The 113,133-nt window shown below is 63.2% G+C and carries 106 protein-coding genes and 1 riboswitch (1 of these 107 running past the window's edge); of the genes, 60 read left to right on the forward strand and 46 right to left on the reverse strand.

Going from position 1 to position 113,133, the window contains the following annotated elements; all coding sequences use genetic code 11:
- Positions 1-56: 56 nt before the first annotated feature.
- Entirely contained in the window at positions 57-569 is a 513-nt protein-coding gene (locus HT585_RS18695) for a hypothetical protein (RefSeq protein ID WP_176354391.1), read from the reverse strand.
- Positions 570-836: 267 nt separating this feature from the next.
- Between HT585_RS18695 and HT585_RS18700 the strand changes: the two genes are divergently transcribed.
- A complete protein-coding gene (locus tag HT585_RS18700) occupies positions 837-998 on the forward strand; it encodes a hypothetical protein (RefSeq protein WP_171986807.1) in 162 nt (53 codons plus the stop codon).
- Between the two features lie 255 nt (positions 999-1,253).
- Here the strand turns inward: HT585_RS18700 and HT585_RS18705 are convergent, their stop codons facing one another.
- The 6 genes from HT585_RS18705 to HT585_RS18730 form a co-directional block, all read right to left on the reverse strand.
- Positions 1,254-2,561, reverse strand: a complete 1,308-nt coding sequence (locus tag HT585_RS18705) for an amidase (RefSeq protein WP_176354530.1) — start codon at positions 2,559-2,561, stop codon at positions 1,254-1,256.
- A 160-nt stretch (positions 2,562-2,721) separates the two neighbouring features.
- Complete coding sequence (locus HT585_RS18710) at positions 2,722-3,528, reverse strand: class I SAM-dependent methyltransferase (RefSeq protein WP_176354392.1); 807 nt, start codon at positions 3,526-3,528, stop codon at positions 2,722-2,724.
- Positions 3,525-3,974, reverse strand: a complete 450-nt coding sequence (locus tag HT585_RS18715) for a pseudoazurin (RefSeq protein WP_246707800.1) — start codon at positions 3,972-3,974, stop codon at positions 3,525-3,527. The genes HT585_RS18710 and HT585_RS18715 overlap by 4 nt, the downstream gene beginning before the upstream one ends.
- Positions 3,964-4,779, reverse strand: a complete 816-nt coding sequence (locus tag HT585_RS18720; protein WP_176354394.1) for an ABC transporter ATP-binding protein — start codon at positions 4,777-4,779, stop codon at positions 3,964-3,966. Before HT585_RS18720 ends, HT585_RS18715 begins: the two co-directional genes overlap by 11 nt.
- Positions 4,776-5,804, reverse strand: coding sequence for an iron chelate uptake ABC transporter family permease subunit (locus HT585_RS18725; protein WP_176354395.1), 1,029 nt, complete (start codon positions 5,802-5,804; stop codon positions 4,776-4,778). Before HT585_RS18725 ends, HT585_RS18720 begins: the two co-directional genes overlap by 4 nt.
- Positions 5,801-6,832: an ABC transporter substrate-binding protein gene (locus HT585_RS18730; protein ID WP_210270489.1), complete on the reverse strand. Its 1,032-nt coding sequence runs from the start codon at positions 6,830-6,832 to the stop codon at positions 5,801-5,803. The genes HT585_RS18725 and HT585_RS18730 overlap by 4 nt, the downstream gene beginning before the upstream one ends.
- Before the next feature lie 190 nt (positions 6,833-7,022).
- Positions 7,023-7,265, reverse strand: a riboswitch (cobalamin riboswitch).
- 221 nt (positions 7,266-7,486) lie between these two features.
- Between HT585_RS18730 and HT585_RS18735 the strand changes: the two genes are divergently transcribed.
- From HT585_RS18735 to HT585_RS18745, 3 genes are all read left to right on the forward strand, one after another.
- Positions 7,487-9,049, forward strand: coding sequence for an alkaline phosphatase D family protein (locus HT585_RS18735; protein ID WP_176354396.1), 1,563 nt, complete (start codon positions 7,487-7,489; stop codon positions 9,047-9,049).
- A 201-nt stretch (positions 9,050-9,250) separates the two neighbouring features.
- Positions 9,251-11,077, forward strand: coding sequence for a translational GTPase TypA (gene typA, locus HT585_RS18740; RefSeq protein ID WP_176354397.1), 1,827 nt, complete (start codon positions 9,251-9,253; stop codon positions 11,075-11,077).
- Between the two features lie 206 nt (positions 11,078-11,283).
- Complete coding sequence (locus HT585_RS18745) at positions 11,284-11,790, forward strand: GNAT family N-acetyltransferase (RefSeq protein ID WP_173418288.1); 507 nt, start codon at positions 11,284-11,286, stop codon at positions 11,788-11,790.
- A gap of 51 nt (positions 11,791-11,841) precedes the next feature.
- On the opposite strand, the gene HT585_RS18750 is transcribed toward HT585_RS18745, so the two are convergent.
- Complete coding sequence (locus HT585_RS18750; RefSeq protein ID WP_176354398.1) at positions 11,842-12,444, reverse strand: hypothetical protein; 603 nt, start codon at positions 12,442-12,444, stop codon at positions 11,842-11,844.
- A 158-nt stretch (positions 12,445-12,602) separates the two neighbouring features.
- On the opposite strand from HT585_RS18750, the gene ppa reads away from it, so the two are divergent.
- Positions 12,603-13,139, forward strand: a complete 537-nt coding sequence (gene ppa / locus HT585_RS18755) for an inorganic diphosphatase (RefSeq protein WP_077500789.1) — start codon at positions 12,603-12,605, stop codon at positions 13,137-13,139.
- 8 nt (positions 13,140-13,147) lie between these two features.
- Here ppa and HT585_RS18760 read toward each other — a convergent pair whose 3' ends face one another.
- Together HT585_RS18760 and HT585_RS18765 are read right to left on the reverse strand one after the other, a co-directional pair.
- Positions 13,148-13,465, reverse strand: a complete 318-nt coding sequence (locus tag HT585_RS18760) for a DUF167 domain-containing protein (RefSeq protein ID WP_176354399.1) — start codon at positions 13,463-13,465, stop codon at positions 13,148-13,150.
- A gap of 4 nt (positions 13,466-13,469) precedes the next feature.
- Positions 13,470-13,763: a YggT family protein gene (locus HT585_RS18765; RefSeq protein ID WP_025425107.1), complete on the reverse strand. Its 294-nt coding sequence runs from the start codon at positions 13,761-13,763 to the stop codon at positions 13,470-13,472.
- A 133-nt stretch (positions 13,764-13,896) separates the two neighbouring features.
- On the opposite strand from HT585_RS18765, the gene HT585_RS18770 reads away from it, so the two are divergent.
- Positions 13,897-15,138, forward strand: coding sequence for an MFS transporter (locus tag HT585_RS18770; protein WP_176354400.1), 1,242 nt, complete (start codon positions 13,897-13,899; stop codon positions 15,136-15,138).
- A 12-nt stretch (positions 15,139-15,150) separates the two neighbouring features.
- On the opposite strand, the gene HT585_RS18775 is transcribed toward HT585_RS18770, so the two are convergent.
- The 6 genes from HT585_RS18775 to hemC form a co-directional block, all read right to left on the reverse strand.
- Complete coding sequence (locus HT585_RS18775; RefSeq protein ID WP_176354401.1) at positions 15,151-15,879, reverse strand: glutamine amidotransferase; 729 nt, start codon at positions 15,877-15,879, stop codon at positions 15,151-15,153.
- Between the two features lies 1 nt (position 15,880).
- Positions 15,881-16,363 carry a tellurite resistance TerB family protein gene (locus HT585_RS18780; protein WP_176354402.1) on the reverse strand — a complete coding sequence of 161 codons (483 nt, stop codon included), beginning with the start codon at positions 16,361-16,363 and terminating at the stop codon, positions 15,881-15,883.
- A 28-nt stretch (positions 16,364-16,391) separates the two neighbouring features.
- Positions 16,392-18,038 carry a heme biosynthesis protein HemY gene (locus HT585_RS18785; RefSeq protein WP_176354403.1) on the reverse strand — a complete coding sequence of 549 codons (1,647 nt, stop codon included), beginning with the start codon at positions 18,036-18,038 and terminating at the stop codon, positions 16,392-16,394.
- 11 nt (positions 18,039-18,049) lie between these two features.
- Positions 18,050-19,282 carry a COG4223 family protein gene (locus HT585_RS18790; protein WP_176354404.1) on the reverse strand — a complete coding sequence of 411 codons (1,233 nt, stop codon included), beginning with the start codon at positions 19,280-19,282 and terminating at the stop codon, positions 18,050-18,052.
- 102 nt (positions 19,283-19,384) lie between these two features.
- Entirely contained in the window at positions 19,385-20,101 is a 717-nt protein-coding gene (locus HT585_RS18795; RefSeq protein WP_176354405.1) for a uroporphyrinogen-III synthase, read from the reverse strand.
- A gap of 3 nt (positions 20,102-20,104) precedes the next feature.
- Positions 20,105-21,034, reverse strand: coding sequence for a hydroxymethylbilane synthase (gene hemC / locus HT585_RS18800; protein WP_176354406.1), 930 nt, complete (start codon positions 21,032-21,034; stop codon positions 20,105-20,107).
- 74 nt (positions 21,035-21,108) lie between these two features.
- Between hemC and tsaD the strand changes: the two genes are divergently transcribed.
- The 5 genes from tsaD (at position 21,109) to HT585_RS18825 (ending at position 24,745) form a co-directional block, all read left to right on the forward strand.
- The gene (gene tsaD, locus HT585_RS18805) at positions 21,109-22,203 is read left to right on the forward strand and encodes a tRNA (adenosine(37)-N6)-threonylcarbamoyltransferase complex transferase subunit TsaD (RefSeq protein ID WP_176354407.1); all 1,095 of its coding nucleotides are present in this window, start codon (positions 21,109-21,111) and stop codon (positions 22,201-22,203) included.
- A 31-nt stretch (positions 22,204-22,234) separates the two neighbouring features.
- Positions 22,235-23,224 (forward strand): NAD(P)H-dependent glycerol-3-phosphate dehydrogenase, encoded by a 990-nt coding sequence (locus HT585_RS18810; RefSeq protein ID WP_176354408.1) that lies wholly within the window; start codon positions 22,235-22,237, stop codon positions 23,222-23,224.
- Positions 23,225-23,302: 78 nt separating this feature from the next.
- The gene (locus HT585_RS18815; protein ID WP_176354409.1) at positions 23,303-23,596 is read left to right on the forward strand and encodes a YciI-like protein; all 294 of its coding nucleotides are present in this window, start codon (positions 23,303-23,305) and stop codon (positions 23,594-23,596) included.
- Positions 23,597-23,603: 7 nt separating this feature from the next.
- On the forward strand, positions 23,604-24,035 hold the full coding sequence (locus tag HT585_RS18820) for an EVE domain-containing protein (protein WP_176354410.1): 432 nt from the start codon (positions 23,604-23,606) through the stop codon (positions 24,033-24,035).
- A 62-nt stretch (positions 24,036-24,097) separates the two neighbouring features.
- Positions 24,098-24,745 carry a class I SAM-dependent methyltransferase gene (locus tag HT585_RS18825; protein WP_176354411.1) on the forward strand — a complete coding sequence of 216 codons (648 nt, stop codon included), beginning with the start codon at positions 24,098-24,100 and terminating at the stop codon, positions 24,743-24,745.
- Positions 24,746-24,781: 36 nt separating this feature from the next.
- Here HT585_RS18825 and HT585_RS18830 read toward each other — a convergent pair whose 3' ends face one another.
- Positions 24,782-25,435: a hypothetical protein gene (locus tag HT585_RS18830; protein WP_176354412.1), complete on the reverse strand. Its 654-nt coding sequence runs from the start codon at positions 25,433-25,435 to the stop codon at positions 24,782-24,784.
- A gap of 306 nt (positions 25,436-25,741) precedes the next feature.
- Between HT585_RS18830 and sdhC the strand changes: the two genes are divergently transcribed.
- The 18 genes from sdhC to HT585_RS18920 all read left to right on the forward strand — a co-directional run bounded on the left by sdhC (position 25,742) and on the right by HT585_RS18920 (position 44,007).
- On the forward strand, positions 25,742-26,137 hold the full coding sequence (gene sdhC / locus HT585_RS18835; RefSeq protein WP_176354413.1) for a succinate dehydrogenase, cytochrome b556 subunit: 396 nt from the start codon (positions 25,742-25,744) through the stop codon (positions 26,135-26,137).
- Between the two features lie 12 nt (positions 26,138-26,149).
- On the forward strand, positions 26,150-26,530 hold the full coding sequence (gene sdhD / locus HT585_RS18840; RefSeq protein WP_176354414.1) for a succinate dehydrogenase, hydrophobic membrane anchor protein: 381 nt from the start codon (positions 26,150-26,152) through the stop codon (positions 26,528-26,530).
- Positions 26,531-26,537: 7 nt separating this feature from the next.
- Positions 26,538-28,379, forward strand: coding sequence for a succinate dehydrogenase flavoprotein subunit (gene sdhA, locus HT585_RS18845; protein WP_176354415.1), 1,842 nt, complete (start codon positions 26,538-26,540; stop codon positions 28,377-28,379).
- An 18-nt stretch (positions 28,380-28,397) separates the two neighbouring features.
- Positions 28,398-29,177 carry a succinate dehydrogenase iron-sulfur subunit gene (locus HT585_RS18850; protein ID WP_176354416.1) on the forward strand — a complete coding sequence of 260 codons (780 nt, stop codon included), beginning with the start codon at positions 28,398-28,400 and terminating at the stop codon, positions 29,175-29,177.
- Between the two features lie 327 nt (positions 29,178-29,504).
- On the forward strand, positions 29,505-30,050 hold the full coding sequence (locus HT585_RS18855; protein WP_176354417.1) for a protease inhibitor Inh/omp19 family protein: 546 nt from the start codon (positions 29,505-29,507) through the stop codon (positions 30,048-30,050).
- Positions 30,051-30,112: 62 nt separating this feature from the next.
- Positions 30,113-31,267, forward strand: coding sequence for a cell division protein ZapE (gene zapE, locus HT585_RS18860; RefSeq protein ID WP_176354418.1), 1,155 nt, complete (start codon positions 30,113-30,115; stop codon positions 31,265-31,267).
- Positions 31,268-31,450: 183 nt separating this feature from the next.
- On the forward strand, positions 31,451-32,416 hold the full coding sequence (mdh, locus tag HT585_RS18865; protein ID WP_176354419.1) for a malate dehydrogenase: 966 nt from the start codon (positions 31,451-31,453) through the stop codon (positions 32,414-32,416).
- 110 nt (positions 32,417-32,526) lie between these two features.
- Positions 32,527-33,720, forward strand: a complete 1,194-nt coding sequence (gene sucC, locus HT585_RS18870; RefSeq protein WP_176354420.1) for an ADP-forming succinate--CoA ligase subunit beta — start codon at positions 32,527-32,529, stop codon at positions 33,718-33,720.
- 17 nt (positions 33,721-33,737) lie between these two features.
- On the forward strand, positions 33,738-34,640 hold the full coding sequence (gene sucD, locus HT585_RS18875; protein ID WP_034802559.1) for a succinate--CoA ligase subunit alpha: 903 nt from the start codon (positions 33,738-33,740) through the stop codon (positions 34,638-34,640).
- Positions 34,641-34,803: 163 nt separating this feature from the next.
- Positions 34,804-37,800, forward strand: coding sequence for a 2-oxoglutarate dehydrogenase E1 component (locus HT585_RS18880; protein ID WP_176354421.1), 2,997 nt, complete (start codon positions 34,804-34,806; stop codon positions 37,798-37,800).
- Between the two features lie 61 nt (positions 37,801-37,861).
- On the forward strand, positions 37,862-39,100 hold the full coding sequence (odhB, locus tag HT585_RS18885) for a 2-oxoglutarate dehydrogenase complex dihydrolipoyllysine-residue succinyltransferase (RefSeq protein ID WP_176354422.1): 1,239 nt from the start codon (positions 37,862-37,864) through the stop codon (positions 39,098-39,100).
- 80 nt (positions 39,101-39,180) lie between these two features.
- Complete coding sequence (locus HT585_RS18890; protein ID WP_176354423.1) at positions 39,181-39,570, forward strand: MAPEG family protein; 390 nt, start codon at positions 39,181-39,183, stop codon at positions 39,568-39,570.
- A gap of 48 nt (positions 39,571-39,618) precedes the next feature.
- Positions 39,619-40,044, forward strand: a complete 426-nt coding sequence (locus HT585_RS18895; RefSeq protein WP_176354424.1) for a VOC family protein — start codon at positions 39,619-39,621, stop codon at positions 40,042-40,044.
- Positions 40,041-40,682: a LysE family translocator gene (locus HT585_RS18900; protein WP_176354425.1), complete on the forward strand. Its 642-nt coding sequence runs from the start codon at positions 40,041-40,043 to the stop codon at positions 40,680-40,682. The genes HT585_RS18895 and HT585_RS18900 overlap by 4 nt, the downstream gene beginning before the upstream one ends.
- Positions 40,683-40,684: 2 nt before the next feature.
- Positions 40,685-41,188 (forward strand): hypothetical protein, encoded by a 504-nt coding sequence (locus tag HT585_RS18905; RefSeq protein WP_176354426.1) that lies wholly within the window; start codon positions 40,685-40,687, stop codon positions 41,186-41,188.
- On the forward strand, positions 41,185-41,937 hold the full coding sequence (locus HT585_RS18910; RefSeq protein ID WP_176354427.1) for an SDR family oxidoreductase: 753 nt from the start codon (positions 41,185-41,187) through the stop codon (positions 41,935-41,937). Before HT585_RS18905 ends, HT585_RS18910 begins: the two co-directional genes overlap by 4 nt.
- A gap of 24 nt (positions 41,938-41,961) precedes the next feature.
- The gene (gene lpdA, locus HT585_RS18915; protein ID WP_176354428.1) at positions 41,962-43,368 is read left to right on the forward strand and encodes a dihydrolipoyl dehydrogenase; all 1,407 of its coding nucleotides are present in this window, start codon (positions 41,962-41,964) and stop codon (positions 43,366-43,368) included.
- 159 nt (positions 43,369-43,527) lie between these two features.
- Positions 43,528-44,007 carry a DUF2867 domain-containing protein gene (locus tag HT585_RS18920; protein ID WP_176354429.1) on the forward strand — a complete coding sequence of 160 codons (480 nt, stop codon included), beginning with the start codon at positions 43,528-43,530 and terminating at the stop codon, positions 44,005-44,007.
- Positions 44,008-44,012: 5 nt separating this feature from the next.
- Here the strand turns inward: HT585_RS18920 and HT585_RS18925 are convergent, their stop codons facing one another.
- Positions 44,013-44,609 (reverse strand): TetR/AcrR family transcriptional regulator, encoded by a 597-nt coding sequence (locus HT585_RS18925; RefSeq protein ID WP_176354430.1) that lies wholly within the window; start codon positions 44,607-44,609, stop codon positions 44,013-44,015.
- Between the two features lie 123 nt (positions 44,610-44,732).
- Here HT585_RS18925 and HT585_RS18930 point away from each other — a divergent pair, with 123 nt between their 5' ends.
- Positions 44,733-45,971, forward strand: coding sequence for an MFS transporter (locus HT585_RS18930; RefSeq protein WP_176354431.1), 1,239 nt, complete (start codon positions 44,733-44,735; stop codon positions 45,969-45,971).
- A 36-nt stretch (positions 45,972-46,007) separates the two neighbouring features.
- On the opposite strand, the gene HT585_RS18935 is transcribed toward HT585_RS18930, so the two are convergent.
- Positions 46,008-47,087 (reverse strand): TraB/GumN family protein, encoded by a 1,080-nt coding sequence (locus HT585_RS18935; RefSeq protein ID WP_176354432.1) that lies wholly within the window; start codon positions 47,085-47,087, stop codon positions 46,008-46,010.
- 131 nt (positions 47,088-47,218) lie between these two features.
- The gene (locus tag HT585_RS18940) at positions 47,219-48,154 is read right to left on the reverse strand and encodes a tyrosine recombinase XerC (protein WP_176354433.1); all 936 of its coding nucleotides are present in this window, start codon (positions 48,152-48,154) and stop codon (positions 47,219-47,221) included.
- A gap of 134 nt (positions 48,155-48,288) precedes the next feature.
- Between HT585_RS18940 and HT585_RS18945 the strand changes: the two genes are divergently transcribed.
- Positions 48,289-49,212 carry a GNAT family N-acetyltransferase gene (locus HT585_RS18945; RefSeq protein WP_176354434.1) on the forward strand — a complete coding sequence of 308 codons (924 nt, stop codon included), beginning with the start codon at positions 48,289-48,291 and terminating at the stop codon, positions 49,210-49,212.
- Positions 49,213-49,251: 39 nt separating this feature from the next.
- Positions 49,252-50,388, forward strand: coding sequence for an AAA family ATPase (locus HT585_RS18950; protein ID WP_176354435.1), 1,137 nt, complete (start codon positions 49,252-49,254; stop codon positions 50,386-50,388).
- Between the two features lie 49 nt (positions 50,389-50,437).
- Here HT585_RS18950 and fsa read toward each other — a convergent pair whose 3' ends face one another.
- Positions 50,438-51,091, reverse strand: coding sequence for a fructose-6-phosphate aldolase (gene fsa, locus HT585_RS18955; protein WP_025425070.1), 654 nt, complete (start codon positions 51,089-51,091; stop codon positions 50,438-50,440).
- Between the two features lie 178 nt (positions 51,092-51,269).
- Between fsa and HT585_RS18960 the strand changes: the two genes are divergently transcribed.
- The 8 genes from HT585_RS18960 (at position 51,270) to HT585_RS18995 (ending at position 61,055) form a co-directional block, all read left to right on the forward strand.
- The gene (locus HT585_RS18960) at positions 51,270-53,474 is read left to right on the forward strand and encodes a primosomal protein N' (RefSeq protein WP_176354436.1); all 2,205 of its coding nucleotides are present in this window, start codon (positions 51,270-51,272) and stop codon (positions 53,472-53,474) included.
- Positions 53,475-53,639: 165 nt separating this feature from the next.
- Positions 53,640-54,026 (forward strand): AGROH133_08824 family phage infection protein, encoded by a 387-nt coding sequence (locus HT585_RS18965; RefSeq protein WP_176354437.1) that lies wholly within the window; start codon positions 53,640-53,642, stop codon positions 54,024-54,026.
- 257 nt (positions 54,027-54,283) lie between these two features.
- Positions 54,284-54,850: a F0F1 ATP synthase subunit delta gene (locus HT585_RS18970; RefSeq protein WP_176354438.1), complete on the forward strand. Its 567-nt coding sequence runs from the start codon at positions 54,284-54,286 to the stop codon at positions 54,848-54,850.
- Positions 54,850-56,379, forward strand: a complete 1,530-nt coding sequence (gene atpA / locus HT585_RS18975; RefSeq protein WP_057255020.1) for a F0F1 ATP synthase subunit alpha — start codon at positions 54,850-54,852, stop codon at positions 56,377-56,379. Before HT585_RS18970 ends, atpA begins: the two co-directional genes overlap by 1 nt.
- 27 nt (positions 56,380-56,406) lie before the next feature.
- Entirely contained in the window at positions 56,407-57,288 is an 882-nt protein-coding gene (locus tag HT585_RS18980) for a F0F1 ATP synthase subunit gamma (protein WP_176354439.1), read from the forward strand.
- Between the two features lie 24 nt (positions 57,289-57,312).
- Positions 57,313-58,827, forward strand: a complete 1,515-nt coding sequence (gene atpD / locus HT585_RS18985) for a F0F1 ATP synthase subunit beta (RefSeq protein ID WP_173418247.1) — start codon at positions 57,313-57,315, stop codon at positions 58,825-58,827.
- A 126-nt stretch (positions 58,828-58,953) separates the two neighbouring features.
- Complete coding sequence (locus HT585_RS18990) at positions 58,954-59,358, forward strand: F0F1 ATP synthase subunit epsilon (RefSeq protein WP_176354440.1); 405 nt, start codon at positions 58,954-58,956, stop codon at positions 59,356-59,358.
- Between the two features lie 269 nt (positions 59,359-59,627).
- Positions 59,628-61,055, forward strand: a complete 1,428-nt coding sequence (locus tag HT585_RS18995) for a mannose-1-phosphate guanylyltransferase/mannose-6-phosphate isomerase (RefSeq protein ID WP_176354441.1) — start codon at positions 59,628-59,630, stop codon at positions 61,053-61,055.
- Positions 61,056-61,217: 162 nt separating this feature from the next.
- Here HT585_RS18995 and HT585_RS19000 read toward each other — a convergent pair whose 3' ends face one another.
- Positions 61,218-62,321: a saccharopine dehydrogenase family protein gene (locus HT585_RS19000; protein ID WP_176354442.1), complete on the reverse strand. Its 1,104-nt coding sequence runs from the start codon at positions 62,319-62,321 to the stop codon at positions 61,218-61,220.
- A gap of 125 nt (positions 62,322-62,446) precedes the next feature.
- Between HT585_RS19000 and HT585_RS19005 the strand changes: the two genes are divergently transcribed.
- Positions 62,447-62,878 carry an Lrp/AsnC family transcriptional regulator gene (locus HT585_RS19005; protein WP_176354443.1) on the forward strand — a complete coding sequence of 144 codons (432 nt, stop codon included), beginning with the start codon at positions 62,447-62,449 and terminating at the stop codon, positions 62,876-62,878.
- Between the two features lie 7 nt (positions 62,879-62,885).
- On the opposite strand, the gene HT585_RS19010 is transcribed toward HT585_RS19005, so the two are convergent.
- Together HT585_RS19010 and HT585_RS19015 are read right to left on the reverse strand one after the other, a co-directional pair.
- Positions 62,886-63,797: a DUF6030 family protein gene (locus HT585_RS19010; protein ID WP_176354444.1), complete on the reverse strand. Its 912-nt coding sequence runs from the start codon at positions 63,795-63,797 to the stop codon at positions 62,886-62,888.
- The gene (locus tag HT585_RS19015; protein WP_246707801.1) at positions 63,794-64,705 is read right to left on the reverse strand and encodes a LysR substrate-binding domain-containing protein; all 912 of its coding nucleotides are present in this window, start codon (positions 64,703-64,705) and stop codon (positions 63,794-63,796) included. The genes HT585_RS19010 and HT585_RS19015 overlap by 4 nt, the downstream gene beginning before the upstream one ends.
- Positions 64,706-64,805: 100 nt before the next feature.
- Between HT585_RS19015 and HT585_RS19020 the strand changes: the two genes are divergently transcribed.
- The 5 genes from HT585_RS19020 to HT585_RS19040 all read left to right on the forward strand — a co-directional run bounded on the left by HT585_RS19020 (position 64,806) and on the right by HT585_RS19040 (position 70,718).
- On the forward strand, positions 64,806-65,948 hold the full coding sequence (locus tag HT585_RS19020) for an iron-containing alcohol dehydrogenase (protein ID WP_176354445.1): 1,143 nt from the start codon (positions 64,806-64,808) through the stop codon (positions 65,946-65,948).
- A 17-nt stretch (positions 65,949-65,965) separates the two neighbouring features.
- Positions 65,966-67,465, forward strand: a complete 1,500-nt coding sequence (locus tag HT585_RS19025) for an aldehyde dehydrogenase (protein ID WP_176354446.1) — start codon at positions 65,966-65,968, stop codon at positions 67,463-67,465.
- Between the two features lie 18 nt (positions 67,466-67,483).
- Positions 67,484-68,608, forward strand: a complete 1,125-nt coding sequence (locus tag HT585_RS19030) for a mandelate racemase/muconate lactonizing enzyme family protein (RefSeq protein WP_176354447.1) — start codon at positions 67,484-67,486, stop codon at positions 68,606-68,608.
- Positions 68,609-68,698: 90 nt separating this feature from the next.
- Positions 68,699-69,604 (forward strand): aminoglycoside phosphotransferase family protein, encoded by a 906-nt coding sequence (locus tag HT585_RS19035; protein ID WP_176354448.1) that lies wholly within the window; start codon positions 68,699-68,701, stop codon positions 69,602-69,604.
- Between the two features lie 364 nt (positions 69,605-69,968).
- Positions 69,969-70,718: a F0F1 ATP synthase subunit A gene (locus tag HT585_RS19040; protein ID WP_176354449.1), complete on the forward strand. Its 750-nt coding sequence runs from the start codon at positions 69,969-69,971 to the stop codon at positions 70,716-70,718.
- Between the two features lie 45 nt (positions 70,719-70,763).
- On the opposite strand, the gene HT585_RS19045 is transcribed toward HT585_RS19040, so the two are convergent.
- The 4 genes from HT585_RS19045 to HT585_RS19060 are packed head-to-tail and all read right to left on the reverse strand — an operon-like array spanning position 70,764 to position 74,306.
- Positions 70,764-71,615, reverse strand: a complete 852-nt coding sequence (locus tag HT585_RS19045; RefSeq protein WP_176354450.1) for a metal ABC transporter permease — start codon at positions 71,613-71,615, stop codon at positions 70,764-70,766.
- Positions 71,612-72,472, reverse strand: coding sequence for a metal ABC transporter permease (locus HT585_RS19050; RefSeq protein WP_176354451.1), 861 nt, complete (start codon positions 72,470-72,472; stop codon positions 71,612-71,614). Before HT585_RS19050 ends, HT585_RS19045 begins: the two co-directional genes overlap by 4 nt.
- The gene (locus tag HT585_RS19055) at positions 72,469-73,404 is read right to left on the reverse strand and encodes a manganese/iron ABC transporter ATP-binding protein (protein ID WP_210270477.1); all 936 of its coding nucleotides are present in this window, start codon (positions 73,402-73,404) and stop codon (positions 72,469-72,471) included. Before HT585_RS19055 ends, HT585_RS19050 begins: the two co-directional genes overlap by 4 nt.
- Positions 73,401-74,306 (reverse strand): metal ABC transporter substrate-binding protein, encoded by a 906-nt coding sequence (locus tag HT585_RS19060; RefSeq protein ID WP_176354452.1) that lies wholly within the window; start codon positions 74,304-74,306, stop codon positions 73,401-73,403. The genes HT585_RS19055 and HT585_RS19060 overlap by 4 nt, the downstream gene beginning before the upstream one ends.
- Positions 74,307-74,427: 121 nt before the next feature.
- Here HT585_RS19060 and HT585_RS19065 point away from each other — a divergent pair, with 121 nt between their 5' ends.
- A complete protein-coding gene (locus HT585_RS19065; protein ID WP_077502234.1) occupies positions 74,428-74,856 on the forward strand; it encodes a Fur family transcriptional regulator in 429 nt (142 codons plus the stop codon).
- Positions 74,857-74,926: 70 nt separating this feature from the next.
- Here HT585_RS19065 and HT585_RS19070 read toward each other — a convergent pair whose 3' ends face one another.
- A complete protein-coding gene (locus tag HT585_RS19070) occupies positions 74,927-75,838 on the reverse strand; it encodes a DMT family transporter (protein WP_176354453.1) in 912 nt (303 codons plus the stop codon).
- A 160-nt stretch (positions 75,839-75,998) separates the two neighbouring features.
- The gene (locus HT585_RS19075; protein ID WP_176354454.1) at positions 75,999-77,483 is read right to left on the reverse strand and encodes a nucleobase:cation symporter-2 family protein; all 1,485 of its coding nucleotides are present in this window, start codon (positions 77,481-77,483) and stop codon (positions 75,999-76,001) included.
- A gap of 343 nt (positions 77,484-77,826) precedes the next feature.
- Here HT585_RS19075 and HT585_RS19080 point away from each other — a divergent pair, with 343 nt between their 5' ends.
- Entirely contained in the window at positions 77,827-78,240 is a 414-nt protein-coding gene (locus HT585_RS19080; protein WP_176354455.1) for a hypothetical protein, read from the forward strand.
- Between the two features lie 15 nt (positions 78,241-78,255).
- Here HT585_RS19080 and HT585_RS19085 read toward each other — a convergent pair whose 3' ends face one another.
- Positions 78,256-79,167, reverse strand: a complete 912-nt coding sequence (locus HT585_RS19085) for a LysR family transcriptional regulator (RefSeq protein WP_176354456.1) — start codon at positions 79,165-79,167, stop codon at positions 78,256-78,258.
- A gap of 158 nt (positions 79,168-79,325) precedes the next feature.
- Here HT585_RS19085 and HT585_RS19090 point away from each other — a divergent pair, with 158 nt between their 5' ends.
- A complete protein-coding gene (locus HT585_RS19090; RefSeq protein ID WP_176354457.1) occupies positions 79,326-79,691 on the forward strand; it encodes an antibiotic biosynthesis monooxygenase in 366 nt (121 codons plus the stop codon).
- 158 nt (positions 79,692-79,849) lie between these two features.
- Positions 79,850-81,016, forward strand: coding sequence for an MFS transporter (locus HT585_RS19095; RefSeq protein WP_210270478.1), 1,167 nt, complete (start codon positions 79,850-79,852; stop codon positions 81,014-81,016).
- Positions 81,017-81,119: 103 nt separating this feature from the next.
- Here HT585_RS19095 and HT585_RS19100 read toward each other — a convergent pair whose 3' ends face one another.
- The 8 genes from HT585_RS19100 to HT585_RS19135 all read right to left on the reverse strand — a co-directional run bounded on the left by HT585_RS19100 (position 81,120) and on the right by HT585_RS19135 (position 89,560).
- Complete coding sequence (locus HT585_RS19100) at positions 81,120-82,841, reverse strand: ABC transporter substrate-binding protein (RefSeq protein WP_077502220.1); 1,722 nt, start codon at positions 82,839-82,841, stop codon at positions 81,120-81,122.
- A gap of 78 nt (positions 82,842-82,919) precedes the next feature.
- Positions 82,920-83,204: a DUF2160 domain-containing protein gene (locus HT585_RS19105; protein WP_176354459.1), complete on the reverse strand. Its 285-nt coding sequence runs from the start codon at positions 83,202-83,204 to the stop codon at positions 82,920-82,922.
- Positions 83,205-83,216: 12 nt separating this feature from the next.
- On the reverse strand, positions 83,217-84,041 hold the full coding sequence (locus tag HT585_RS19110) for a carbohydrate ABC transporter permease (protein WP_176354460.1): 825 nt from the start codon (positions 84,039-84,041) through the stop codon (positions 83,217-83,219).
- Positions 84,042-84,061: 20 nt separating this feature from the next.
- The gene (locus tag HT585_RS19115) at positions 84,062-84,928 is read right to left on the reverse strand and encodes a carbohydrate ABC transporter permease (protein ID WP_176354461.1); all 867 of its coding nucleotides are present in this window, start codon (positions 84,926-84,928) and stop codon (positions 84,062-84,064) included.
- Between the two features lie 2 nt (positions 84,929-84,930).
- Positions 84,931-86,001 carry an ABC transporter ATP-binding protein gene (locus HT585_RS19120; RefSeq protein WP_176354462.1) on the reverse strand — a complete coding sequence of 357 codons (1,071 nt, stop codon included), beginning with the start codon at positions 85,999-86,001 and terminating at the stop codon, positions 84,931-84,933.
- Positions 86,002-86,023: 22 nt separating this feature from the next.
- On the reverse strand, positions 86,024-87,094 hold the full coding sequence (locus HT585_RS19125) for an ABC transporter ATP-binding protein (RefSeq protein WP_176354463.1): 1,071 nt from the start codon (positions 87,092-87,094) through the stop codon (positions 86,024-86,026).
- A 52-nt stretch (positions 87,095-87,146) separates the two neighbouring features.
- On the reverse strand, positions 87,147-88,664 hold the full coding sequence (gene glpD, locus HT585_RS19130; protein ID WP_176354464.1) for a glycerol-3-phosphate dehydrogenase: 1,518 nt from the start codon (positions 88,662-88,664) through the stop codon (positions 87,147-87,149).
- 131 nt (positions 88,665-88,795) lie between these two features.
- Positions 88,796-89,560 (reverse strand): DeoR/GlpR family DNA-binding transcription regulator, encoded by a 765-nt coding sequence (locus HT585_RS19135; RefSeq protein WP_176354465.1) that lies wholly within the window; start codon positions 89,558-89,560, stop codon positions 88,796-88,798.
- A gap of 172 nt (positions 89,561-89,732) precedes the next feature.
- Between HT585_RS19135 and HT585_RS19140 the strand changes: the two genes are divergently transcribed.
- The 7 genes from HT585_RS19140 to HT585_RS19170 all read left to right on the forward strand — a co-directional run bounded on the left by HT585_RS19140 (position 89,733) and on the right by HT585_RS19170 (position 98,064).
- Positions 89,733-90,500, forward strand: a complete 768-nt coding sequence (locus HT585_RS19140; RefSeq protein ID WP_176354466.1) for an SDR family NAD(P)-dependent oxidoreductase — start codon at positions 89,733-89,735, stop codon at positions 90,498-90,500.
- A gap of 273 nt (positions 90,501-90,773) precedes the next feature.
- A complete protein-coding gene (locus tag HT585_RS19145) occupies positions 90,774-91,670 on the forward strand; it encodes a LysR family transcriptional regulator (RefSeq protein ID WP_176354467.1) in 897 nt (298 codons plus the stop codon).
- A gap of 173 nt (positions 91,671-91,843) precedes the next feature.
- Entirely contained in the window at positions 91,844-92,323 is a 480-nt protein-coding gene (locus HT585_RS19150) for a formate dehydrogenase subunit gamma (protein WP_176354468.1), read from the forward strand.
- Positions 92,320-93,876, forward strand: coding sequence for a formate dehydrogenase beta subunit (locus HT585_RS19155; RefSeq protein ID WP_176354469.1), 1,557 nt, complete (start codon positions 92,320-92,322; stop codon positions 93,874-93,876). The genes HT585_RS19150 and HT585_RS19155 overlap by 4 nt, the downstream gene beginning before the upstream one ends.
- A 228-nt stretch (positions 93,877-94,104) precedes the next feature.
- On the forward strand, positions 94,105-96,984 hold the full coding sequence (gene fdhF / locus HT585_RS19160) for a formate dehydrogenase subunit alpha (protein ID WP_176354470.1): 2,880 nt from the start codon (positions 94,105-94,107) through the stop codon (positions 96,982-96,984).
- A 5-nt stretch (positions 96,985-96,989) separates the two neighbouring features.
- Entirely contained in the window at positions 96,990-97,844 is an 855-nt protein-coding gene (fdhD, locus tag HT585_RS19165) for a formate dehydrogenase accessory sulfurtransferase FdhD (RefSeq protein WP_246707802.1), read from the forward strand.
- Positions 97,834-98,064, forward strand: a complete 231-nt coding sequence (locus HT585_RS19170) for a formate dehydrogenase subunit delta (protein ID WP_176354471.1) — start codon at positions 97,834-97,836, stop codon at positions 98,062-98,064. The genes fdhD and HT585_RS19170 overlap by 11 nt, the downstream gene beginning before the upstream one ends.
- A gap of 236 nt (positions 98,065-98,300) precedes the next feature.
- Here the strand turns inward: HT585_RS19170 and HT585_RS19175 are convergent, their stop codons facing one another.
- From HT585_RS19175 to rocF, 4 genes are all read right to left on the reverse strand, one after another.
- Positions 98,301-100,085 (reverse strand): methyl-accepting chemotaxis protein, encoded by a 1,785-nt coding sequence (locus HT585_RS19175; RefSeq protein WP_176354472.1) that lies wholly within the window; start codon positions 100,083-100,085, stop codon positions 98,301-98,303.
- Positions 100,086-100,528: 443 nt separating this feature from the next.
- Positions 100,529-101,008, reverse strand: a complete 480-nt coding sequence (locus HT585_RS19180; RefSeq protein ID WP_025425030.1) for a chemotaxis protein CheW — start codon at positions 101,006-101,008, stop codon at positions 100,529-100,531.
- A 296-nt stretch (positions 101,009-101,304) separates the two neighbouring features.
- Positions 101,305-102,510 (reverse strand): ornithine--oxo-acid transaminase, encoded by a 1,206-nt coding sequence (gene rocD, locus HT585_RS19185; protein WP_176354473.1) that lies wholly within the window; start codon positions 102,508-102,510, stop codon positions 101,305-101,307.
- A 26-nt stretch (positions 102,511-102,536) separates the two neighbouring features.
- Positions 102,537-103,460 carry an arginase gene (gene rocF, locus HT585_RS19190; RefSeq protein ID WP_176354474.1) on the reverse strand — a complete coding sequence of 308 codons (924 nt, stop codon included), beginning with the start codon at positions 103,458-103,460 and terminating at the stop codon, positions 102,537-102,539.
- 139 nt (positions 103,461-103,599) lie between these two features.
- Here rocF and HT585_RS19195 point away from each other — a divergent pair, with 139 nt between their 5' ends.
- The gene (locus tag HT585_RS19195; protein WP_065780784.1) at positions 103,600-104,034 is read left to right on the forward strand and encodes an Lrp/AsnC family transcriptional regulator; all 435 of its coding nucleotides are present in this window, start codon (positions 103,600-103,602) and stop codon (positions 104,032-104,034) included.
- A gap of 112 nt (positions 104,035-104,146) precedes the next feature.
- On the forward strand, positions 104,147-104,644 hold the full coding sequence (locus HT585_RS19200; protein WP_176354475.1) for a VOC family protein: 498 nt from the start codon (positions 104,147-104,149) through the stop codon (positions 104,642-104,644).
- 35 nt (positions 104,645-104,679) lie between these two features.
- On the opposite strand, the gene HT585_RS19205 is transcribed toward HT585_RS19200, so the two are convergent.
- Complete coding sequence (locus HT585_RS19205) at positions 104,680-105,471, reverse strand: APH(3') family aminoglycoside O-phosphotransferase (protein ID WP_246707803.1); 792 nt, start codon at positions 105,469-105,471, stop codon at positions 104,680-104,682.
- 304 nt (positions 105,472-105,775) lie between these two features.
- Between HT585_RS19205 and HT585_RS19210 the strand changes: the two genes are divergently transcribed.
- On the forward strand, positions 105,776-106,861 hold the full coding sequence (locus tag HT585_RS19210; RefSeq protein ID WP_176354476.1) for a MerR family transcriptional regulator: 1,086 nt from the start codon (positions 105,776-105,778) through the stop codon (positions 106,859-106,861).
- 144 nt (positions 106,862-107,005) lie between these two features.
- Here the strand turns inward: HT585_RS19210 and HT585_RS19215 are convergent, their stop codons facing one another.
- Positions 107,006-111,181: a translocation/assembly module TamB domain-containing protein gene (locus tag HT585_RS19215; RefSeq protein ID WP_176354477.1), complete on the reverse strand. Its 4,176-nt coding sequence runs from the start codon at positions 111,179-111,181 to the stop codon at positions 107,006-107,008.
- 112 nt (positions 111,182-111,293) lie between these two features.
- Positions 111,294-113,133: the 3' portion of an autotransporter assembly complex protein TamA gene (locus tag HT585_RS19220; protein ID WP_176354478.1), read on the reverse strand. The gene runs 74 nt beyond the window's last position; only the last 1,840 of its 1,914 coding nucleotides appear in the window; the start codon falls outside the window, past its right edge; it ends in the stop codon at positions 111,294-111,296.

Raw genomic sequence — 113,133 nt, forward strand, 5'->3', positions numbered from 1 at the left:
TCAACGACCGGCAACGAACTCGTACCCGATCCCTCGACCAGGTTTTCATCTCCAGATCAGTCTTCGTGCGTGCGCAGCCATGTCTCCAGTCCGGCGATCACCGCGAGCCTCAGGCTGGCATTTTTGGCAAGGGCCCGGGCGAGGGATGACCCATCGGACAAAAAGCCCATCTCACCCATGACGTCGTCGGGTTTTAGCCGGCGTTTCGCCATGATCGCCTTGATGCGCGTGATCGTGGAAGGAAGCAGGTAACGGCCACTGGCGATGGGGACTCCTGCCGGGAAGGGGGGAAGAACAGCAGTGTCGGCGGCGGGCGTTTGAGAGGCCGTGGGCAGCACGCCTGATATCGCCAGCCATGTGAGGAAGCCCTCGCGCTCGCCTGGCGTCGCCTTTCCCCACGAATTCTTCAGTTTCTCCAGGCGGGTGCGCTGCGGCTTCAGGCCGGCAATGACAAGCGCCTTGCGCAAGGAGGAGATCCTGCCCGCCAATACGTCGCCGTAGATGTCGGGAAATTCCGCCTTCAATCGCTGCTCGTAATGGGCGTTATCGCGCTTCGGCTTCTTCGACATTTTCAGTCCCGACGTTCATCTCTCGCGTCCTCTAGCGCGCCGCGCGGGCAAGGGCGAGAAAAAAGGCGATGGCGCCGTGTCGTGCCGGGGAAGCCACCTGCTTCCGAGAGCCCTTGGATGAATGAAGCAGCGGTGGTCGGGAGGCGGTTCGCCAAGTCGCCGACCAGCGCGTGAGGCATCTGTTGGTTCGTCCAGCTTTGCACAAGTCGGCCCCCATACCATCACGTCAAGAGCCGGGATGTGACACGGCGAACAAAGGACGATGATATGTCAAACGATGTCGAGCACTATGCCGATCCGCAGGATGCGGCTGTTGCCCTCTTCCTCACCAACAATGACGGCGAAGAGCTGACCAATGTGCTGGTTGCAGCACTCGAAGATGCGTTCCGTATCCTTCGCGACGAGGTTTCCGGCGAAACGATGCACTGAGGCGGGTTGCTTCAAACGATGCGGCAGAATTGAAGCTGTCGTCGAAACCGTATGGTCGCGCCAGCAACGCGGTTCGCCGGCGTGGCTGGCTCACACTTCCGCGGTACCCGCTCAAAGGTCGAGCAACAGCTATTGCTTGTTCAAGGCGCGAGAATCCCGTTAATGATGCAAGGCTTCAGGGGGCGCTCTGGTCTGCGACCAGAGTTGGCGACAAATCGAGCGGCCAGGGGATACGATCACCGATCGCTGGCGTTTTCATTTCTGCCGCAACAGCTCCTCTACGGAGGCCGCGATCGCCAACAGCGTCCTGTCCGTTCCGTTCCGGCCCACCAGCATCAGCCCCGCCGGGCGGGTCAGTCCCGGCATCGGTAGCGTTATGGCGGTGAGGTCGAACTGGTTTGCGACCTGGCAGTTGCGCAACAGCAAGCCCTCGACACGGTCATATTCCGCCTCATTCGCCTCCACCGAGGCGATCGACACCGCCGCGATCGGCGTCGTCGGCAGGACGATGAGGTCGTAGGCCGAGAGCCGTTCGTCCATGGCGCGCGCCAGGCCTGCTCTCGTCTCCAGCAGCGCATCGAGCGCCGCCTGCGGGGTCTGTAAACGACGCCGGAGCGTTGATGAAACCCTGACATCCACGGGTGCGTCCTCGTCAGAAAGCCAGTCGGTATGCAGCCGGCTTGCCTCGAGGCCGGCGATCGAGCCGATGACGGTCGCTTGCCGCAAGCGGTCGATCAGATCGTCGATGCTGCAATCCACGAGCTGGGCGCCGGCAGCCTTGAGGCGGTCGAGACTGGCGGCGAACGCCTCTGAAATCTCAGGTGAGAGGTCGGCCAGAAGCTGGCCGCGCGGCACGCCGATGCGCAGGCCGGCGATCGGGCGTGGTACAAGCGTTGTCGCCGTTTCGCCGGCCATGATGGCATCGGCAGCTGCGCAGTCGCTGACTGCAAGGGCAAGCGGGCCGATCGAGTCGAGGCTCGGAGCAAGAGGAAAGGCACCGTCGAGCGGGATACGGCTTGCAGTCGGCTTGAAGCCGACAAGGCCGTTCAGCGCCGCCGGGATGCGCACGGAGCCGCCGGTGTCGGAGCCGATGGCGATGTCGCAAGTGCCTTCCGCCGCAGACACAGCAGCACCCGAGGACGAGCCGCCGGGGATCAGGCTTTCATCGGTGGCGTTGCCCGGCACCGGATAATGGGGATTGAGCCCGACCGCGGTGAAGGCGAATTCTGTCATGTGGGTCTTGCCGACGATCACGGCGCCGGCGGCGCGCAAGCGCTCGACGATGACAGCCTCCTGTTGCGGCACGGCTGCCGTGCGCTTGATGATCGAGCCGGCGAGCGTCGGTTCGCCCGCGATGTCGAAGAGATCCTTGATCGAGATGATCCTGCCGTCGAGCGGCCCGAGCGTGTTGCCCGCCTGCCGGCGGCGATCGGCGGCATCGGCCTCGGCGCGCGCGCTTTCCGCGTAGAGTTTCACATAGGTCTTTTCGTTGTCGCGGCGGGCATCGAGCCTCGCCAGGACCTGTTCGAGATGATCGCTTACGGGAGTGGTCGATTGGGACACGATGAGGAACCTGCCGGTATCTGCGGTCGCCGGGCGGCGCGTTGTTTTTTCGTCCATTGCCCGGTGCGAAAGTCGCCGTCAGGCAAGACGGCAATCTTCATAGCAGGGCTTTCGGCAAATGCCATGCGGTTGCCGATGGCAGTCCACGCAACCCGACCCTTCAACCGGGCTTGTGGGCGCAGAGAATGAAGCGGCGATAGACGAAGGTACGCAGGCAGTTTCGCAGGTTTGCGGTCTTGCGCTGTGCGGCGGCGATCGGCCGGTGGGATGTCCGCTCGATGGTCCCGAAGCCGGCAAGTTTCAGCATCGGCAGCAGCGTCTCGGCGGTCAGGCCCTCGCCGAAGGGCAGGTTCTGCATGATCGTCGCATGGCGGTCGCTGAGCGCGCCGTCGTAGTGATTGTCCGGCCCGATCACCCGGTCGATCTGGCGGATCGCCCAGGTCGCCAGGCGTCCAACCGTGGTTGGCTTCGCCCAGTCGCCGTCAAAAACCAGCAGCTTGCCGCCGGGCTTCAGCAAGCGGAACCATTCGCCAAGCGTCGCCTGCGGTTGGGTCAGCGTCCACACCAGATGCCGGCAGACGATCGCGTCATAGCGCTCGTCCGGCTCCATGGTGTTTTCCGCGTCGGCAAGGAGGAAGCGAAGGCGGGGTTTGCCGGCATGTTTTTTCCCGGCGACGGCAAGCATCGCCTCGGAGAAATCGAGTGCGGTGACGTCGTGGCCAAGGTCGTGGATCAGCCGCGTCACTTCGCCGGTGCCGCAGGCAAGCTCGAGCACCCGCAGCGGCTTGGCCCCGAGAAAGTCGCGCACCGGTTTCTGCCAGGCATCGAATTCCGGGCCGTGCGGGATGCGGTGGCCGAAGGCAAGGTCGAAGGTTTCGGAGCGTTTCGACCAGTAGTCGCGGATCTCGTCCTTGAGGTCGAAGTTTGCCCTTGCGTCCGGCCTGGCTCTTTCAGCCAGCTCGCTCATTGCGCCGCCTTTGCCTGATCGATGCGGGCGAAGATCGCATCGAAGCGGCCGCGCGCCCGACCGGGAACCTCGGCCTTGCGGAAGGCCTCGGTCAGTTCCGCCTCGCCGACCTTGATCAGCATCACCATGCCCATGGCGAAATGTGGCGAGCACTTGATGCCGTAGAAGCCCGGCGTGTCGAAGCTGACCTCGATCTCCTCGTTGATCTGGCCCTTGAAGCCGGCATAGTCCGCAGGCACCATGCCGTCGATCGAGGCGGCGTTGTGGCTCTTGTGTCCGACCCGAAATTTGACGCGGTCGCCGGGCTTCAGCTCGACATAGTCAGGCTCGAAGACCATCGAGCCGTTTTCGCCGCGGTTGAGCATCTTCACTTCGATGGTCTCGGCAAAGGCCGGAGCGGTGGTGAGCCCGAGGGCGAGAAGGGCAGCAGCGATCTTAGCGCGCATGGTCATGTCTCTTCATGGTGTCGGATATCAGGTGCAGTTTTGGACGCGGGCGGCGATAGCGAACGAAGCACGAGCCGTCCTCGTCGTGCTCGACCGTCGCTGCGACCCCGAAGACCGCGAGAATTCGCTCTTCCGTCAGGATCTCCGTCGGGGTCCCGAGCGCGACGATGCGGCCGCGATCCATCACGGCGATGCGGTCGCAGAAGACGGCGGCGTGGTTGAGATCGTGCAGGGCGGCAACGACCGTCAACGGCTGTCCCCGGACGAGCTCGAGCAGGCCGATCTGGTGGTGGATGTCGAGATGGTTGGTCGGTTCGTCGAGCAGCAGGATCTGCGGCTGTTGTGCCAGTGCCCGGGCGATATGCAATCGCTGGCGCTCGCCGCCGGACAGCGTGTGCCACATGCGATCGGCAAAATCGCTCATGCCCACATGGTCGAGCGCTCGGGCGACGATATCGGTGTCGCGCCCCGACCAGGGTGAAAGCGCGCCGAGATGCGGCGTGCGGCCGAGCTCGACCGCCTGGCGGGCGGTGATGCGTTCGGTGGTTTCCGCCTGCTGCTCGACCAGCGCGATGCGTTGCGCGATGTCGCGCCGCGTAGATTTTGCGAGCGGGTGCCCTTCGAGACTGACGATGCCGGATTTCGGCGGGCGGATGCCTGCGAGCAGCGAGATCAGGCTGGTCTTGCCTGATCCGTTCGGGCCGATGATGCCGAGAAACTCTTGCGGCATAACCTCGAGGTCGACGGCGTCGACGATCAGCCGGCCGCCGGCCGACCAGGAAACGGTTTCGGCCTTGAGGCTCATGACGCCGCTCTCCCGCGGCTGAGGATCAGCGCGAAGGCCGGGGCGCCGACGAGCGCGGTGATCACGCCGATCGGCAGCACCTGGCCGGGAATGATGACCCTCGACAAGATGTCGGCGGCGATCATGAAGATCGCTCCGGTGAGTGCTGCTGCCGGCAGCAGCAGGCCGTGGCGCACGCCGACCAGGAAGCGTGCGGCATGCGGTATGACGAGGCCGACGAAGCCGATGGAGCCGACGATGCTGACCATCACCGCCGTCATCAGCGCCGTTGCCGAAATGAGGGTCGCATAGACGCGTTTCACCGGGATGCCGAGCGAGGCGGCCGATTCGGCGCCGAAGGTGAAGGCGTCGAGCGCGCGGGCATGCCAGAGGCAGACGAGGAGGCCGGCAAGCGCCACCGGCAAGGCCAGCGCCACATCCGGCCAGCGCACGCCCGAGAGGTTGCCGAGCAGCCAGAACATGATGCCCCGGGCCTGCTCGGCATTGGCGGATTTGGTGACGATGAAGGAGGTGAGCGCGTTGAAGAGTTGCGAGCCGGCAACGCCGGCGAGAATGATGGCACCGGTGCCGCGGCCCGCCCTCAGCGCCAGGAGGGAGACGAGCGCGAAGGCGAAGACCGCGCCGAAGAAGGCGCCGAGCGACAGCGTCAACATGCCCGCGCCGATGCCGAGAATGGCGACGGCGACCGCACCGGTCGATGCGCCGGCGGAGATGCCGAGGATATAGGGATCGGCCAGGGAATTGCGGAGCAGTGCCTGCAAGACGACGCCGCAGAGCGACAGTGCTGCTCCGCAGCACGCGGCCACGACAGCGCGGCTGAGGCGATAGTTCCAGACGATGCCCTCGTCGATCGCATCGAGCGGGTATCCGGCACCCCAGAGGCGGTTGGCGACCGTCTTGCCGACGACGTCGAGTGGGATCGCTGTTTCGCCGATGGCGGCGCCGAGCGCCAGCGCCAGGAAAAGCAGTGCGAACGCCGTCAGGACGGCGCCCGTTCTATTGATCGTTGGAGGTATTGACCTCACTTCGCCAGGCCGGCTTTTTCGATGGCGTCAGCCAGCACCTCGATGCCCTCGATCGTGCGGATCGTCGGGTTCATCGCCTGTGCGTCCATGACGACGATATGGTCCGCCTTGACCGCCGGCATTAGGCTGGTCACCGGGTCGGACTTCAGGAACTTCATCTTCAGTTCCCAGTCGTCGGCCGGGAAGCGGCGGCGGTCCATCTTGCCGATCACCACGATCTTCGGATTGGCCTTGGCGATGGTTTCCCAGCCGATGGTCGGCCATTCCTCTTCGGTGGAGACGACATTCTTGATGCCGAGCGCCGACAGGATGTAGCCAGGAGCGCCATTGGTGCCGGCGACATAGGGGTCGATGTCCATCTCGGCGCTGGAGAACCAGAAGACCGCCGACAGCTTGCCGTCGGCATTGGCGATCTTGCCGCGTGCGGCTTCTTCGCGGGCCTTCAGCTTGGCGACCAGCGCTTGCCCTCGATCCTGCACGTCGAAGATCTCGGCGAGCTCAGCGATCTCCTGGTAGATGAGGTCCATCGAGAAGGATTTGTGGCGCACGCCGTCGCCGCCAGCCGAATTGTCCTTGGCGGCGCAATCGGCAGGAGAGACATAGACGGGGATCGACAGTTCGGCGAACTGCTTCGGCGTCGCGACGATGCCTTCAGGCCCGACATGCCACTGGAACTGGGCGGTCACCAGATTCGGCTTGGTGGCAACGACGCTTTCGAAGCTCGGGTCGTTGTCGGCAAGGCGCGGAACCTTGCTGTTGACGTCCTCGTAGCCGTCGATAACAGGGCCGATCCAGACGGCTGTGCCGACGACCTTGTCTGCGAGGCCGAGAAGATAAAGGATTTCCGTGCTGCTCTGACCGATCGAGGCGGTGCGCGTCGGCGCCGCCTTAAAGGTAACCTCCTGGCCGCAATTCTTTAAGGTCAGGGGGTAGCTCGTCGCGGCCGCAAGAGCGGTTGCGGGAGCGACGGTCAGAAGCAGGGCCACGGAAACGGCAAGGGATGGGCAATGGCGCCCGACGGCATTCAAAATGGCTTTCAAGGGAATTCTTTCTTCTCGTGAGCTTACGAAGGGTCAACCGGAGCGGCGACAGTCGGCCGAGCGAATTTCGGGAGACAATCGATCGCAAACGTCGAGAAGGACGGGAAGAGAGGGCGCAAAGCCGCGCGATATGCGGATCATGGACAACTCCTGTTCCGGGCAACCCCGCCCGTGACGCTGGATCTTCTGCTTGACGGCAGGTCTCCTGGCTCGCGGATGGTTCGCCCTCCACCTGCCTTCCCGCAACGCGCATGACGCAATCGCAGTGGCATGGCGCTGTCGCGCCACAGGGGTGTCCGGCATTCCGCTTACAGTTGCGGGGGCAGCCACGGTCTCGGTCCCTTTTGGGTCGTCCTCACCGTGTTCCCTATTAATCCCCGTTAGAGTCATCCTTCGGGGAACCGTCGCCGCTACCCTTAGTGTCCCGGTCCGTGCGGCGTCAAGCCGACCGGTTGCGGAAACCGCCTTGCTGCTACCGCGTTGCGGCGGCTTACCGTAAAGCGTGGCAAGGGTCCGCCTTCACCGAATTGTCGCGAAACCGTTCAAATTGTTTCATGTCGCTGTCAACGCGCTGACATCAGAACAACCAAAAGTCCGGCACGCGAAACGCAGCTTTTCGCGAGGTTCGAACCGGAGGCTTGTTTGGCCGAAATCCTCACCACGCTCACCCGCCGCTCCTTTCTTCTGTCTGCCGGTGCTGCCGGCCTCGTCGCGTCCTCCGGTCTTGCCACGCCGTTTTATGCCCGCGGTTACGGCCGGCCGGAATTCATCCATGGCGTGCAGTCGGGCGATGTCGACACAAGCTCCGGCATGGTGTGGACTCGGGTCGACAGGCCGTCGCGGGTAACGCTGGAGTACTCGACGACCGAAAGCTTTTCCAATCCGGTTCGGCTTGCCGATCTCACCGCGACACCGCAGACGGATTGCGCGGTGAAGTGTTCGCTCGACAATCTCCTGCCCGATCAGGACATCTTCTACCGGTTCATCGCGACCGATCTCTACGACGTCAACCGGGTGTCGGAGCCTGTCATCGGCCGGTTTCGCACAGCGCCCTTGCGCAAGCGCTCGATCCGCTTCGTCTGGTCCGGAGATACAGCCGGCCAGGGCTGGGGCATCGACGATGTCGGCATGAAGACCTATTCCACCATGCGCCTGCACGAGCCGGACTTCTTCATCCATTCCGGCGACACGATCTATGCCGACAATCCCATTCCCGACGAGATCCCCTTGCGCGATGGTGGCATCTGGAAGAACCGGGTGGTGACGCATGAGAAACGCGACGTGGCGCGCACGCTCGAAGAGTATCGCGGCCAATGGAAGTACAATCTTCTCGACAGCCATGTGCGTGAACTCAACGCCGTCTGTCCGACCTTCTATCAATGGGACGACCACGAGGTCTTGAACAACTGGTCGGCCTCGACGAATCTTCGCGACGATCCGCGTTATCCGGAAAAGGACGTTGCCGTCTATGCGGCCCGCGCTAGCCGGGCATTCAGCGAGATGACGCCGATCCGCATGCCACCGGCACAGCCGGGTCGCATCTTCCGCAAGATCGCCTACGGCCCGCTTCTCGATGTCTTCTTCGTCGATCTCCGGTCCTACCGCGGCCCCAACCAGGGGGAGGGCGATGGCGGCCTGTTCGGTTGGCGCCAGGCGGATTGGCTGAAGCGGGAGCTGGCCGCCTCACGCGCGGTGTGGAAGGTGATCGCCTGCGACATGCCCATCGGCCTCGTCGTCTGGGACGATTATGCCAACAGGCGCGGCTCCGATGCCATCGCCAATGGCGATAATGGTGCGCCGACGGGCCGCGAAACCGAATTTGCCGACCTGCTCCGCTTCATCAGGGACAATGCCATCGACAACCTCGTCTGGCTGACGGCGGATGTGCATTACACGGCGGCGCATCACTACGATCCGTCGCGCGCAGCCTTCAAGGATTTCCTGCCCTTCTGGGAGTTCGTTTCCGGTCCCTTGCATTCCGGCACCTATGGTCCGAAGGAGCTGGACATGACCTTCGGCCCGGACGTGCGCTTCATCAAGGCATCGGGCGGCGGCGTCGACAGCAACCTGCCGCCATCCGCCGGCCTGCAGTTCTTCGGCATCGTCGATATCAATGGCCAGACGAAGCAGATGACGGTGCGCCTGATGGATCGGCAAGACCAGGAACTGTGGCGCGTGACGCTCGATCCGGCCGCTGTCGCGTGAGCGTTCTGGCTTTGACCGATCCCTTTCCTGAGCCGGTTGGCGTGGCCCTTTCCGGTTGCAAACCCATGGCCTGTCGGGGCTTCGGCGCCGGTCTCTTGCGCACGCCCCCCTTTCGCAATCGCAAAAAAACCTGTATGAGCCCGACCATTGAAAAAGCGGCGTGGCCCATTGGGGCGTGCCCTAAACCTTCCGAGACGAAAAATGAGCATTCGTAACATCGCGATTATCGCGCACGTCGACCATGGGAAAACGACCCTTGTCGACGAGCTTCTGAAGCAGTCGGGCTCGTTCCGCGAAAACCAGCGCGTTGCCGAACGCGTCATGGACTCCAACGACATCGAAAAAGAGCGCGGCATCACCATTCTTGCCAAGGCGACGTCGGTCGAGTGGAAGGGCGTGCGCATCAACATCGTCGACACCCCCGGCCACGCCGACTTCGGCGGCGAAGTCGAGCGCATCCTGTCGATGGTGGACGGCGCCATCGTTCTCGTAGACGCCTCCGAAGGCCCGATGCCGCAGACGAAGTTCGTCGTCGGCAAGGCGCTGAAGGTCGGCTTGAAGCCGATCGTCGCGATCAACAAGATCGACCGCCCGGACGGACGCCACGAAGAAGTCATCAACGAAGTCTTCGACCTCTTCGCGAACCTCGACGCCACCGACGAACAGCTCGACTTCCCGATCCTCTACGGTTCGGGCCGTGACGGCTGGATGAACGTCGCGCCTGAAGGTCCGAAGGACCAGGGCATGGCTCCGCTTCTCGACCTCGTGCTGAAGCACGTTCCCGAGCCGACGGTTGCCGAAGGTCCGTTCCGCATGATCGGCACGATCCTTGAAGCAAACCCCTTCCTCGGCCGCATCATCACCGGCCGCATCCATTCGGGTTCTCTGAAGCCGAACCAGCCTGTCCGGGTTCTCGGCCAGGACGGCAAGCTGCTCGAAACCGGCCGTATCTCGAAGATCCTCGCTTTCCGCGGTATCGAGCGCCAGCCGATCGAAGAAGCGCATGCAGGTGATATCGTTGCGATCGCCGGCCTGACCAAGGGCACCGTCGCCGACACCTTCTGCGACCCGTCGGTCACCGAAGCGCTGACGGCACAGCCGATCGACCCGCCGACCGTCACCATGTCCTTCATCGTCAACGACAGCCCGCTTGCCGGCACCGAAGGCGACAAGGTCACGAGCCGCGTCATCCGCGACCGTCTGTTCAAGGAAGCCGAAGGCAACGTTGCGCTGAAGATCGAAGAATCCTCCGAGAAGGATTCGTTCTTCGTCTCCGGTCGCGGCGAATTGCAGCTCGCGGTTCTGATCGAAACCATGCGCCGCGAAGGCTTCGAACTCGCCGTCTCGCGTCCGCGCGTTGTCATGCACAAGGATGACAACGGTCAGCTGCTCGAGCCGATCGAAGAAGTGGTCATCGACGTGGACGAGGAGCATTCCGGTGTCGTCGTTCAGAAGATGTCGGAGCGCAAGGCCGAGATGGTCGAGCTGCGTCCGTCCGGCGGCAATCGCGTCCGTCTGGTGTTCTTCGCTCCGACCCGCGGCCTGATCGGCTACCAGTCGGAACTGCTGACGGATACGCGCGGCACGGCGGTCATGAACCGTCTGTTCCACGCCTACCAGCCGTACAAGGGCGAGATCGGTGGCCGCGTCAACGGCGTGCTGCTCTCCAACGACGCCGGCGAATCGGTCGCCTATGCCATGTTCAACCTGGAAGACCGCGGCCCGATGATCATCGAAGCCGGCGAGAAGGTCTATGCCGGCATGATCATCGGCATCCACACGCGCGACAACGACCTCGAGGTCAACGTGTTGAAGGGCAAGAAGCTCACCAACATGCGCGCATCGGGCAAGGACGAAGCCGTCAAGCTGACGCCGCCGATCCGCATGACGCTCGAGCGGGCGCTGTCCTGGATCCAGGACGACGAACTCGTCGAAGTCACGCCGAAGTCGATCCGTCTGCGCAAGATGTACCTCGACTCGAACGACCGCAAGCGCTTCGAGAAGTCGCGCACGGCCGGCGCTGCTTAAGCGCATCCGATCATCATCGGCAATTTTTGAAACCCCGGAGCGATCCGGGGTTTTTTGCTGTGTGTGCCAGTGGGGGGCGGCTTGCGGATAAAGTTAAAAAGGCGTTAACCTTCCACAGGATGCCGTTAAAGTTGCCTGTGGGTTAACACGACGCGGCTCCCGGGCGGGATTCCTGTTCGCCTTGTGTGTGTTTAGAGTCGTGAGTCATGAAGACTGTTTCGATCGAGGTCAGACCCGGAGAACCGCAAGAGGCGGCGGCCATTGCCGACGTGCATCGCGTTTCATGGCTGCAGACCTATGGCGGCATCATTCCGCACCGCCCGCTGATCCAGATGGTCAATCGTCGAGACGAGGTCTGGTGGCGCAAGGCAACCCGGGGTCCGGCGACCCTGCTGGTTGTCGACGTAGCGGGAACGATTGCCGGCTATGCCACCCTCGGCCTCAGCCGCGCCAAGGCGCTGCCGCAGGAAGGCGAAATCTACGAGATTTACCTGCGTCCGGAATACCAGGGCATCGGCCTTGGGCGGGTGCTGTTCGGCGAAGCCAAGAGCCTGCTGCGCTCGCTCGGTTGCCAGGGGCTCGTCGTCTGGTGCCTTGAGGACAGCGATCACGCCTATCAGTTCTTCCAAGGCGCCGGCGGCAGCGATATCGCCGAAGGCATGGAAGATTTCGGCGACAAGCACCTCAAGAAGGTCGGCTTCGCCTGGAACTGACGCCCGCCGTGAAAGCCTTCGCTGGCTATGGCGATAGAGTTATCTCCGAAATCACTCCGGCAGTTCGTTGTTGGGTTCGGCGGCCTTGTCGCCGCGTTTGCCGTGGAATACCGCCTGGTCAACGCCGCAGCGAAATGTCGGCGCCACCTCGTCGGCGACTTTTCGGGCGATCGTGTTAGGATCAGGATTGGCGAGCGCATCGACATAGCCGGCGACGCAGCCCTTGCCGTCAAGCTTCTCGGCCACCTTGGAGACGACGAGAACCTGGCCCTCGAGCGCCGGCACCGATTCACCGGTCTTCGGATCCGGGTTTTCGATGATCCAGCGGAGAATTGTCGCAACCGCGGTGCCGCCCTTGGCGACGCGCCATTCCACCATGGTGCCCGCGTGGTTGAAGGGGATGAAGCTCTCGAATGCCCCGTCGAGGTATTCCTTGCCGATATGGCCGAAGGAGAAGCTCTGGCGAACATCGATCTCCTTGAAATGGACCGGATAGTCGCCGTAACCGGGGCAGCTCATCAGGGCGTACATGCCCGGCTCCTCGGCAATCGTCTTGCACTTGTCGCGGCTGACGTCGACATAGACGCTGTCATTGGCAATGGCTGATCCGGCAGACAGCAGGATCAGCGACAGGCACGCAACCTTTCCGTTCATCATGACCTCCCTTCGACAGGATTTGTCGACCTGTCCCGGCCATTCGACCACGACAAAACGACCGGTTGAATCTGCGCTGCGGACGAAAGTTATATTGCATCGCGGCATGTTTCCCTTTATCCGACGGGCAAACGTCCCAACTGACCCTGGAGTAGTCCATGCGCATTGACGCGATTTCCATCGGAAAGAATCCACCAGAAGATGTCAACGTGATCGTTGAGGTTCCCGTTGGCGGCCATCCCATCAAGTACGAGATGGACAAGGAAGCCGGCACGCTCGTCGTCGACCGTTTCCTCTACACGCCGATGCACTATCCGGGGAACTACGGCTTCGTGCCGCACACGCTTTCCGACGATGGCGACCCGATCGACGTCCTGATCTGCAACACCCGTCCGCTCGTTCCGGGCTGCGTCATCAACGTGCGCCCGATCGGCGTGATGATGATGGAAGACAACTCCGGCAAGGACGAAAAGATCATCGCGGTTCCGTCGGGTCACCTGACGCAGCGCTATGACAAGGTGCATGAATACACCGACCTGCCGGAAATCACGCTCAAGCAGATCGAGCACTTCTTCGAGCACTACAAGGATCTGGAGCCCGGCAAGTGGGTGAAGATTTTTGGCTGGAAGGACGCCGCCGTCGCCAAGCAGCTGATCAAGGAAGCTGTCGAGCGCGCCGCGAACGAAAAGAAGTAAGCTTCAGCTCACTTGCCGACCAGTTCGGCAAGTCGCTTCAAAACATCCTCCGGGTCGGCATCGATCCGGAGGATTTTTTTGCGCTGCGTTTCGCCTGAAAGGAAGGAAATGCGGTTCTTGGCGATACCGATCTCCTTGGCGAGAACGGCGATCAGGGCCTGGTTGGCCTTGCCCTTTTCCGGAATGGCGCGCACGCGGACCTTGAGATGGTCCTGCCCGTCGGCGCCGCTCTCCACCCCATCGATCCCGTCGCGTCCCCCGTTCGGTGTCAGCCGGACGGTGACGCGCACGTGATCGCCGTGGGCTGTAAACGCTTGGGTCGTCAATTTATCAGCGCAGCAGCGCCGGTGCGATCGTCGTGTTCAGGAACAGCTGGATGAAATAGAGGATCACCAGCACCACCAGAGGCGAAAGATCGACGCCGCCCATGTTGGGCAGAACCCGGCGGATCGGACGGTAGAGCGGCTCGGTCAGCTGGTAGAGCGAGCGGCCGATCATGTTGATCGCCTGGTTGTTCACGTTGATGACGTTGAACGCATAGAGCCAGGAAAAGATGGCGGACGCGATGATCAGAAACCACGCGATGTTGATAATAAAGTTCAAGGTGCCGATGACAGCAATCATGCCGGTCTCCAAATCGTTATTGACAGACATGTAGACATTGAGACCTAAACGAGCAAGTACGCCGATTTGCCACGCGCGATCATGTTTAATGCAGGTCGGACAAAGATCGGTACCATCGAGGAGCGTTTCCCCTATGTCGGCCGTTCATACCACCCACCGCTTCGCCGCGTTTCGGCATGTCGGCTATCGTCGCTACTTCTTCTCGCGCTTTCTCGCTTACTTTGCCATCCAGATCATTTCGGTCGCCGTCGGCTGGCAGATCTACGACCTGACGCGCGATCCGTTCGATCTCGGGCTCATCGGCCTCTTCCAGTTCCTGCCGTCGCTGGTGCTGATCCTCGTCACCGGATCTGTTGCCGATCGCTACAACCGGCGCATGATCATGGGCGTCTGCATGGTCGTCAGCACGCTGTGCGCCGTAGCGCTCTTGACGTTGACGGTCACCGGGCTTTTCTCACCCTGGCCCGTCTACGCGATCCTGGTCGTCTTCGGCATCGAGCGGGCGTTTCTGGCGCCGGCGTCGCAGTCGCTGGCACCCAATCTGGTGCCGCCGGAAGACCTGCCCAATGCGATCGCCTGGAATTCGACGTCCTGGCAGACGGCAATGATCGTCGGTCCGGTCGCCGGTGGCCTGATCTACGGCTTCGGCTCCATCGTGCCCTATGCCGTCGGTGTCTGTTTCTTTGCCGCGGCCGCTTTGATGGTGTTTGCGATCCCGAAGCCCGCGGCGCGCTCCAAGGCCCCGGTGCAGAGCTGGGAGACGATCACCGCCGGGTTCCGCTATATCAAGGCGGAGAAGGTGGTGCTGGGGGCGATCTCGCTCGATCTCTTCGCGGTGCTGCTCGGTGGCGCCGTCGCGCTGATGCCGGTCTTTGCCCGCGACATCCTCGATCTCGGCCCCTGGGGGCTGGGGCTGCTGCGCGCCGCCCCCGGCGTCGGCGCCGTCGGCATGGCCATCTGGCTGGCCGCCCACCCCATCCGCCATCGTGCCGGTATCCTGATGTTTACCGGTGTTGCGCTCTTCGGTCTCGGCACCGTTGTCTTCGGCCTGTCGGCAACGCCGTGGCTGTCGATCGCAGCGCTCGTGATCATGGGTGCTGCCGACATGATCTCGGTCTATGTGCGCGAGATCCTGATCACGCTGTGGACGCCCGACGAGCTGCGCGGCCGCGTCAATGCCGTCAATATGGTGTTTGTCGGTGCCTCCAACGAGCTTGGCGAGTTCCGGGCCGGCATGATGGCGTCTGGCTTCGGCGCGGTCTTTGCCGTCGCGTTCGGCGGCGCCGGTACGCTGCTGGTGTCGGTGCTCTGGGCACTCGGCTTCCCGCAGTTGCGCAAGATCGACACGCTCGATGTGCCGGAGCATCGCCGCTAGTGGGGTTTGTCGCTACGCGGCCTTTCTGACGCCCGCCTGCAGGAAGATCAGGTCGAGAAAGTTCTCCATCCAGGTGCGCAATGGACCGTCATGCTGCATGCGCCCGTCGAGATGGGCCTTGCCGATCTGCGCTCCCGGCATTTCAAAGCGATGGGCGCCGTGCACCACCCAGCGATGCATCATGGCGCGCGTCAGTTCGCCGTGAAACTGGATGCCCCAGGCGTTTTCGCCGTAGCGGAAGGCCTGGTTCGGATAGGTTTCGCCCGTTGCCAGAAGCTCGGCGCCGGCAGGCAGATCGAAGCCCTCGCGGTGGAAGTGGTAGACCATATCAGGCCAGTCCATCAGTGCACGACCGGCGTCGGTGGCAACCAGAGGATACCAGCCGATCTCCGTCATGCCTTCATGATGTGGCGCGACCTTGCCGCCGAGATTGCGCGCCAGCATCTGGGCGCCGAGGCAGATGCCGAGATAGGGTTTGTTTTCCCTGAGTGGCACCGACAGCCAGTCGATCTCGCGCCGGACGAAATCCTCCTCGTCATTGGCGCTCATCGGCCCGCCGAAGATGATCGTGCCGCCATGGTGTTCCAGCGTCGGCGGCAGCTCGTCTCCGAGGGCCGGACGGCGGATGTCGAGGGAAAAACCCTTCTGCATGAGGATCTGGCCGACACGGCCGGCGCTCGATCTCTCCTGGTGCAGGACGATGAGGATTGGTTTCCTGTCGATCTCGGCGGCTATCGGCATGTCAGCTTTCCTGTTGCGGTTCGCCTTCTTCCGCCGCATCGATCCTTGCCGCAACTTCCCGTCGTTTCAAGATCCGGTCCCGGCCGGAAACACCGAGAAGATCGGCGATCCGCCAGATCACGTGGTCTTCCATCTCGCTGCGCTCGCCGTCGGCATAGACAACCTCCCAGAGCATGCCGATGAGTTCGATGCGCTGCTCTTCGGAAAGGTGGCGCTTCACTTCGGCGGTGAACTGATAGAAGTCGATCGCTTCGCTTTCGGCCGACTGGCCGGCCTCGACCAGCGCGTCGAGCGCCGCATCGTCAAGCGCATAGTGCTGCTTGATGATGGCGCGCATCGTGCGCTGCTCGGAGGCGAGGATCTTGCCGTCCGCCTCCATCACCTGGATGCAGAGCGCGATGACCGCCACGCGCGGATCGCCCCTCTCGATCCGTGTCGTCGGGCCGGTCAGGCCCTCGAGAAACGTCCGGAAGCGTTCAAACATGGTTTCGCCCACAGCCCCTTACAAAAACTCAGAACAATCGGAAACTGGTCTTTTCCGGCAGCTTCTCGCCGACAGCCGGTTCCCGCACGCCGGGATCATCGGGGGGGCGGCCGAAGAACGGGTCGGCGACCGGCTCGCCATTGGAGGCGCCATCCTTTTCGCGGGGCTTTTCGACGACCGAGGCCGGTTTTCTGGCTTCCGCAACCTTGATCGGCTCCGGGCGCTCCCGCGGAGGTTCGGATACCGCTTCGATGATCACGGGCGTGTCGACAACCTGTCTTGCTGGAGCCGTGCCATGGGCCACCGGAGGGTGATCGGCGAGCACTGGCGGCAGGCTGCGGATTGCTTGATCGGCGCTCAGATGGCCGTCCTCGACCTGTGTGGCAAGCTGCAGCGACGGTGCCTTCCATTCGAAGGCGTCAAGCCGTCCGCTAACCGGCGAGACCGGCAGCCAGGTCGGCGAGGTCACGCCGTCAGCCGTCCAGGCCGGGTCGCGCGGGCTCTTCAGGGCCTGGGCCATCCAGTGGCGGATGCGGCCCTCGTCGCCGGTGTCGGCCTCCTCGATGTCGGCAAGCAGCAAGAAGATGCTCTCGGTCGGCTCCAGCCGCGCTGCGGCCTCCGCCTTGGTGCGGGCGAGCAGAAGCTCGCGGGCTTCCAGCGCCGCCTCGGCGACGGCGGCCATGGCAACCGCGTTGTTCGGGCGGAGCGATTCAAGTTTTCTCGCCCGCTTCAGCCGGTCGACCGCCGTGTCGCCGCCACGTGCCCTGACGTAAAGGCGGGCGATGTCGGGATGCGGTTCATGCTTCCACGCTTTTTCGAGGATCGATGCGCCCTTGCGCAGGTTGTCCTCGCGAAACAGCGCTTTTGCCGCGATGAGTGCTGCCGGCACAAGGTTCTCGTCGAGCCTGAGCGCTGCAAGCGCATCGTCGCGAGCCGTCTTGGCATCGCCGTCGAGGCGGGTCATCGCGCGGGCGGTCAAAAGCACAGCCTTCTTGCGGTCGGCGTCCTTTCGATCAAGCACGTGAGCGGTGCGGCTCTGGTCCAGCAGGCGCAATGCCTCGTCCCATTGTCCGGCCTGGCTCTGGCTGTCGAGCGTTGCCAGCGTCGCCCAAGGCAAATGCGGCGCCTTCTCTGCCGCCCGCTCGGCATATTGGCGTGCCGCTTCGTGCGCACCCAAACGCTTGGCTTCGAGATAGAGACCGCGCAGGCCGAGCTCGCGCGTCTCCGGATCGTCGGCCATCAGTTCGAACTTCTTGCGAGCGTCGTCGTACTTGCCCTCGATCAGGAAGGTCTGGGCTTCGAGAAGATGAATCAGCGGTTCCTGGTCGGCGCTGATCAGGCCGCGGGTGCGCGCCGTCATCTTGCGCGCCTGGTTGGCGTCGCCGGCGCCGGCGGCAATCAACCCGGTCGACAGCGCCTGGTAACCCCTGTCGCGCTTGCGGGCGCGGAAGTAGCGGGTGACGGTGTGCGGCGACAGCCAGATGGTGCGCACCAGCCAGATGGCGATCAACACCGCGGCGACCAGCGAGATCAGCAGCGACGCCGCACGCATCAGGCTCATCTCGATGAGCTGGCCTTGCCAGACGAGCGACAGCTCGCCGGGCCGATCCGCGAGCCACGCGAAGCCGAGGCCGAGGCCGAGCACGATCAGGATGAAGATCAAAATGCGGATCATATCTGTCTTCCTCAGCCTTCGGTCGCGGTCTTGTTCATCGTTGCAGCGACCGCCGCATCGATGATGCCCTCGACCCGCAGACGCTGGTCAAGCTTGACCTTGAACGCTTCGCCGGCAGTCTTGGCGGCTGCCGGCAGAGCATCCCATTCCAAGGCCGCGCCCTTGAGATCGCCATTGTTCAGCTTGTCCTCGATACGGGCAACCACGGCCTCCGGCGTGTCGCCTTCGACGCTGCCGACGGGGCGCACGCGAATGCCCGACATAGCGCTGGAGACGAGGCGGTCGAAGATGCCCTCTTTCGGGTCCGGTTGATTGAGCGTATCGAGCATCGTATCGGCCACCGTTGCAAAGTCGCGCCGAAGGTCGGCCCGCGTTGCCACGCCTGTCGTCGCATCCTGCGAAAGCTCGGTAACTGCCTTTTCCTCCGGAGCGATGCTGCGAAGTGCGTCGAGCTCGGCCAGGAACGGCCCGCCGCGGTCGATCGCGCTCTTCAGCGCCGTCACGGCGACAGCCTTGGCGACCTGGATGTCGTTGGCGGGCTCGTTGAGCTTCTGTTCGGCGGTGTCGATGCGGCTTGCCAGCTCGGCTCTCGCCGCCGTTGCCGATTGTTGCGCGTCGGCGAGGCCCGATTTCAGCGCGGCGATTTCCTTGGTCAGGTTCGTCACTTCGGCTTGCAGAGCCGTCATCTCGGCGGCCGGCGCTCCGCCTGCATCAGGTCCGGCCTGCTCCAGGGCTGCGAGGCGGTTCTCTAGCGGCGCGATATCGATGGTCGCAGCCGGTGCCTGAATGCCGGCCACCTGGTCGCGCAGCGCCTGGACTTCGCTCGAAAGCGTTAGCTCCGTGGTCGACGCGCCTCGGTCGGGGCCAAGCCCCGGTATATAGCCGGCATATTGCAGCACGCCGAAGCCGGCGAGCGTGACGAGGCCGCCGAGGATGCCCGCCGCCAGCGCGCCGGCGCTCGAAGGCGGTTTTTGCACCACTGTCGCCTCGGGCGTGCGACTGATATGCGGCGGCTCTTCGGTGAAGACGGCGGCGGCCGCGTCGGCGCGCTGCTCCTCGATCTCCTCTTCGAGGCGCGCTTCAGCGGCCCCATCGACTTCGGGGGGCTCGGTCGGCTCATCGGCAGCTGCTGCGTGGCTCGCGGTCGCCTCGGCATTTTCCGTCACGGACTTTTCCGCTTCAAGGTCGATCGTCAGCGGCTCTTTCTCGGCTTTCGAGCGGCGCGGCGGGTTTTCCGATACCATGGTGACCTCCTACCGTTGTTGCCTGTCGGTTCTTGCAACAAACCTAGTCAGGCTGACCGGTGAGGGAAAGCCCCCCTCGTTCCGTTTTTGATTGAAATAGCATTAGAGAAGGCTGAAAAGGCTTTCCTCGTCGGGTCTTGCGGCGATCTCGACCGGTGCTCCTTCCGGTAGAGCCGCGGCAACCGCGTCACTCAGGCAGAGGTAGCGCGGTGAGAAAGCGCCGGCTTCAAGGCCAGCGTCAACCAGCAGCGCGGCGAAGCGCCGCGCCGTGTCGTGGGAATAGAGCAGCACGGCATCCGGCGGACCGGCGGAAAGCAGGCGTATCAATGCGTCAGGCGGATGGGCGATCGGCTGCATCCGGTAGCATTCGACGGTAAGGTGATCGATGTGAAGCTGGCGAAGCGTCGCTTCAAATCCCTTGGAGCGGGGGGAGCCTGCGAGATAGAGGAGGGGTCGTTCGGATCGAGACGGCGTGGCCGCGATCAGCTCCGCAAGGCTCTTGCCGTTGCCCCCCGCTGTGTGGACGGTCGTGAAGCCGAGTGCGCGCGCCGCACGCGCCGTCGCTTCGCCGACGCAGAAGCAGGGTTTGGCCTTATTTTTATACGGTGTGAGATCGGCCTCCAGTTCGGCCAGCACCCGAACGGCTTCGGCGCTCGTCAACGCGATCGCCGCATGCGGCGTTTCGAGTGCTTTGCGCGCGGTCTCAGGCAAATGTTCCGCCTGCGCCAGCGGCAGCAGATGGGACCGGTGACCCATGCGCTCCAGCCGGCGGGCCGTAGTCTCCGCGGCGGGCTGCGGCCGGGTCACGAGCAGCCGCATGGTTCAGGTCCAGCTTGAGAAGAAGCCCGGTCCCGCCGCAGCGCGGATATCTTCGCCGGCCTTTTGCCCGAGCGCTTGGGCATCCGCCGCCTTGCCTTCGATGGCGATGCGGTGATGCGTGCGGCCGTCGGGCGTCAGGATCATGCCGGAGAAACGCAGATGGGTGCCGTCCGAGATCGCCAGACCGGCGATTGGGGTGCGACAGGAGCCATCGAGGGTCGCAAGGAAGCCGCGCTCGCAGGCAACGGCCTCATGGGTTCTTCTGTCGTCGATGGCGGCGAGCAGGTCGTTGACGCGGGCGTCGCCGATCCTGCTCTCGAGACAGATCGCCCCCTGGGCCGGTGCCGGCGGAAACTCTTCAGGATCGAGCAGTTCGGTCGGCACGTCGGTCATGCCGAGCCGCTTCAGGCCGGCATAGGCGAGCAGCGTCGCATCGACCTGACCTTCGGAAAGCTTGCGCAGCCGCGTCTCGACCTGGCCGCGATAGGTGATGACATTGATGTCGGGCCTGAGCCGGCGGATCAGCGCCTGGCGGCGCAGTGACGACGAGCCGACGGTCACGCCTTCGGGCAATTCCAGGAGTTTCGTCGCGGTGCGACCAATGAAGGCGTCGCGAATGTCCTCGCGCGGCAGGAAGGCGGACAGGAACAGGCCGTCCGGAAGCTTGGTCGGCATGTCCTTGGATGAATGAACGGCGAAATCCAGTTCGCCCGAGAGCAGCTGCTGCTCGATTTCCTCGGTGAACAGGCCCTTTCCGCCGATCTCGGCGAGCGAGCGATCGGTGATGCGGTCGCCCTTGGTGGACAGGATGACGACCTCGAACATTTCCGGCGGCAGACCATGCGCGGCGACAAGCCGATCGCGCGTTTCATGGGCTTGAGCGAGCGCCAACGGGCTGCCGCGCGTGCCGATCCGGAAAGGTTTTGTTTGCATCAAAGGCTATCCATTGTTACCGGAGTTCCGTGTACCCACCTTTCGGTGCGACCGCAATCTTTGAGTAGTTCCTGATGTCCTCGCCCATGCGCATTCTCGGCATAGAAACAAGCTGCGACGAAACCGCAGCTTCCGTCGTGCTGCGCGACGAAAACGGCCAGGGAAGCATCCTCGGCGACGTCGTCTTGAGCCAGTTGGAAGAGCATAGCGCCTATGGCGGCGTGGTTCCGGAGATCGCAGCGCGCGCCCATGTCGAGGCGCTCGACACGCTGATCGAGGAGGCGCTCTTACGCGCCGGCGTCACGCTCGACGACATCGATGCCATTGCTGCGACAAGTGGTCCCGGTCTGATCGGCGGCCTGATCGTCGGGCTGATGACCGGCAAGGCGATCGCCCGGGCAACCGGCAAGCCGCTCTATGCCGTCAACCACCTTGAGGGTCATGCGCTGACCGCGCGGCTGACCGATGGTCTTTCCTTTCCCTATCTGATGCTGCTCGTCTCGGGCGGTCACACCCAGCTGATCCTGGTCAAGGGCGTCGGCGACTACGAGCGCTGGGGCACGACGATCGACGATGCGCTCGGCGAAGCCTTCGACAAGACGGCGAAGCTCCTCGGCCTTCCCTATCCCGGCGGCCCCGCCGTCGAGCGCGCGGCGGTGAACGGCAATGCCGAACGGTTTAATTTTCCACGGCCGCTGGTCGGCGATGCCAGGCTCGACTTCTCCTTCTCCGGCCTGAAGACGGCGGTGCGCCAGGCAGCGCAGTCGCTGGAACCGGTGACGGAACAGGACATCGCCGACATCTGCGCCTCGTTCCAGCGGGCGATCTCGCGCACGCTCAAGGATCGGATCGGCCGTGGCTTGAAGCGGTTCAAGACGGATCATGCGTCCGTCGAAAAGCCTGCCCTCGTCGTTGCCGGCGGCGTTGCGGCCAATCAGGTGCTGAGGGCAACGCTGCAGGAGCTCTGCGACAGGAACGGCTTCGATTTCATCGCGCCGCCGCTTGCGCTTTGCACCGACAATGCCGCGATGATCGCCTGGGCGGGTGCCGAGCGGTTTGCCGCCGGCCTGCCGGCCGACGATCTCGACGTTGCGCCGCGCTCGCGCTGGCCGCTCGACCACCAGGCGCAGACCTTGCTCGGTTCCGGCAAGCGCGGCGCCAAGGCATGACGGAAATCCGCCGGGGCATGATGGACAGACTATGAACACCAATCCGAAGATCGTGGTGGTCGGCGCCGGTGCCTTCGGCACGGCGCTTGCTGCAGTCGCAGCATCCGCCGACGGGAGCGACGTGACCCTTCTCGCCCGGCGGGAAGAGACCGCGGAGGAGTGCCGGCGAACTGGCCGCAACGAGCCGGCGCTTCCGGGCATCGACCTGCCTGCAGGCCTCAAGCACAGCGCCGATGTCGCGGTGCTTGGCGATGCCGAGATCGTTTTGTTCGTCATGCCGTCGCAGGCGCACCGCGAAGCCGCGCGCCAATACGGCCCATCGATCAACGCTCAGGCGACGATCGTCACTTGCGCCAAGGGCATGGAGCAGGCGACCGGCCGCCTCCTGACCGACGTGCTTCTGGAGGAATTGCCGGGACACGGCATCGGCGTGCTCTCCGGCCCCGGCTTTGCGGCCGATATCGCCAAGGGGTTGCCGACGGCAATGGTGGTCGCTGCCGCCGCCAACGAGACGGCGACGCTGCTTGCCGAGGCGCTGTCCGGTCCGACCTTCCGTCTCTACCCATCAGAAGATCGCATCGGCGTGCAGCTTGGCGGCGCGCTGAAGAACGTGCTGGCCATTGCCTGCGGCATCGTCGAGGGCGCCGGGCTTGGCGATAGCGCCAGGGCGGCGCTGATCTCGCGCGGTCTTGCGGAAATGTCCCGCTTCGTCGTCGCCGAAGGCGGGGACGCCGATACGGTTCGCGGCCTCTCCGGGCTCGGCGATCTCGTTCTGACGGCAACCAGCCACCAGTCGCGCAACCTGCGCTTCGGCATCGCGCTTGGCAAGGACGGCCGTGCCAGCGGGCGCCAGGGCGAACTTGTCGAAGGCGCCTTTGCCGCCTCGGTGGCCGCCCGGGTCGCGCGCGAGCTCGGCGTCGAGATGCCGATCACCGAGGCGGTTGCCGCCATCATCGACGGAAGGCTCGATGTGCGCACCGCCCTTGAACAATTGATGTCCCGTCCGATCACCCAGGAATGAACCGGTCGACGGGATGAGGAAAAGTGCCAGGCGGTTGTCCGCCGGCATCCCGCGCCAAACGAAAACTTAGGAGGAAGCATGCTTTTCGCACTTCAATGCACCGACAAATCAGGCGCGCTGCAGCTTCGGCTCGACACGCGGCCGGATCACGTCGCCTATCTCAACGACCTCAATGCCAAGGGCATCCTGAAGATGGCAGGTCCCTTCCTCGGCGACGACGGCAAGCCGACCGGCAGCCTGGTGATCGTCAAGGCCGAGACGATCGACGATGCGCGCGCCATCGCCGAAGCCGATCCTTATGCCAAGGCCGGCCTGTTCTCCAACGTCGAAATCAAGGCCTTCAACTGGGTCTTCAACAACCCAGAGGCTTGAGGCAAGAATGGCGTTCTGGCTTTACAAATCCGAGCCCTTCAAGTGGTCATGGCAGATGCAGAAGGACGCGGGCGAAAGGGGCACCGAATGGACCGGTGTTCGCAACTACCTCGCACGCAACAACATGCGGGCGATGCAGATCGGCGACAAGGGCTTCTTCTACCACTCGAACGAGGGGCTCGAGATCGTCGGGATCACCGAGGTCTGCGCGCTGTCGCATCCGGATTCGACGGCCGAGGGCGATGCCCGCTGGGATTGCGTCGACATTCGCGCTGTGCGCGACGTGCCGCGCCCGGTGACGCTGAAGGAGATCAAGGATAATCCCAAGCTCTCCAACATGGCGCTGGTCACCAGCATGCGCCTTTCGGTGCAGCCGGTCACCGAGGATGAGTGGATCGAAGTCTGCCGCATGGCCGGGTTCGACAATCCGCCGCGCTAATCCTGTTTTCCGCGTAGTCCGTCCGAAGCTCTTTATCGGACCACGCACGCCCGGAGCTTTTCTTGAAGACCGATCCCGAAAGCTTCATTCGTGCCAACACCGGCGTTCTGTCGCCGCCGCATGTGCCGGAAGTCCGGCTGCATCTGGCGACGGAAGCGCACGAACTCTGGCTGAAGACGGAGGAGGAACTGGAGGAGATCGGTCTGCCACCGCCGTTCTGGGCCTTTGCCTGGGCCGGCGGGCAGGGGCTTGCGCGTTACGTCCTCGATCATACGGAGGTCGTGCGCGGCCGGCGCGTCGTCGATTTCGCGTCTGGATCCGGGCTGGTGGCGATTGCTGCGATGAAGGCGGGGGCGGCCTCGGTGCTTGCCGCCGATATCGATCCCTGGGCCGAGACGGCGGTTCGGCTCAATTCAGAGCTCAACGACGTCGAGATCGCCTATACCGCTGAGGATATCACCGGCCGCGATCTGGCCGCTGATCTCTACCTCGCCGGTGACGTGTTCTACGACAAGTCCTTTGCCGAGCGCCTGCTGCCCTGGTTCACGGCGCTCGCTTCGGGCGGTGCGACGGTCATCGTCGGTGATCCCGGCCGCTCCTATTGTCCGCGCGACCGGATGACGGCGCTCGCGACTTATGAGGTGCCTGTCACAAGGGCGCTTGAGGACAGCGAGGTCAAGCGCACCACGGTTTGGCGGTTCGGCGCATAGGGGCCGTGCAGAGTCCGATCGACAGCCACGGTGCCGCTAACGTCGGATAACGCAGACGCCGTGCTCGAAGGCACAGGCGCGATTGAGCGTTCTCGGTGACACGACGATGATCTTTGCGCGGTTTACCTTTGGTGGCGGCGCGAACTGCCCGTCGTCGTAATAGCTGTAGTTGCCTTCCTGGCTGAAATAGATGCCGTTGCCCGGGTCCCTGTAGGCCGAAATGCCACCGGCATAGGTGCCGATGCTGCCGATCGTATCGGGAAAGCCGTCGCCGCCGTAGCTATCCGGGCGGCGATTGTAGCGGTCGCCCGATGTCCAGATCGTGCTCGCCGAGCGCTCGCGCGCCCAGCCGTCGCGATAGCGCAGTCGCTCGCCATAGTGCCCGGGATACGGACGATATTTGGGAAGGCGGATGTGTCGCACGCGGCTATTCACCTCCGGCAGTCCGTTCTGCACGGTCCAATCGTTGCGCGATATCGAATTGCCGCCGCGCATGGCGCGATAACCCATGCGGTCGAATTCGTGGCGGCTGAAGGAGCGGTGCGAATCGAGCCGGATGTGTCGGCCGCGAGACTGCACTTCCAGCGAGCCACCCCAGTCTCCTGCGTTGACCGGCAGGCAGGCAGTCGCGACAAGCAGGCCCGCAAGTGCTAGAACTTTGGTCGCATGGATTGCTCGAAACAGAAACATCCTGTCCGCCCTCCGAAAAACGCTTAACAAATCGTTAAGAGCACTCTGGGGCAATTTCGCTGGAAAGTCACGGATTTGGTTATGGTTTTCGCGCGTATCGTTAATTGGACGCGGTGTCTCGGTCGGACCTGAAAATGCCGCTTTTCGTCTAATCGATTAAATTGATTTTGCACTGCAAACACACTTGTCGTTAAGCAATATGGTGATTAAAGGTCCGAAGGACTGAATTGCGCACAATCAGGTGCGATACCGGACTAAAGTCGTCCACTTTTTGGGCGGATATCCGGGCATTTCCGTGAGGTTCCGATGACGGATGTCACAAGAAGCCGGCCGCTGTCGCCGCATCTTCAAATCTATAAACCGATCCCGACGATGGTGATGTCCATTGTGCACCGCATTACCGGCGGCGCGCTCTACTTCGGCACCATTCTCGTCGCCTGGTGGTTGATCGCTGCCGCGTCCGGCGAAGCCTATTATGAGTGGGTCAGCTGGCTGTTCGGCACGCTCATCGGCAAGCTGGTGCTCTTCGGCTACACTTGGGCGCTGGTGCACCATATGCTCGGCGGCCTGCGTCACTTCATGTGGGATCTCGGCTACGGCTACGAGAAGCATTTTGCCACCAAGATGGCGAAGGCCACGATCGTGGGCTCGGTCGCACTCACCGTGCTGATCTGGCTCATCGGCTATCTCGTGCGGTACTGAGGGGACAACACCATGAACATGCGCACACCTCTCAGCAAGGTCCGCGGCTACGGCTCCGCCAAGGAAGGCACCGATCATTTCTGGCGCCAGCGCGTCACGGCGGTCGCCAACGTGCCGCTGTTGATCTTCTTCGTCATCTTCCTCGTTCGCTACGCCGGCGCTCCCTATGCGGAAGTCGTCTCGGCGCTTTCGAACCCCTTCGTCGCCGTCATCATGGGGATGGTCCTGCTTTCGGGCCTGATCCACATGAAGCTCGGCATGCAGGTGATCATCGAGGACTACGTGCACGGCGAAGGCGCGAAGATCGCCCTTCTCATGCTCAACACATTTTTCGCGATCTTGGTTGGCGGGCTCTGTCTTTTCGCCATCCTCAAGATCGCTTTTGCAGGGTAATTTCGTCATGGCATCGAACAGTTCACCCGCTGCAAACGGCAAGGCCTACCAGTATGTCGATCACGCTTTCGACGTTGTCGTCGTCGGCGCCGGCGGCGCGGGTCTGCGCGCCACGCTCGGCATGGCAGAGCAGGGCCTGAAGACGGCCTGCATCACCAAGGTCTTCCCGACGCGCTCGCACACGGTTGCCGCCCAGGGCGGCATCGCCGCCTCTCTGCAGAACATGACGCCGGACAGCTGGCAGTGGCACCTCTACGACACCGTCAAGGGCTCCGACTGGCTCGGCGACGTTGACGCCATGCAGTATCTCGCCATGGAAGCGCCGAAGGCGGTCTATGAGCTCGAGCACTACGGCGTGCCGTTCTCGCGCAACGAGGAAGGCAAGATCTACCAGCGGCCGTTCGGCGGCCACATGCAGAACTATGGCGAAGGCCCGCCGGTGCAGCGCACCTGTGCGGCAGCCGACCGTACCGGTCACGCCATCCTGCACACGCTCTACGGCCAGGCGCTGCGCAACAATGCCGAGTTCTTCATCGAGTATTTCGCGCTGGACCTGATCATGTCGGATGACGGTCGCTGCACCGGCGTCGTCGCCTGGAACCTCGACGACGGCACGATCCACCGCTTCTCCGCCAAGATGGTGGTGCTGGCGACGGGCGGCTACGGCCGCGCCTACTTCTCGGCAACCTCGGCGCATACCTGCACCGGCGACGGTGGCGGCATGATCGCGCGCGCCGGCCTGCCGCTGCAGGACATGGAATTCGTCCAGTTCCACCCGACCGGCATCTACGGTGCCGGCTGCCTGATCACCGAGGGTGCGCGCGGCGAAGGCGGTTACCTCGTCAACTCCGAAGGCGAGCGCTTCATGGAGCGCTATGCGCCGTCGGCCAAGGACCTGGCGTCGCGTGACGTGGTTTCGCGCTGCATGACGATGGAAATCCGCGAAGGCCGCGGCGTCGGTCGCAACAAGGATCACATCTTCCTGCATCTCGACCATCTCGATCCGGCCGTGCTGCACGAACGCCTGCCGGGCATCTCGGAATCGGCAAAAATCTTTGCCGGCGTCGACGTCACCCGCGAGCCGATCCCGGTTCTGCCGACCGTGCACTACAACATGGGCGGCGTGCCGACCAACTACTGGGGCGAAGTCTTGAACGCCGACAGCCAGAACCCCGAGCGCATAGCGCCCGGCCTGATGGCCGTGGGCGAAGCCGGCTGCGCCTCGGTGCACGGCGCCAACCGTCTCGGCTCCAACTCGCTGATCGACCTGGTGGTCTTCGGCCGGGCCGCCGCCATTCGCGCCGGTCAGGTCATCGACCGAAACGAAGCGGTGCCGGCGCTCAACGTTGCCGCCTGCGACAGGATCATGGCCCGCTTCGACGCCCAGCGTCATGCCAACGGCTCGACGCCGACGGCGGTGCTGCGCGAAAAGATGCAGCGCGCCATGCAGGAAGACGCCGCCGTGTTCCGCACGCAGGAATCGCTGGAATCGGGATGCAAGCGCATCTCTGCGATCTGGAAGGAACTGCCGGACGTCAAGGTCACCGACCGCTCGATGATCTGGAACTCCGACCTCGTCGAGACGCTGGAACTGCAGAACCTGATGGCAAACGCCATCACCACGATCTACGGCGCCGAAGCGCGCAAGGAGAGCCGTGGCTCGCACGCCCGCGAGGACTATACCGGCGGTGCGCTCGGCGGCCGTGACGACGTCAATTGGCGCAAGCACACACTCGCCTGGGTCAACGAGGCCGGCGACGTCAAGCTCGACTATCGCCCTGTCCATACCGACCTGATCGCCGAAGGCATCGATCCGAAAAAGATCGAGCCCAAGGCACGCGTCTACTGATCTTGAGGATTTAGGCACATGGTTGAACTCGCTCTCCCCAAGAACTCTCAGATGACCGAAGGCAAGGTTTGGCCGAAGCCGGAAGGCGCGACCAATGTTCGCGAATACCGTATCTATCGCTGGAACCCGGACGATGGCGCCAATCCGCGTATCGATACCTTCTATATCGATATCGACGATTGCGGCCCGATGGTGCTCGACGGTCTGCTCTATATCAAGAACAAGATCGACCCGACGCTGACGCTGCGCCGCTCCTGCCGCGAAGGCATCTGCGGTTCGTGCGCCATGAACATCGACGGCACCAACACGCTTGCCTGCACCAAGGGCATGGATGAGGTCACCGGCGCCGTGAAGGTCTATCCGCTGCCGCACATGCCCGTCGTCAAGGATCTGGTTCCGGATCTCACCCACTTCTACGCTCAGCACCGCTCGATCGAGCCGTGGCTGAAGACGGTGACGCCGACGCCCGCCAAGGAATGGAAGCAGAGCCATGAGGATCGCCTCAAGCTCGATGGCCTCTACGAATGCATCCTGTGCGCCTGCTGCTCGACCTCCTGTCCGAGCTATTGGTGGAACGGCGACCGTTACCTCGGTCCGGCTGTCCTGCTGCAGGCCTATCGCTGGCTGATCGACAGCCGCGATGAAGCGACCGGCGAGCGCCTCGACAATCTCGAGGATCCTTTCCGGCTCTATCGCTGCCACACGATCATGAACTGCGCCCAGGCCTGTCCGAAGGGGCTCAACCCGGCCAAGGCAATCGGCGAGATCAAGAAGATGCTGGTCGAGCGTCGGGTCTGATCCGGCGCATTCCAAAGCTATCGCATGTCGCGGCGGGCCTTGTGCCCGCCGTTTGCATTTCCTCTCCCTCGCATGAAGGGAGGCGGTCTGGACGGCCTTGCCTTTCGCCGGCAATCGTTGATTGTGCCGGTGAAAGACAGTCGTTTCGATCGCCTGAAGCAAGATGATACTGGCCTGAAGTCGTGATTGTCCGTTCCCGTAGACGTTTCAATCCTGCAACAGGTGTCATTGAATCGTCGTCCCTTGATTTGACAGGTGGATTTGCTGTATTTCGGCCTATATTATCGCGTTGCATCATGGTTCGCGGAACACATCGGGAGTAAAGATATGCGGGTTATTCATGCGGCGGCGGGGCTGGCGGTTGTGCTTGCGCTGACCGGATGCCAGCGGACATCCATGGGTGGCTTCAGCGCCCAGGATTCTTCACCTGCTCCCCTCCAGGCCCAGCCCGTACCGTCGGTCTCGTCGAACCAGCTTCCTGATCCCACAGGCAACACGTCACAATTCCCGGCTGCACCGACGGCTGGAACGGCGGTCGCCGGTGGCGCGCAGGCGGCCGGCACGCAGGTTGCTGCTGCCGCTGGGGGCGGTCTCGATGTGACCAAGGAATCGATGGTCGGCAACTGGCGCGTTTCGAGCGCCGGCAGCTCCTGCGACATGTTCCTGACGCTCACCAACCTCGGCAGCGGCTCGCGCGGCGGCACACGTGGCTGCGCCGGCGAGCTGACGGCCATGGGTTCCTGGGAAGTGGCCGGCAAGCAGGTCGTGCTCAAGGATCGCACCGGCAACGCCATTGCCCGCCTCTACAAGACGGCCGACGCGCGCTTCGACGGCTCGACCAATGGCGGCCAGCCGGTCAGCCTCAGCCGTTAACGACCTGATCCAGCCCGGCTCATCGCCGGGCTTCCTGTTTTCCGGTCCAGCTCGGGTGAGACGTGCTCAATCCTGACGACAGTATCCATCGCAAGCTCGAAACTCTCGTTCTGAGCGGTGAGCGAAAACGCGATCCCGCCCAGTTCGCGATCGCGCGGCGATTCGATCATCTATCCGCAGAACTCTTAGCGAGCAGGCCGTCGCGCAAGACCAATGCGCTCGGCTGGCTCTTTGCCTCGCGAAAGAAGGATCATCCACCGGTCAAGGGCCTCTACATCCACGGCGGCGTCGGCCGCGGCAAGACCATGCTGATGGACATGTTCTTCGAGGCGGTGCCGATCCAGCGCAAGCGCCGGGCGCATTTTCACGAGTTCATGGCCGATGTGCACGAGCGGATCTACAAGCACCGGCAGAAGCTGAAGAACGGCGAGACGAAGCAGGCCGATCCGATCCCGCCTGTCGCTTCGGAACTCTTCGGCGAAGCGCGGCTTCTATGCTTCGACGAGTTCACGGTCACCGACATTGCCGATGCAATGATCCTCGCCCGGCTGTTCAGCGAGCTCTTCGCCAAGGGCTGCGTACTCGTGGCGACCTCCAACGTGGCGCCGGACAATCTTTATCGCGACGGTCTCAACCGCGGGCTCTTCCTGCCGTTCATCGATCTCCTGAAGGCGAACACCGAGATCATCTCTCTCGACACTGATACGGACTACCGCCTGATGAAGACGGACGGGAGCCCGGTCTGGATTTCTCCGCTCGGACCCGACGCCGACGCGGCGATGGCGCAGGCCTGGAGCCGGCAGACGGCAGGCGCTGCCGCTGCGCCCGCCGAGGTGCCGCGCAAGGGGCGCAAGATCCCGGTGCCGGCGGCGGCCGGAAAGGCCGCCCGTTTCAGCTTCGCCGACCTTTGCCAGCAGCCGCTGGGGGCCGCCGACTATCTGGCGATCCTCGAGCGCTATTCGACCCTGTTCGTCGACCATGTGCCGCATCTCGGGCCGCATATGCGCAATGAAACCAAGCGCTTCATCCTGCTGGTCGATACGCTCTACGACAATGGCGCCCGTCTCTTTGCCTCGGCCGCTGCCGAACCGCAGCACCTTTTGACGCTGAAGAAAGGCACTGAAGGCTTCGAGTTCGACCGCACCGTATCGCGGCTGATCGAGATGCAGAGCGCGGAATATGCGGCAGAACATCCTGAAAATATTGCGGTTTCGTGACGCGCGCATGACGGAAATTCTTACGTTTACGTAAGAATTTTGTCATCTAACCGATTGAAATTGTTCCATCCAAAAGTATCGATTGATATTTTAACGATTGCCGTTTAATGGCTTCCGGCGAAGGTTTGGCGTTTGCGGCGTTTCAGGCCTCGATCAGTTTGGGATCACAAAGGAAGCACTTTCATGGCGCGCAACAAGATCGCACTTATCGGTTCAGGGATGATTGGTGGCACGCTGGCGCATCTCGCCGGCCTGAAGGAACTGGGCGACATCGTCCTCTTCGACATCGCCGACGGCATCCCGCAGGGCAAGGGTCTCGACATCGCTCAGTCCTCGCCGGTCGAAGGCTTCGACGCGAACCTGACGGGTGCCAGCGACTATTCCGCCATCGAAGGCGCCGATGTCTGCATCGTCACCGCCGGCGTCGCCCGCAAGCCGGGCATGAGCCGCGACGATCTGATCGGCATCAACCTCAAGGTCATGGAACAGGTTGGCGCGGGCATCAAGAAATACGCCCCGAACGCCTTCGTCATCTGCATCACCAACCCGCTGGACGCCATGGTCTGGGCGCTGCAGAAGTTCTCCGGCCTGCCGAAGAACAAGGTCGTCGGCATGGCCGGCGTTCTCGACAGCGCCCGCTTCCGCCTGTTCCTCGCGCAGGAATTCAACGTTTCGGTCCAGGACGTCACCGCCTTCGTTCTCGGCGGCCACGGCGACACCATGGTGCCGCTCGCCCGCTACTCGACCGTTGCCGGCATCCCGCTGACCGACCTCGTGCAGATGGGCTGGGTCACCAAGGAGCGCCTGGAAGAAATCATCCAGCGCACCCGTGACGGCGGCGCCGAAATCGTCGGCCTGCTCAAGACCGGCTCTGCCTACTACGCACCGGCCGCTTCGGCGATCGAGATGGCCGAAGCCTACCTCAAGGACAAGAAGCGCGTTCTGCCTTGCGCGGCACACCTGACCGGCCAGTACGGCGTCAAGGACATGTATGTCGGCGTTCCCACCGTCATCGGTGCCGGCGGCGTCGAGCGCATCATCGAGATCGATCTCAACAAGGCCGAGAAGGAAGCTTTCGACAAGTCGGTCGCTTCTGTCGCCGGCCTTTGCGAAGCCTGCATCACCATCGCACCGAGCCTGAAGCAGTAATCGCGTCCCGTTGAGCGGATGGTTGCATCCGCTCAACCTTTTGTTTTTGCCGCATTCTTGCGGGCGGGTGTTTTTCCTGTCTGCAGTCTGCTCCAGACAGGAAAAACACCATGAACATTCATGAATATCAGGCCAAGGCTCTCCTGAAGAGCTACGGCGCGCCGGTCGCGGAAGGTGTCGCGATCTTCTCCGCCGACGAGGCAGAAGCTGCTGCCAAGGCGCTCCCGGGCCCGCTCTACGTCGTCAAGAGCCAGATCCACGCCGGCGGCCGCGGCAAGGGCAAGTTCAAGGAACTCAGCCCCGACGCCAAGGGCGGCGTTCGTCTTGCTTTCTCGATCGATGAAGCCAAGGCACACGCCAAGGACATGCTCGGCAACACGCTCGTCACCGCGCAGACCGGCCCTGCCGGCAAGCAGGTGAACCGCCTCTACATCGAGGATGGCGCCGACATCGAACGCGAACTCTATCTGTCGCTGCTCGTCGACCGCTCGGTCGGCCAGGTTGCCTTCGTCGTTTCGACGGAAGGCGGCATGGACATCGAAGCAGTTGCGCACGACACGCCGGAAAAGATCGTCAACGTCGCGATCAACCCGGAAGCCGGCGTCACCGCCGCTGACCTCGCCAAGCTCACCTCGGCCCTGAAGCTCGAAGGCGAAGCCAAGGCTGACGCCGAAAAGCTCTTCCCGATCCTCTACAAGGCCTTTGTCGAAAAGGACATGAGCCTGCTCGAGATCAACCCGCTGATCGTCATGAAGAACGGCCGCGTGCGCGTTCTCGATGCCAAGGTCTCTTTCGACGGCAACGCGCTCTTCCGCCACGACGACATCAAGGCGCTGCGCGACGAAACCGAAGAAGACGCCAAGGAAATCGAGGCCTCCAAGTGGGACCTCGCCTATGTGGCGCTCGACGGCAACATCGGCTGCATGGTCAACGGCGCGGGCCTTGCCATGGCGACGATGGACATCATCAAGCTCTACGGCAAGGAGCCGGCGAACTTCTGCGACGTCGGCGGCGGCGCCGGCAAGGAGAAGGTTGCGGCAGCCTTCAAGATCATCACGGCCGACCCGAAGGTCGAGGGTATCCTCGTCAACATCTTCGGCGGCATCATGAAGTGCGACGTCATCGCTGAAGGTGTCGTTGCCGCCGTGCAGGAAGTCGGCCTCAAGGTTCCGCTGGTCGTGCGTCTCGAAGGCACGAATGTCGAACTTGGCAAGAAGATCCTGAACGAATCCGGCCTGGCGATCACCGCCGCCGACGATCTGGATGACGCTGCCAAGAAGATCGTCGCCGCGATCAACGGCTAACTGAAGGACCAGACCACATGTCGATTCTCGTCAACAAGAACACCAAGGTCCTCGTTCAGGGCCTGACCGGCAAGACCGGCACCTTCCACACCGAACAGGCGCTTGCCTACTACGGCACGCAGATGGTCGGCGGCATTCACCCGAAGAAGGGCGGCGAAACCTGGACCGGCTCCAAGGGCGAAAGCCTGCCGATCTTCGCGTCGGTTGCCGAAGGCCGTGAAAAGACCGGTGCGGACGCATCCGTGATCTACGTTCCGCCGGCAGGTGCCGCGGACGCGATCATCGAGGCGATCGATGCCGAAATCCCGTTCATCACCTGCATCACCGAAGGCATCCCGGTTGCCGACATGGTGCGCGTCAAGGCTCGTCTCGACCGCTCCAAGTCGCGCCTGCTCGGCCCGAACTGCCCCGGCATCCTGACGCCGGAAGAATGCAAGATCGGCATCATGCCGGGCTCGATCTTCCGCAAGGGTTCGGTCGGTATCGTCTCGCGCTCCGGCACGCTGACCTATGAAGCCGTGTTCCAGACCTCCAACGAAGGCCTCGGCCAGACGACGGCCGTCGGCATCGGCGGCGACCCGGTCAAGGGCACCGAGTTCATCGACGTGCTCGAGATGTTCCTCGCCGACGAAGCCACGACCTCGATCATCATGATCGGCGAAATCGGCGGCTCGGCTGAAGAAGATGCGGCGCAGTTCCTCATCGACGAAGCCAAGAAGGGTCGCAAGAAGCCGATGGCCGGCTTCATCGCGGGCCGTACCGCGCCGAAGGGACGCACCATGGGTCACGCCGGTGCTGTCGTTTCCGGCGGCAAGGGCGATGCTGAATCCAAGATCGCTGCGATGGAGCAGGCAGGCATCCGCGTGTCGCCGTCGCCGGCACGCCTCGGCAAGACGCTGGTCGAAGTCCTCAAGGGCTGACCTTACATAAGCGCCGTCGGGGCTGGCGACATGAGCCGGCCCCGACGACCGCAGTTATGACGCATGCAGGGCGCACAAGAGGCGCCCTATAATGATGAACGACCGGGAAAACCCGGCATCCCAACTTAAGTCAGGAGGCGGACCAAAACGTCCGCGAGAACCCATGGCAAGGCAAGAGGCCAACGAGCAATTCCAGCTCACATCGTTTCTGGACGGCGCGAACGCCGCCTATATCGAGCAGCTCTATGCACGCTACGAAACGGATCCATCGTCCGTCTCGGCTGAATGGCAGGCCTTCTTCAAGGCACTGGCCGACAAGCCTGAAGACGTGGTGAAGGCCGCCAAGGGCGCCTCCTGGAAGAAGCCCAACTGGCCGATCGTCGCCAATGGCGAGCTGGTCTCCGCGCTCGACGGCGACTGGGGCACGGTCGAAAAGGTCATCGAGAAGAAGGTGAAGGCGAAGGCTGAAGAAGCCGCTGCCGCCACCGGAACCGCGGCGAGCGCTGCCGATATCCATCAGGCGACGCGCGATTCGGTTCGCGCCATCATGATGATCCGCGCCTATCGTGCGCGTGGCCACCTGCATGCCAAGCTCGATCCGCTCGGCCTTGCTGCCCCGGTCGATGACTACAACGAGCTTTCGCCCTCGAACTACGGGTTCGAGGAGAAGGATCTCGACCGCAAGATCTTCATCGACAACGTGCTCGGCCTCGAATACGCGACCATTCGCGAGATGGTCGAAATCCTCGAGCGCACCTATTGCTCGACGATCGGCGTCGAATTCATGCACATGTCCAACCCGGAAGAGAAGGGCTGGATCCAGGAGCGCATCGAAGGCCCGGACAAGGGCGTCGACTTCACGCCCGAAGGCAAGAAGGCGATCCTGCAGAAACTGATCGAGTCGGAAGGCTTCGAGCAGTTCATCGACGTCAAGTACAAGGGCACCAAGCGCTTCGGTCTCGACGGCGGCGAATCGCTGATCCCGGCGCTCGAGCAGATCATCAAGCGCGGTGGCCAGGAAGGCCTGAAGGAAATCGTTCTCGGCATGGCCCACCGCGGCCGCCTGAACGTGCTGTCCCAGGTCATGGCAAAGCCGCATCGCGCCATCTTCCACGAATTCAAGGGCGGCTCCTACGCGCCTGACGACGTCGAAGGTTCGGGCGACGTGAAGTACCACCTCGGCGCTTCCTCCGACCGCGAATTCGACGGCAACAAGGTTCACCTGTCGCTGACGGCCAACCCGTCGCACCTCGAAATCGTCAACCCTGTCGTCATGGGCAAGGCCCGCGCCAAGCAGGATCAGATGGCGACCGTGTTCGAAGGCGACATCATCCCGCTGCGCGAACGCGCCAAGGTCATGCCGCTCTTGCTGCACGGTGATGCGGCCTTTGCGGGCCAGGGCGTGATTGCCGAAATCCTCGGGCTGTCGGGCCTGCGCGGTCACCGCGTTGCCGGCACGGTCCACTTCATCATCAACAACCAGATCGGCTTCACCACCAATCCGGCCTTCTCGCGCTCGTCGCCTTATCCGTCGGATGTGGCCAAGATGATCGAGGCGCCGATTTTCCACGTCAACGGCGACGATCCGGAAGCGGTGGTCTACGCGGCCAAGATCGCCACCGAATTCCGGATGAAGTTCCACAAGCCTGTCGTCATCGACATGTTCTGCTATCGCCGCTTCGGCCATAACGAAGGCGACGAGCCTGCGTTCACGCAGCCGAAGATGTACAAGGTCATCCGCGCCCACAAGACCGTCGTCCAGCTCTACTCCGATCGCCTGGTCGCTGAGGGCTTGATGAGCGAAGGCGAAGTCGAAAAGATGAAGGCCGACTGGCGCGCCCATCTCGAGCAGGAGTTCGAGGCTGGCCAGTCCTACAAGCCCAACAAGGCCGACTGGCTGGATGGCGTCTGGTCGGGCCTGCGTTCGGCTGACAACCAGGACGAACAGCGTCGCGGCAAGACCTCCGTGCCGATGAAGCAGCTCAAGGAAATCGGCCGCAAGATCGCCGAGATCCCGGCGGGCTTCAACGCCCACCGCACGATCCAGCGCTTTATGGAAAACCGCGCCAACATGGTGACAACCGGCGAGGGGATCGACTGGGCGATGGCCGAAGCGCTGGCGTTCGGCACGCTCTGCGTCGAAGGCACCAAGATCCGCCTGTCCGGCCAGGACTGCGAACGCGGCACCTTCTCGCAGCGCCACTCGGTTCTTTACGATCAGCAGACCGAAGACCGCTACATCCCGCTCGCCAACCTCGCGCCGACCCAGGCCCGCTACGAAGTCATCAACTCGATGCTTTCGGAAGAGGCCGTGCTCGGTTTCGAATACGGCTATTCGCTGGCCCGTCCGAACGCGCTAACCCTCTGGGAAGCCCAGTTCGGCGACTTCGCCAACGGCGCACAGGTCGTGTTTGACCAGTTCGTCTCGTCGGGCGAACGCAAGTGGCTGCGCATGTCGGGCCTCGTCTGCCTGCTGCCGCACGGCTATGAAGGCCAGGGTCCGGAGCACTCGTCCGCCCGCCTCGAACGCTTCCTGCAGCTCTGCGCGGAAGACAACATGCAGGTCGCCAACGTCACGACGCCGGCGAACTACTTCCACATCCTGCGCCGCCAGGTGAAGCGCGACTTCCGCAAACCGCTGATCCTGATGACGCCGAAGTCGCTGTTGCGCCACAAGCGTGCGGTTTCGAGCCTGTCGGAAATGGCCGGCGAAAGCTCGTTCCACCGTCTGCTGTGGGATGACGCCGAAGTCATCAAGGACGGCCCGATCAAGCTGCAGAAGGATTCCAAGATCCGTCGCGTCGTGCTCTGCTCCGGCAAGGTCTACTACGATCTGCTCGAAGAGCGCGAGAAGCGCGGTATCGACGACGTCTACCTGCTGCGCGTCGAACAGCTCTATCCGTTCCCGGCCAAGGCGCTGATCAACGAGCTCAGCCGCTTCCGCAACGCGGAGATGGTCTGGTGCCAGGAAGAGCCGAAGAACATGGGCGCCTGGTCGTTTATCGACCCGTACCTGGAATGGGTGCTCGCCCATATCGACGCCAAGTATCAGCGCGTGCGCTACACCGGCCGTCCGGCTGCCGCATCGCCGGCAACGGGCCTGATGTCGAAGCACATGGCGCAGCTGGCCGCCTTCCTCGAGGACGCGCTGGGGGGCTGATGCCCCCCTTGGCGACGCGCCAATCGATAGAAACAGATACCTGATCAACGGAACAAAAATCATGGCAACAGAAATCCGCGTTCCCACCCTTGGCGAATCCGTCAGCGAAGCGACCGTCGGCACCTGGTTCAAGAAGGTCGGCGATGCCATCAAGGCAGACGAGCCGCTCTTGGAACTTGAAACCGACAAGGTGACGATCGAAGTTCCGGCTCCGTCTGCCGGCGTTCTCACCGAGATCGTTGCCCAGGCCGGCGAGACCGTCGGTCTCGGCGCGCTGCTCGGCCAGATCGCCGCTGGCGCTGGCGCTGCTGCCGCCGCTCCGGCTGCTGCAGCTGAAAAGAAGGCCGAGCCTGTAGCTGCCGCTCCGGCTGCCCAGCCCGCTGCTGCAGCGCCTGCCGCTTCCTCCATGCCGCCGGCACCGTCCGCCGGCAAGCTGCTTGCCGAAAACAACCTCTCGGCCGACCAGGTCGACGGTTCGGGCAAGCGCGGCCAGGTCTTGAAGGGTGACGTGCTTGCCGCCGTTGCCAAGGGCATTTCGGCCCCGGCCGCTTCCGAGCCGGTCAAGGTCCAGGCCCGGGCGCCGTCGACCACCGAGGACGTCGTTCGCGAAGAGCGCGTCAAGATGACTCGCCTGCGCCAGACGATCGCCCGTCGCCTCAAGGACGCGCAGAACACCGCCGCCATGCTCACCACCTATAACGAGGTGGACATGAGCGCGGTCATGAGCCTGCGCAACCGCTACAAGGACATCTTCGAGAAGAAGCACGGCGTGAAGCTCGGCTTCATGGGCTTCTTCACCAAGGCCGTCACCCATGCGCTGAAGGAAATCCCGGCCGTCAACGCCGAGATCGATGGCACCGACGTCATCTACAAGAACTTCTGCCACATCGGCGTCGCCGTCGGCACCGACAAGGGTCTTGTCGTTCCTGTCGTTCGCGATGCCGACCAGATGTCGATCGCCGAGATCGAGAAGGACATCGGCCGCCTGGGCAAGCTTGCCCGCGATGGTCAGCTCTCCATGGCCGACATGCAGGGCGGCACCTTCACCATCTCCAACGGTGGCGTCTACGGTTCGCTGATGTCCTCGCCGATCCTGAATGCACCGCAGTCGGGCATTCTCGGCATGCACAAGATCCAGGACCGTCCTGTCGTCGTCGGCGGCCAGATCGTTATCCGTCCGATGATGTACCTGGCGCTGTCCTACGACCACCGCATGGTTGACGGCAAGGAAGCGGTTACCTTCCTCGTGCGCGTCAAGGACAGCCTCGAGGATCCGGAACGTCTGGTTCTCGACCTCTAGGGCTCGATCTCTAAGACAATGGCGGGGGCGCAAACGCAGCCCCCGCTTCCTTCTCAGGCCCGTTCATTCCGGATCGCGCGATGTCGCTGGAACTGACCTATCTGCTCTGGAGCGCCGTGCTCGCCATCGTCTATGTGATGGCGCAGGCGGGTGCCTATCGGCTGCAGAATGGCATCATAGAGGCTGATACCAATCGCGATGTGACGTCCGAACCGAACGTCTTCACGGGACGGGCGACCAGGGCGCTGCGCAACTTTCATGAGACCTATCCGGTCTTCATTGCGCTTGCCGTGGTGATCGAGCTTTCCGGCCGAAGCGACGCGCTGACTCAATGGGGCGCGATGCTCTGGTTCTGGGCAAGGGTCGTCTATTTGCCGATTTACATTGGCGGTCTCGGGCTCATCCGCTCGGCCGTGTGGACGGTGTCTGCGGCCGGGCTGGTGCTGATGCTGGCAGGCAGTCTCGCCTAGTTTGTTTTTAGGCATTTCCTGGAAATGCTCTGGACGGAGGAGTACGACATGGCATTCGGGTCCGACGTACCGCCTATCCAGGCCCACATCTGCGTCAGGGACGGGCTGGCCGCCATCGCCTTCTACGAGAAGGCTTTCGGCGCGGTGAACACCTTTCAGCAGATGGCGGAAGACGGCAAGCGGGTGATGCACGCCAACCTTTCGCTGTTTCGTGGCGAGGTGATGCTGCACGACGAGTTTCCCGAATTCGGTGGCAGCATGCTGTCGCCACTGACAATTGGCGGCACCGGCGTCGCGATCAGCATCAACCTGCCCGAAGCCGGCGATGTCGATGCGGCTTTTGAGCGGGCGACGGCCGCCGGGGCATCGACAGTGCTGGAGCCGCAGGATACGTTCTGGCAGGCGCGGTATGCGCGCATCAGGGATCCCTTCGGCCACGTCTGGGCCTTCAACGCACCGGTCGCACACTCATGAGCCAACACCTTCTCGAACTTGCATCGCTGATGGCAATCTTTTCCTTCGCCATCGTTTCGCCCGGTGCCGATCTGGCGATGGTCATGCGCCAATCGATCGTCCATGGCCGCCGTCCGGCGATCATCACGTCGTTTGGCATCGGCACCTCGCTGATGTTTCACGTCACCTATACGATCCTCGGTCTCGGGCTGATCATTTCGCAGTCGATCTACCTGTTCAACATCGTCAAATGGTGCGGCGTCGCTTACCTGATCTATATCGGCATCAAGGCGCTCAGGGCCGGGCAGACGGAGATTTCCGTCGATGCCGCCCCGTCGGGCGAGCCCGCGAAAAGCCAGTCGGCGGCTAAGGCGTTCGGCCTTGGCTTTGCCGCCAATGCGCTCAATCCGAAGCCGGTGTTCTTCTTCCTGTCGATCTTCTCGACGGTGGTTCACGCCCACACGCCGATCATGATCAAGTTCGGCTACGGCCTGGTGATGGCGACCTGCCTGATTGCGTGGTTCGTCGGCGTCAGCCTGTTCATGACCACGCCGCGCATGCGGGCTGCCTTCACACGGGCCAGCAAGTGGATCGACCGCGCCAGCGGCCTGGTGTTCATCGCGCTCGGCATTAAGCTCGCGACGGAGAAGGCTGCCTGATCATGGTCATTGCCCATTGCCTGATCGTTGCTGCACTTGGCGTCTTGACTGCCACGCCGGCGCTTGGCGCGGAGTGCAGTCAGGCGCGCGCCATCTACGGCGACCGCGATGGGGGATACGAGCTGCGCTTCGAGCCGGTGGGATCGGAAAGTGCGGTGACGAGCAATCATTTCAAGATCGCCGTCCTGAAACCGGGTCTGCTGCTCGATGGCGTCGTCATGCCATCGGGTGAGCCGGAGCGCGCGACTGGCATCGTCATGCACGAGTGCCCGACCGGAGACGTCACCGGCGAAGAGCTCCGCAAATGCACTGTCTGGCAGGGGCCGGTCTATTCCGTCGACAAGGTCGGCGCGATCACCGAGATCCCGCCCGAAACCGCGCCGGCGGCGCACCAGATCCTGCTTCCCGATTTCGGCCCCGCCCTTCGTGCTTCGAGCGCCTGGGGCAAGGGCAAGGCGGAGGTTGACAGCTGGGACGCCTTTACCCTCAAGGGGTGCGCCGCATGAGGGAAGCGCCCGTCGTTCTCGTCACCGGCGGCAGCCGTGGCATCGGGGCAGCCGTCTGCCTCGGTGCTGCCAAAGCCGGCTGGTCCGTCGCCGTGAACTACGCATCGAACGCTCAAGCCGCCGACGCGGTTGTCGCCGCGATCCGGCAGGGCGGCGGTTCGGCGATTGCGGTCAGGGGCGACGTCGGGTCTGATACTGATATCAAGTCAATCTTTGCCGCCGTCGATAAGGCCTTCGGCCGGCTCGACGGTCTGGTCAACAATGCCGGCATCGTCGGCCCCACCCAGCGCGTCGACGAAATGTCGGTCGAGCGGCTGGAGCGGATGTTCCGCATCAATGTGACGGGCTCCATCCTGTGCGCGGGCGAAGCGGTTCGCCGCATGTCGACGCGCCATGGCGGCAAGGGCGGCGTCATCGTCAATATCTCGTCGGTTGCGGCCGAACTCGGCTCGCCGGCGCAATATGTCGACTATGCCGCCTCGAAGGGCGCGATCGACACGTTCACGATCGGTCTTGCGCGCGAAGTCGCGACCGAGGGCGTGCGCGTGAACGCGGTTCGCCCGGGGATCATCGATACTGAAATCCACGCGTCCGGCGGCCTGCCGGACCGGGCACGCGATCTCGCGTCAACCATCCCCGTCCAGCGACCCGGCACGGCCGAGGAAGTGGCGGATGCGGTTCTTTACCTCCTATCCGATAAGGCAACTTACGTGACGGGAGCCATTCTCAATGTCAGCGGCGGACGGTAACCGTCCTGAAGGAAGGATAATCCAATGGCTTATGATCTCATCGTTATCGGCAGCGGCCCGGGCGGCTACGTCTGCGCTATCAAGGCGGCCCAGCTCGGCCTGAAGGTCGGCGTCGTCGAAAAGCGCGCCACCTACGGCGGCACCTGCCTCAACATCGGCTGCATCCCGTCGAAAGCGCTGCTGCACGCTTCGGAAATGTTCCACCAGGCCGGTCATGGCCTGGATACGCTTGGCGTCGAAGTCGGCGCGCCGAAGCTCAATCTGGCAAAGATGATGGCGCACAAGGATGCGACCGTTAAGGCCAACGTCGAGGGCGTTTCCTTCCTGTTCAAGAAAAACAAGATCGACGGCATCCAGGGCACCGGCAAGGTGCTCGGCCAGGGCAAGGTCTCGGTGACCAACGACAAGGGCGAGGAACAGATCCTCGAAACCAAGAATATCGTCATCGCCACCGGCTCCGACGTTGCCGGCATTCCAGGCGTTCAGGTCGATATCGACGAGAAGGTGATCATCTCGTCCACCGGCGGCATTGCGCTCGAAAAGGTGCCGGGCAACATGATCGTCGTCGGCGGCGGCGTCATCGGTCTCGAACTCGGCTCGGTCTGGGCCCGTCTCGGCGCCAAGGTGACCGTGGTCGAATATCTCGACGCGATCCTCGGCGGCATGGACGGCGAAGTCTCCAAGCAGTTCCAGCGCATGCTCGCCAAGCAGGGGATGGAATTCAAGCTCGGCGCCAAGGTGACCGGCGTCGTCAAGGACGGCAAGGGCGCCAAGGTGACATTCGAACCGGTCAAGGGTGGTGACGCCGTCACGCTCGACGCCGATGTCGTGCTGATCGCCACCGGCCGCAAGCCCTACACCGAAGGCCTCGGCCTTGCCGAAGCCGGCGTCGTCATGGACCCGCGCGGCCGCGTCGAGATCGACAATCACTTCCAGACCAGCGTTGCCGGCATCTATGCCATCGGCGACGTCGTGCGCGGCCCGATGCTGGCGCACAAGGCCGAAGACGAGGGCGTTGCGGTTGCCGAAATCCTCGCGGGCCAGGCCGGCCACGTCAACTATGATGTCATTCCGGGCGTCGTCTACACCCAGCCGGAAGTGGCTTCCGTCGGCAAGACCGAGGAAGAGCTGAAGGCTGCAGGCATCGCCTACAAGGTCGGCAAGTTCCCGTTCACTGCCAACGGGCGCGCGCGGGCGATGCAGGCGACCGACGGCTTCGTCAAGATCCTTGCCGACAAGGAAACCGACAGGGTTCTCGGCGGCCATATCGTCGGCTTCGGCGCCGGCGAAATGATCCACGAGATCGCCGTTCTGATGGAATTCGGCGGTTCGTCGGAAGATCTCGGCCGCACCTGCCACGCACACCCGACCATGTCGGAAGCGGTCAAGGAAGCGGCGCTGTCGACTTTCTTCAAGCCGATCCATATGTGACGATTTGGCAGGGGGCTGCGACAAGCGGCCCCCTGTTCCGCGCCTTCATTCGGCGCGATCATCGACCTCACGCGCTTGCGACGGAGAACCGTCGCTTCGGGCCATGCGCAATTCCGGCACCTTGTCCTGGAGTTGCTGTCGCTGCCGCCACGAGGGATCATGAAGCCAAGACCCGCCACAGTTGTTCTGCCGAACCCGCACCTGCCAGAGGCCGATTGGGCCGATCGCTTCGAGCTTGCCCTGAACGGAAAGGGGCTGACGGCGATCGAGGCCGCCGAGCGCTCGCTTGGCAATTCGCCTTCCTGGGTGAGCGGTTTGCTTGCGCTGCGCAACCGGCTGGTGTCGGTGGTCGGCCTGAAGACCGAGGCACCGTCCCCGGGCAAGTATGGCCTGATCGGGCCGTTCCCTGTCTTGTCCCAAAACGACGACGAGGTCGTGCTCGGCTTCAACGATGCCCATCTCGATTTTCGCATCGTCGTCGATGTCAGGGCGGGTTCGGCCGTCAACCAGATCGTCGGCATGACGACGCTGATCCGGCGCCACAGCACGCTCGGGCGCGTTTATCTCGCGGCGGTCATGCCGTTTCACAAGGTGATCGTGCCGACGATGCTGGCGGGCGCGGCAGGCCGCCAGGGTTGAGCGCATCAGCTTTGGCCGGGTGCCTTCAATCCTGATAGAAGCAGGTCGAGATTGCCGATGGCCTTGGCGAGGCGCGGGGCGGGGTCGGTGGCTTCTGCAATCCAGAGTGCCGCATCGACAAGGGCGCCATTGATCATGTGCGCCAGGGTCTCGGCATCCCCCTCGCGGACCACGCCATCTGCCATCATCGCGGCGAGCCTTGCGGTCAAAGAAGTGTGGCACGCGCGCCTGCTCGTTTCCAGATAATCCGGTCCGAGAAACGTTGGCGCATCCTTCAGGACAATCCTCTGAATGTCAGGTTCGAGTGCCGTCTCGAGATAGAGCCGGCATCGCCGGACGAAACCTGCCCAGAGGTCCAGCGTCGCGGATGCGGCGTTGAGCCTTTCATCCATTTCAGCATCCATGGTCGAAACAACCGCGCGCAGCAGGCCCTTCTTGTCACCGAAATGATGGTAGAGCGCGCCGCGCGTCAGGCCCGCGGCAGCGGTCAGGTCGTCCATCGAGGTCTCGGCATAGCCCAGACGACCGAAAGCCTCGCGTGCGGCCGTGATCAGCTTTCCTCGCGTCTCTTCGATCATGTCGCTGCGCGCCCGCCGTGCCATCGATCCCTCCAAGTTAACATACGTCTCGTATGTCAATTGACATGCAAGACGTATGTCAATATCTCTCGCATACATCGCGTATGTCAATACAGGCGCCTGTCACGGTGCGTCGCTGGAGTTTCCATGGCAAACCCTTACGGACAGATTTTCGCCGTTCCCGGCACGACAGCATTCACGCTGGCGGGTCTGGTTTCGCGCCTGCCGCTGTCGATGATGGCCATCGGCATCATCACCATGCTGGCCCAGGCGCGCGGCTCCTACGGCCTTGCAGGTGGGGTTGCCGCGGCCTTCACGCTGGCCCTGGCACTGGTGGCACCGCAGGTTTCGCGGCTCGTGGATCGTTTTGGCCAGGGCCGTGTCTTGCCCGTCGCCGCCGCGCTCAGCATCGCCGGCACCGCAGGCCTCTTGATCGCGACCCACTGGCGGGCACCGGACTGGACGCTTTTCGTGTTTGCTCTCATCGCCGGTTCTGCGCCCAGCATGTCGGCCATGACCAGGGCGCGGTGGAGCGAGATCTATCGCGGCCGTCCCGAACTGAAGACGGCCTTCTCGCTGGAATCGGTGTTCGACGAAGTCTGCTTCATCGTCGGCCCGCCCATTGCCGTGGGGCTGAGTGTCGGGCTGTTTCCCGAGGCAGGCCCCTTGGCCGCGGCCATCTTTCTGGCGATCGGGGTTACCGCATTCGTGTTGCAGAAGGGCACGGAGCCGTCAGTGCGACCGCCCGAAACCATCGCCACGGGTTCGGCGCTTCGTTATCCCGCCCCGCATGTATTGATCCTGGCGCTCGCCGGCATGGGCGTGATCGTCGGCACGATCGACGTCGTCAGCGTCGCCTTTGCCGAAGCGGAAGGCCAGCCCGCTGCCGCAAGCGTCGTTCTTTCCCTCTATGCGCTCGGCTCCTGCATCGCCGGCCTGACCTTTGGTGCCGTCCGGATCGGCTTGTCGCTGCCGAAGCTCTTTCTGATCGGCGCGGGGATGACGGCCGCCAGCACCTTGCCGCTGTTGCTGGTCGACGGCGTCACCAGCCTTGCCGCGATGATGTTCCTATCCGGCGTGTTCTTCGCGCCGACGATGATCGTCGCTCTGAGCATGGGGGAGATCGTCGTGCCGCCGGCCAAACTCACCGAGGGGCTGACCTGGTTGACGACAGGCCTCGGCATCGGGGTTGCCGCAGGCGCGGCATCGGCAGGCGCCGTGGTCGCTCGTTTCGGCGTGCAGACCGGCTTTGCCATCGCGGTTGCAGCGGGCGTCCTGATCCTTGTCGCGGCCCTAGCCGGCTATCGCCGCCTGTCGAGGATAGACGCCGCTCATGCCGTCAAGGCAGACGTAGCGACGGATTCTCGCGCTGGCGTCGGCGCCTGAGATTGGTGGCCGGCACACTCTGCCGGCCGGGGTGCGTCAGTTGGCGCGGGTGACGGAGAAGCCCTGACGCTTCAGCAACTCGACCAGGCCTTCGTCGCCGGCAAGATGCAGGGCGCCGACTGCCATGAAGGCGTTGCCGGCGCCGAGGATTGGCTCGGCGCGGGTCGCCATCGTCTTGTTGCGGTCAATGATGATGCGCTGTTCGAAGTCGGCGTAGCTGGCGTCCTCGCTGGCCACGTCTTCGGACACGGCCTTCATCATCGGCATGATCATGCCGGTGTCGCCGGAAAGGTAGAGATCGGTGGTGGTGGCAAGCACGTCGTCGATGGTCTTGCCGAGAGCCAATGTTTCAATGAGCGCGCGCAGGTGCAGTTCGGTCGGCAGCGAATCCATCGCGGCCAGCTGCTCGACGAGGGTCTCGAGCCCTTTCAGCGTCTTGCCCAGGCTGACGGCGTCCTCGGCGAGCTTCTTGTCGAGGAACGAGGCGCCGGCGGCCTTGCGCGTCATCTCGCAGGCCGGCAGCGCCACGAAGCTCGCAATCATCCACGGCTTCATTTTCGCCACCAGAGTCAGCGGGATGCCCCGTGCCTTGAGGCCCTGTTCAAGCCGTGCACGGTCGTCGGCATCCAGGAAATCATTGATTGTCTTGTTGCCGGCAAACATCGTCAGGTCGGGCCGCATCAGGATGGCGGCGGCCGATTTTTTGTCGTCGATGATCTCGTCCGATTCGACGATGACAGTCGATGCCGTGGCGAAGGCATCGGCAGCACCCTCAGGCATGGCGAGCACGCGCGGATCCGTCACATGCATGGTGCCGAGCAGCCACGAAGGGGCGACGCCGTCCTTCTCTATCTTCCAGAATATACCCTTGCCGTTGGGGATGGCGTCCGCTTCCGCTTTCAACCGGGCGAGTTTCGCGGGATCGGTTTTCTCGAAGCCGGCAATGAGGTTGGTGCCGCCACAGACGGTGTCCGTTGCCGCCGCAGCATCCGAGACCGAAACGATCGCCGCTATGAGGCTTGCCGCGAGCAGCAGATGGATGAGCGCGATCAGCCAGAGGGCCATATCGGCGGCCCTGGCCGCAAGGTGACGGACGGGCTTGGCGATCGAATACATGATCACTTCCTAATGTTCTGCCGAGTTCTGCGGACCCTACGCTTCGTCGGTCACGGCTTTCTTAACGGGCATGGTTAATTCGTTCGTCCGTCCAAATTCAGGCAGGGGCTGAATTCAGGCTCGGGCCAAAATCAGGCCCGGGGGTGCGCCCGGTCGTAGATCTCCAGAAGTCGCGTCGAGTCGACGCCGGTATAGACCTGGGTCGTCGACAGGCTGGCGTGGCCGAGCAGCTCCTGGATGGTCCTGAGATCGCCGCCGCCGGCAAGCAGATGCGTGGCGAAGGAGTGGCGCAGCGCGTGCGGCGTGGCTGTGTCGGGCAGACCGAGCGCGCCGCGCAGCTTCTGCATCTCGCGCTGGATGATGGCCGGTTGAAGCTTTGCCCCGCGAGTTCCGCGGAACACCGGCTCGTCGGCGCCGGCGTGATAGGGGCAGAGCTTGAGATAGGTGGCGACCGCGTCGCGCGCGACAGCCATCAGCGGCACGATGCGGGTCTTACCGCCCTTGCCGGTGATGCGCAGCGACGTTGGCGTACCCGCGAAATCGCCAGGCGTCAGATCCAGCGCTTCGGAGATGCGCAGTCCGCAGCCGTAGAGCAGCGTCAGCACGGCGGCGTTGCGCGCCGCCACCCACGGCTCCTCGGCAAGCTGCGCTTCCGTGGTGACGACATTGAGTGCCTCGCGGTCCGTCAACGGCTTCGGCAGGGATTTCGGTTGCTTCGGCGAACGGACGGCGGCGGCGCCTGCGGCATTGGCAAGACCGCTGCGTTCCAGATAGCGCAGGAACGAGCGCAGGCCGGCAAGGCCGCGGCCAAGCGTGCGGGCACCCGCACCACCCTTGCGGCGCTGGGCGAGGAAGCCGCGAAGGTCGGCGGGCCGCAATGTGCTGATGTCTGAAAGGCGCGGCGGGCCGGCGAGATGGCCGGTGAGAAATGTCAGGAATTGCCGCGTGTCGCGCTCATAGGCCTCGACGGTGTTATCGGACAGGCGGCGCTCCTGCAGGAGCCCCTGCAGCCATCGCTGGCGCTCTGCAAGCAGGTCCGGATGGCCGATGACGATGAGCTCGTTCATGGTCGCTTTCCAAGATGGTCGGTCATCGACAATGCCCTGACGCCTCTTATGTTTTTGCTAACGTAACCTTGGATTTTGTCATCCCTAGATCATATTGAATTGCGATGTTCAGCCACAAGGAAACGGGTGAGGCCATGGCGGGACGGGATTCGGTGAACGGATTCGCGCATTATGCTGAAGTGATCGCCCTGGTTTCCCAAGGGCAGCCCGGCCACATCGTCGATACCCTCATTGCCGAGCGCGGCCAGCGGATCGTCAGGAGCCCGATGTGGCCCCTTGTCCGCCCCTTTCTCTACACGCTTCTCAACTATCGAAAAGCGCTGGAATTCGCCGATGCCGTCGCCAATGTGCCGGGCTTTCAGGCGTTCGAACATCTCAGTTCGCTGCTATCGCTCGACGTGCGCGTCGACCGGCCGGAGCGCATTCCCACTGAAGGTGGGTTCCTGCTGGTCAGCAATCACCCGACCGGAATTGCCGACGGCATCGCCGTTTTCGATCTGCTCAAAAACCGGCGGCCGGACATGATGTTCTTTGCGAACCGCGACGCGATCCGCGTCAATCCGCGCTTTGTCGAGATGGTCATTCCGGTCGAATGGCGTGAGGAACACAAGAGCAAGCTGAAAGCCCGCGAAACGCTGCAGGTCACCAATCGGGCGATCAGCGACGGCAAGGCGACGGTGCTGTTTCCCTCCGGCCGCATCGCCTACTGGGCCGATGGCCGGCTCAACGAGCGCCCCTGGAAGACGTCGGCGGTGGGGTTTGCGCGCAAATACGGCCTGCCGATCCTGCCGGTGCACATGAGCGCCCGCAATTCCGGACTGTTCTACTGGTTTGCAAAGTGGTCCACCGAGCTGCGCGACATGACTGTGTTCCACGAGCTGCTCAACAAGAAGGGCGATCTCTTCGATATCCGCATCGGCAATCTCATTGCGCCGGAGGCTCTGGACGGTGACGCAGTCGAGGTGACGAAGGCCCTGGAACGACACACGGCGTTGGACCTCGCGCGCGACGCCGATGCGGCGTTTCGCCCAATGGCGCGCGTTTCCCTGGCCTCCTGATCTCTTCATGTGATGGCGGGAATGGGCTAAGCATGAGCCATGCTGCTTCGTTCCATGTTCGCCGAAAATTACCGCTCGCTGAGGTCGATCCGCATGGATCTGACCGGCGTCAATCTGTTCATCGGCGAGAATGGGGTGGGCAAATCCAACCTCTACCGGGCGCTGCAGCTGGTGCAGGCCGCCGTGCGCGGCAGCCTTGCTCATGAGATCGCCAAGGAAGGCGGCATGTCCTCCGCACTTTGGAGCGGTCGGCGACGTGCCGACAAGCCCGCGCGTATCCGGCTCGAGACGGAACTGATGGACGAGGAGCGGGCGATCACCTTCCGCTACCGGATCGAGGCGGGGTTGCGTCCGCCGTGCGCGGCGGCCGGCTTTGCCTTCGAGCCGCAGGTCAAGGAGGAGGAGCTGAGCGTCGAAACCGGGCGCCGGCCGGTAACGATGATGAAGCGTTCCGGTCCCGGCATCTTCGTGCGCGGCGAGCGCGGACGCATGGAAGATTATCCCGAGCAGGCGCTGCAGTCGGAGACGGCAATCGCGCTCTTGGGCGATGCCGGGCATTATCCCGAAATCGGCACCTTCCGCCGGGCCGTCGATCAGTGGCGGTTCTTTCACGGCTTCCGCACCGATCGCGATTCCCCGCTGCGCCTGCCGTGCCTTGCGGTGACGGCGCCGATGCTCGACGAGGACGGCACCAACATGGCGGCGGTGTTTGCGACGCTGCGGCACACGCGGCAAGACACCGTCGATCTCGACCGCGCCATCGCCGACGCCTTCGGCGGCGCCTATCTCGACGTTCCCGATCCCGGCCAGTTCGCCGAATTCTCGCTGGTCTTTCCCGATTTTCCGCAGCGGCCGTTTTCGACGCGCGAGCTGTCTGACGGGCAGATGCGGTTCCTGGCGCTTGCGGCCGCGCTGCTATCCTATCGTCGCCCGCCCTTCATCGCGCTCAACGAGCCGGAAACCAGCCTGCATCCGGACATGTTGCCGGCACTTGCCGACATGATCGCCAGTGCCGCGCGCGACAGCCAGGTCTGGATCGTCACCCATTCAGAGCGGCTGGCCGAAGCCATCCGCGAGCGCTGCGGCGTTCGCGCGCGTCGGGTGATCCGCAAGGACAGCGCCACCTGGATCGACGGCATGCGGCTCACCGGCCTGATCGACGACGATGACGCGTAAAAAAGGCCCCGCATCGCTGCGGAGCCCTGCAATCACTTGTCCGAAAAGATCAGGCGATCTTCTGGCCGGTCTTCGCCCAGTCGGCGAGGAAGGTTTCGAGGCCCTTGTCGGTCAGCGGGTGCTTGACCAGAGCCTTCAGCGTCGCCGGCGGTGCGGTGACCACGTCGGCGCCAATGAGGGCGGCTTCCTTGACATGGTTGACCGTGCGGATGGAGGCGGCGAGGATTTCCGTCTCATAGCCGTAGTTGTCGAAGATGTGGCGGATTTCGCGGATCAGGTCCATGCCGTCGAAGGCGATGTCGTCCAGGCGGCCGACGAAGGGCGAAACGAAGGTCGCGCCGGCCTTGGCGGCGAGCAGCGCCTGGTTGGCGGAGAAGCACAGCGTCACGTTGGTCTGGTGACCGTCCGAGGTCAGCGCCTTGCAGGCCTTGAGGCCGTCGAGCGTCAGCGGCAGCTTGATGCAGATGTTGTCGGCGATCTTCGACAGAACGGCCGCTTCCTTCATCATCTCGGCGTATTCGGTGGCGGTCACTTCGGCCGAAACCGGGCCTTCGACGATGCCGCAGATTTCCTTGGTGACTTCGGTGATGTCACGGCCCGACTTGAGGATCAGCGAAGGGTTGGTGGTGACGCCGTCGAGGAGGCCGAGATCGTTCAGCTCGCGGATTTCCTTGACGTCGGCGGTATCAACGAAAAATTTCATGGGGTCACTCCCTTGGGGCACGATTGCCGTTCGGGCGCATATCTACCGGGAGGAATTCCTTTGGCAGAGATCGCGCGCGTTGAAACTCTGGTGGAACCGTGAGAAACCCTGCGCCGGCAAGGCTGCGGTTCGCAGCGCAGTTTTCTTTAACCGAAACACGTGGCAAGGTCACGGCAAAATGACTCGCGATTCAACCGATTTATTCGGGCCTGTTTCCAGCCGTTGCGTCGTGCCTGTTCTGGTACCGATGCCGGCATCCAAGGCCTATTCCTACGCGGTGCCGGAGGGCATGGCGGTCGAGCCCGGCTCGATCGTCCAGGTGCCGCTCGGGCCCCGTCTGGTCGTGGGCGTCGTCTGGGATGGCGACGACGACGGCAGCGTCGATCCGAAGAAGCTGAAGGCGATCGAGAAGGTCTTCGATTGCCCGCCGCTGACGCCCGACATGCGCACATTTCTCGATTGGGTCGCGACCTATACGGTGACGCCGCCGGGGCTGGTGGCGCGCATGGCACTGCGCGCACCCGCCGCCTTCGATCCCGAGCCGATGGTGGAGGCTCTACGGCTGACCGACATGCGCCCGGAGCGCATGACGACGGCGCGCGAGCGCGTCATTGCGGCGGCCGGCGACGGATTTGCCTGGACGCGCTCGGGCCTGGCGCACGCAGCCGGCGCTTCGTCGAGCGTCATCGACGGTCTCGCCCAGCAGGGCGTGTTCGAAACCGTGTTCATGGCGCCGCCGCCCGTTGTCGCCGCGCCGGATCCCGAATTCACGGCCCCTCGGCTCGAAGGCCCGCAGAAAGAGGCCGCCGCCGATCTGCTTGCCGCCGTCGAACAGGGCGGGTTTTCTGTGTCGCTGATCGACGGGATCACCGGCTCGGGCAAGACCGAGGTCTATTTCGAGGCGATCGCCGCCACACTTCGGGCCGGCAAGCAGGTGCTGATCCTGCTGCCGGAAATTGCGCTGACGGCGAGCTTCCTCGAACGCTTCCAGGACCGCTTCGGCTCCAAGCCGGCCGAATGGCATTCCGATCTCGCCCCGAGAACGCGCGAAAAAGTCTGGCGGCAGGTGACGACGGGCACGGTGCGCGTCGTTGCCGGCGCCCGCTCGGCGCTGTTTCTGCCCTTCGAGGAACTGGGCCTGATCATCGTCGATGAGGAGCATGACCCGGCCTACAAGCAGGAGGACCGGGTGTTCTACAATGCCCGGGACATGGCCGTCGTGCGCGGCCGCATCACCGGCTTTCCGGTCGTTCTGGTTTCGGCGACGCCGTCGGTCGAAAGCCGGGTCAATGGCGAGGTCGGCCGCTACAAGCCGATCCATCTGCCCACACGTTTTGGCGATGCGGCGCTGCCGCGGCTCGGCGTCATCGACATGCGCCAGCATCCGCCCGCGCGCGGCGGCTTCCTTTCGCCTGTGCTCATCAACCAGATCGGCAAGACGGTCGAGCGCGGCGAGCAGGCGCTGTTGTTCCTCAACCGGCGCGGTTATGCGCCGCTGACGCTCTGCCGCGTCTGCGGTCATCGCTTCCAGTGCCCGGATTGCTCAAGCTGGTTAGTCGAGCACCGCTTCCGCGGCCAGATCCAGTGCCACCATTGCGGCTATGCGGAAAAGACGCCCGAGGCCTGCCCGGAATGCGGTACCTTCGATCACCTCGTTGCCTGCGGTCCGGGGGTCGAGCGCATCGCCGAGGAGGTCGAGCGCCATTTTCCGGACGCGCGCACGATCGTACTTTCCTCCGACCTGATGGGCGTCAAGCGGCTGCGGCTGGAGCTGGAAGCGATTGCCCACGGCGAAGCGGACATCGTCATCGGCACGCAGCTCGTCGCCAAGGGCCACAATTTTCCGCTGATGACGCTGGTCGGCATCATCGATGCCGATCTCGGGCTGGCCAATGGCGATCCGCGTGCAGCCGAGCGAACGTTCCAGCTGTTGTCGCAGGTGACCGGGCGCGCCGGCCGAACCGGCCTGAAGAGCCTCGGCCTGTTGCAGACCTACCAGCCGCAGCACCCGGTGATGCAGGCGATCGTCTCCGGCGACGCCGATGCGTTCTATGACCGGGAGATCGCCGAGCGGGAGAAGGCGCTGCTGCCGCCGTTCGGCCGGCTGGCGTCGCTGATCGTCTCGGCCGATACCCGCCAGGATGCCGAGACTCATGCCCGCGGGCTTCGAAGCGCCGCCCCGCGCACGGACGGCATTTCGATCCTCGGCCCGGCCGAGGCGCCACTGGCTTTGATCCGCGGCCGTCACCGCTTCCGGCTCCTCGTGCACGGGCGGCGCAACAGCGACATGCAGGCTTTCGTCAAGGCGATGATTGCCGCCGGGCCGAAGGAGCGCGGCTCGATCAGCGTCCAGCTCGATATCGATCCCCAGAGCTTCCTTTGATATCAAGTCTGATTTGATCAGAAGTTTTCCGGGATCGCCGCCGCGATCGGCTCGTGGACGATTCACAACGGCTGCGAGTTGCGCTAGAGGTCTGGGATGCATCGCGACGGGCAATGGCCCTCTTGGCGATGCGATCGAGATCGGCGCTCATCTGCAGGAACGGGCATGGAGTTCTATATTCCGACGGAAACCGGCGAGTTCCTCGCCTTCTGTGCGGCAGCCGCAGCGGCGCTGATCGGCGTCGTCATGCTGTTTGCGCCGCGGCTTACCTTTCGTGCCGCCGGCATCGGCATTGCCGAAGGTCGCCGCGGGGGGCTGGCCGAGGCGCGCTCGACCATGGGCGGCATGCATGCCGGCCTTGGTCTTGCCGCCATTCTCCTGGCGCAGCCGATGGTTTACCTCGCTGTCGGCGCCGCTTTTGCGCTCGCCGCTTTCGGCCGCATCCTCTCGATCATGAGCGACAATGGCGCCACGCTCTACAACTGGGTGGCGCTTCTGGTGCAGGCCGCACTTGCCATTCTTCCGCTTGCCTATGTCTTCGGAATGATCTGATCGTCGCTCGCGCGTTTTCGCGATTCACACCCTCAGAAACCAATTTACGGCAAAATTCGGCCAAACCGGGTCGACTTATGCCGCATTCCTGCCGTTCGCGTGTTGCGAGTCCAAACTTCCTATGCTAGACGAACCGCGAATTGCGGGGGAAGTGGGTCGCCAGGCCTCGATAGCCCGCAAATTATTGCAGCAAATTCAGGACGTTAAGTTGACGGCTCGCCGCCACCACCGTTCTTGGATGAAATTGAGAGAAGCTTGTGCCCGTGGCAGACACATCCCAGCTTATTTCCGGTGTTGCAGAAAGGTATGCGTCCTCGCTTTTTGACCTCGCTCTCGAAGCGGGTTCCGTCGAGGCGGTCGGTGCGGATCTGACCCGCGTCCAGGCCCTGATCGACGGTAGCGACGACCTGAAGCGGCTGATCGTAAGCCCTGTCTTTTCTGCCGACGACCAGTTCAAGGCCATTTCGGCGATCGCCGCCAAGGCCGGCATTTCTGGTCTCGTCGGTAACTTCCTCAAGGTCGTTGCGCGCAATCGCCGCCTGTTTACGCTGCCAGGCATGATCAAGGCGTTCCGCCTGATCGCCGCGCGTCACCGGGGTGAAATTTCTGCCGACGTAACGTCGGCCCATGCGCTCACCGCAGCGCAGGAAACTGAATTGAAGGCGGCGCTCAAGAGCGTCACCGGCAAAGACGTGACGGTCAACGTCACCGTCGACCCGTCTATTCTTGGAGGTCTGATCGTCAAGGTCGGGTCCCGCCAGATTGACACTTCCCTTCGCACCAAACTCTCTACCCTTAAGCTTGCACTGAAAGAGGTCGGCTGATGGATATCCGCGCCGCGGAAATTTCCGCAATTCTTAAAGATCAGATCAAAAATTTCGGCCAGGAAGCAGAAGTCTCCGAAGTCGGCCAGGTGCTTTCCGTCGGTGACGGTATCGCCCGCGTCTACGGCCTCGACAATGTTCAGGCAGGCGAGATGGTCGAATTCCCGGGTGGAATTCGCGGCATGGCGCTGAACCTCGAAGCCGACAACGTCGGCGTCGTTATTTTCGGTTCGGACCGTGACATCAAGGAAGGCGACACCGTTAAGCGGACCGGCGCCATCGTGGACGTTCCGGTTGGTCCGGAACTGCTCGGCCGCGTCGTCGACGCGCTCGGCAACCCGATCGACGGCAAGGGCCCGATCAACGCCAAGCAGCGCTCGCGCGTTGACGTCAAGGCTCCTGGCATCATCCCGCGCAAGTCGGTGCATGAGCCGATGTCGACCGGCCTCAAGGCCATCGACGCCCTCATCCCGGTTGGCCGTGGCCAGCGCGAGCTCGTCATCGGCGACCGCCAGACCGGCAAGACCGCGATCATCCTCGACACGATCCTCAACCAGAAGGCCATTCACGACAATGGTCCGGAAGGTGACAAGCTGTATTGCGTCTACGTCGCAATCGGCCAGAAGCGTTCGACGGTTGCCCAGTTCGTGAAGGTTCTGGAAGAGCGTGGCGCTCTGCAGTACTCGATCATCGTTGCTGCGACCGCATCCGACCCGGCTCCGATGCAGTACCTCGCACCGTTCGCCGGTTGCGCGATGGGCGAATACTTCCGTGACAACGGCAAGCACGCCCTCATCGGCTACGACGACCTGTCGAAGCAGGCTGTTTCCTACCGTCAGATGTCGCTCCTGCTGCGCCGCCCGCCGGGCCGCGAAGCTTACCCGGGCGACGTTTTCTACCTGCACTCCCGCCTGCTCGAGCGCGCTGCAAAGCTCTCGGACGACAATGGCGCCGGTTCGCTGACGGCTCTGCCTGTTATCGAAACGCAGGGCAACGACGTTTCCGCGTTCATTCCGACCAACGTGATCTCGATCACCGACGGCCAGATCTTCCTTGAAACCGACCTGTTCTACCAGGGCATCCGTCCGGCCGTTAACGTCGGTCTGTCGGTTTCGCGCGTCGGTTCCGCCGCGCAGATCAAGGCGATGAAGCAGGTTGCCGGCTCGATCAAGGGTGAACTCGCTCAGTACCGCGAAATGGCGGCCTTTGCGCAGTTCGGCTCGGACCTCGATGCCGCTACCCAGCGTCTGTTGAACCGCGGTGCACGCCTGACCGAACTCCTGAAGCAGCCGCAGTTCTCGCCGCTGAAGACGGAAGAGCAGGTCGCTGTGATCTTCGCTGGCGTCAACGGTTACCTCGACAAGCTGCCGGTCAACCAGGTTGGCAAGTTCGAGCAGGGCCTGCTTTCGTACATGCGTTCGGAAGGCAAGGACATCCTGGAAACCATCCGCAAGGACAAGGCGATCTCCGACGACGTCAAGGGCAAGCTGAAGGCTGCAATCGACAGCTTCGCCAAGTCTTTCGCCTGAGCGGATTTCATTTAGGACGGATAACGGATGCCTTCACTTAAGGATCTGAAGAACCGGATCGCCTCCGTCAAGGCGACGCAGAAGATCACCAAGGCGATGAAAATGGTCGCCGCGGCGAAGCTTCGGCGTGCGCAGGAGGCGGCCGAGGCCGCCCGGCCTTACTCGCAGCGCATGGCTGCCGTTCTCGCCAACATCGCCCAGGCGGTTGGCGCGGACGATGGTGCACCTGCTCTGATGACGGGCACCGGCAAGGACGACACGCATCTTCTGGTCGTCTGCACGGCTGAACGCGGCCTTTGCGGCGGCTTCAACTCGCAGATCGCCCGCCACGCTCGCGACCACGTTCGCAAGCTGATTGCCGCTGGCAAGACGGTGAAGATCATCTGCGTCGGCAAGAAGGGCTTCGATATTCTGCGTCGCGAATACGCGTCGCTGATTATCGACCGTGTCGACCTGCGTGAGGTCAAGAAGATCGGCTTCCAGAACGCCGATCAGATTGGCCACAAGGTCATCGCGCTCTTTGAAAAGGGCGAGTTCGATGTCTGCACGCTGTTCTATTCTGAGTTCAAGTCCGTTATCGCCCAGATTCCGACGGCACAGCAGCTGATCCCCGCTTCGGCCGGCCCGGTCGCAGTGGAAGCATCGGATGCTTCAGCCGTCTACGAATATGAGCCGGACGCGGGCGCGATCCTGAGCGATCTCATTCCGCGCAACATTTCCGTGCAGATCTTCCGGGCGCTGCTCGAGAACGTCGCCGGCGAAATGGGCGCAAAGATGAGCGCGATGGACAATGCGACGCGCAATGCTGGTGACATGATCAACAAGCTGACGCTGAACTACAACCGTCAGCGCCAGGCTCAGATCACCAAGGAACTCATTGAAATCATCTCGGGCGCGGAAGCGCTCTAAGGTTACGAGAAGAGGGTAAGGATTATGGCTAAGGCAGCTACCCCGAAAGAAACCGCAGCGGCGAAGAAGCCGGCTGCACCGAGGAAGGCAGCTTCCGCCAAGACCGCAGTTGCGGCAGCTGGCGCTGTCGGTCGCGTAACGCAGGTCATCGGCGCCGTCGTCGACGTTGCGTTCGAAGAAGGCCAGCTTCCGCTGATCCTGAACGCACTGGAAACCGATAACAACGGTAACCGCCTCGTTCTCGAAGTCGCGCAGCATCTCGGCGAAAACTCCGTCCGCACGATCGCCATGGACTCGACCGAAGGTCTCGTCCGCGGCCAGCCGGTCACCGACACCGGTGCACCGATCACGGTTCCGGTCGGCGACGAAACGCTCGGCCGCATCATGAACGTCATCGGCGAGCCGGTTGACGAAGCCGGCCCGCTCGTCACGTCGGGCAAGCGCGCCATCCACCAGGACGCGCCGTCCTACGTCGAGCAGTCGACGGAAGCGCAGATCCTCGTCACCGGCATCAAGGTCGTCGACCTTCTCGCGCCTTACGCAAAGGGCGGCAAGATCGGCCTCTTCGGCGGTGCAGGCGTCGGCAAGACCGTTCTCATCATGGAACTGATTAACAACGTCGCCAAGGCGCACGGTGGTTACTCGGTGTTCGCAGGCGTGGGCGAACGTACCCGCGAAGGCAACGACCTTTACCACGAAATGATCGAGTCCGGCGTTAACAAGCATGGCGGCGGCGAAGGCTCCAAGGCTGCGCTCGTTTACGGCCAGATGAACGAACCGCCGGGCGCCCGCGCTCGCGTCGCTCTGACCGGTCTGACGATCGCTGAAGACTTCCGCGACAAGGGCCAGGACGTTCTGTTCTTCGTCGACAACATCTTCCGCTTCACCCAGGCAGGCTCCGAAGTGTCGGCTCTTCTCGGCCGTATTCCTTCGGCCGTGGGTTACCAGCCGACGCTGGCGACCGACATGGGTCAGATGCAGGAGCGCATCACCACGACGACCAAGGGTTCGATCACCTCGGTTCAGGCCATCTACGTTCCGGCCGACGACTTGACCGACCCGGCGCCGGCTACCTCGTTCGCCCACCTGGACGCAACGACGGTTCTGTCGCGCTCGATCGCCGAAAAGGGCATCTATCCGGCCGTTGACCCGCTCGACTCCACGTCGCGCATGCTGGACCCGATGATCGTCGGCGAAGAGCACTACGAGATTTCGCGTAAGGTTCAGACGACCCTGCAGCGTTACAAGGCTCTCCAGGACATCATCGCCATCCTCGGCATGGACGAACTGTCGGAAGAGGACAAGCTGGCCGTTGCCCGCGCTCGTAAGATCGAACGCTTCCTGTCGCAGCCGTTCTTCGTGGCCGAAGTCTTCACCGGTTCGCCGGGCAAGCTGGTTGCTCTCGAAGACACGATCAAGGGCTTCAAGGGCCTGGTCAACGGCGACTACGACCACCTTCCGGAAGCCGCCTTCTACATGGTCGGCTCGATCGAAGAAGCGGTCGAAAAGGCCAAGAAGCTGGCTGCCGAAGCCGCTTGATAGCACTGTTAAGCCTCGGCGCAGCGATGCGCCGAGGCTTTCATCCTGCGTTCCGCGCGTGGCGGAGCAGGGAAGACATGCACAGCCTGCCACCTCAGGTGGCGCGCCCACGAGAAGTGAATGGTCATGGCCAACAGTTTCAGTTTTGAGCTTGTTTCCCCCGAGCGCCTGCTCCTCTCCGAGCAGGTGACGGAAGTCGTCATCCCGGCGACCGAGGGCGAGATGACCGTGATGGCCAATCATGCCCCGACAATGACGACGGTGAAGCCCGGCGTCGTCACGGTGAAGACCGCTGACGGCAAGACCGAGCGTTTCGCCGTCTTCGGCGGCTTCGCCGATATCCTGCCGACCGGCTGCACCTTGCTTGCCGAATCCGCCGTGCATGTCGACGAGCTCGACCGCACCGCGCTTGACAAGCGCATCGAGGCGGTTCGTGCCGAGCTGGATGGCGCCGGCGACGAGAAGAAGACGCGCGCCGAACAGTTCATCGCAGAACTGACGAAGCTCGGGGAAGTCGTGATCCCGGCCTGAAAGGGACATCCCGACGGGATAAACCAATGAAAAAGCCCCGCCTTCGAGCGGGGTTTTTTGTTGCCCAGTGGTGGTCGCAAGAGGCTGCCTCTTCGTTTGGTCGATGCGAACCGGTATGGCGCAACAACGGTGTGCAAGCCCGCGTCCTATCCTAAATGCGGGGCACCCCCTCGCCTTTGGTGCGGTTTGTTCACTCGCGTGGTTTCAGGCATTCTTTAGCATCGACCCTGTATCGTGGGGCTATCGTTCGATGTGCGCAGAGGCTTGGCATGACGTCTAGAATCGTCCCCGTAATCATGGCGGGTGGAAAGGGTACGCGGCTATGGCCGCTGTCGCGCTCTGGCGCGCCCAAGCAATTCCTGCAAATCCTCTCCGACCGGTCACTGTTCCAGCAGACGCTGGAGCGCGTCAGCGACAACAGGCTCTACGAGCCAGCGATCATCGTCACCAACAGCGATTTCCGCTTCATCGTCGCCGAGCAGGCGCGCGCCGTCCATGCCCCGCTCAGCGAGATCCTGCTGGAGCCCGTCGCCCGCAATACGGCGCCCGCATTGGCGGCCGCGGCCTTCGTTGTACTGGCCAGGTTTGGTGAGACGGCGATCATGCAGGTGCTCGCCTCCGATCACGAGATCGATGCCGGGGCAGTCTACATCGATTGCATGCTACGCGCGCAGCAAGCCGCCGAGGCCGGTGAACTGGTCACCTTCGGCATCACGCCGACGGAGCCGGCAACGGGTTACGGCTATATCGAGCTCGGCGAGGCGCTTGCGGCAGGGGCAAACAGGGTCGCTCGTTTCGTCGAAAAGCCGGATCGCGCCAAGGCGGAGGCTATGCTGGCGACCGAGCGTTATCTCTGGAACTCCGGCATGTTCATGTTGCCGGTCAAGGCGTTCCTCGATGAAATGCAGCTTTATGCGCCCGAGGTTCATGCCCAGGCGAAGGCGGCCGTCGAAGGTGCCAGCAACGATCTCGATTTCAGCCGGCTGGAGGCGAAGGCCTTTGCCGCAGCGCCTGACATTTCCGTCGACTACGCCGTTTTCGAAAAGACGGCGCGGGCCGCCGTCGTTCCCTCCTCCTTTGCCTGGTCGGATCTTGGCAGCTGGGATGCCGTGTGGAAGACCGGGCGCAAGGATGCCGACGGCAATGTCGTCACCGACAGGGCGACGGTATCGAACACCCGCAACTCGCTGGTGCTTTCGCGCGACATTCATCTCGCGGTGCAGGGACTGGACGATATCGCGGTGATTGCCAGCGAAGATGCCGTCTATGTCGGGCGGCTGGAGGACAGCCAGAGCGTCGGCAACATCGTCAAGGTGCTCGCCCGCTCGCAGGCAACGGCAGAGCTGACGAAGGAACACCCGACGTCCTACAGGCCCTGGGGCGCCGTCTCCTCGGTCTCCAGCGGTGAGCGCTACGAGGTCAAACGGCTGAAGGTCAGCCCCGGCCAGAAGATCTCGTTGCAGAAGCATCATCATCGCGCCGAGCACTGGATCGTGGTGCGGGGCACGGCCGAGATCACCATGGCGGGCGAAACGCGCCTGCTGCATGAAAACGAGTCCGTCTATATCCCGCAAGGAACCGTCCACCGGCTGCACAATCCCGGGAAGATCCCGCTGGAACTGATCGAGGTGCAGACGGGATCCTATCTCGGCGAAGACGATATCATCCGCATCGAGGATGAGTTCGGCCGGACATAGCTCCCCATAACCGATCTCCGTGAGGCTGAGCGCCCAAGGTAGCGTACCCTTTTTGGCGGGGTGCGACGTGCGCCGCGGCCGATTCTGAATATCTTGCGGCCAGCAGAAAAATGCCCGGGCATAACCCGGGCATCAAAGTCAGCGCAGTCGAGCTGAACGGTCTCAGCCGGCGACGCGCTCTGCCTCGCCCTTCTGGGCGTAGTAGTGGCCGAAGCGGTTTGCGAGGAACGTATCGAGCGAGATGTCTTCCTGGCGAACGAAGCCCTTCGATGCGATCTTGCCGCTGGCCAGCAGATCGAGCACGGCGCAGATGCTGCCGGCGGTCGTGATCTGGATGCCGCTCTGCATGCGACCGGCGACGACGCCGCTATAGACCTTATTGGCGTAGGTTTCCTGGATCAGGCGACCTTCGCGGAAGCCCGAAACCGTCACGAAGATCACGACGACGTCCTGGGTGGTGGTCGGCAGCGCATTTTCGAAGATGTCCTTGAGGACTTCGCGGCGGTGACGCAGGCCGAGGTCGTTCAGGAGCGCCTTCATGATCGCGGCGTGGCCCGGGTAGCGGATCGTCTTGTAGTTCAGAGTGCGGACCTTGCCCTTCAGCGTTTCGCAAAGCGTGCCGAGGCCGCCCGAGGTGTTGAAGGCTTCGTAGGTGACGCCGTCGAGCGAGAATTCTTCGCGCTCTTCCATCGCGGGAACTTCGATCAGGCTGTGTTCAACGATCGCTTCGCAGGGCTCGATGTATTCGTTGATGACGCCGTCGGTGCTCCAGGTCAGGTTGTAGTTGAGAGCGTTCGACGGATACTGCGGCAGCGCGCCGACGCGCATACGGACGCTTTCGAGCGTCTCGAAGCGGCTGGCGAGATCATTGGCGACGATCGAGATGAAGCCGGGTGCGAGGCCGCACTGCGGAATGAAGGCGGTGTTGGCCTTGGCAGCGATCGCCTTGACCTGGCGGGTGGATTCAACGTCTTCGGTCAGGTCGAGGTAATGAATGCCGGCTTCGGCGGCGGCTTCCGCGATGGCAACCGTCAGGTGGAACGGAGCGGCGCTGAGAACGGCGAACTTGCCGGAGAGAAGCGAAACGAGCGCCTTCTTGTCGCCGATGTCGACGGCAGCCGTGGTGATGGCGTCATGCTTCTCGATCTGGCTCAGCTGCTCGGCGCTGCGATCGGCAACGCAGACGCTGTAGTCCCCGGTGTGCGCGAGCATGCGCGCAATGGTGGAGCCGATCTTGCCTGCTCCGATGACGACGATGTTTTTCATGAGTTCCCCCAGGGTATGAAATGCGTTTCTGCCCCCATTGTCTGGCGGAGAGCTGTTGATTTGAAGCTCTGATATGACTAAATCGCCGATAGATATTCGGCAGATTGCCCAGATGGACCAACGAAATGCAGATCACTGACAAGGATCGCGAGCTTCTCGCCGTGCTTAGCGAAAACGCCCGCATGCCGACGGCCACGATTGCCCGCAGGCTCGGCCTGTCGCGAACGACGGTGCAGGCGCGGATCGAGCGGCTGGAGCGGGAAGGCGTGATCGCCGGCTACGGTGTCCGTCTGTCAGAGAGCTATGAAAAGGGTCTGGTCAAGGCGCATGTGCTGATCACCATCGCGCCCAGGGCGCTGAGCCGCGTGACGCCGGAGCTTGCCGCCATCCGCGAGATCCGCATGCTCCACTCCGTCAGCGGCAGCTTCGACCTGATCGCGGTCGTCGCGGCGACCTCGATCAACGAACTCGACCTGCTGATCGATCGCATCGGCGAAATCGACGGCGTCGACCGCACGCTGTCGTCGATCATTCTCTCGACGCGGATCGATCGCTGAACCCAGGTCAGGGTGTAGGCTCGGTGTCTGCCTTCGTCGATGCCGAGTTTGCCTCGGCTTCGGGTATTTTTGCCGGCCCGTTCCACGCCGTCGGGCCTAGAACGAAACTGCGCGTATCGGCGTTGCCATAGGCGAGCCATTTTTCCCGATCGAAATAAAGCTCGGCGATCGTCTTCGGGCGGGCGCGCGCTGGCTGGTTGGCGAGGAAATTGTAGCGTGCCGTGGCCTCGTCTGTTTCGCGCTTGAATTGCACGCGGCTGCCGAAGCGCTTGAGGTCGAATTCCTTCAGCGCCTGAATCTGCAGCGCGATGCTGCCGCCATCGGCCCAGCGGACGTGATCGAGGAAGACCGAGGCGGCGCGTGCGGCACTGGTCGTCACCACCTGCGCATCCTCCGGACGCTCGATGTTGAGCTTGACGCGGAACGATGTGATCTCCTCCTCGCCGCTGCCCTTGATGAAAATGAAGATCGACGAGGTCTTGTCGACGCCGGGGCGCGGGAAGGACACCAGCGACGAGCATTCCCATTGGCCCCGCTCGCCGGCGCTCGACTTCCATTCCAGTTCGCGGAACCCTGCCTCGCGCAGTTCGTCGCAAAGTGCGCGCGGATCGCTGCGCAGCACCCGCAGGAACTGCTGCTCCGGCGTCTCAAGATCCTGGAAGGTCCAGACCGGCAGGGCGATGCGCGGCGGCTTTCGTTTCACCTGCGCGGGTGGTTCCGGTGGCTTTTCCTTCTCGAGAAACGCGGTTGGAAGGTCAAGCGCCCTGAGCAGCTGTTTCAGGTTTCGCTGTTCGTTGGCCAGCAGGACGGTCGCAACGATCGCCGTCACGATCACGGCAAAAGCAACGAGAAAGAAGGTGAGGCCCGTGCGACCAGGCTGTCTCGGCGGCGTCGGCGTCTTGCCGCGTCCGCCGCTCATGTCGATTTTCCGAGTGCGGCGTGCAGGCGCAGCACCTCGTCCCTCGATGGCCGATTGCGGGGCAGGCCGAGATAATAACCATAGCCGGTGGCGAGCGTCTTGCCGCCGAGAACGAGCAGCCTGCCGTCGTCGATATGCTCGCTGATCAGCCCGATGCTGCCGAGTGCGACGCCGTCGCCGCGAAGGGCGGCATCGATGGCCATCACATAGGTCGAAAACGTGTATCGCGGCCGCAACCTGGTGCCACGCGTGGCCGCACCGGTGCGCTCGAACCATTGCTGGAACGAGACCCAGTTGGCGTTGAAGCGGTCGTAGTCGATGAGGTCCAGCGCTGCGAGTGCCTGCGGCGTCAGCGTTGCCGCATCGAGCCCGCGCGAAGCGAGGTAGTCCGGGGAAGCGACCGGGGCCAGTTCCTCCGCCATCAGCGGTATCAGGTGCCAGCGGGGATGATCGCCGGTCGAATAGAGGATGACGAGGTCGTTGTTCTCGGAGGCCAGCTCCGAGGGACTGTCTGATGTCAGCAGCCGGATGGAAATCCCCGGGTTCTCCTTGCCGAACTCGCGCAGCCTCGTGCCGAGCCAGAGATGAGAGACCGAGCCGCTGGCCGCAATCGAGATGGCCTGGCCGGTCGCGCCACGGAAGGGTTCCAGGCTTTCCTCGAGATAGTCGAGCGAGGCCCGCACGCGCTGGGACAGCCGTTCGCCCTGCGGCGTCAGTTCCAGGTTCTTGCCGCGACGGCTGAAAAGCGGGCTGCCGAGATGATCCTCGAGCGTCTTGATGCGCCGGCTGACGGCGGCCTGGGTGATGTTGAGCTCGCGACCGGCACGGGAAAAATTCATGTGCCGGCTGGCGGCGTCGAAAACGCGAAAGGCCTCCAGCGGTATGCGGTCGAGCAGCCGGTTTTCCATGATCTCAGGTTATCAAAAAGGCCGAAAATTGCATGGATTTGAAAATATCAGATTGTGATGCAGGGTAAAGCGATCATCCCACGGCGACAGGAAGACGACCTTGTCCTTTTCCACTTCCTTCATTCCCGAAATCCGCCTGGCAGACAATATCCATACGATGATCGGCACGGCTGCGAAAGCGCAGGGTGCGACGACGGCAACGCTGGTCATCGACGGTTTTCTCGCCCAGTCCGGGCTTGCCAGCCGCATCGTCGAGAGTCTCGAGCAGGAAGGTATCGCCGGACGCGTGTTTTCCGAGTTTGCCGGCGAACCGAAGCTGGCGCATGTTCGCGCCGCCACGCAAGCTGCCGCAGGCTCCGGGCTGGTGATCGGCATCGGCGGCGGCTCGGCGCTGGATATCGCCAAGATCGCCGCCTGCTGCGCCGCCTCCGGCGAAGACCCGATGCACTATGCGCTTGCCGCAAATCCGCTGCCGAAGGCGCCGTTGAAGAAGATCATGGTTCCGACGACGGCAGGGACCGGTTCCGAGACGTCGGCGACCAACATCTTTGCCGGGCCCGAAGGCAAGAAGCTCTGGATCTGGGGCGCGGAAACCAAGGCCGATCTGGTGCTGCTCGATCCGGTGCTGACGACGACGCTGCCGGCACATCTGACCGCCTGGTGCGGTCTCGATGCGTTCATTCATGCGTTCGAGGCGGCGACGAACCGCAACACGCACCGCGGCGCGCAATTTTATGCGCACGAGGCCCTGCGCCTGCTGACGGCGTCGCTGGAGACCGCGGTTCGCGAGCCCGCCAACCTTCAGGCCCGTGCCGACGTTTTGCTCGCCTCCTGCTATGCCGGCATTGCCATCGACAATTGCGGCACTGCCGTCGCCCACAATATCAGCCACGCGCTCGCGGGATTGGCTCCCGTCCATCACGGTCTTGCGACAGCACTCGGTTTCGAGGCGACACTCGGATGGCTCGTCGATGCCGATACAGCGGACCTCAACGCCGCTGCGAGAGCTTGTGGCTTGCCAGGTGCCAGCGACCTGCCTGCCTTCGTTTCGCGCCTCATGGATCGTTGTGGCCTTGTCAGGGAACTTCCAACGGCGTTCGGGGCGTTCGGCGCTGCGGATCTGGCGGCGGAAATGAAGGCGCCGGAAAACCAGCCGATGCGGCGCTCGACGATCCGCCCGGTCGATGATGCCGATATCAACGCGTTTGCGGCCAGGATCATGGCTCTGCCGAAGACGAAATGAGCGAAGGACAAGACGGGATGAGCAAGGTCTATACACGCGACTATTGGGAAACCGTTTTGTCCGCGCTGACGCCGGAAGGACGGCATTTCATCAACGGCAAGCTTCGCGCCGCCGTCACTGGCGAAACGTTCACCCGCGCCCGGCCGATGGACGGTAAGCCGGGCGCTACAGTCGCGCGGGGTGGTGCGGTCGATATCGATGCAGCGGTCAAGAGCGCACGGACCGCATTCGAAAGCGGCGTCTGGCGGAGAAAGGAGCCGCTCGAGAAAAAGAAGATCATGCTCAATTGGGCTGATCTCATCCGTGCCCATGGCGAGGAACTCGCCATGCTCGAAACGCTCGATGTTGGCAAGCCGATCATGGCGTCGCTCAATGTCGACGTGCGGCTCTGTGCCGACGGTATCCAGTTCTATGGCGAGATGATCGACAAGCTCTACGACGAGATCGCCCCGACCGGACCTTATGCCCGCGCCTTGGTGCGCAAGGTGCCGCTCGGCGTCATCGGTGTGATCACGCCCTGGAACTACCCGATGATCATCGACGCCTGGAAGCTAGGGCCGGCGATCGCGGCCGGCAATTCCGTCGTGCTTAAACCGGCCGAGCAGTCGTCGCTCACCGCCATTCGCCTTGCGAGCCTCGCCGTAGAAGCCGGGCTACCAGCCGGCGTGTTCAACGTCGTTACCGGCTATGGCGAAGAGACCGGCAAGCCGCTGGCTTTGCATATGGACGTCGACATGATCGCCTTTACCGGCTCGACTGAGGTCGGCAAGCTGATCATGGGCTATGCGGCGCAGTCGAATGTCAAGCGGGTGGCCCTCGAACTCGGCGGCAAGTCGCCGCTGGTGGTCTTCGAAGATGCCGATCTCGATGCAGCGGCTTCGGCTGTTGCCTGGGGCTGCTTCTACAACTCCGGCGAGACATGCCATGCCTCGACCCGGCTGATCGTGCATCGCTCGGTTCAGGACGCGCTGATCGCAAAGATCGAGGCGGTGACGAAGAGCGACATTGCGCTTAGGCATCCGCTCGACCCGACAGCCCAGATCGGTGCGCTGATCGAAGAGGCGCATCTGGAAAAGGTGCTGTCGCTGGTAGCAGTCGGCGAGAAGGAGGGCGCACGCCGCGCCTTCGGGGCCGAGCGGGTGATGACCGAGACCGGCGGCTTTTACGTTTCGCCCGGTCTGTTCGTCGACATGACCAACGACATGAGCCTGGCGCGCCAGGAGATCTTTGGCCCGGTGCTGGCCGCCATCGCCTTCGAGACGGAGGAAGAGGCGCTGCGAATCGCCAACGATACGATCTACGGGCTGGCGGGTGCCGTCTTCACGAAAGACATCGATCGGGCGCATCGGTTTTCCGAGGCGATCCATGCCGGCACGGTCTGGATCAACACCTACGACATGTCGAATTTCGCGACCCCCTTCGGCGGCTTCAAGCAGTCGGGCTTCGGCCGCGACCGCTCCGTGCATGCGATCGACAAATATTGCGACTACAAGACCATCTGGCAGCAGTTCGGCTGAAACCTCGGGGGAGGGACCATGAGCAAGATCGCATCCATCGAGATCAGCCAACATCGCCTGCCGCTCGATCCGCCGTTCAAGGCGAGCTGGGACGGGCGGCCGCGCCGACAGTTCGACGCGACCATCGTGCGCGTCCGGGACGACGAGGGCCGCGAGGGCATCGGCTCCGGCGACCTGATGAAGGGGTTCGAGGGCCATGAGGACCTGTTCATCGGCGAGGATCCCCGTCAGCTTGAGCGCCACTACGAGGTGCTCTCGCACATCAATTTCCACTATGGCCGTTGCTGGCCGATGGATCTGGCGTTGTGGGACCTCTCCGGCAAGATCACCGGCGAGCCGGCTTGGCGACTGCTCGGTGGCCGGTCGGATCGGGTGCGCCTCTATGCCTCCTCGGGCGTGCTGCGCGATCCCGGCGCCATGGCCGCGCAAGCGGAAAGCTATGTCGACGAAGGCTTTCCGGCAATGAAGGTGCGCTTCTCGTCATCGTCCGGCGGTCGCGGCACCTGGCGCGACGACGTGCGCGCGCTTGAAGCGATCCGTGCCCGTGTCGGCGATCGTCTCGACCTGATGGTCGACTGCAACCAGGGTTGGCGCATGCCCTGGGATACGACGCTCTCCTGGACCTTCAAGGACGCGCTGATGGTGGCGCGCGAGTTGGAGAGGCTCGGTATCTACTGGATGGAAGAGCCATTGCACCGCTCGGATCGCAAGGGCATGCGGCGGCTTTCGGATGCAACGTCGCTGCGCATTGCCGGCGGCGAGATGACCCGCGAACTCTACGAGTTTCGAGATATCATCGAGGACCGTGCCTTCGACGTGATCCAGCCCGACGTGGCGCTCGTCGGCGGCATCACCGGTTGCCGGCGTCTGGCCTTCCAGGCGCGCGAGGCGGGCGTGATGATGACGCCGCATTCCTGGACCAACGGCATCGGCGTGCTTGCCAACGCCCACCTGACGGCCGGCGTCGGCGATGCGCCCTGGCTGGAATATCCCTACGACAATCCGGAATGGAGCGAGTTGCGCCGTGATTTTCCCATGGCGGCGCCACTCCGGCACGCGGGCGGCTGGCTGGAGCTTGGCGATGCAGCCGGGCTTGGCGTCGTGCTCGACGAAGACAGGCTGAAGGCGACGCGCATCAGCTAGGCCGGTGGCGCGCCGCGGCCAGAGAGGTTGACGGCAGGAGACGATCGGCTAAAACGGGCGTCCCGACTCTGGCGAGGCGCCTGTTCCATCATGTCCGATCCATCGACGATCATCCCCACCATTGATGCGGCATTGGTCCGGCGCCTGATTGCGGCGCAGTTCCCGCAATGGGCGGGGCTCGACGTCAGGCCGTTGCTGCCGGGCGGCTGGGACAACCGGACCTTTCACCTCGGGCGGGACATGACCGTGCGCCTGCCGAGCGCCGCCTCCTACGCCCAGCAGGTGGAGAAGGAGCAGTCTTGGCTGCCGAAGCTAGCGCCGCTTCTGCCGCAGCCGATCCCGGTGCCGCTCGCAAGGGGCGTTCCCGGCGAGGCTTATCCATGGCCATGGTCGGTCTATCGCTGGCTGCCGGGCGAGGCGGCAACAGATGAGCGCATCGGCGACCTCACGATCTTTGCACGGGATCTTGCCCGTTTTCTCGTTGCCCTCAGGCAAGTGGGTGCGAGCGGCGGGCCGCTGCCGGGCGCGCATAATTTCTTTCGCGGTGGGCCTCCCGCTTACTATGACGCGGAGACCCGTGATGCGCTCACGGCGCTTGAGGGACGTATCGACACGGACACCGCGCACGACGTCTGGGAGGCCGCTCTTTCGGCACGTTGGGAGGGCGAACCGGTCTGGTTTCACGGCGATATCAGCTGGGGCAATCTGCTGGTCGAAGGTGGTCGCTTGAGCGCGGTGATCGATTTCGGCACCTCCGGCATCGGCGATCCCGCCTGCGATCTCGCCATCGCCTGGACACTGTTTCGTGGGGAAAGCCGGGAGGCATTTCGCGCCGCGGTCGCGCTCGATCCCGGCACCTGGGCGCGCGGCCGCGGCTGGACCTTGTGGAAGGCGCTGATCGTCTATGCCGGTTTTTCAGGCACGAACCCGGCCGAGGCTGAAAAAAGCCGGCTCGTGATCGAAGCGGTGCTGGCCGACCACCGGGATTTCGGCTGAGGCTCGGCCCGCTGGCCATCCAATGCCGATGCCACCGACCTATCTCAGGGTGCGCATCGGCTTGACCTCGCCGACATTTGTCTCTAGGTCAGGCGCACGCGGGACGACCTGCGTCGATGCTTCGCCTGGGGACGGCCCCACTATCTCGATACTCGAGATAATGGAGTCGATCGCATCATGCAGCATTCTGGCCTGCGGCACGCCCGCGTGAGCTTTTCCTTTCTGACAGAGCCGACCGTTTGCTTCGGGCGCCAACGCGCGCCGTCGCGAGATCGGCTTACGCCCGTTTTCTCCACAAATTGATGCGCCCGCGGCCGCCGCCGGCGCGCCGTGGTTGCTTCCTTGCCAACGCACGAGGTTCATGATGGCCGGACCCATCGAACAATTCGAGATCAAGTCGCTCTTCCACATCGCCGAGGTCGGCGGACACGACATCAGCTTCACCAATTCGTCCGTCTTCATGATCGTGACGGTGGCGATCGCCAGCCTTTTCCTGATCCTGTCAACGCGCCGGCGCGGCCTGGTGCCGAACCGGGCGCAGTCGGCGGCCGAAATCATCTACGAGTTCGTGTCGAAGACCTTGCGGGAGAATGCCGGCGAGCACGGCATGCGTTTCTTCCCGCTGGTGTTCTCGCTGTTCATGTTCATCCTGGTCGCAAACCTGATCGGCATGTTCCCCTATGCCTTCACGGTGACGAGCCACATCTCGGTCACCTTCGCGCTGGCGGCTCTGGTGTTCCTGACCGTGACGATCTACGGCCTGGTCAAGCACGGCTTCGGCTTCCTTCGGCTGTTCATGCCCTCGGGCGTGCCGCTGGTGTTGGCGCCGATCATCATCCCGATCGAGGTCGTGTCCTACATCTCGCGCCCGGTCAGCCACTCCGTTCGTCTTTTCGCCGTCATGCTTGCCGGCCATATCACCTTGAAGGTTTTCGCCGGCTTCGTCGTCAGCCTCAGCGGCTTCGGCGCGCTCGGCATGCTCGGCGCGGTCATGCCGCTGATGATGACCGTGGCGCTGACGGGTCTGGAACTGCTGATGTCGGTCATCCAGGCCTACATCTTCACCATGCTGACCTGCATGTATCTCAACGACGCGCTGCATCCGAGCCATTGAGGTGACAGTGTAGTGGCTCCCTTCCCGCGGAAGGGAGCCACTGGCTCATTCAACCGTCGTCCGCTGCGCCTCGATGCGGGCCGTCCGCCAGGACGACCACAGGAAGGCGGCGAGGAAGATCACGGTCATCAAGAGCACGATGGTCGGTGCCGGGGCGCTGTCGATGAAGAACGAGAGATAGACGCCCGAGAACGAGGCAACGGTCGCGACCAGCACGGCAACGATGAGCATGCTGCCCATGGTGCGGGTAATGAGAAACGCGATGGCGCCGGGGGCGATCAGCATGGCGATGGCGAGGATCAGGCCGACGGCCTTCAGCGCACCGACGATCGTCAGCGACAGGATTGCCAAGAGCCCATAGTGCAGCCAGTTGACGCGCAGGCCGACGGCCTTGGCCTGTGCCGGGTCGAACGCATGCAGCAGGAAATCCCGCCATTTCACCGCCAGGATGGCCGTTGCCACCAAAGCGATCAGACCCGTCTCGATGATATCGGGCCAGCCGATGCCGAGCATGTCGCCGAAGAGGATATGGTCGAGATGCACGTCGCTCTGGATCTTGGTGTAGAGCACCAGGCCGAAGCCGAACATGCCGGAAAACACCACGCCCATGACGGTGTCCTGCTTGATGCGGCTGTTTTCCTTGAGGTAGCCGGTCAGGAGCGCGCAGGACATGCCGGCGGCAAAGGCGCCGACCGCAAGCGGCAGGCCGACGATGTAGGAGATGACGACGCCGGGGAAGACCGCGTGCGAGATGGCGTCGCCCATCAGCGACCAGCCTTTCAGCACGAGAAAACAGGAGAGCAGGGCGGTCGGGATCGCCACCAGAACCGAGATCAGCAGCGCGTTGCGCATGAACTCGAATTCGAAGACGGCGAGCAGAAGGTCGAGCGAAATCATGGCGTGACCTCCAGGGCTTCGGCGCTGCGCCGGCGGGCTGCCAGCAAGCCGTGCTTCGGTGCGAAGACGAAGGCCACGAGGAAGATCAGCGTCTGCAGCACGATGATGATGCCGCCGGTGGCGCCGTCGAGGAAGTAGCTGAAATAGGCGCCGAAGAAGCTGGTGAGCGCGCCAATCGCGACGCTGATAACGATCAGTCGCGGAAAGCGGTCGGTGAGCAGGTAGGCGGTGGCACCGGGTGTCACCACCATGGCGATGACGAGAAAGGCGCCGACCGTCTGCAGGGCTGCGACCGTGCAGGCAGACAGCAGCGTGAAGAACAGCACCTTCAGGAAGGTTGTGGGGATGCCGATCGAGCGTGCATGGCTCTCGTCGAAGAAGGTGACCATCAGGTCCTTCCACTTCGCCGTCAGGATGACCAGTGAGACGATGCCGATCAGCGCAAGCTGCAGCGTGTCGGCAGGCGTGATGGCGAGGATGTTGCCGAGAACGATCGTCTGGATGTTCACCGAGGTCGGCGACAGCGACACCATGAACAGGCCGAGGCCGAAGAACGAGGTGAAGATCAGCCCGATGATTGTGTCTTCCTTGAGCCGGGTGCGCTGGTTGAGAAACAGCATGGCGCCGGCCGCAAGCCCGCCGGAAAAGAAGGCGCCAAGCGAGAAAGGCAGGCCGAGCATATAGGCACCGGCGACACCCGGAACGATCGAGTGCGAGAGCGCGTCGCCGATCAGCGACCAGCCTTTCAGCATCAGATAGGACGACAGGAAGGCGCAGACGGCGCCGACCAGGGCGCTGACCCACATGGCGTTGACCATGTAATTGTAGGTGAAGGGCTCGAGGAGCGTGGCGATCATTTGCCTGCTGCCTCCGGGTCGGTCTCCGGCTTTGCCGGTTGCGACACCATCTGCCCCTTGGCGCCGTACATCACCAGCGGACGCTCGTCGTCGGTGATGACGGAGAGTTGCCGCGGATCGGCGTCGTCATGCAGGCTGTCGCCGCCGAGCACAAAATGCCGGAGCACGCCGCCGAAGGCGAGTTCAAGGTTTTCGCGGGTAAAGGTCGTTTCCGTCGGGCCGTAGGCGAGCACGGTGTTCTTCAGGAGAACCGTGCGATCGCAGAATTCCGGCACGCTGCCGAGATTGTGGGTCGAGACCAGCATGACTCGGCCCTCGTCGCGCAAGCCCATCAGCAGTCGGATGATGGCGTCCTCGGTCTTGACGTCGACGCCGGTGAAAGGCTCGTCGAGCAGGATGACGCGACCGTCCTGGGCAAGGGCGCGCGCCAGGAACACGCGCTTCTTCTGGCCGCCGGAAAGCTCGCCGATCTGGCGCTTGCGGAAGTCGCTCATGCCGACGCGGGCAAGGGCAGCCTCCACCGCCTCATGGTCGGCCTTCTTCGGGATGCGCAGCATGTTCATGTGGCCGTAGCGGCCCATCATCACCACGTCCTCGACCAGCACCGGGAAGTTCCAGTCGACCTCTTCGGCTTGGGGCACATAGGCGACGAGGTTTTTCTTCAGCGCTTCCGGCACCGACAATCCGAGGATCGAGATCTCGCCCTTGGCGAGCCGGGCAAAGCCCATGATCGCCTTGAAGAGGGTCGACTTGCCGCTGCCGTTGACGCCGACAAGGGCGGTGATCGTGCCGGTCGGGATCTCGAAGGAGGCATCGCGCAGCGCCCGGTGGCCGTTGCGATAGGTCACGGTCGCGCCGGTTACGCGGATGCCGCTGCCAACATCTCCGGTGCCGGCAGTGGGGCGGGCACCGGTCTTCACCTGAAGGTTCATTGCGAAAGGCCTTTCGCGATGGTTTCGGACGTGACGCGCAGGAGGTCAATATAGGTCGGCACCGGACCATCGGCTTCACTCAGGGAATCAACATAGAGCACGCCGCCGTATTTTGCGCCGGTTTCCCGCGCCACCTGTTGGGCCGGATCGGGCGAGATCGTGCTTTCGGAGAAGACGACGGGGATGTTGTGGGCCCGCACCGCGTCGATGACCTTGCGCACCTGCTGGGGCGTGCCCTGCTGGTCGGCGTTGATCGGCCAGAGATAGAGCTCCTTCATGCCGAAGTCGCGGGTGAGGTAGCTGAAAGCGCCTTCGCTCGAAACCAGCCAGCGCTTGTCCTCGGGGATCTTGCCGATCTCGGCCCGGATGGGGGCGATCGCCGCCTCGATCTTCTGCTTGTAGGCTTCGGCATTGGCCTTGTAGGTCTCGGCATTCTCAGGGTCGTACTTCACGAAAGCATCGCGAATGTTGTCGACATAGATCAGTGCTGCCGAAGGCGACATCCAGGCATGGGGGTTCGGCTTGCCGCTATAGGGACCTTCGGCAATGCCCATCGGCTCGACGCCGGCAGACACCACGACGCCCGGCACGTCGTCGAAATTCTGGAAGAATTTTTCGAACCAGAGTTCGAGGTTGAGGCCGTTCCAGAGGATCAGCTTGGCATCGTGCGCCTTGAGGATGTCGCGCGGGGTCGGCTGGTAGTTGTGGATCTCGGCGCCGGGTTTGGTGATGGATTCGACGATTGCCGCGTCGCCCGCGACGTTCTTGGCCATGTCGGCAATCACCGTGAACGTCGTGACGGCCTTGAATTTTTCCTGCGCAGAAACGGCACCCGGAACGAGCACGAAGGCTGCCAATGCGGTTGCTGCAACCAGGATCGCGCGTCTCGTCTGATCGATCATTCCATACTCCCCGATGTTGTCATGCACAGGAGTAGGGGAATGATTTGCATAAGTCAATGCAAATGAGAAGCATTCGCAACTGGCTATTTTCAAACTAACCGGCCTTGGCTAGTGTAGCGCCATGAAACAGAACAAGAATCGCGTTGAAGAGCTGGAAGGCGTGCTTCGGGACGGCGGCGTGCGCGTGACGCGTCAGCGTGCGGCGATCCTGAAGATCCTCGCAACCGCCGAGGACCACCCGGATGCGAGCGAATTGCACCGCCGCGCCAAGGAACTGGATGCCACCGTGTCGCTGTCGACCGTCTACCGGACGCTATCGGCGCTGGAGCAACAGGGCGTCGTGCAGCGCCACGCCTTCGAAAGCGCCACCGCCCGTTTCGAGACGGCCGATGCGCCGCATCATGACCACCTGATCGACATCGACACCGGCGCTGTCATCGAATTCCGCTCGGACAAGATCGAGCAACTGCAGGCGGAAATCGCCGCCGAACTCGGCTACGACCTGGTTCGCCATCGGCTCGAGCTTTATTGCCGCAAGCGCAAGGACTGAGCCACATTGCTTCGTAACGTCGAAAAGGCGCAGCGGATGATCGCTGTGCCTTTTGTGTTTTAGCTTAAGCCTAGCCGCGTTCGGCGATGGCGGCTCTCGTCCGGCGCGCCGGGATGGTCATGGCGGCGACGCCGATGACGACGCAGGCAAGGCCGATCCAGATCGTGTCCGACAGCCGTTCACCGAGGAAGAGAACGCCGATCGACACTCCGACGGGCACGCGCAGATAGGCCTGCGCCGTGGCGCCCACCGAGCCGAGCGTCTGGATCAGCCGGAAATAGATGGCGAAGGCGAGCGCCGTCGAGAACACGGAAAGGCAGACGAGCGCGATCACCGACTGGGCGGAAGGCGCGAGCGTCCATGGCTGGTCGATCACCAGGCTTGCCGGGATGAGAAGCACGGCGCCGGCAAGAAGCGAGCCCGCGGCGGGCACGATCGGGTCGAGGCCCCGGAAATTCTTTCCAAAAATAGCGGCACCCGCATAGCAGACCGTCGCGAACACCACGGCAAGCTGCGGCAGCAGTTGATCGCCGAGACCGCCAAAGGCTTCGACGCCGATGATCAGGCTGATGCCGGCCATGCCGGCCACAACACCAACCAGCTTCCGTGCCGATGCGGCCTCGTGGCGGGTGATCAGCGCCGTCAGCAGGAAGGCGAAGATCGGGGTGGCGGCATTGAGGATCGAGGCGACACCGGCATCGATCGTCTGTTCGGCCCAGGCAATCAGGGTGAAGGGGACGACGCTGTTGAGGCAGGCCTGGAACAGGAAGCGTTTCCATGTGGCCGCATCGCGGGGCAGCTTGATGCCACGACAGCGCAGGACGGCGAGCAGAATGGTGCCGGCAATCAGCGTGCGGGCCGCGATCAGCGTCACCGGCGGGATGGTTTCGACGCCGATCTTGATGAAGGTGTAGGACGCACCCCACAGCGTTGCGAGCAAGGCGAGCAGCAGAAACTCGAGGGGGAGATTGGTCTTGGCCATGGTGGTCGGATCCTTCGGTGCGTTTTCGTTGCCCCCTTTCTAGGGTGCCGCCACACGCCGATGCTTCGCCCGCGATCGAAGTGTCGAAGTTTTTCGGACGCCAGAACGGCAAAGCCCCGGCCTCCTTGCGAAGGCCGGGGCGTGATGGTCTTGAGCCGGCTCAGTGGCTGTCGGCGAGCTTTGCCGCGTTGATCGAGGCGGAGCGCTCGACGTGCAGGCCGTTGAAGAAGGCGTTGAGCACGACCGCCGAGATCGAGGCGAGCACGATGCCCGATTCGATGATCGGGTGGATCGCATGCGGCATCCACATCAGGAAGTTTGGCGCGATCAGCGGGATCAGGCCGAAGCCGACCGAGACGGCAACGACGAACAGGTTGTTGCGCGACGACTTGAAATCGACCGTCGACAGGATGCGCACGCCGGTGGCCGCCACCATGCCGAACATGACGAGGCCGGCGCCGCCGAGCACGAAGGTCGGAACGGCCTCTACCAGCGCGCCCATCTTCGGGATCAGGCCGAGCACGATCATGATCGCGCCGCCCATGACGCAGACATAGCGGCTCTTGACGCCGGTGACGCCGACGAGACCGACATTCTGCGAGAAGCTGGTGTAGGGGAAGGTGTTGAAAAGGCCGCCGATCATCGTGCCGATGCCGTCGACGCGAAGGCCGGCGGTCAGCTGCTGTTGCGAGACTTCCCTGTTGGTGATCTCGCCGAGCGCCAGGAACATGCCTGTCGATTCGATCATCACCACGATCATCACCAGCGACATGGTGGCGATCAGCACCGGATCGAAGATCGGCATGCCGAAGCGCAAGGGGGTAACGACGGCAAACCAGCCGGCATCCGCCACCCGGTCGAAATGCATCATGCCGAGGCCGGCGGCAAAGACGCAGCCGATGACGATACCAGTCAGCACCGCAATGTTGCTGATCAGCCCGCGGCCGAAACGCGCGACGACGAGGATGGAGATCAGCACGAAGGCGGCGAGCCCCACATGGCTTGGCTCGGCATAGATGGGGTTGGGGACCGTGGCGCCGAGCACGACGCCATCGGGAACGGCGGGGCCACCTGTGGTCGCGAGCTTCTTCAACTCGGCCAGCCATTCGGCGTGGGCCGGATCGACCACCTTCGGCGCTGTCGGGCCGAAGGGGTTGCCGAAGATCCAGTTGACGCCGACGCGCATCAAGGTCACGCCGATCACCAGAATGATGGTGCCGGTGACGATCGGCGGGAAGAAGCGGAGCAGGCGCCCCATGATCGGGGCGAGCAGCAGGGCCACCAAGCCGGCGCCGATGATGGCGCCGAAGATCAGCCGTGCGCCTTCGTGGCCGGGCGTCATCGTCGCCATCGACACCATCGGCCCAACGGAGGCGAAGGTCACGCCCATCATTACGGGAAGGCGGATGCCGACGCTGCGGGTGATGCCGAGCGACTGGATGATGGTGACGAGACCGCAGACGAAAAGATCGGCGGAAATCAGGAACGCGACATCCTGAGGGCTGAGCTGCAACGCCCGGCCCACGATGAGCGGAACCGCGACGGCGCCGCCATACATGACAAGAACATGCTGGATCCCAAGGGTCGCTAGCTTGCCGACAGGCAGCTTCTCGTCCACCGGGTGTATGCTGGATGCGTCGCTCATGGTTACTCCTCCCATCACGTCGACCAGTCCGCTTCCCCGTCCTCCAACAGGGATCCCCCGTCTCTCGACAGGGGAATGCCATCTTTGGTGTCGGGACAGAATGCCGCAAGCACAACCCAGGAGTAAACACTTTCGGGAATCCGAGGGTAATGGGTGTCGACAATGGGAAATACCGGACCGCAATAGTGGCGGAAAACGGCAAAACAGATGCAACGTTGCCGCAATGAAGCGCAGGCAATCTCCAACGGCATCAAGGCGAGCACTCGCCTCCGGGTTGTCCAAGGGATTGCTGTTTATGAAATCATCGTCGCCTGCTGGCACGTTTCGCCGATTGGTCGGCGCAATGATTGCGATTGTTGTCGTTCTATGGCCGTTTGCTGCCAACGCCGAGACCGAGGAGTTCCCTGGGCAGTGGCGGCAGATGGGGTCGAACGTCGGCACATGCGACAGCTGCTGGCTGGCAATCAAGCAGCACGGGCCGATCCTGAAAGTGTCTTCCAGCAGCGGCTGGTTCGCCTTTGCCCATGCGGACCTGAAGACCCGCACCGGGACCGCGAACGGCATCGGCCGCTGGAGCGAGAAGGCCCGCGGCCACTATGGCGGCAAGCCGTTCGACGTCCGCTTCGTCATCGTCGACAAGCAGCTTTACCTCGACATGGTCGTGCTGATGGATGACGGCACGAAACAGGCGATCCGGGCGATTTTCGACAAGGACCGACCGGGCAAGACCGCGCGCCGGGTATTGGCGAAATCGTAGGGCCGATGTTTCCTGCTAGATTGGGTTCGATGAGCCGCCATTTGCCGGGAAGAGATTGGCGGCCATGAAGTCGACGAAAACGCGCAGTTTCGGCGCGAGATGCCGGCTCGAGGGCCAGAGGATCCGGTAGGTGCCGCAACGGCGCAGCTGGTTTTCGAGAACCGGTACAAGTGTCCGCTCTCGCAGCTGTCGCCTGACCGTGAAATCCGGAAGGCAGGCGATGCCGAGCCCCTCCTCGGCCATGTGGATCAGCGGCTCCAGCGCATTTGAGACGGCTGTTACCGGCAGATCGACCGTGAGTGCAACGTCATCCTTCACCAACGGCCAGGGTTCGAGCTTGCCTGTCGAAGGAAAGCGGTGATGCAGGCAATAATGGCGTTCAAGATCCGCCGGCGTCTCCGGCACGCCGTGTTGCTCGAAATAGGCGGGTGAAGCAACCAGGTAGGGGTGGAACGTACCGAGTTGGCGCGTCATCAGCCTTGAATCGCCGAGCTGGCCGCTGCGGATCACGGCATCGAAGCCCTCCTCGATGACGTCTACCATGCGGTCGGAGAAATCGAGATCGATCTCGACCTGCGGATAGGCGCGCATGAAGGCGGCAAGCGTCGGCATCAGCAGCATACCGGCCATCGGCAGGCTGACGCGCAGCTTGCCGCGCGGCGCCTCCTGGCTCTGCACCAGCTCGGCCTCGGCCGCTTCGATCTCGCAAAAGATCCGCCGGCAGCGTTCGAGAAACAGTGTGCCCTCCGGCGTCAGCGTGACGCTGCGGGTGCTGCGATGAAAGAGGCGAACGCTCAAGCGCTCCTCCAGACGTGCAATCGCCTTGCCGACGGCGGAGGGGGAAACGCCGAGCTGGGCTGCAGCCTCGGTAAAGCTGCGGGCGTCTGCCGCCTGCACGAATGCATTGAGTGCCCCAAGGCTGTCCATTTTCCGTCCTCGTCCGTCTCGCGCGATTGTGGATGTTTTTGTCCGATATCTTCGGAGCTGTAGCGCATTTTTCTCTGATTGGAAGCTCGTCATAGTCCGCCTGGCCGAGGCAGCGCGTTCGCCGCGCGACAACTCCGTCGGCGAAAGAAGGAGAAAACATGCAGCAGGCACCTTTGGCCGGTTTCCATCGGGATCCGGAGCCCACCGTCTTCATCGTCAATGTCATCCACGCGCACCAGGGCAAACAGGAAGAGGCGTTTCGCCTGATCCAGGACGTGGTCAACTATGTCGCCGAGCGCAAGGAGGGCTTTCTCTGGAGCAATCTTGCGAAGAGCACCGATGGCAAGACGGTGGTCAATATCGAAGCGATAGCCGGCGAAGGAAATGTCGAGGAGTTCTTCACCGACGCGGTCTTCCTTGAAAAATTCAGGGCGCTGGATGCGGTCTCGACCTGCGAGTTCCACACCTATCGCGTCGATGATCTGGTGCTGCCCAAGCGTGCAGCACTCGCGGCATCGGCCTAGGCCAGATCGCCGCCCGCCTTCGGCCGGCGGCGAACGCCTTGCGCGCGCATCCTTTCCGCCATTGCCCTTGAGACCGACATTCCGTCGGGTGAGACCGAGAGATAGATTCCATGCAACCCAACGACTGCGCGCTTTCACCTCCGCAGGATACATTATCCATGCCGGCCTCCGGCACTCGGCTGCCGTTATCTGCGCTGCTGGCACTTGCAAGCGCCGGGTTCATCACCATCCTCACCGAGGCGCTGCCGGCGGGGCTGCTCTCGCAGATCAGCGCCGACCTCGGCGTTTCGCAGTCGCTGGCCGGGCAGATGGTGACGGCCTATGCGATCGGTTCACTCGTTGCCGCTATCCCGCTCGTGGCGCTGACGAGGACCTGGCGTCGGCGGCCGCTGCTGGTTGCGGCAATCGCCGGGTTTGCCATCGTCAACACGATCACCGCGCTTTCGAAAGACTATGCGCTGATCATGGCGGCGCGCTTCCTTGCCGGTGTCTTTGCCGGGTTGCTCTGGGCGCTCGCAGCCGGCTACGCCAGCCGCATGGTGGCGCCGCAACATCAAGGACGGGCGATTGCCATTGCCATGCTCGGCGCACCGGTGGCGCTGTCGGTCGGCATTCCCGCCGGAACGCTGCTCGGCGCCGTGACCGGCTGGCGCCTGACCTTCGGCCTCCTCAGCATCGCGACACTTCTGCTGATCGGCTGGATCCTGCGGGCGCTGCCCGACTTTCCCGGGCAGCGCACCGAGCGACGCCTGGCGCTTTCGTCGGTTTTCCGGCTACCTGGGATCCGACCGGTCCTGTTCGTGATGTTCGCCGTCGTTCTCGCCCACAATGCGCTCTACACCTATATCGTGCCGTTCCTGCAGCCGTCAGGTCTGGATGCGGCAGCTGACAGAGTGCTGCTTGTCTTCGGCCTCTCTTCGCTGGCCGTCATTCCGGTCACTGGGGCCTTGGTCGACCGGCATCTGCGCCTGATGGTGCTCGCGACCACGGCGCTGTTTGCAGCCGCATCGCTGCTGCTTGCGGCCTTCGGGGGCGTACCGGCGGCGATCTATCTCGGCGTCGTCGCCTGGGGTGTGGCCTTCGGTGGTGCGCCGACATTGTTCCAGACCGCGTCTGCAAAGGCGGCGGGCGGGGAAGCGGATGCGGCGCAGTCGATGATCGTCACCGCCTGGAATGCAGCAATGGCCGGCGGCGGCTTGGCGGGCGGACTGTTGCTCGAGAGTGCCGGCGCGGCGATACTTCCCGTCGTCGTGCTGGCAATCCTGCTCCCGGCCTTGGTCGTGGCCTTGCTTGGGCGGCAAGGATTTCCTCCGCGCTCGCGCTGACGATCTGCAGGCATGAAAAAACCGGGGCCGTTGCCGACCCCGGTGCCGCATCTCCTGATCTTCGGCCGCCCGTTTGCACGGGCGGCCGCCGTCCTCGGAGTTGTTACTTCTGCCAGCTCTTGACCAGTTCGTCGTAATTGACGGTCATCGGCTTTTCTTTTTCGTTCTCGATCTTCAGCTGCGGAGCGAGGTTGCCCTTGGAAACGGCATCCTTGTTCCAATATTCGAGGTCGTGTTCCTCGGCGAGCTTCGGACCGATTTCGCCCTGGATGCCGGCGCGTTCGAGGCGCTGAAGCACCTTCTCCTGCTCGGCGCACAGCGAGTCCATCGCTTCCTGCGGTGTCTTGGCGCCGGAGGAGGCGTCACCGATGGCCTGCCACCAAAGCTGAGCCAGCTTCGGATAGTCAGGAACGTTGGTGCCCGTCGGCGACCACTGAACGCGGGCCGGCGAACGATAGAACTCGATCAGACCGCCGAGTTCTGGCGCGCGCTTAGTGAAGCTTTCGTGCTGGATCGAGGATTCGCGGGTGAGCGTCAGGCCGACATGGCTCTTCTTCACGTCCACGGTCTTCGACGTCACGAACTGCGCATAGAGCCATGCGGCCTTGGCGCGGTCTTCCGGCGTCGACTTCATCAGCGTCCAGGAACCCACGTCCTGATAGCCGAGCTTCATGCCGTCCTTCCAATAGACGCCGTGCGGCGAGGGAGCCATGCGCCACTTCGGCGTGCCATCCTCGTTGACAACAGGCAGGCCCTTCTTGACGGCATCGGCGGTGAAGGCCGTGTACCAGAAGATCTGCTGGGCGATGGCACCCTGGGCCGGGACCGGACCGGATTCGGAGAAGGTCATGCCCTGGGCTTCCGGCGGAGCATAGGCCTTCAGCCAATCGAGATACTTGGCGATCGAGTAGACTGCGGCCGGGCCGTTGGTGTCACCGCCACGGGCGACGCACGAGCCGACCGGCTGGGACTTTTCGTTGACCTTGATGCCCCATTCATCGACCGGCAGGCCGTTCGGAATGCCCTTGTCGCCGTTGCCGGCCATCGACAGCCAGGCATCGGTGAAGCGCCAGCCGAGCGACGGGTCCTTCTTGCCGTAGTCCATGTGGCCATAGACCTTCTTGCCGTCGATCTCACGGCCGGTGAAGAACTCGGCGATGTCCTCATAGGCAGACCAGTTGACGGGCACGCCGAGGTCGTAGCCATACTTCGCCTTGAAATCGGCCTTGTTCTTCTCGTCGTTGAACCAGTCGTAGCGGAACCAGTAGAGGTTGGCGAACTGCTGGTCGGGAAGCTGGTAGAGCTTCTTGTCCGGTGCGGTCGTGAACGACGTACCGATGAAGTCGGCGATGTCGAGGCCGGGGTTGGTGACGTCCTTGCCTTCGTTGGCCATCCAGTCGGTGAGGTTGCGAACCTGCTGATAGCGCCAATGGGTGCCGATCAGGTCGCTGTCGTTGACATAGGCGTCATAGATGTTCTCGCCGGACTGCATCTGCGTCTGCAGCTTTTCGACGACGTCGCCTTCACCGATGAGGTCGTGGGTGATCTTGATGCCGGTGATCGCGGTGAAGGCGGGCGCCAGCACCTTGGATTCGTATTCATGCGTGGTCAGCGTTTCGGAAACGACCTTGATGTCCATGCCGGCAAACGGCTTGGCGGCATCGACGAACCATTGCATTTCCGCTTCCTGGCCGGCGCGGTCGAGCGTGGAGAGATCGCCGACTTCCTTGTCGAGGAACTGTTTTGCCTCGTCCATGCCGGCGAATGCCGTGCCGGTAAGAGCCAGCAGCACCGCCGCTGTCGTCGTGAAAAGGTGCCGTCGCATATTTTCCTCCCTTTGGGTTTTGCGATTGCGTTCATTGCAGTGTCGGAAGGCCCTCCCGGACCTCCCAGTTCGATCGCCTCAGACGTAGCGGAAGACGCCGACGGCATAGACGACGGAGAGCGCCAGCGCCCACCAGAGGTGCTGTCCGCCGCCGAAGCCGAGCCACGCGAGGTGAATGAAGGCGCTGCCGAGCAGCGATACGAAAAGCCTGTCGCCGCGCGTCGTCTCGAAGCGCAGGATGCCGATGCGCGGGTTGCCGCCCGGCGAGACGTATTCCCAGATGCCCATGCCGACGAGCAGCAGGGCGATGGTGATGAAGAACAGCGCCGTCGGCAGCGTCCATGCCATCCATGAGAAATTCATGACGAAGCTCCTTTAGACGCGGCCCAGGGCAAAGCCCTTGGCGATGTAGTTGCGCACGAAATAGATGACGAGCGCGCCGGGGATGATGGTGAGCACGCCGGCTGCCGCCAGCACGCCCCAGTCGAGGCCGGAGGCGGAAACGGTGCGGGTCATGATCGCGGCGATCGGCTTGGCGTCCGTGGTGGTCAGCGTGCGGGCAAGCAGCAGTTCGACCCAGGAGAACATGAAGCAGAAGAAGGCCGCGACGCCGATGCCGGACGCGATCAGTGGCGTGAAGATCTTCAGGAAGAAGCGGGGGAACGAGTAGCCGTCGATATAGGCGGTCTCGTCGATCTCCTTCGGTACGCCGGACATGAAGCCTTCCAGGATCCAGACCGCCAGCGGCACGTTGAACAGGCAATGAGCCAGCGCCACGGCTATGTGGGTGTCGATAAGACCGAAGGCCGAGTAGAGCTGGAAGAACGGCAGGGCGAAAACGGCCGGCGGCGCCATGCGGTTGGTCAAGAGCCAGAAGAACAGGTGCTTGTCGCCGAGAAAGCGATAACGTGAGAAGGCGTAAGCCGCCGGCAGTGCAGCTCCCACCGAGATCACCGTGTTCATGACGACGTAGATGATCGAGTTGATGTAGCCCTTATACCAGGACGGATCGGTGAAGATCACCGTGTAGTTCCGCAAGGTCGGGTTCTGCGGCCACAGCGAAAACGTGCTGAGGATCTCGCTCGTCTCCTTGAAGCTCATGTTGACCAGCCAGTAGATCGGCAGCAGCAGAAACAGGATGTAGACCGTCGGGATCAGCCAGGAGAGGCGTTGCGACAGGGGTTGTGTTGTAGCGGTCATGGTTTTTCCTCCCTTCCGGCTCAGCTCTGCGCGTCGCTTGTGGTCATCACGGTGTAGAAGATCCACGAGAGCAGCAGGACGATGAGGAAGTAGATGATCGATAGGGCGGCCGCCGGACCGAGGTCGAACTGGCCGATGGCCATCTTGACGAGGTCGATCGACAGGAAGGTGGTGGAGTTGCCGGGGCCGCCGCCGGTGACGACGAAGGGCTCGGTGTAGATCATGAAACTATCCATGAAGCGCAGCAGGAAGGCGATCAGAAGCACGCGCTTCATCTTCGGCAGCTGGATGTAGCGGAAGACGGACCAGCGCGATGCGCCGTCGATCTTGGCGGCCTGATAGTAGGCGTCGGGGATCGACACGAGACCGGCGTAGCACAGGAGCACGACGAGGCTCGTCCAGTGCCAGACGTCCATGACGATCAGCGTCACCCAGGCGTCGATCGGGTTCTGCACGTAGTTGTAATTGATCCCCAGCGCTTCCAGCGTGTGCCCGAGCAGGCCGATGTCGACGCGTCCGAAGACCTGCCAGATGGTGCCGACGACGTTCCACGGGATCAATAGCGGCAGCGCCATCAGGACGAGGCAGACCGGCACGCCGAGACCCTTCTTGGGCATGTTGAGCGCGATGATGATGCCGAGCGGGATTTCGATCGCAAGGATGATTGCTGAGAAGATCAGGTTGCGGGTGAGTGCGTCCCAGAACCGGTCGGAAGTCAGAACCTCGACATACCAGTCGGTGCCGGCCCAGAAGAACTCGTTGTTGCCGAAGGTGTCCTGAACCGAATAGTTGACCACGGTCATCAGCGGGATCACCGCCGAGAAGGCGACGAGCACCAGCACCGGCAGGACCATGAACCAGGCTTTGTTGTTCCAGGTCTTTTCCATGATCAGGCCTCCCCGCCGACGCGCCAGGAATCGGCGTAGATGTTGATGGCCTTCTGTTCGAAGGCGATGCGTGGATCGGCAGGGATGTCGCCATCCTCGTCGAGGATGATCGAGATCGGCTGGTCGGCGAAGCGGGCGCGCACGATCTTGTGGCGGCCGATATCCTCGACCTTGGTGATCGCGACCGGCATGCCTTCGCGGCCGATCGACACGAATTCCGGACGGATGCCGAGTTCGGTCTTGGCGCCGGACTTGATCTCGGGCCGGAAGTTGAGCGCAATGCTCTCGCCGCCGACCGTCGCGGTGCTGCCGTCGATTTTTGCCGGCAGAACGTTCATGCCCGGCGAACCGATGAAATAACCGACGAAGGTGTGGCGCGGCCTTTCGAACAATTCGGCGGGCGTGCCGATCTGCACGATCTGGCCGTCATACATGACGACGACCTTGTCGGCGAAGGTGAGCGCTTCGGTCTGGTCATGGGTGACATAGACCATGGTGAAGCCGAACTGCTTGTGCAGCCGCTTGATCTGCGAACGCAGCACCCATTTCATTTCCGGATCGATGACGGTGAGCGGCTCGTCGAACAGGATGGCGCTGACGTCGGAGCGCACAAGGCCGCGACCGAGCGAGATCTTCTGTTTCTGGTCGGCCGTCAGGCCTTGCGCCTTTTTGCCCGCCCAGCCGCCCAGCCCGATCATCTCGATGATCTCCTTGACGCGGCGGTCGACCTCGGTCTCCGGCACATGCCGGTTGCGCAACGGAAAGGCGAGATTGTCGTAGACGGTCATCGTGTCGTAGATCACGGGGAACTGGAACACCTGGGCGATGTTGCGGTCCTGGGTGGACAGATGCGTCACATCCTTGCCGTCGAAGAGGATGCGTCCCTCCGAGGGATTGATCAGGCCGGAGATGATGTTGAGCAGTGTGGTCTTGCCGCAGCCGGACGGTCCGAGCAGCGCATAGGCGCCACCGTCGTTCCATTCGTGGTGCACTTCCTTGAGCGCATAGTCGTTTTCCGACTTCGGCTTGGCGCCATAGGCGTGGCGGATATGTTCGAGATCGATGCGTGCCATTGTCTTTCCTCCCAGCGCCTCCTCAGGCCGTTTCGCCGATCGCCCGCCCATCCGGCCCGAAGGCCATCAGGTGGCGGATATCGACGAAGACCTCGAGGGTTGCGTCCGGTTCGATGTCGTGGATGCCCGGCGCCAGCATGACCCAGCGCGCACCGGAAAAGCCGACGTGGATGAAGCTTTCGGAGCCTGCGATTTCAGAGATTGCGGTCTTGACCGTCAGCGGCGTCGCGCCATCGAAGGGACGGCCGAACGAAAGGTGGTGCGGCTGGAAGGCGACCGTGCAGGGGCCGTCCGGCAGCGCCGAAAGGTGGGCGGGAACGGACAGAACGTGCTTGCCGTCGAACGTGAAGATCGAGCCCGACTTGATGAGTTCGATCGTGTTCAGCGGCGGATCGGCGAAGGTGCGTGCCGTCACTAGGTCGACCGGGCGACGGTAGACATCGATGGTCTTGCCGAACTGGGTGATGCGGCCCTGGCTGAGCGCCGCCGTGTATCCGCCGAGAAGCAGCGCTTCCGATGGTTCCGTGGTGGCGTAGACGAAGATCGCGCCCGACGCCGCAAAGATCTTCGGCAGTTCCTCACGCAGCTCCTCGCGCAGCTTGTAGTCAAGGTTGGCAAGCGGTTCGTCGAGAAGCACGAGATCGGCATTCTTGACGATGGCGCGCGCCAGCGCCGTGCGCTGCTGCTGGCCACCGGACAGGCTGAGCGGCGTGCGGTCGAGATAGGCCGTGAGCTTCAGCAATTCGGCGGCCTTGCGCACCTCGCGGTCGATCGTGGCAGCGTCCGAACCCTTGATGCGCATCGGCGAGGCGATGTTGTCGTAGACGGTCATCGACGGGTAGTTGATGAACTGCTGGTAGACCATGGCCACGGAGCGCTTCTGGACCGGCAGGCCGGTCACGTCGGTGCCGTCGAAGATCAACGAACCGGAGGCAGGCTTGTCAAGGCCGGCCATCAGCCGCATCAGCGACGTCTTGCCGGAAAGGGTCGGGCCGAGCAGCACGTTGAGCGTCCCCCTCTGCAGCACAAGATCGGTCGGGTAGATATGCGTCTCCCCGCCCACGACCTTGGATATCTTCTTCATTTCAAGCATTGAATTCTCCGGTGTTCCACCCAGCCATCGGCATTCCAGTATGCGGGGATCCTCAGGCGGCGGCGTTCGCCGCGCCCCGCATGTATTCCTCCAGTGCCGCCGCCTCTCCGGGCGTCAGCTTCAATCCCAGTTTGGTGCGCCGCCACAGCACGTCCTCGGCGTGCCGGGCCCACTCCTCGCGGATCAGCCACTTCACTTCCGCCTCATAGAGGTCGGCGCCGAAATGGCGCCCAAGGCCAGCCTCGTTCGAAGCCTGCCCGAGCAGCGCGGATGCGCGCGTGCCGTAGAGGCGGACCAGCCGGCGCACATGGCCGGCGGCAAGGAAGGGGTATTTCTTGTGAAGCTTGGCGACCTCGTCGGCATAGCCCTTGGCGGGGAAATCACCGCCCGGCAGGCTCGAACCGGCCGTCCACTTGGCACCTTTGACGCCAATGGCTTCGCCGATCTTTTCGAGTGCGGATTCGCTCAGGCGACGATAGGTCGTCAGCTTGCCGCCGAAGACATTGAGCAGCGGTGCCGTCGCCTTGTCGCCCTCGACACGAAGAACGTAGTCGCGGGTCGCCTCCTGCGCCTTGCTGGCACCATCGTCAAACAGCGGGCGGACGGCCGAATAGGTCCAGACGATATCGTCCTTCTCCACCGGCTCAAGGAAATACTCGCTCGCCGCCTTGCAGAGATAGTCGACCTCCGTGTCGCTGATGCGCACATCTGCCGGGTTGTCGGTATAGTCGCGATCGGTGGTGCCGATCAGCGTGAAATCGTCTTCATAGGGGATGGCGAACATGATCCGGCCATCCGGGTTCTGGAAGAAGTAGGCGCGCGGGTCGTTGAACTTCTTGCGCACGACGATGTGGCTGCCCTGGACCAGGCGCACGTTGTGGACGTCGTTCTTGCCGAGCGCACTTGCGAGCACCGCATCGACCCAGGGGCCCGCGGCATTGACCAGCATGCGCGCTCGCGTCTGCCGGCGCTCGCCAGTCGTGGTATCTTCGGTTTCGATCGTCCATGTGCCGTTGTCGCGTTTCGCCGAGATCACCCGGGTGCGCGCCATGATCCTGGCGCCGCGGTTGGCTGCATCTCGGGCATTGAGCACGACCAGCCGGGCGTCGTTGACCCAGCCGTCGGAGTATTCGAATGCCTTGGTGAACAGCCGCTTCAACGGCTTTCCGGCCGGATCGCGGGTCATGTCGAGCGTCGCCGTCGCCGGCAGCAGCTTGCGGCCGCCGATATGGTCGTAAAGAAACAGGCCGAGGCGGATGAGCCAGGCCGGGCGCGGGCCGCCCTTATGATAGGGCAGAACGAACCGCATCGGCCAGATGACGTGCGGCGCCATCGCCCAGAGCACTTCGCGCTCCATCAGCGCTTCGCGCACCAGGCGAAATTCGTAATGTTCGAGATAACGCAGGCCGCCGTGGATGAGCTTGGTCGAGCCGGACGACGTGCCGGAGGCAAAGTCGTTCATCTCGGCAAGCGCGACCGAATATCCCCGACCGACCGCATCACGCGCGATGCCGCATCCGTTGATGCCGCCGCCGATAACGAAGACGTCGAAGATTGCCTGCTCTGCCACTGCTTTTCCCCTCCCACATTTCGCAACGCACAAATTGGTGCAATCGCGAAAGCGAAATCAGTTAAAGCGAAAACATATCGAATGTCAAACGAATGTTGGACGAATCTCAGAACCGTCTAAAAAAGCGTTTCTCAGGCCTCGGTTTCGATCAGGCGAACGTCCTGCTCGGCGCAGATTTTCCGCACGTTATCAATGAGGCAGCGGTCGGTGATGAAGGTCTGGACCTGGGAGATATGGCCGATGCGAACGGGGGCCGTTCTTTCGAATTTGGTCGAGTCGGAAACGAGGATGACATGGCGGGCATTGGCGATGATCGCCTGGGCGACTTTCACTTCGCGAAAATCGAAATCGAGCAGGGCGCCGTCGCTGTCGATGGCGGAGGCGCCGATGACGGCGAAGTCCACCTTGAACTGCTTGATGAAGTCCACTGCCGCCTCTCCGACGATGCCGCCGTCGGAGCCGCGAACGACGCCGCCGGTAATGACTACCTCGATCGATGGGAAGACGCGCAAGTGGTTGGCGACGTTGATGTTGTTGGTGATGACCATCAATTCCTTGTGGTCGAGCAGCGCTTCGCCGACGGCTTCCGTCGTCGTGCCGATGTTGATGAACAGCGAGGCGTTGTCGGGGATGAGGGCTGCTGCCGCCCTGCCGATCGCCTGCTTCTCGGGTGCGGCGATCTGGCGGCGGGCATCGTATTTGACGTTTTCCTTGCCGCTCGGGAAGATCGCGCCGCCGTGAATCCGGTTGAGGATCTTGGCGTCGCAGAGGTCATTGAGGTCTTTGCGGATGGTCTGCGGCGTCACCGAAAAGCGCTGCGCCAGCTCCTCGACGAGCACGCGTCCTTCGTTCTTCGCCAGTTCCAGGATCTCCGCCTGCCGCCCCGTCAAGTACATTCCGAAACCTCCCCGTTTTCGTTTTTTTTCATAATATGCAAAAACGAAAGCTGCGCAATTTCAGAAATCGGCGTTTGTCGCGAATCTGCTTTCGTCGTCGCATGTGAATTGCGCGCGTTGCAATCGCCCCGGCGATAGGCGACTTTGGCAGTGACGGGAAGAGGGAAAAGACATGTTTCATCCGGCCTTGTTCAAAGGCATGACTGTGGTGGTGACCGGTGGCGGACGCGGCATCGGCCTCGAGGTGGCGCGCCAGTTCCTCGATTGCGGCGCGCATGTGTTCGTTCATGCCGGCCGCACGGTCGGCGACCTGCCGGATTTTCTGGAGACGGCGGCGACCGAAGGTCGGGCCCATGTGGCGGCGGCCGACTTCCTGGCTGAAGGTGGAGTCGAGGCGCTGGCGGACGAGATCCGTCGCCGGTTCGACAGCATCGATATCCTCGTCAACAACGCCGGCACCATGGTTGGCCGTTTTCCTGCCGCGGAGCTGACGGACGAGCAATACCGCACCGTCGTCCAGCTCAACCAGACATCGGTCGTCGAGATGACGCGGGCGCTGCTGCCGCTGCTGCGGAAGGGCACGCACCCGGCAATCGTCAACACCGTGTCGATTTCGGCCCTGACCGGTGGCAGCGCGGGCTCCGCGATCTATTCCGCAACCAAGGCGTTCGTCTCCACCTATTCCAAGGCGCTGGCGCGCGAACTGGCGCCTGAGGGCATCCGGGTCAACTGCGTCTCGCCCGGCACCATCACCACCGAGTTCCACGAGCGCTACTCGTCACCGGAAAAACTGGAAGCGACGCGCAAGGCCATCCCGATCGGCAGGCTCGGCACCGCCGAGGATTGCGCGCCGGCCTATCTGTTCCTCGCCTCCCATGCGCTTTCCGGCTACATCACCGGCCAGGTGCTGGAGGTCAACGGCGGCCAGCTCATCACGTGAGTGGATGCTTTCAAGGCCATGCCCCCCATCCGCCTGCCGGCACCTTCTCCCCGCCAGCGGGGCGAAGGGGCGTGCGGCACGCTCCCGGTCCCTTCCGCCCGCTGAATGGGGGACGAATGTTGTGGCACCGTTTGGATTTCTTTGGCCGGGATCGCTCTTGGGCAGGGATCGGGGCACGTCCCCTCTCCCCGCCCGCGGGGAGAGGGTTAGGGTGAGGGGCAAACGCGAGGACACCCGTGTGAGGTTCAAACTCAAGAACACCAAAGGGCAGGCATGATCGACAAGCTGGAAATGTTCCTGGTGCTCGCCCGCGAAAAACACTTCGGTCGGGCGGCGCTCGAATGCGGCGTGACGCAGCCGACACTGTCGGCGGCAATCCGCCAGCTCGAAGACCAGCTCGGCGTCATGCTCGTCAGCCGCGGCTCGCGCTTTCAAGGGCTGACACCGGAAGGGCAACGTGTCCTGGAATGGGCCCGCCGCATCGTCGGCGATGCTCGAACCATGCGCGAGGAGATGCGCACGGCGCGCAAGGGGCTGTCAGGCCATATCCGCCTGGCGGCGATCCCGACGACGCTTGCCATGGTGCCGATGATCACCGCGCCGTTTCAGGAGAAGCATCCCGACGTGACCTTCTCGGTGTTGTCGACCACGTCGCTGCAGATCCTGGCGCTGCTCGAAAACCTGGAGATCGACGCGGGCCTCACCTACCTGGAGAACGAACCGCTCGGGCGGGTGACCAGCGTCCCCCTGCAGATCGAGCGTTATCACCTCGTAACCGCCGCGGGAACGCCGCTTTCCGATCGCGAAAGCGTGACGTGGAAGGAGGTTAGCGACATTCGGCTTTGTCTATTGACCGCCGATATGCAGAACCGCCGGATCATCAACCAGCATTTCTCCGAGGCCGGCGTCGTCGCGCAGCCGACACTCGAATCGAATTCGATGATCGTGCTTTTCTCCCATGTACGCACCGGTCGCTGGGCCAGCATCATGCCCTTCAACGTCGCGAAATCATTCGGTTTTCACGAGGATATCAGGATGATCCCGATCGTCGAACCGGATGCCCACCACACCGTTGGTCTGGTTGCGACGCATCGTGAACCATTCACGCCGCTGGTGTCGGCGCTTTTGCATGAAGCGCGTATTCTCGGCGAGCGAAATCAAGTTCAATAGATTTTTTCTATCGACCAACGAAACAGCCTTATTGACCCATTCGGCGAGAAGCGCGAAGCTTTTTATTCATGGGAATGGACGTGGAGGAAACGGCCTTCCCTGGCGATGCCAATTTGAGCTGAGCGCGATCTGCACAAGAGGCGCCGCAGCCGCGAGCCGGGAGGGCTCCCCGAGTGAACATTCACCAGCCGCGTGGCGACGTGCCCGGACGCACGCTTGCGATCGTCGAGGAACTGAAGGGGCTCGAAGGGCCGCTGCTGCCGATCCTGCATGAGATCCAGCACGAATTCGGTTACGTGCCGCAGGACTGTCTGCCGGTAATCGCGCGGGAACTCAACCTCTCGCGCGCCGAGGTCTATGGCGTCTTCTCCTTCTATCATGATTTTCGCGAGCACCCTGCCGGCCGCCATGTGCTGAAGCTGTGTCGCGCCGAGGCGTGCCAGTCGATGGGCGGCGATCAGCTTGCCGAAAGTGCCAAGCGCCTGCTCGGCATCGACTTTCACGAGACGACGCCCGACGGCGCGGTGACGCTGGAGCCGGTTTACTGTCTCGGGCTCTGTTCCTGCGCACCCTCCGCGATGTTCGACGGAGAGGTGCATGCCCGGGTCGATGCCGACGATCTCGACGCTCTCGTTGCGGAGGCGCGCCGATGACCACGAAGATCTACATCCCCCGCGATGCCGCAGCCCTGGCGCTCGGCGCCGACAAGGTGGCGAAGGCGATGGAGGACGCGATTGCCGGACGCGGCCTCGATGTCACCATCGTGCGCAACGGTTCGCGCGGCCTGCACTGGCTGGAGCCGCTGATTGAGGTTGAGACGCCGGGAGGCCGCGTCGCCTATGGGCCGGTGAAGGCGCGCGATGTAGCCTCACTCATCGACGCCGGCCTTGTTGAAGGTGGAAGCCATGCGCTCTGTCTCGGGAAGACCGAGGATATTCCGTTCCTGAAGCAGCAGACGCGTCTGACCTTTGCCCGCTGCGGCGTCATCGATCCCGTGTCGCTCGACGATTACCGCGCGCATGGTGGTCTTCGCGGACTTGAGAACGCCATCGCCATGGAGCCGATGGCAATCGTCACCCAGGTGACCGAAAGCGGCCTTCGCGGCCGCGGCGGTGCCGGCTTTCCCACCGGCATCAAGTGGAAGACGGTGCTGGAAGCGGCAGGCGAGCGCAAGTACATCGTCTGCAACGCCGACGAGGGCGACAGCGGTACCTTTGCCGACCGGATGATCATGGAGGGCGATCCCTTCGTTCTGATCGAGGGCATGGCGATCGCCGGCCTTGCGACCGGTGCGACCAAGGGCTTCATCTACACGCGCTCCGAATATCCGCACGCAATCGCCACCATGGCGCAAGCGATCGAGATCGCGCGCCGGGCAGGTGTGCTCGGGCCGTCGGTGCTCGGCTCGGGCCGTGCCTTCGACATGGAAGTGCGCACCGGCGCTGGCGCCTATGTCTGCGGCGAGGAAACGGCGCTGCTCAACAGTCTCGAGGGCAAGCGCGGCATCGTCAGGGCGAAACCGCCGCTGCCGGCACACAAGGGCCTGTTCGACTGTCCGACCGTGATCAACAACGTGATTTCGCTCGCCTCCGTTCCTGTCATCATGGACAAGGGTGCCGCCTTCTACCGCGACTTCGGAATGGGCCGGTCGCGCGGAACGATCCCGATCCAGATCGCCGGCAACGTCAAGCATTCAGGCCTGTTCGAAACCGCCTTCGGTCTGGCGCTCGGCGAGATCATCGATCATATCGGTGGCGGAACGGCAAGCGGCCGGCCGGTCAAGGCCGTACAGGTCGGCGGTCCGCTCGGCGCCTATTTCCCGCGCGCCCTGTTCGACACGCCGTTCGACTATGAAGCCTTCGCCGCCCGGGACGGGCTGATCGGCCATGCCGGCATCGTCGTCTTCGACGACACCGCCGACATGCTGAAGCAGGCACGTTTTGCCATGGAGTTCTGCGCCATCGAAAGTTGCGGCAAGTGCACGCCCTGTCGCATCGGCTCGACCCGTGGCGTCGAGGTGGCTGACAAGATCGCCGCCGGCATCGAGCCGGAGAGTAACCGCGAACTGCTCGCCGATCTCTGCAACACGATGAAGTTCGGATCGCTCTGCGCGCTCGGCGGCTTCACGCCCTATCCCGTCGTCAGCGCCATGACGCATTTCCCGGATGATTTTCAGCCGGCTCCATTGGTGGAGGCTGCGGAATGATGGCGGTAGCACTTCGAAATTTGCCCCTCACCCTAACCCTCTCCCCGCATGCGGGGAGAGGGGACGAGGCTCACGTGGCGTTTGAGGCGAACCGAAAGGGTGCGGCATCTCCCTTCTCCCCGCCGGCGGGGAGAATGTGGCGGCAGCCGGATGAGGGGCGGATACTCGCCTGCGAGGCAGAGCTGGGTAAGTCCGCTCCCTTGAACAACAATTCTCAGGAGGCCCGACATGTCTCTCATTCATGAAATAGACTATGGCACCCCGGCCTCCCGCTCTGAAACCATGGTGACGCTGACCATCGACGGCCGCGAGGTCACCGTTCCCGAGGGCACCTCGATCATGCGCGCGGCGATGGATGCCGGCATCGAGGTGCCGAAGCTCTGTGCGTCCGACATGATGGATGCCTTCGGATCCTGCCGGCTCTGCCTGGTCGAGATCAAGGGCCGGGGCGGCATGCCGGCCTCCTGCACCACGCCGGTGGCACCGGGGCTCGAAATATCGACCCAGACACCGCGGCTGAAGGACGTTCGCCGCGGGGTGATGGAACTCTATATTTCCGACCACCCGCTCGACTGTCTGACCTGCGCGGCCAATGGCGATTGCGAGCTGCAGGACATGGCCGGCGCCGTCGGCCTGCGCGACGTGCGCTACGGCTATGACGGCGACAACCATGTCAAGGCGCGCAACAATGGCGACATCAACGCCAAGTGGCTGCCGAAGGACGAATCCAACCCGTACTTCACCTATGATCCGGCGAAATGCATCGTCTGTTCGCGCTGCGTGCGCGCCTGCGAGGAGGTGCAGGGCACATTCGCGCTGACGATCGGCGGCCGTGGTTTCGACAGCCGCGTGTCTGCAGGCATGGCCGAAGACTTCATGTCGTCGGAATGCGTCTCCTGTGGCGCCTGCGTACAGGCCTGTCCGACGGCGACGCTCACCGAAAAATCGGTGATCGAGATCGGCCAGCCGGAACATTCGGTCGTCACCACCTGCGCCTATTGCGGCGTCGGCTGCTCGTTCAAGGCGGAGATGCGCGGCGAGGAACTTGTGCGCATGGTGCCGTGGAAGGACGGTCAGGCGAACCGCGGCCATTCCTGCGTCAAGGGGCGGTTTGCCTATGGCTACTCTACCCACAAGGATCGCATCCTCAACCCGATGATCCGCGAAAAGATCTCCGATCCCTGGCGAGAAGTCACCTGGGAAGAGGCCTATGCGCATGTGGCTGCCGAGTTCCGGCGCATTCAGTACCAATACGGCCGCGAATCCGTCGGCGGCATCACCTCGTCGCGCTGCACCAATGAAGAGACCTATCTGGTGCAGAAGCTGGTGCGCGCCGGCTTCGGCAACAACAATGTCGACACCTGCGCCCGCGTCTGCCACTCGCCGACCGGCTATGGTCTCGGCCAGGCCTTCGGTACCTCCGCCGGCACGCAGAACTTTGATTCGGTCGAATTCACCGATGTCGCCGTCATCATCGGCGCCAACCCGACCGACGGTCATCCGGTCTTCGGTTCAAGGCTGAAGAAGCGGCTGCGCGAGGGCGCCAAGCTGATCGTCATCGATCCGCGCCGCACCGACATCGTGCGTTCGCCGCATGTGGAGGCGGCCTATCATCTGCCGCTGAAGCCCGGTACCAATGTCGCGATCCTCACTTCGATTGCGCATGTGATCGTCACCGAAGGGCTCGCCAACGAGGCCTTCATCCGCGAGCGTTGCGACTGGTCAGAATACAAGGACTGGGCGAGCTTCGTCGCCGAGCCCTATCACAGCCCCGAGGCGACCGAAGCCTATACCGGCGTTCCCGCCGATCTCGTGCGCGGCGCCGCCCGGCTGTTTGCCACCGGGGGCAACGGCGCGATCTATTATGGTCTCGGGGTTACCGAACACAGCCAGGGATCGACGACGGTCATGGCGATCGCCAACCTTGCCATGGTCACCGGCAATATCGGCCGGCCGGGCGTCGGCGTGAACCCGCTGCGTGGCCAGAACAACGTGCAGGGCTCCTGCGACATGGGCTCGTTCCCGCACGAGTTGCCGGGCTACCGCCATGTCTCCGACGATGCGACGCGCGAGACCTTCGAGAAGCTCTGGGGTGTCGAGATCTCCAACGAGCCGGGGCTGCGCATCCCCAACATGCTGGATGCCGCCGTCGACGGCACCTTCAAGGGCATCTACATCCAGGGCGAGGACATCCTGCAGTCGGACCCCGACACCAAGCACGTGGCCGCCGGCCTTGCGGCGATGGAATGCGTCGTGGTGCACGACCTCTTCCTCAACGAGACGGCCAACTATGCCCACGTGTTCCTGCCGGGCTCGACCTTTCTCGAGAAGGACGGCACCTTCACCAATGCCGAGCGCCGCATCAATAGGGTGCGCAAGGTGATGACGCCGAAGAACGGCTATGCCGACTGGGAAGTCACCCAGAAGCTGGCGCAGGCGATGGGCATGGACTGGAACTACCGGCACCCTTCCGAGATCATGGACGAGATCGCCGCGACGACACCGAGCTTTGCGCTCGTCTCCTACGACTACCTGGAGAAGATGGGCTCGGTGCAGTGGCCGTGCAACGAGAAGCATCCCGAGGGATCGCCGATCATGCATGTCGACGGCTTCGTGCGCGGCAAGGGCAAGTTCATCCGCACCGAATACGTGGCGACCGACGAGCGCACAGGTCCGCGCTTCCCGCTGTTGCTCACCACCGGCCGCATTCTCAGCCAGTACAATGTCGGCGCTCAGACGCGGCGCACCGACAATGTCGTCTGGCATGCGGAAGACCGGCTGGAAATCCACCCGCACGACGCCGAGCAGCGCGGCATCCGCGATGGCGACTGGATCAGGCTCGCCAGCCGCGCCGGCGAGACGACGTTGCGCTCGCTGATCACCGACCGGGTGGCGCCGGGCGTCGTCTACACCACCTTCCACCATCCGACGACGCAGGCGAACGTCATTACCACCGATTTCTCCGACTGGGCGACCAATTGCCCTGAGTACAAGGTGACCGCGGTTCAGGTGATGCCGTCCAACGGGCCATCGGACTGGCAGCAGGATTATGACGAGCAGGCGCGGCAGTCGCGCCGTATCGCCGGCAAGCTGGAGGCTGCGGAGTAGTCTTCATGGCCGGGCCATCCATGCCGAAGTTCCAGCTGTCGAAGACCGTGCCGGAGGCCGCCCTGCGCGCTGGAACCTGGAGGGACGGTTCTCGTGTCGTTCCGGAAGAAACGCCCGTCGCCTTCACCTTCGGCGGGTCGACCCATGCCGTGATGATGGCCACACCTGGCGATCTCGAGGATTTCGCCGTCGGCTTCAGCCTGACCGAGGGCATCATCGCAGACCCCGGCCAGATCGAGGCGATCGAGGCCATATCCGACGACGTGGGAGGCAATCTCGGCATCGACCTGCAGATTACGCTGAAGGACGAGCAGAACGACATGCTGCGCCTGCGCCGCCGCCATATGGCGGGGCCTGTCGGCTGCGGCCTCTGCGGCATCGAATCGCTCGAGCAGGCGGTGCGACCGACGCCGGATGTTTCTGCCTCGACGCTTCGTCTGTCTGAGGAAGACGTGGTCAAGGCGGTCGCGCTCTTGAACGGCCAGCAGCCGCTGCATTTCGAAACGCGCGCCGTGCACGGTGCCGCATTCTACGTGCCGGGCAGGGGATTGATCGCGGTGCGCGAGGATGTCGGCCGTCACAATGCGCTGGACAAGCTTGTAGGGGCCGCAGCTCGCGCCGGTTTTCGCGGATTTGACGGTGCCGTCGTCGTCACCAGCCGCGTTTCCGTCGAGATGGTGCAGAAGACAGCTGTCGTCGGCAGTCCGGTCATTATCGCCATCTCGGCGCCGACGGCACTTGCGATCCGCACGGCAGAGGCCGCCGGCATGACGCTGATAGCACTTGTGCGTGGCGACGAATTCGAGATTTTCACCCATGCCGAACGCATCAAGTCCGGAGCCGTTGCCGATGTCGCATGACACCAATGCCAAGCTGATCTACATGGCGAACCAGATCGCCACCTTCTTCAAGAGCCAGCCGCAGGACGAGGCCGCCCAGGGCGTTGCAACGCATATCAACAAATATTGGGAGCCGCGCATGCGGCGGCAGTTGTTCCAGCATATCGATGGCGGTGGCGAGGGCCTGAGCCCGCTGGTGCTCGAAGCGGCCCCGAAGATCAAGCGCCCGCAGGCGGCATGAGGACTGCGCCGATCAAAGCTTGGCCCCGCGACCGGGCGGTGACGTTTTCCTGTCCTGATCAAGCCGAAGCGCCGGTCTGAAACCGCCGGCTTTGCCCGTTCGCATCTGCTGAGGCTGATGGATGCAGATCGAGGATCGCCACGCGGCATGATCAGATCCTTTCGGAAGATAGGAGGGAAGGCAGCGACCGGTCGCTGCCTTCCCCTATTCCTGAGCGCGGGGTGCAGGGATTGCGCTCAGAAATTCTGCCATCCGTCGTTCGTTGGTGCGACGGCAAGGGCTTGTCGTTGTCCGCCGCGCAGGGTGCGGGCGGGTGTGTGCATGCGCGTTGTCTGCTGGCGATCCTCGCCGTAGCGCGGCATCTCGATTTGCGCCGTCTCCTGGCCGATCTGGAACTGCCTGAGCAAGGCGTGAAGGGCCTCTGCTTCCCGCGACATGTTGTGGCTCGCAGCAGTGCTTTCTTCCACCATGGCGGCATTCTGTTGGGTGGCCTGATCCATCTGGTTGACCGCCTGGTTGATTTCCTTCAATCCCGTCGATTGCTCGCGGGCGGCCTCGACGATGGCCGAGACGTTGAGGTTGATCTCCTGTACCTGGACCAGGATTTCCTCAAGTGCTGCCCCCGTCTGCCCGACAAGCGAGACGCCGTTCTTGACGTGGTCGCTGGAGGTGGTGATCAGCGCCTTGATCTCCTTGGCCGCCTGGGCCGAGCGTTGGGCAAGTTCCCGGACTTCCTGGGCGACGACGGCAAACCCCTTGCCTGCTTCACCGGCACGCGCCGCTTCGACGCCGGCATTCAATGCCAGTAGATTGGTCTGGAAGGCGATGTCGTCGATGACGCCGATGATGTTGGAGATCTCGCGTGAAGATTGCTCGATCTGATCCATCGCACCGATGGCGCTTTTGACGACGCTGCCGGAGCGCTCGGCTCCCGCCTTGGTCTTGGCAACCAGCCCGCCGGCCTCCTCGGCGCGGCGGCTGCTGTCGGCGACTGTCGTGGTGATCTCATCGAGGGCGGCTGCGGTTTCCTCCACCGAGGCGGCCTGCTGCTCCGTGCGCTTGGAAAGATCGTCCGCGGCCGAGCGGATCTCGCGCGCTCCGGAAGCGATGGCGTTGGCATTGTCGCCGACGGTCCGCATCGCCCGACAGAGCCGATCGATCGCACCATTGAAATCGGTGCGTACCGCTTCCATGCTGGGAACGAAGGGCGTCGGCAGGCTGTGGGTGAGATCGCCCTCGGCAAGCGCCTGAAGGCCATCGCCGAGCGCCTTGATCGCGCCCATGCGCTCACTGACGTCGGTTGCGAACTTGACGACCTTGTAGACCTTGCCGTTCGTGTCGCGGATCGGATTGTAGGCCGCCTGGATCCAGATCTCCTTGCCGCTCTTGCCGTAGCGCACGAACTCGTTGGAGATGAACTCGCCGGCAGCCAGCTTCTTCCAGAACTCGGCATACTCAGAGCCTTGCACGTAGGCCGGATCGCAGAACATGCTGTGATGCCTGCCCTGAATTTCCTTCAGGCTGTAGCCGAGCGCGTTGCAGAAGTTCTCGTTGGCGGTGACGATCTCGCCCGAAGGGGTGAATTCGATCACTGCCTGCGATTTCGAGATGGCATCGAGCTTGCCGCCATCCTCATTCGCCTTGATCTTGGCGGCGGTGATGTCGCTTGCCAACTTCACGACCTTGTAGGGCTTGCCGTTGTGGAAGACGGGGTTGTAGGTCGCCTGGATCCAGATTTCGCGGCCGCCCTTGGCCAGGCGCTTATAGGCATTGGCGTCGAATTCGCCCCGTCCAAGCCGGGCCCAGAAATCACGATACTCCTGCGTCTGCACATAATCCGGTGCGCAGAACATGCGGTGGTGCTGGCCGACGATCTCCTGCAGGGTGTAGCCGAGTGCCTGGCAGAAGTTTTCGTTGGCCGTCAGAATTTTTCCCGTGAGATCGAACTGGATCATGGCCTGCGACTTTGACAGCGCGGCGACGATCTGGCGCGAATCCAGGCTCCGTCCGAAAGAGAACATGATTACCCTCTGATTTGGTTCTTGTTGTTTCAAGCGGAAAGCCGGGACTCGTTACGTGCGGTGTCGACAGGGCGTGCGGGGCCGAAAGCGGCGCAGGCTCCGGGGACAAGGACAAATGCCGGCATGCCGAAAATTGTCTGGTCCGTCGTCCGCCGGCCCAATCGGGGTCAGCGTTTTCTTGCTGCGGGGGAGTTCGAACTCGTGGGCGTTCATGCCCATGACGTGTTGCTTATGCAATCTACGTTAGTATCAGGATTATTAAGCATCTGTTAAAATAGCAATTATCAGTTTTGAGTTGTGAAAACTTGCATGCTGTTTATAGGTTGAATTAGCAACTTGTCGTTTACGAATCGCCCGCGACGCTTTGAAGCCGGACGAGGCGGACAAAAAAAGCCGCCTTGCCCAACGGCAAAGCGGCTCCGATACGGTGACCTGCCCTGTTGTTAGGCGGCCATTTCCTCGACTTCGCGTTCCTTGAACATGCGCGCGAGGTTGAGGAAGCAGATCATGCCGTTCTCATTGGCGATGATGCCCTCGGCAAAGCTCTTGTCGAAGGAGGCGGTGACTTCCGGAACCGGTTGTACCTGGTTGCCCTGGACCGTGAGGATGTCGGAAACGCGATCGACCACCAGGCCGATCACCATGTTGTGCACTTCGGCAACGACGATGGCGCTGCGCTCATTGGCCGTGGTCGACTTCATGCCGAGCTTGTGAGCCAGGTCGATGATCGGGATCACGGTTCCGCGCAGATTCATCACGCCGATGACCTCGGGCGGCGAATGCGGGATCGGGGTCGAGGGGGCCCATCCACGGATTTCACGGATCGTGGTGGTCTTGACGCAGAATTCCTGATCGTGGAGGCGGAACGCGATGATTTCCAGCGTCTCGCCGTCGAAACCAGCCGTCCTGAGTGTGCTTGTCATCGAAGGTCCTTCCAGCTTTCCGGTCGACGCCACAAGGCGCGACACCGCCAAACTCGTTACATCTCCGTGCGGTGCGGTCGCGGCTGGCGCGGCCATTGAGCCGATGGGGAGCGTTTTCAAAAGTCCGCCGACGACATCCGGCGGGGCGCAGCTGCATCATGCGCGGAGGAACCGCTTTGCGCTTTGGGAAGGGACTATAGGCCGGGATTCGTTAAGACTTGCTTTTGCAAGTGCTAATACCACTTGCGCCCCTGATGATGCCGGGGCGCAAGGGAAAATGCTGCGATGGCTGAAGATCAGGCGGAGGCGAGAACCTTGGCAAACTGTTCCACGGCCCAATCGACCTGCTCGGCGGTGATCACGAGCGGCGGTGCGATGCGGATCGTGTCGCCGTGGGTGTCCTTGGCAAGGATGCCGAGTTGCTTCAGCGCTTCGCAATATTTACGGGCGCCACCGGCTTCCGGCACCAGCTCGACCGCCAGCATCAGGCCGCGTCCGCGCACTTCCTTGATGATGTTCGAGCGGATGTCGGTCAGGCCCTTCTGGAAGCGGTCGCCCATGCGCGCCGAGTTCTCGATCATGCCTTCTTCGGTCAGGGCCTTGAGTGCCGCGCGGGCGATGGCGCAGGCAAGCGGATTGCCGCCGAAGGTCGAGCCGTGCTGGCCGGGCTTGAGGACGCCCAAGACTTCCGAGTTCGAAAGCACGGCCGAGACCGGGTAGAAACCGCCCGAAAGCGCCTTGCCGATCAGGGTCACGTCCGCTTCGATGCCTTCGTGTTCTTCGGCCAGCAGCTTGCCGGTGCGGCCAAGGCCGGTCTGAATCTCGTCGAGGATCAGCGTGATGCCATGTCTGGTGCAGAGTTCGCGGACCGCCGGGAAATAGCCCGGTGTGGGAACCAGCACGCCGGCTTCGCCCTGGATCGGCTCGACCAGGAAGGCGACGGTGTTTTCGGTGATTGCGGCGCGGAAGGCGTCGATGTCGCCGAAGGGCACGACCTTGAAACCGGGCGCAAACGGGCCGAAGCCGGTGCGCGCGTCCGGATCGGTCGAGAAGCCGACGATGCCCATGGTGCGGCCATGGAAGTTGTTGGAGCAAACGATGATCTCGGCCTTGTTTTCGGCCACACCCTTGACCTCGTAGCCCCACTTGCGCACGGCCTTGACGGCGGTCTCGACGGCTTCGGCGCCCGAGTTCATCGGCAGCACCTTGTGCGAACCGGTGAGCGCCGCGATCTCCTCATAGAAATGCGCGAGCTGATCGTTGCGGAAGGCGCGCGACGTCAGCGTCAGCTTCTGCGCCTGCTCCATCATCGCCTGGAAGATCTTCGGGTGGCAGTGGCCCTGGTTGACGGCGGAATAAGCCGACAGGCAGTCGAGGTAGCGATTGCCTTCCATATCCCAGACATAGACGCCTTCGCCGCGCGAAAGCACGACGTCGAGCGGTTTGTAGTTGTGTGCGCCGAGCCGGTATTCGGTTTCGATCAGGGCTGCTGTGGTGTTCATCCGTCGTCCTCCGTTATTTTTCTACTTCAGGCGCTGCGGGTCGGGCGGTCGAGGACGCGGCGGCCGAAAAGGCTCGCGGTCAGCTCGACCAGGACACGCGCGCTCTTGCCGCGATCGTCGAGGAACGGGTTCAGTTCGACGACGTCGAGGGAGGAGACGAGATCGCTTTCCCAGAGCATTTCCATGATCAGGTGAGCTTCGCGGAAGGTGGCGCCGCCGGGCACGGTGGTACCGACACCGGGTGCCAGCTCGGGATCCATGAAGTCGACGTCGAGGCTGACATGCAGGAGGCCGTTGGCCGAGCGGACCTCGTCGAGGATATGACGCATGATGTGCGCCATGCCGAGCTCGTCGACCGCGCGCATGTCGTAGACGCGTACGCCGTGTTCGGCGATCTCTTCGCGCTCGCGGTCATCGACCGAGCGGATGCCGACCTGGAAGACCTTGGTCGGATCGACCATCGGCCGGTCCGCCGGCAGGATCGGGGTGAACTCGGCCTGGCCGCAGAAGAAGGCGACCGGCATGCCGTGCATGTTGCCGGATGGCGACGTGGCCGGAGAGTTGAAGTCGGCGTGGGCATCGAGCCAGAGCACGAACAACGGACGGCCGACTTCGGCGGCGTAACGCGCCATGCCGGAAACGCTGCCCATCGACAGCGCGTGGTCGCCGCCCAGAATGATCGGAAAATGGCCCTTGCGCACGGTGTCATGAACCGAGTCGTGCAGCGCGCGGGCGAAGGCAGCGACGATCTGCAGGTTGTTGGCGCCTGAATGGTTGGCAAGGTCGCGCGCCGGCAGCGGCTTGACGTCGCCTTCGTCGTAGACGGTGTGCCCGAGGTCACGCAGAACGGTGTCGATACCTGCAATGCGGAGCGCCGTCGGCCCCATGGCCGCGCCGCGTCGTCCAGAACCTTCTTCGATGGGTGCGCCGATCAGCGTGATGGTCGTCATATCAGCCCGTTCCTTCCTGGTGATTCCCGTGAGTTGCGCGGATTATCGTCAAAACGCGTGACAGCAAAAAGATGGAAAACTGTCGATTGGAGAGATAAGATCGACAGATTGCTAAGTCCGATTTTACAAAGTGAGAGCTATGGACGACCTTGACCAGGCGCTGATCAGCGCCTTGCGCCAGAATGCCCGCCTGCCGGTCTCGACCCTTTCGGCGCGCACCGGCGTCTCGCGCGCTACCGTTGCAGCCCGCATCGACCGGCTTGTGGCCAACGGCACGATCGCCGCCTTCACCATCCGCACCGGATCGGAAATTCCAGCCTCTGGGGTGCGTGCCGTGGTGATGATCGAGGTGCACGGCAAGATGGCCGACCGGGTTGCCGAACAGTTGCGCGGTCTGCCGCAGGTGAGAGCGCTGCACAGCACCAACGGCCGCTGGGACTTCATCGCCGAACTCGAGGACCGGGACCTGGTGTCGTTCGACGAGACCCTGAGGCGGATCCGTTTGATCGACGGCATTACCGTGACGGAGACGAACATCCTGTTGAAAACGAGCAAGCTGACGGGCGCATTCTAGTCGTTCTGGGCGCGCCGGGCGGCCTGCGAAAAGCATCGCCGTGAGCTGATTGTTCTTGATTTGTTCTCTTCTTTGTATATGATGTGCGCCTCACCCGAGATTGGAGGATGTCATGGTCATCAATGGCGGCAGGCTGGCCGATCGGCAGATCTGTGTGAAGCTTTTTGTCCGGCATGGCGATGAGGACCGCGCCATTGCCTTTTATCGCGATGTGCTGGGCGCCGAACTGGTCCAGCGACATGAATGGCCGAGCGGCATCCTGACCAGCGCCGATCTCAGGATCGGCGAATCCGTCTTCAGGATTGCCGGTGCCAATCCGCGCCGTGACGCCGAGCCGAAGCTTGGCGGGCCAAGGTCGCCGCACGCGCTTGGCACCACGGCGGTCATTCTCGAACTGCATGTGAAGGACGTCGACCGGGTCATCGGCCGGGCGATCGGGGCGGGGGCTGCACTCAGGAACCCGGCCGAGACGCTGTCGACCGGAGACCGCGTCGGCGCCTTCATCGATCCGTTCGGCCATATCTGGGCGCTGTTCAATGCCCTTGAAGATATCGATTTCGGGGATGCCGATATCGTCGATCTGAACCTTGAGGCCCGCGACGCCGCATAGGCGGCGCGGGCCATGTCGCCCTTGCTTCGGTGCGTTCAGAAGAACTCGTCGAGAAGGCAGTAGAAGTCGAGTTTTTCCGGATCGGCGCGACGGATGCCGTAAAGATCGAGAAACGGCTGAACCCATTCCTTCCCGAGATTATACGTGATGCTGCGGCAGGTCAGCGCGAGATCCTGATAGGGATCGGCAACGCCCAGACGACTGCAATCGATGAAGCCGGCGAAGCGACCGTCCCGGGCGATGACGTTTGGCAGGCAGGCGTCGCCGTGGGTGACGACCAGTTTTCCTTCCCGCGGGATTTTGGCTTGAAGCTCGACGAACAATTCTTCAGCGGTCTTGCCAAGCCGCGCCTCATCGAAATCGGTCACATCGATCACGTCCGCCTCTGCGCGCAGCTTGGCGGCCGCCACGCGTGCGCCGACCCTGTGGTCGAAGGGGCACGTCTCGGCGTCAAGCGCATGCATGCGACGCACCGCTTCGGCAAGGAGGACGACCTGTTCTGACGCAGCAAGGGTGCTGGAGGCAAGGTCGACGCCGTCGACCGCCTCCATCAGCAGCCAGTTGCGGCGTGCGTATACGTCGCGGGCGATGACGCGCGGGCAAGGCATCCCCTGCTTGCCCAGCCATTCGAGCCGCTCGGCCTCGTCGCCAAGCTCGTCGAAGGGACCGGACTGCTCGACCTTCAGAACCAGAGGAGGGCGCGCTTCGGCGCCGAACAGGAAGACGCTCGATTCCGACTGGCCAAGACTGTCCTTTCGCCAGGAATAGCCGTCGAGCAGCGGTGCGAAATCAGGCGGAAGATCGATATCGGGAAGCTGAAGAGACAAGAAACACCTGAAGCTATGCGTTGTGCCGAAAGTGCAGACGGGAGCCCTGCTTGTCCTCCTGGACGCAGGCAGCTCGCCGTAGCATCGTGAAACTGCGCGTGTTTTCAACGCTAAACCCCATGGGCTCAAGGCATGAAAACACGCAACGGTGGTGGGAGGGCATGTAGGGACGGGATTGTGCAAAAACCATGTCGGCCCGGCAGCAATGCGTTCATTCCTCGCGCAATCTCGATGCAATCCGCACAAAATACCGCTTGAGCCGAACCTAGGGTCATACCTTAGAAGACGATGGCAGGAGACTTTCATGAGCGACAAGCGAAACCGTGACCCCCTTCTGACCGCTGCCGAATGCGCCGAACGTCTCGGCCTGACGGTCAGGGCGCTGCGCGTCTATGAAGACCGGGGCCTGATCGCGCCGCGCCGGACGGACAAGAACTGGCGGCTCTATGGCGGCGCGGAAATCGCGCGGCTGACCGAGATCCTCGCCCTGAAGCGTCTCGGCCTCAGCTTGACCCGGATCACCATTCTGCTTGCCGGCACCGCGCCGGATCTCGGCCAGACGCTGACGATCCAGCAATCCGCGCTCGCCGATCTGCGCGACCGGGTCGAGCACAGCCTGTCGCTGGTCGGCGCTGCGCTCAAGAAGATATCGAGCGGCCAGGCCGTCTCGATCAGCGAACTCATCACGCTTGCCAAGGAGACCAGGATGACCGATCTATCGCCGGACACCGTCGCATGGCGACGCTACGAGCAGGCACGGCCGCGGACGGAAGTTCGCTTCGAGCCCGACAAACACGGCTCCGTTGTCGGCGACTTCCAGTTCGAGACAGGTGACGTGCTCAGCATCATCTGTCGCGACGGCGGACTGATGGCACAGTTGACCGGACAGAGCGCGATCGACATCTATCCTGAAGCGGACCACCTGTTCTTCTACCGGGTCGTCCAGGCGCAGCTTTCCTTCACCCGTAACGACCGGGGTGACGTGGAAAGCGTGGTCCTGCACCAGGGCGGCTACGAACAGACGGCGAAGCGCATCGACGAGAGAAGGGCGCGCGCCGTTGCCGACGATCTGGAGAAACGGGTGAAGGACAAGATTCCGTTTCCCAACAGCGAGGCATTGCTTCGCCGCCTCATTGCCGAGCATCAGCGCGGCGAGCCCGACTATGACGCAATGATGCCGGCACTTGCGGCAGTGGCGCGTGAGCAGGCGCCGATCGTCAAGGCAGAACTCGACCGTCTGGGGCAACTGCAGGCCGTTGTGTTCAAGGGCGTGCTGCAGGAAGGCTCCGACGTGTATGATGTGCGGTTCGACAAGGGAACTCTGGAATGCGGACTGACGCTCACCTCCGATGGCAAGCTCAGCGGTATCTACTTTCGCCCGGCGCTGTAAGGCGCAGACCCCGAACCGGTCGCGGGCCAGTTGGAGTCAGCAGGCCATAACGAACAAGCCACGGATCGCTTTCGATCCGTGGCTTGTTCGTTATGGCGAAAGCAGGCGCAGCGACAGCCGAGGCGACGTCGTTCACCTGGCGGCTCAGTATTCCTTTTCGAAGAAGATGCCGCCTGATGCCGAGCCGTCGCCGGCGGCCGAGCCCTTGAGCTTGACGCCCTTGCCGACATCGAGATTGATCACGGCCTTGCTGGAGCCTGAGTCCGAACCCTGCTGCAGTTCGATGTAGGTGCGGTCGTTCAGATATTTGCCGGCCCGCACCGAGGCGCCGCCCTTCTCGTCAGTGGTGACGTCGAGATCGTCGACGCCGAGCTTGTTGCGCAGACCATCGAGCAGCGAGGTCGAGCCGCCGCCCGCCAGCTGGCTGACGGCCGACGCAAGCTGGGCGATCTGGAACGCCGAGAGGTTGGACAGCGAGCGGTTGAAGATCAGCTGCGCCAATATTTCATCCTGTGGCAGGGCCGGCGACGACGAGAAGGTGATCTGCGGATTGTTGGCGAAACCGGCGACACTGACGGTGATGGTCGTCGCGCCGGAAGTCGAGGTCGCCTTGAGATCGAGCGTCGGAATCAGGTCGCCACCAAAGCCGATGGTGCCGTCGGTAAAGGTCAGGCGCTTGCCGAGAATTTCGAGGCGGCCGCGGCGCATCTCGAAACCACCTGAGATCGTCGGCTGCACGGCCGTGCCGCGGATGGTCAGATCGCCTCCGAGTTCGGCGTCGATGCCGCGTCCGCGCACGAAGACCTGATTGGCGGTTACGCCAAGGTTGAAGGCAATGACGCCGCTGGCACTGGCGCCTGCCGGCCTCTCGTCCCTGCGCAGGTCCTTCGCCATCTGCTGCACCTTGGGCGGTGCATTCCTGTGCTTGATGTCGATCGCCGACAGCGAGGTCGGCAGTTTTTCCGGGATGGTAATCGCTGCCCTGCGGATCGTTACCCTGCCGCCGAGGGTCGGGGTGGCGACCAGCGGACCCGTCAAGGTCATCTCGCCGGCGAGCTGGGCGTTGAACAGCGTGCCGTCGACATAGCTGGCGTTGTTGAGCCGGATCGTCAGGTTGGCCGGGAAGCCGGAGCCGGCAACGGTACCGACGGTGCCGGTGACCTCGACCGAGCCGCCGCTTGCAAGGTTGGCGGAAAGCCTTGATATCGTCGCCTGCCTGCCGTCGAGCGCCACGTTGGCTGTCAGATTGTTGAGTGCGAGGTTGCGCCGGACGTCGACGAGGCGGCCGCCCGAGGTGGTGATCGTTCCGGCAATCTGCGGCGCCTTGGCCGATCCTGATATCGTGAGATTGACGGCCGCCTGACCGGTGAGGGTGAAGCCCTGCTCGGCCATCAGGTTCGCAATCAGCGCAAAGGGTACATTACCGTTGAACCTCATTGATATCGGCATGTTGCCGCCGATATCGACATTGCCGCCACCCCTGAAGGAGAGACCGCCGGCGCCCGACAGCGTGGTGTCGAGTGTCACACGGTTGTTGGCAAACCTGCCGTCGGCTGAAATGTCGAAGGCGCCGACGCCTGCGCTGCGCGCCGCCGAAAGCGAGGCGCCGGACCATTTGAGGTTATAGGCGACGAGCGGTGCCGCTGCCGTTCCGTCGACGTCGACGGTGCCGGCGATCGTGCCTTCCGCGCCGAGATCGGGGGCAAAGGCATTGACGAGTGCAGCCGGCAGGGCGTTGAGCTTTGCGGTGATATCCAGCTTTTCGCCGGCGGTGCCACTGACGGCGATCGTGCCCCTCGATGCCTGGACCGTCAGGGCATTCAGGCGCACGGTGCCCTTCTCGATCACGATCACGGTGGGTGCCGCGAGCTTCAGCGCAATCTGTCTCGGTGTTGCCCCGAAGGAGGAAAGGCGGATTTCCGTGCGGCCGTTCGAACTCGTCAGATCGCCCTTGGCCGTCAGCGGTCCGCCGTCATATCTGCCGTCGATGGCAAAGCCGGTCTTGCCGGCCTGCTGTGTGAAGTCGAGGCTCAAGCCGGAAACCCGGTTAGGCCCTTGCGCAATCGTCTCCGCCCGCACACTGCCCTTGATCGCCAGCGCCGACAGATCGGCAATGGTAATGTCGGCCGTCGGCTTGGCGATCGTCAGGTCGCCGCGCTTGATGCCGCTGCCGCCAGCCTTGAGCACGATCGAGGTGATGCCGTTGGTCGTCTTGATCGCGGCCGAGCCGGCGAGATCGCCGGACGCCTTCTGGCCGGCCATGGCGGCAAGCAGCCCGAGGTCCGGAAGCTTGAAATCGACGGTCCCATCCGGCTTGAAGTCGGGCGTGAAGCTGATGGCGCCGTTGAGCGTGTTCTCGCCGATCCTGGCTTCGAGCACCGGGATCGATGTGCGACCGTCCTTCGATACGACGTCGGCACGTACGTCGATCGGCTGGCCGTCGAGTGCTCCGGTTGCCGTCAGCTTGGCCTGCGGGCTGCTCTGGTTCGCGGTGGCGTCGGCCTTGATCGTCAGGTCGCTCAGCGTGCGACCGGCGAGTGTCGCGCCGCTCGAGGTCAGTTCCGCCTTGATGCCGAGTTCGGAAAGCGGTCCGGTTACCCCGGCGGTGAAGTCGGCCTTGCCCTTGGCATCGGCAAGCAACTTGCCGAGGTCCGGCAGGACACCCTTGAGATCCGCCGTCAGGTTGCCGCCGGCGAGCGCCACGGAACCGGCAGCTTCGATCGTCCCGGATTTGAGATCGATGTTCTCGATGGTGACGCTGCCGTCGGCGCCGGTCTTGAGGCTGCCGGCAAGCGCAATGGTGCCGTCGAACTTCGCGGCCGCTGCCGGCGGCAGGGCGCTTGGCACCGCGAAGAGCTTGAAGGTGGCAGCGACCGTGTTGGTTTCCCGGGAGAAGGCGCCTTCGACCGTGCCGCCGATGCCGGGGCTTTCGATCGTCACCGGGTTGAAGGCGATGCTGTCCGTGGCGACCACGATGTCGCCGACGATCTTCATCGGTGCCTGGACCAGGCGCGCGAGATCGGCATTGTCGAAGCCCGCCTGGCCGACCTCGACCGTTGTCTTGATCGGGCCTGACTGTGTCGCGAGGTTGAAGCCGTCGCTTTGAGCCGAGAGCTTGACGGCGCCGAGCGCCACATCCGGCAGTGCGACGGAGGCAACATCGGCAGCGATGTCGAGGATTGCCGACTGGGCGTCGCCGATCACCGACAGGTTGACTGTGTTGATCAGGGTGCGGGCTTCGCCCTTTTCCAGCGGCCAGCGGAAATCGATCGCGCCGTTGGTGCCGGCAAGGTTTGCCTGCAGATTGTTGTCGCCCTTGCTGTTGAACGTGCCCGACGCGCTGAGTGCGAGCGCGCCGGTCGAGATGGTGCCCTTGTCGACGCGCACCATGCCTTTGCCGTCGAAGGCGGTGGCAAGATCGATGCTGGTGCTGCCCTCGAACATCGGCCGAAGTGCCGGCGGCATCAGCGAACCGAAGCCGCCACCACCGGTAAGCGTCAGCGTATGCATGCCGTCCGTCGTCTGGACATGGCGCCCGTCGAACTTGAGGATCTCGTTGCCGTCGAGCGCCGCCGTTCCGGTTCCGGCCCAGTCCGAAAGGGGGCCGTCGCCGTTGACCGTGATGTTGACGGCGGGTTCGTTCGGCAGGCGCAGGAGCTTGGCCAGAACGCCGTTGGCGGGCTCGTTGACCGTTGCTTCCAGCTTCAACTCGTTGCCGGCCGGATTGAAGACGATGTCGGCGATGGCACGGGCTTCGGGCCGGTCGCGTTGCGCCGCGGTGACGGCGAGCGCGATGCTTTCATTGGTGGCGTTCACCTTGCCGCTTGCGGTCAGGAACTGGTCCTCGCCGGCGATTGCCTTGCCGATGACGATTTCCTTGAGGTCTATCGCGTCGATCTTGACGTCGACCGGCAGCGCGAAGGTCGAGCGCACTTCCTTGGTTTCCGTCGACGGCACAGGCAGACGCTCGACGCGGACGGAGCCGGCCGAGAGCGCAGCGGCGTCGAAGCGGAAGGAGAGGAGGGCCGCGGGCGACCAGTTGAGCGAGAGGTCGCGAACCTCCGCGTAAATGCCCTCGCCGTCGAACAGCGTCACGCTGCCGGCGGTGAACGTTCCTGTTAACAGCGGGCTGGGGTCGGCGATCCGCACGATCTGGTCGGGAGTGGCCGCATATTTCTCGATCGCCCAGGCGACAAGACGGGCGCCGGGTGTCGTGAAGCCGACGAAGGCGACGAGAAGAAGGGCTGCGACCGCGAGAGCGCCAAGCACGTAAAGGCCATAGCGCAGCGTCGCGCGAAGAAAGCGGACGACCTGATTCATGAACTACCCATAACGCAACTTGCGTCGCTGCGGAATCTTTGCCGACGGAAACTCCGGGCGATCGGGCTAATTTTACCGCCCACGCGCAGAAATCGGTCGAAACCGGCCTGAATCAGAAGGACTGACCGATACCGGCATAGATGCCGTAGGTCGTGCCGCCGGGATATTTGTTGAGCGGCATGGCCACATCGAGACGGATTGGCCCGAACGGCGTCTGGTAACGAAGGCCGATGCCGGCGCCGGCGCGAATGTCGGAGAAGTCGGGCGTGGTGCTCGCCGATACCGTGCCGGCATCAATGAAGGGAACGATGCCGATCGTGTCGGTGATGGCGATGCGCGCCTCCACCGAAGCGTTGACATAGGAGCGTCCGCCGGTCAGGTCGTTGTTGGCATTGCGTGGGCTGATTTCCTGGTAGGAATAGCCGCGCACGGAGCCGCCGCCGCCAAGATAGAAACGGCGGTTGGCGGGAATGTCGGCCAGGCCGTCGCCGCCGACGAGAACGCCCGCGCCGATCTTGCCGGCGAGAACGAACCGCTTCTCGTCACCGAGCGCGTGATAACCCGATGCCGACGCCTCGAAAGACGAGAAGAAGGTCTGGCCCTTGATCTCGTAGCTCGGCTTAGCGTTGATCAGCGCACGGTAGCCTTCGGTCGCGTTCAGCTTGTCGTCGCGGGTATCGCGCACATATTCGAGCGGAATGGCGGCCGTCAGGTACGAGTTCGAGCCGAAGGCGTCGTCGACATCCGCCCAGCTGAGTTCCCCGCCACCCGAGACCGTGTCGGTCGGCGACAGCTCGAACGTCGCCCCAGCCGCACCAGTCAGGATCTTGGCACGATAGGCATCCGGATCCTGAATGTTGGCCTTGAGGCTGGCGGTGAAGGTCGAGGTTGGACCGAAGGCGCCGGGCTTGGCGAAAAGGATGCCGGCGGAATAGTCGAGCTTGTCGAGCTCCTGGGTCTCGCCGATACGGTCGATCGAGCCCTCGATGCGCAACGATTCCGCCCGGCCGAACAGATTGCGGTGCCCCCAATAGCCGGAAAGCCCGAGGCCATCCGTGGTCGAGACCTGGGCGCCGAAGCCGAAATAACGGTGCTTGCCTTCGGACACCTCGATCTTCATCGGGATCGAGCCATCGGGCGAAAGCGTGTTGGCCTCCTTGATCGTGACGCTGGAGAACGCACCGAGCTGGCGCAGCCGCTCGGAGGCCCTGCGGATGTCCTCGGGCGAATAGGGGCGGCCTTCGTTGAGCCGCGAATAGTCGCGCACGAAACCTGGATCGACGGTCTTGGTTCCGGAAACGCTGACCTCGCCGACGGGTGCGACCGGCCCGCCTTGCGCTGATATCACCACGTCGACGGTCGAATCCGCGTGATCGGCAACGACGCTACGCTCGGTCAGCTTGGCAAACGGTCGTCCCTGTTCGCGCAGATCGTTGACGACCTTTTCGCCCGCCTTGATGATCCGCGTCGAATCCGCCCTTGTTCCGAGCGCGAGATCGTAGTCGGCGGGATTGAGACCGGCGGCATCACCTTCGAACTTGACCGAACCGAGCGTAAACACCGGACCCGGTTTAACGGTCACTGTGACGGGTACGGGCTGGCCGTTGGGGAAGGAGGGATCGGGCGGCAGGCTGTCAAGGCTCTGGCCGTTGATCTGGATCGCCACGGTGCCGCCGTAGCGCGCCTTCTCGTAGAGTGCCGCCAGCAGGCGGTCGCGGTCGTCGCGGGCGCGGATCGCAAGGCCAAGGTCGCCGGAAACCGGTTTTTCCTGGCCCTGGACCAGCTGCGAGCTGTTTTCCAGCGCCTCTTTCAGTTCCTTGTCGTCGGTGCCGGCTTCAAAGGTGAGGGTGTAGTTGACCGGGTCGATGACCTGCGCCTCGTCCTCGTCGCCCTCGAAAAACTTCATGCCGAAGATCTTGAACGCGTAGGCTTTGCTCGCAGACATGGGGCCA

The sequence above is a fragment of the Ensifer oleiphilus genome, assembly GCF_013371465.1.
Lineage (GTDB): Bacteria > Pseudomonadota > Alphaproteobacteria > Rhizobiales > Rhizobiaceae > Ensifer > Ensifer oleiphilus.

What these genes read in the sequence shown, in the direction of transcription:
- HT585_RS18695 (WP_176354391.1), bottom strand. Translation starts at nt 569, where the DNA reads ATGTCGAAGAAGCCGAAGCGCGATAACGCCCATTACGAGCAGCGATTG.
- HT585_RS18700 (WP_171986807.1), top strand. Translation starts at nt 837, where the DNA reads ATGTCAAACGATGTCGAGCACTATGCCGATCCGCAGGATGCGGCTGTT.
- HT585_RS18710 (WP_176354392.1), bottom strand. Translation starts at nt 3,528, where the DNA reads ATGAGCGAGCTGGCTGAAAGAGCCAGGCCGGACGCAAGGGCAAACTTC.
- HT585_RS18715 (WP_246707800.1), bottom strand. Translation starts at nt 3,974, where the DNA reads ATGCGCGCTAAGATCGCTGCTGCCCTTCTCGCCCTCGGGCTCACCACC.
- HT585_RS18720 (WP_176354394.1), bottom strand. Translation starts at nt 4,779, where the DNA reads ATGAGCCTCAAGGCCGAAACCGTTTCCTGGTCGGCCGGCGGCCGGCTG.
- typA (WP_176354397.1), top strand. Translation starts at nt 9,251, where the DNA reads ATGAGCATTCGTAACATCGCGATTATCGCGCACGTCGACCATGGGAAA.
- HT585_RS18745 (WP_173418288.1), top strand. Translation starts at nt 11,284, where the DNA reads ATGAAGACTGTTTCGATCGAGGTCAGACCCGGAGAACCGCAAGAGGCG.
- HT585_RS18750 (WP_176354398.1), bottom strand. Translation starts at nt 12,444, where the DNA reads ATGAACGGAAAGGTTGCGTGCCTGTCGCTGATCCTGCTGTCTGCCGGA.
- ppa (WP_077500789.1), top strand. Translation starts at nt 12,603, where the DNA reads ATGCGCATTGACGCGATTTCCATCGGAAAGAATCCACCAGAAGATGTC.
- HT585_RS18765 (WP_025425107.1), bottom strand. Translation starts at nt 13,763, where the DNA reads ATGATTGCTGTCATCGGCACCTTGAACTTTATTATCAACATCGCGTGG.
- HT585_RS18770 (WP_176354400.1), top strand. Translation starts at nt 13,897, where the DNA reads ATGTCGGCCGTTCATACCACCCACCGCTTCGCCGCGTTTCGGCATGTC.
- HT585_RS18775 (WP_176354401.1), bottom strand. Translation starts at nt 15,879, where the DNA reads ATGCCGATAGCCGCCGAGATCGACAGGAAACCAATCCTCATCGTCCTG.
- HT585_RS18780 (WP_176354402.1), bottom strand. Translation starts at nt 16,363, where the DNA reads ATGTTTGAACGCTTCCGGACGTTTCTCGAGGGCCTGACCGGCCCGACG.
- HT585_RS18785 (WP_176354403.1), bottom strand. Translation starts at nt 18,038, where the DNA reads ATGATCCGCATTTTGATCTTCATCCTGATCGTGCTCGGCCTCGGCCTC.
- HT585_RS18790 (WP_176354404.1), bottom strand. Translation starts at nt 19,282, where the DNA reads ATGGTATCGGAAAACCCGCCGCGCCGCTCGAAAGCCGAGAAAGAGCCG.
- HT585_RS18795 (WP_176354405.1), bottom strand. Translation starts at nt 20,101, where the DNA reads ATGCGGCTGCTCGTGACCCGGCCGCAGCCCGCCGCGGAGACTACGGCC.
- hemC (WP_176354406.1), bottom strand. Translation starts at nt 21,034, where the DNA reads ATGCAAACAAAACCTTTCCGGATCGGCACGCGCGGCAGCCCGTTGGCG.
- tsaD (WP_176354407.1), top strand. Translation starts at nt 21,109, where the DNA reads ATGTCCTCGCCCATGCGCATTCTCGGCATAGAAACAAGCTGCGACGAA.
- HT585_RS18810 (WP_176354408.1), top strand. Translation starts at nt 22,235, where the DNA reads ATGAACACCAATCCGAAGATCGTGGTGGTCGGCGCCGGTGCCTTCGGC.
- HT585_RS18815 (WP_176354409.1), top strand. Translation starts at nt 23,303, where the DNA reads ATGCTTTTCGCACTTCAATGCACCGACAAATCAGGCGCGCTGCAGCTT.
- HT585_RS18820 (WP_176354410.1), top strand. Translation starts at nt 23,604, where the DNA reads ATGGCGTTCTGGCTTTACAAATCCGAGCCCTTCAAGTGGTCATGGCAG.
- HT585_RS18830 (WP_176354412.1), bottom strand. Translation starts at nt 25,435, where the DNA reads ATGTTTCTGTTTCGAGCAATCCATGCGACCAAAGTTCTAGCACTTGCG.
- sdhC (WP_176354413.1), top strand. Translation starts at nt 25,742, where the DNA reads ATGACGGATGTCACAAGAAGCCGGCCGCTGTCGCCGCATCTTCAAATC.
- sdhD (WP_176354414.1), top strand. Translation starts at nt 26,150, where the DNA reads ATGAACATGCGCACACCTCTCAGCAAGGTCCGCGGCTACGGCTCCGCC.
- sdhA (WP_176354415.1), top strand. Translation starts at nt 26,538, where the DNA reads ATGGCATCGAACAGTTCACCCGCTGCAAACGGCAAGGCCTACCAGTAT.
- HT585_RS18850 (WP_176354416.1), top strand. Translation starts at nt 28,398, where the DNA reads ATGGTTGAACTCGCTCTCCCCAAGAACTCTCAGATGACCGAAGGCAAG.
- HT585_RS18855 (WP_176354417.1), top strand. Translation starts at nt 29,505, where the DNA reads ATGCGGGTTATTCATGCGGCGGCGGGGCTGGCGGTTGTGCTTGCGCTG.
- mdh (WP_176354419.1), top strand. Translation starts at nt 31,451, where the DNA reads ATGGCGCGCAACAAGATCGCACTTATCGGTTCAGGGATGATTGGTGGC.
- sucC (WP_176354420.1), top strand. Translation starts at nt 32,527, where the DNA reads ATGAACATTCATGAATATCAGGCCAAGGCTCTCCTGAAGAGCTACGGC.
- sucD (WP_034802559.1), top strand. Translation starts at nt 33,738, where the DNA reads ATGTCGATTCTCGTCAACAAGAACACCAAGGTCCTCGTTCAGGGCCTG.
- HT585_RS18880 (WP_176354421.1), top strand. Translation starts at nt 34,804, where the DNA reads ATGGCAAGGCAAGAGGCCAACGAGCAATTCCAGCTCACATCGTTTCTG.
- odhB (WP_176354422.1), top strand. Translation starts at nt 37,862, where the DNA reads ATGGCAACAGAAATCCGCGTTCCCACCCTTGGCGAATCCGTCAGCGAA.
- HT585_RS18890 (WP_176354423.1), top strand. Translation starts at nt 39,181, where the DNA reads ATGTCGCTGGAACTGACCTATCTGCTCTGGAGCGCCGTGCTCGCCATC.
- HT585_RS18895 (WP_176354424.1), top strand. Translation starts at nt 39,619, where the DNA reads ATGGCATTCGGGTCCGACGTACCGCCTATCCAGGCCCACATCTGCGTC.
- HT585_RS18900 (WP_176354425.1), top strand. Translation starts at nt 40,041, where the DNA reads ATGAGCCAACACCTTCTCGAACTTGCATCGCTGATGGCAATCTTTTCC.
- HT585_RS18905 (WP_176354426.1), top strand. Translation starts at nt 40,685, where the DNA reads ATGGTCATTGCCCATTGCCTGATCGTTGCTGCACTTGGCGTCTTGACT.
- HT585_RS18910 (WP_176354427.1), top strand. Translation starts at nt 41,185, where the DNA reads ATGAGGGAAGCGCCCGTCGTTCTCGTCACCGGCGGCAGCCGTGGCATC.
- lpdA (WP_176354428.1), top strand. Translation starts at nt 41,962, where the DNA reads ATGGCTTATGATCTCATCGTTATCGGCAGCGGCCCGGGCGGCTACGTC.
- HT585_RS18920 (WP_176354429.1), top strand. Translation starts at nt 43,528, where the DNA reads ATGAAGCCAAGACCCGCCACAGTTGTTCTGCCGAACCCGCACCTGCCA.
- HT585_RS18925 (WP_176354430.1), bottom strand. Translation starts at nt 44,609, where the DNA reads ATGGCACGGCGGGCGCGCAGCGACATGATCGAAGAGACGCGAGGAAAG.
- HT585_RS18930 (WP_176354431.1), top strand. Translation starts at nt 44,733, where the DNA reads ATGGCAAACCCTTACGGACAGATTTTCGCCGTTCCCGGCACGACAGCA.
- HT585_RS18935 (WP_176354432.1), bottom strand. Translation starts at nt 47,087, where the DNA reads ATGTATTCGATCGCCAAGCCCGTCCGTCACCTTGCGGCCAGGGCCGCC.
- HT585_RS18940 (WP_176354433.1), bottom strand. Translation starts at nt 48,154, where the DNA reads ATGAACGAGCTCATCGTCATCGGCCATCCGGACCTGCTTGCAGAGCGC.
- HT585_RS18945 (WP_176354434.1), top strand. Translation starts at nt 48,289, where the DNA reads ATGGCGGGACGGGATTCGGTGAACGGATTCGCGCATTATGCTGAAGTG.
- HT585_RS18950 (WP_176354435.1), top strand. Translation starts at nt 49,252, where the DNA reads ATGCTGCTTCGTTCCATGTTCGCCGAAAATTACCGCTCGCTGAGGTCG.
- fsa (WP_025425070.1), bottom strand. Translation starts at nt 51,091, where the DNA reads ATGAAATTTTTCGTTGATACCGCCGACGTCAAGGAAATCCGCGAGCTG.
- HT585_RS18960 (WP_176354436.1), top strand. Translation starts at nt 51,270, where the DNA reads ATGACTCGCGATTCAACCGATTTATTCGGGCCTGTTTCCAGCCGTTGC.
- HT585_RS18965 (WP_176354437.1), top strand. Translation starts at nt 53,640, where the DNA reads ATGGAGTTCTATATTCCGACGGAAACCGGCGAGTTCCTCGCCTTCTGT.
- atpA (WP_057255020.1), top strand. Translation starts at nt 54,850, where the DNA reads ATGGATATCCGCGCCGCGGAAATTTCCGCAATTCTTAAAGATCAGATC.
- HT585_RS18980 (WP_176354439.1), top strand. Translation starts at nt 56,407, where the DNA reads ATGCCTTCACTTAAGGATCTGAAGAACCGGATCGCCTCCGTCAAGGCG.
- atpD (WP_173418247.1), top strand. Translation starts at nt 57,313, where the DNA reads ATGGCTAAGGCAGCTACCCCGAAAGAAACCGCAGCGGCGAAGAAGCCG.
- HT585_RS18990 (WP_176354440.1), top strand. Translation starts at nt 58,954, where the DNA reads ATGGCCAACAGTTTCAGTTTTGAGCTTGTTTCCCCCGAGCGCCTGCTC.
- HT585_RS18995 (WP_176354441.1), top strand. Translation starts at nt 59,628, where the DNA reads ATGACGTCTAGAATCGTCCCCGTAATCATGGCGGGTGGAAAGGGTACG.
- HT585_RS19000 (WP_176354442.1), bottom strand. Translation starts at nt 62,321, where the DNA reads ATGAAAAACATCGTCGTCATCGGAGCAGGCAAGATCGGCTCCACCATT.
- HT585_RS19005 (WP_176354443.1), top strand. Translation starts at nt 62,447, where the DNA reads ATGCAGATCACTGACAAGGATCGCGAGCTTCTCGCCGTGCTTAGCGAA.
- HT585_RS19010 (WP_176354444.1), bottom strand. Translation starts at nt 63,797, where the DNA reads ATGAGCGGCGGACGCGGCAAGACGCCGACGCCGCCGAGACAGCCTGGT.
- HT585_RS19015 (WP_246707801.1), bottom strand. Translation starts at nt 64,705, where the DNA reads ATGGAAAACCGGCTGCTCGACCGCATACCGCTGGAGGCCTTTCGCGTT.
- HT585_RS19025 (WP_176354446.1), top strand. Translation starts at nt 65,966, where the DNA reads ATGAGCAAGGTCTATACACGCGACTATTGGGAAACCGTTTTGTCCGCG.
- HT585_RS19030 (WP_176354447.1), top strand. Translation starts at nt 67,484, where the DNA reads ATGAGCAAGATCGCATCCATCGAGATCAGCCAACATCGCCTGCCGCTC.
- HT585_RS19035 (WP_176354448.1), top strand. Translation starts at nt 68,699, where the DNA reads ATGTCCGATCCATCGACGATCATCCCCACCATTGATGCGGCATTGGTC.
- HT585_RS19040 (WP_176354449.1), top strand. Translation starts at nt 69,969, where the DNA reads ATGGCCGGACCCATCGAACAATTCGAGATCAAGTCGCTCTTCCACATC.
- HT585_RS19045 (WP_176354450.1), bottom strand. Translation starts at nt 71,615, where the DNA reads ATGATTTCGCTCGACCTTCTGCTCGCCGTCTTCGAATTCGAGTTCATG.
- HT585_RS19050 (WP_176354451.1), bottom strand. Translation starts at nt 72,472, where the DNA reads ATGATCGCCACGCTCCTCGAGCCCTTCACCTACAATTACATGGTCAAC.
- HT585_RS19055 (WP_210270477.1), bottom strand. Translation starts at nt 73,404, where the DNA reads ATGAACCTTCAGGTGAAGACCGGTGCCCGCCCCACTGCCGGCACCGGA.
- HT585_RS19060 (WP_176354452.1), bottom strand. Translation starts at nt 74,306, where the DNA reads ATGATCGATCAGACGAGACGCGCGATCCTGGTTGCAGCAACCGCATTG.
- HT585_RS19065 (WP_077502234.1), top strand. Translation starts at nt 74,428, where the DNA reads ATGAAACAGAACAAGAATCGCGTTGAAGAGCTGGAAGGCGTGCTTCGG.
- HT585_RS19070 (WP_176354453.1), bottom strand. Translation starts at nt 75,838, where the DNA reads ATGGCCAAGACCAATCTCCCCCTCGAGTTTCTGCTGCTCGCCTTGCTC.
- HT585_RS19075 (WP_176354454.1), bottom strand. Translation starts at nt 77,483, where the DNA reads ATGAGCGACGCATCCAGCATACACCCGGTGGACGAGAAGCTGCCTGTC.
- HT585_RS19080 (WP_176354455.1), top strand. Translation starts at nt 77,827, where the DNA reads ATGATTGCGATTGTTGTCGTTCTATGGCCGTTTGCTGCCAACGCCGAG.
- HT585_RS19085 (WP_176354456.1), bottom strand. Translation starts at nt 79,167, where the DNA reads ATGGACAGCCTTGGGGCACTCAATGCATTCGTGCAGGCGGCAGACGCC.
- HT585_RS19090 (WP_176354457.1), top strand. Translation starts at nt 79,326, where the DNA reads ATGCAGCAGGCACCTTTGGCCGGTTTCCATCGGGATCCGGAGCCCACC.
- HT585_RS19095 (WP_210270478.1), top strand. Translation starts at nt 79,850, where the DNA reads ATGCCGGCCTCCGGCACTCGGCTGCCGTTATCTGCGCTGCTGGCACTT.
- HT585_RS19100 (WP_077502220.1), bottom strand. Translation starts at nt 82,841, where the DNA reads ATGCGACGGCACCTTTTCACGACGACAGCGGCGGTGCTGCTGGCTCTT.
- HT585_RS19105 (WP_176354459.1), bottom strand. Translation starts at nt 83,204, where the DNA reads ATGAATTTCTCATGGATGGCATGGACGCTGCCGACGGCGCTGTTCTTC.
- HT585_RS19110 (WP_176354460.1), bottom strand. Translation starts at nt 84,041, where the DNA reads ATGACCGCTACAACACAACCCCTGTCGCAACGCCTCTCCTGGCTGATC.
- HT585_RS19115 (WP_176354461.1), bottom strand. Translation starts at nt 84,928, where the DNA reads ATGGAAAAGACCTGGAACAACAAAGCCTGGTTCATGGTCCTGCCGGTG.
- HT585_RS19120 (WP_176354462.1), bottom strand. Translation starts at nt 86,001, where the DNA reads ATGGCACGCATCGATCTCGAACATATCCGCCACGCCTATGGCGCCAAG.
- HT585_RS19125 (WP_176354463.1), bottom strand. Translation starts at nt 87,094, where the DNA reads ATGCTTGAAATGAAGAAGATATCCAAGGTCGTGGGCGGGGAGACGCAT.
- HT585_RS19135 (WP_176354465.1), bottom strand. Translation starts at nt 89,560, where the DNA reads ATGTACTTGACGGGGCGGCAGGCGGAGATCCTGGAACTGGCGAAGAAC.
- HT585_RS19140 (WP_176354466.1), top strand. Translation starts at nt 89,733, where the DNA reads ATGTTTCATCCGGCCTTGTTCAAAGGCATGACTGTGGTGGTGACCGGT.
- HT585_RS19145 (WP_176354467.1), top strand. Translation starts at nt 90,774, where the DNA reads ATGATCGACAAGCTGGAAATGTTCCTGGTGCTCGCCCGCGAAAAACAC.
- HT585_RS19155 (WP_176354469.1), top strand. Translation starts at nt 92,320, where the DNA reads ATGACCACGAAGATCTACATCCCCCGCGATGCCGCAGCCCTGGCGCTC.
- fdhF (WP_176354470.1), top strand. Translation starts at nt 94,105, where the DNA reads ATGTCTCTCATTCATGAAATAGACTATGGCACCCCGGCCTCCCGCTCT.
- fdhD (WP_246707802.1), top strand. Translation starts at nt 96,990, where the DNA reads ATGGCCGGGCCATCCATGCCGAAGTTCCAGCTGTCGAAGACCGTGCCG.
- HT585_RS19170 (WP_176354471.1), top strand. Translation starts at nt 97,834, where the DNA reads ATGTCGCATGACACCAATGCCAAGCTGATCTACATGGCGAACCAGATC.
- HT585_RS19175 (WP_176354472.1), bottom strand. Translation starts at nt 100,085, where the DNA reads ATGTTCTCTTTCGGACGGAGCCTGGATTCGCGCCAGATCGTCGCCGCG.
- HT585_RS19180 (WP_025425030.1), bottom strand. Translation starts at nt 101,008, where the DNA reads ATGACAAGCACACTCAGGACGGCTGGTTTCGACGGCGAGACGCTGGAA.
- rocD (WP_176354473.1), bottom strand. Translation starts at nt 102,510, where the DNA reads ATGAACACCACAGCAGCCCTGATCGAAACCGAATACCGGCTCGGCGCA.
- rocF (WP_176354474.1), bottom strand. Translation starts at nt 103,460, where the DNA reads ATGACGACCATCACGCTGATCGGCGCACCCATCGAAGAAGGTTCTGGA.
- HT585_RS19195 (WP_065780784.1), top strand. Translation starts at nt 103,600, where the DNA reads ATGGACGACCTTGACCAGGCGCTGATCAGCGCCTTGCGCCAGAATGCC.
- HT585_RS19200 (WP_176354475.1), top strand. Translation starts at nt 104,147, where the DNA reads ATGGTCATCAATGGCGGCAGGCTGGCCGATCGGCAGATCTGTGTGAAG.
- HT585_RS19210 (WP_176354476.1), top strand. Translation starts at nt 105,776, where the DNA reads ATGAGCGACAAGCGAAACCGTGACCCCCTTCTGACCGCTGCCGAATGC.
- HT585_RS19215 (WP_176354477.1), bottom strand. Translation starts at nt 111,181, where the DNA reads ATGAATCAGGTCGTCCGCTTTCTTCGCGCGACGCTGCGCTATGGCCTT.